Source organism: Citrobacter sp. Cu231, assembly GCF_030332265.1.
GTDB lineage: Bacteria > Pseudomonadota > Gammaproteobacteria > Enterobacterales > Enterobacteriaceae > Citrobacter > Citrobacter meridianamericanus.
Window position 1 is genome coordinate 230,687 of sequence record NZ_JAOWIE010000034.1, and the last position, 115,343, is coordinate 346,029.

The 115,343-nt window shown below is 52.6% G+C and carries 102 protein-coding genes, 1 tRNA gene, 1 other RNA gene, 1 pseudogene and 1 riboswitch (2 of these 106 running past the window's edge); of the genes and pseudogenes, 65 read left to right on the plus strand and 40 right to left on the minus strand.

What is annotated here, in order from left to right:
* On the minus strand, positions 1 to 394 hold the 5' portion of the coding sequence (locus OGY15_RS12005) for an N-acetyltransferase (RefSeq protein ID WP_151216932.1). The gene continues 47 nt to the left of window position 1, outside the view; only the first 394 of its 441 coding nucleotides appear in the window; its start codon is at positions 392 to 394; its stop codon lies off the left edge, out of view.
* On the minus strand, positions 384 to 953 hold the full coding sequence (tag, locus tag OGY15_RS12010) for a DNA-3-methyladenine glycosylase I (protein ID WP_151216931.1): 570 nt from the start codon (positions 951 to 953) through the stop codon (positions 384 to 386). The genes OGY15_RS12005 and tag overlap by 11 nt, the downstream gene beginning before the upstream one ends.
* A 157-nt stretch (positions 954 to 1,110) precedes the next feature.
* Between tag and OGY15_RS12015 the strand changes: the two genes are divergently transcribed.
* The 12 genes from OGY15_RS12015 to OGY15_RS12070 all read left to right on the plus strand — a co-directional run bounded on the left by OGY15_RS12015 (position 1,111) and on the right by OGY15_RS12070 (position 13,246).
* On the plus strand, positions 1,111 to 1,812 hold the full coding sequence (locus OGY15_RS12015) for an autotransporter outer membrane beta-barrel domain-containing protein (protein WP_151223981.1): 702 nt from the start codon (positions 1,111 to 1,113) through the stop codon (positions 1,810 to 1,812).
* Positions 1,813 to 2,064: 252 nt separating this feature from the next.
* On the plus strand, positions 2,065 to 3,267 hold the full coding sequence (locus OGY15_RS12020; RefSeq protein WP_151216929.1) for an L-lactate MFS transporter: 1,203 nt from the start codon (positions 2,065 to 2,067) through the stop codon (positions 3,265 to 3,267).
* A 213-nt stretch (positions 3,268 to 3,480) separates the two neighbouring features.
* Entirely contained in the window at positions 3,481 to 5,175 is a 1,695-nt protein-coding gene (eptB, locus tag OGY15_RS12025) for a kdo(2)-lipid A phosphoethanolamine 7''-transferase (protein ID WP_286539327.1), read from the plus strand.
* Between the two features lie 91 nt (positions 5,176 to 5,266).
* Positions 5,267 to 5,343, plus strand: a tRNA-Pro gene (locus OGY15_RS12030).
* Positions 5,344 to 5,374: 31 nt separating this feature from the next.
* Positions 5,375 to 5,508: non-coding RNA, RtT sRNA (locus OGY15_RS12035), on the plus strand.
* 512 nt (positions 5,509 to 6,020) lie between these two features.
* Positions 6,021 to 6,257, plus strand: coding sequence for a hypothetical protein (locus OGY15_RS12040; RefSeq protein ID WP_127674029.1), 237 nt, complete (start codon positions 6,021 to 6,023; stop codon positions 6,255 to 6,257).
* Positions 6,172 to 7,779 (plus strand): dipeptide ABC transporter periplasmic-binding protein DppA, encoded by a 1,608-nt coding sequence (dppA, locus tag OGY15_RS12045; RefSeq protein ID WP_151216927.1) that lies wholly within the window; start codon positions 6,172 to 6,174, stop codon positions 7,777 to 7,779. The genes OGY15_RS12040 and dppA overlap by 86 nt, the downstream gene beginning before the upstream one ends.
* A 161-nt stretch (positions 7,780 to 7,940) precedes the next feature.
* Complete coding sequence (gene dppB, locus OGY15_RS12050; protein WP_151216926.1) at positions 7,941 to 8,960, plus strand: dipeptide ABC transporter permease DppB; 1,020 nt, start codon at positions 7,941 to 7,943, stop codon at positions 8,958 to 8,960.
* A gap of 9 nt (positions 8,961 to 8,969) precedes the next feature.
* Positions 8,970 to 9,872 (plus strand): dipeptide ABC transporter permease DppC, encoded by a 903-nt coding sequence (gene dppC / locus OGY15_RS12055; protein WP_003837734.1) that lies wholly within the window; start codon positions 8,970 to 8,972, stop codon positions 9,870 to 9,872.
* Positions 9,873 to 9,882: 10 nt separating this feature from the next.
* Positions 9,883 to 10,866: a dipeptide ABC transporter ATP-binding protein gene (dppD, locus tag OGY15_RS12060; protein WP_187253842.1), complete on the plus strand. Its 984-nt coding sequence runs from the start codon at positions 9,883 to 9,885 to the stop codon at positions 10,864 to 10,866.
* Positions 10,863 to 11,867 (plus strand): dipeptide ABC transporter ATP-binding subunit DppF, encoded by a 1,005-nt coding sequence (dppF, locus tag OGY15_RS12065; protein ID WP_003024319.1) that lies wholly within the window; start codon positions 10,863 to 10,865, stop codon positions 11,865 to 11,867. Before dppD ends, dppF begins: the two co-directional genes overlap by 4 nt.
* Positions 11,868 to 12,043: 176 nt before the next feature.
* On the plus strand, positions 12,044 to 13,246 hold the full coding sequence (locus tag OGY15_RS12070) for a sigma-54 interaction domain-containing protein (RefSeq protein ID WP_187253841.1): 1,203 nt from the start codon (positions 12,044 to 12,046) through the stop codon (positions 13,244 to 13,246).
* A gap of 31 nt (positions 13,247 to 13,277) precedes the next feature.
* Here OGY15_RS12070 and OGY15_RS12075 read toward each other — a convergent pair whose 3' ends face one another.
* Together OGY15_RS12075 and megL are read right to left on the minus strand one after the other, a co-directional pair.
* Complete coding sequence (locus OGY15_RS12075) at positions 13,278 to 14,576, minus strand: aromatic amino acid transport family protein (protein WP_151216925.1); 1,299 nt, start codon at positions 14,574 to 14,576, stop codon at positions 13,278 to 13,280.
* A 117-nt stretch (positions 14,577 to 14,693) separates the two neighbouring features.
* Positions 14,694 to 15,890 carry a methionine gamma-lyase gene (gene megL, locus OGY15_RS12080; protein WP_151216924.1) on the minus strand — a complete coding sequence of 399 codons (1,197 nt, stop codon included), beginning with the start codon at positions 15,888 to 15,890 and terminating at the stop codon, positions 14,694 to 14,696.
* 399 nt (positions 15,891 to 16,289) lie between these two features.
* On the opposite strand from megL, the gene hmsP reads away from it, so the two are divergent.
* The 3 genes from hmsP to OGY15_RS12095 all read left to right on the plus strand — a co-directional run bounded on the left by hmsP (position 16,290) and on the right by OGY15_RS12095 (position 21,456).
* Positions 16,290 to 18,296, plus strand: coding sequence for a biofilm formation regulator HmsP (gene hmsP, locus OGY15_RS12085; protein WP_151216923.1), 2,007 nt, complete (start codon positions 16,290 to 16,292; stop codon positions 18,294 to 18,296).
* A gap of 157 nt (positions 18,297 to 18,453) precedes the next feature.
* Positions 18,454 to 19,740, plus strand: coding sequence for a C4-dicarboxylate transporter DctC (gene dctA / locus OGY15_RS12090; RefSeq protein ID WP_003023301.1), 1,287 nt, complete (start codon positions 18,454 to 18,456; stop codon positions 19,738 to 19,740).
* A 222-nt stretch (positions 19,741 to 19,962) separates the two neighbouring features.
* The gene (locus OGY15_RS12095; RefSeq protein ID WP_286539336.1) at positions 19,963 to 21,456 is read left to right on the plus strand and encodes a M16 family metallopeptidase; all 1,494 of its coding nucleotides are present in this window, start codon (positions 19,963 to 19,965) and stop codon (positions 21,454 to 21,456) included.
* Between the two features lie 60 nt (positions 21,457 to 21,516).
* On the opposite strand, the gene kdgK is transcribed toward OGY15_RS12095, so the two are convergent.
* Complete coding sequence (kdgK, locus tag OGY15_RS12100) at positions 21,517 to 22,446, minus strand: 2-dehydro-3-deoxygluconokinase (RefSeq protein ID WP_187259786.1); 930 nt, start codon at positions 22,444 to 22,446, stop codon at positions 21,517 to 21,519.
* A 230-nt stretch (positions 22,447 to 22,676) separates the two neighbouring features.
* On the opposite strand from kdgK, the gene pdeH reads away from it, so the two are divergent.
* Together pdeH and OGY15_RS12110 are read left to right on the plus strand one after the other, a co-directional pair.
* The gene (gene pdeH, locus OGY15_RS12105; RefSeq protein ID WP_187253838.1) at positions 22,677 to 23,444 is read left to right on the plus strand and encodes a cyclic-guanylate-specific phosphodiesterase; all 768 of its coding nucleotides are present in this window, start codon (positions 22,677 to 22,679) and stop codon (positions 23,442 to 23,444) included.
* 77 nt (positions 23,445 to 23,521) lie between these two features.
* Complete coding sequence (locus tag OGY15_RS12110; protein ID WP_286539339.1) at positions 23,522 to 25,582, plus strand: AsmA family protein; 2,061 nt, start codon at positions 23,522 to 23,524, stop codon at positions 25,580 to 25,582.
* Between the two features lie 44 nt (positions 25,583 to 25,626).
* Here the strand turns inward: OGY15_RS12110 and OGY15_RS12115 are convergent, their stop codons facing one another.
* The 3 genes from OGY15_RS12115 to OGY15_RS12125 all read right to left on the minus strand — a co-directional run bounded on the left by OGY15_RS12115 (position 25,627) and on the right by OGY15_RS12125 (position 29,219).
* Positions 25,627 to 26,949 (minus strand): MFS transporter, encoded by a 1,323-nt coding sequence (locus OGY15_RS12115; protein WP_003023312.1) that lies wholly within the window; start codon positions 26,947 to 26,949, stop codon positions 25,627 to 25,629.
* 294 nt (positions 26,950 to 27,243) lie between these two features.
* Entirely contained in the window at positions 27,244 to 28,272 is a 1,029-nt protein-coding gene (gene yhjD / locus OGY15_RS12120; protein ID WP_151216919.1) for an inner membrane protein YhjD, read from the minus strand.
* 47 nt (positions 28,273 to 28,319) lie between these two features.
* Entirely contained in the window at positions 28,320 to 29,219 is a 900-nt protein-coding gene (locus OGY15_RS12125; RefSeq protein WP_286539342.1) for a LysR family transcriptional regulator, read from the minus strand.
* Between the two features lie 119 nt (positions 29,220 to 29,338).
* On the opposite strand from OGY15_RS12125, the gene OGY15_RS12130 reads away from it, so the two are divergent.
* Complete coding sequence (locus OGY15_RS12130; RefSeq protein ID WP_286539344.1) at positions 29,339 to 30,097, plus strand: SDR family NAD(P)-dependent oxidoreductase; 759 nt, start codon at positions 29,339 to 29,341, stop codon at positions 30,095 to 30,097.
* 12 nt (positions 30,098 to 30,109) lie between these two features.
* Here the strand turns inward: OGY15_RS12130 and OGY15_RS24840 are convergent, their stop codons facing one another.
* Positions 30,110 to 30,232: a hypothetical protein gene (locus OGY15_RS24840; protein ID WP_502872295.1), complete on the minus strand. Its 123-nt coding sequence runs from the start codon at positions 30,230 to 30,232 to the stop codon at positions 30,110 to 30,112.
* Positions 30,233 to 30,685: 453 nt separating this feature from the next.
* Here OGY15_RS24840 and OGY15_RS12135 point away from each other — a divergent pair, with 453 nt between their 5' ends.
* The 3 genes from OGY15_RS12135 (at position 30,686) to OGY15_RS12145 (ending at position 32,392) form a co-directional block, all read left to right on the plus strand.
* Complete coding sequence (locus tag OGY15_RS12135) at positions 30,686 to 31,126, plus strand: winged helix-turn-helix domain-containing protein (protein ID WP_151216916.1); 441 nt, start codon at positions 30,686 to 30,688, stop codon at positions 31,124 to 31,126.
* Positions 31,127 to 31,274: 148 nt separating this feature from the next.
* Positions 31,275 to 31,385 carry an EAL domain-containing protein gene (locus OGY15_RS12140; RefSeq protein ID WP_210904174.1) on the plus strand — a complete coding sequence of 37 codons (111 nt, stop codon included), beginning with the start codon at positions 31,275 to 31,277 and terminating at the stop codon, positions 31,383 to 31,385.
* Between the two features lie 404 nt (positions 31,386 to 31,789).
* The gene (locus OGY15_RS12145) at positions 31,790 to 32,392 is read left to right on the plus strand and encodes a response regulator transcription factor (protein ID WP_187253833.1); all 603 of its coding nucleotides are present in this window, start codon (positions 31,790 to 31,792) and stop codon (positions 32,390 to 32,392) included.
* Positions 32,393 to 32,410: 18 nt separating this feature from the next.
* On the opposite strand, the gene OGY15_RS12150 is transcribed toward OGY15_RS12145, so the two are convergent.
* Complete coding sequence (locus OGY15_RS12150; RefSeq protein WP_151223970.1) at positions 32,411 to 32,761, minus strand: glycoside hydrolase family protein; 351 nt, start codon at positions 32,759 to 32,761, stop codon at positions 32,411 to 32,413.
* A gap of 86 nt (positions 32,762 to 32,847) precedes the next feature.
* The gene (locus OGY15_RS12155) at positions 32,848 to 33,387 is read right to left on the minus strand and encodes a GNAT family N-acetyltransferase (RefSeq protein WP_151216914.1); all 540 of its coding nucleotides are present in this window, start codon (positions 33,385 to 33,387) and stop codon (positions 32,848 to 32,850) included.
* 167 nt (positions 33,388 to 33,554) lie between these two features.
* Here OGY15_RS12155 and OGY15_RS12160 point away from each other — a divergent pair, with 167 nt between their 5' ends.
* Entirely contained in the window at positions 33,555 to 35,144 is a 1,590-nt protein-coding gene (locus OGY15_RS12160; protein WP_187253830.1) for an STY4199 family HEPN domain-containing protein, read from the plus strand.
* 27 nt (positions 35,145 to 35,171) lie between these two features.
* Here OGY15_RS12160 and OGY15_RS12165 read toward each other — a convergent pair whose 3' ends face one another.
* Complete coding sequence (locus OGY15_RS12165; RefSeq protein ID WP_151216912.1) at positions 35,172 to 36,821, minus strand: alpha,alpha-trehalase; 1,650 nt, start codon at positions 36,819 to 36,821, stop codon at positions 35,172 to 35,174.
* 427 nt (positions 36,822 to 37,248) lie between these two features.
* On the opposite strand from OGY15_RS12165, the gene OGY15_RS12170 reads away from it, so the two are divergent.
* A complete protein-coding gene (locus OGY15_RS12170) occupies positions 37,249 to 38,643 on the plus strand; it encodes a cytochrome-c peroxidase (protein ID WP_151216911.1) in 1,395 nt (464 codons plus the stop codon).
* A 223-nt stretch (positions 38,644 to 38,866) separates the two neighbouring features.
* On the opposite strand, the gene OGY15_RS12175 is transcribed toward OGY15_RS12170, so the two are convergent.
* Positions 38,867 to 38,998, minus strand: a complete 132-nt coding sequence (locus OGY15_RS12175) for a hypothetical protein (RefSeq protein WP_005122496.1) — start codon at positions 38,996 to 38,998, stop codon at positions 38,867 to 38,869.
* Between the two features lie 27 nt (positions 38,999 to 39,025).
* On the opposite strand from OGY15_RS12175, the gene dinQ reads away from it, so the two are divergent.
* Complete coding sequence (gene dinQ, locus OGY15_RS12180) at positions 39,026 to 39,109, plus strand: damage-inducible type I toxin DinQ (RefSeq protein WP_003837776.1); 84 nt, start codon at positions 39,026 to 39,028, stop codon at positions 39,107 to 39,109.
* A 66-nt stretch (positions 39,110 to 39,175) separates the two neighbouring features.
* Here dinQ and gorA read toward each other — a convergent pair whose 3' ends face one another.
* Both gorA and OGY15_RS12190 read right to left on the minus strand, forming a co-directional pair.
* On the minus strand, positions 39,176 to 40,528 hold the full coding sequence (gene gorA / locus OGY15_RS12185) for a glutathione-disulfide reductase (protein WP_187259781.1): 1,353 nt from the start codon (positions 40,526 to 40,528) through the stop codon (positions 39,176 to 39,178).
* A gap of 104 nt (positions 40,529 to 40,632) precedes the next feature.
* Positions 40,633 to 41,475: a 23S rRNA (adenine(2030)-N(6))-methyltransferase RlmJ gene (locus OGY15_RS12190; RefSeq protein WP_187259780.1), complete on the minus strand. Its 843-nt coding sequence runs from the start codon at positions 41,473 to 41,475 to the stop codon at positions 40,633 to 40,635.
* A 214-nt stretch (positions 41,476 to 41,689) separates the two neighbouring features.
* Here OGY15_RS12190 and prlC point away from each other — a divergent pair, with 214 nt between their 5' ends.
* Positions 41,690 to 43,732: an oligopeptidase A gene (gene prlC / locus OGY15_RS12195; RefSeq protein ID WP_286539357.1), complete on the plus strand. Its 2,043-nt coding sequence runs from the start codon at positions 41,690 to 41,692 to the stop codon at positions 43,730 to 43,732.
* 8 nt (positions 43,733 to 43,740) lie between these two features.
* The gene (gene rsmJ / locus OGY15_RS12200) at positions 43,741 to 44,490 is read left to right on the plus strand and encodes a 16S rRNA (guanine(1516)-N(2))-methyltransferase RsmJ (protein WP_003023353.1); all 750 of its coding nucleotides are present in this window, start codon (positions 43,741 to 43,743) and stop codon (positions 44,488 to 44,490) included.
* Positions 44,491 to 44,533: 43 nt separating this feature from the next.
* Here rsmJ and OGY15_RS12205 read toward each other — a convergent pair whose 3' ends face one another.
* Positions 44,534 to 45,733 carry an NAD(P)/FAD-dependent oxidoreductase gene (locus OGY15_RS12205; protein ID WP_286539360.1) on the minus strand — a complete coding sequence of 400 codons (1,200 nt, stop codon included), beginning with the start codon at positions 45,731 to 45,733 and terminating at the stop codon, positions 44,534 to 44,536.
* A gap of 230 nt (positions 45,734 to 45,963) precedes the next feature.
* Here OGY15_RS12205 and OGY15_RS12210 point away from each other — a divergent pair, with 230 nt between their 5' ends.
* A complete protein-coding gene (locus OGY15_RS12210; RefSeq protein ID WP_005122505.1) occupies positions 45,964 to 46,467 on the plus strand; it encodes an RrF2 family transcriptional regulator in 504 nt (167 codons plus the stop codon).
* Positions 46,468 to 46,553: 86 nt separating this feature from the next.
* On the opposite strand, the gene dtpB is transcribed toward OGY15_RS12210, so the two are convergent.
* Both dtpB and uspA read right to left on the minus strand, forming a co-directional pair.
* Positions 46,554 to 48,026 carry a dipeptide/tripeptide permease DtpB gene (dtpB, locus tag OGY15_RS12215; protein WP_048215357.1) on the minus strand — a complete coding sequence of 491 codons (1,473 nt, stop codon included), beginning with the start codon at positions 48,024 to 48,026 and terminating at the stop codon, positions 46,554 to 46,556.
* 281 nt (positions 48,027 to 48,307) lie between these two features.
* Positions 48,308 to 48,745 carry a universal stress protein UspA gene (uspA, locus tag OGY15_RS12220; RefSeq protein ID WP_003023368.1) on the minus strand — a complete coding sequence of 146 codons (438 nt, stop codon included), beginning with the start codon at positions 48,743 to 48,745 and terminating at the stop codon, positions 48,308 to 48,310.
* 392 nt (positions 48,746 to 49,137) lie between these two features.
* Here uspA and uspB point away from each other — a divergent pair, with 392 nt between their 5' ends.
* Entirely contained in the window at positions 49,138 to 49,473 is a 336-nt protein-coding gene (gene uspB, locus OGY15_RS12225; protein WP_151216907.1) for a universal stress protein UspB, read from the plus strand.
* 64 nt (positions 49,474 to 49,537) lie between these two features.
* Here the strand turns inward: uspB and pitA are convergent, their stop codons facing one another.
* Entirely contained in the window at positions 49,538 to 51,037 is a 1,500-nt protein-coding gene (pitA, locus tag OGY15_RS12230; protein ID WP_286539363.1) for an inorganic phosphate transporter PitA, read from the minus strand.
* A gap of 229 nt (positions 51,038 to 51,266) precedes the next feature.
* On the opposite strand from pitA, the gene OGY15_RS12235 reads away from it, so the two are divergent.
* Positions 51,267 to 52,460, plus strand: coding sequence for a BaiN/RdsA family NAD(P)/FAD-dependent oxidoreductase (locus OGY15_RS12235; RefSeq protein WP_187253824.1), 1,194 nt, complete (start codon positions 51,267 to 51,269; stop codon positions 52,458 to 52,460).
* 38 nt (positions 52,461 to 52,498) lie between these two features.
* Here the strand turns inward: OGY15_RS12235 and OGY15_RS12240 are convergent, their stop codons facing one another.
* A complete protein-coding gene (locus OGY15_RS12240) occupies positions 52,499 to 53,512 on the minus strand; it encodes a magnesium transporter (RefSeq protein WP_151216906.1) in 1,014 nt (337 codons plus the stop codon).
* Between the two features lie 57 nt (positions 53,513 to 53,569).
* Positions 53,570 to 53,753: riboswitch (M-box (ykoK) riboswitch) on the minus strand.
* 401 nt (positions 53,754 to 54,154) lie between these two features.
* Between OGY15_RS12240 and OGY15_RS12245 the strand changes: the two genes are divergently transcribed.
* Genes OGY15_RS12245 through OGY15_RS12255 form a run of 3 tightly spaced genes read left to right on the plus strand, consistent with a single transcriptional unit; the run spans position 54,155 to position 59,090 of the window.
* Positions 54,155 to 55,222: an HlyD family secretion protein gene (locus tag OGY15_RS12245; RefSeq protein WP_151216905.1), complete on the plus strand. Its 1,068-nt coding sequence runs from the start codon at positions 54,155 to 54,157 to the stop codon at positions 55,220 to 55,222.
* Positions 55,219 to 57,966 (plus strand): ribosome-associated ATPase/putative transporter RbbA, encoded by a 2,748-nt coding sequence (rbbA, locus tag OGY15_RS12250; RefSeq protein WP_278238782.1) that lies wholly within the window; start codon positions 55,219 to 55,221, stop codon positions 57,964 to 57,966. Before OGY15_RS12245 ends, rbbA begins: the two co-directional genes overlap by 4 nt.
* On the plus strand, positions 57,966 to 59,090 hold the full coding sequence (locus tag OGY15_RS12255) for an ABC transporter permease (protein WP_187259953.1): 1,125 nt from the start codon (positions 57,966 to 57,968) through the stop codon (positions 59,088 to 59,090). The genes rbbA and OGY15_RS12255 overlap by 1 nt, the downstream gene beginning before the upstream one ends.
* Positions 59,091 to 59,107: 17 nt before the next feature.
* On the opposite strand, the gene nikR is transcribed toward OGY15_RS12255, so the two are convergent.
* From nikR to OGY15_RS12270, 3 genes are all read right to left on the minus strand, one after another.
* Positions 59,108 to 59,509, minus strand: a complete 402-nt coding sequence (gene nikR, locus OGY15_RS12260) for a nickel-responsive transcriptional regulator NikR (RefSeq protein ID WP_286539368.1) — start codon at positions 59,507 to 59,509, stop codon at positions 59,108 to 59,110.
* Between the two features lie 49 nt (positions 59,510 to 59,558).
* Positions 59,559 to 60,137: a 4'-phosphopantetheinyl transferase AcpT gene (gene acpT / locus OGY15_RS12265; RefSeq protein WP_151216901.1), complete on the minus strand. Its 579-nt coding sequence runs from the start codon at positions 60,135 to 60,137 to the stop codon at positions 59,559 to 59,561.
* A gap of 62 nt (positions 60,138 to 60,199) precedes the next feature.
* Positions 60,200 to 61,249 carry an AI-2E family transporter gene (locus OGY15_RS12270; RefSeq protein WP_151216900.1) on the minus strand — a complete coding sequence of 350 codons (1,050 nt, stop codon included), beginning with the start codon at positions 61,247 to 61,249 and terminating at the stop codon, positions 60,200 to 60,202.
* Between the two features lie 132 nt (positions 61,250 to 61,381).
* Here OGY15_RS12270 and OGY15_RS12275 point away from each other — a divergent pair, with 132 nt between their 5' ends.
* Positions 61,382 to 62,599, plus strand: coding sequence for an MFS transporter (locus tag OGY15_RS12275; protein WP_187253820.1), 1,218 nt, complete (start codon positions 61,382 to 61,384; stop codon positions 62,597 to 62,599).
* 3 nt (positions 62,600 to 62,602) lie between these two features.
* Here the strand turns inward: OGY15_RS12275 and OGY15_RS12280 are convergent, their stop codons facing one another.
* Together OGY15_RS12280 and OGY15_RS12285 are read right to left on the minus strand one after the other, a co-directional pair.
* Positions 62,603 to 63,160, minus strand: coding sequence for a DcrB family lipoprotein (locus tag OGY15_RS12280; protein ID WP_151216899.1), 558 nt, complete (start codon positions 63,158 to 63,160; stop codon positions 62,603 to 62,605).
* A 72-nt stretch (positions 63,161 to 63,232) separates the two neighbouring features.
* A complete protein-coding gene (locus OGY15_RS12285) occupies positions 63,233 to 63,898 on the minus strand; it encodes a 7-cyano-7-deazaguanine/7-aminomethyl-7-deazaguanine transporter (RefSeq protein ID WP_019078120.1) in 666 nt (221 codons plus the stop codon).
* Between the two features lie 168 nt (positions 63,899 to 64,066).
* Here OGY15_RS12285 and tusA point away from each other — a divergent pair, with 168 nt between their 5' ends.
* Complete coding sequence (gene tusA / locus OGY15_RS12290; protein ID WP_005121576.1) at positions 64,067 to 64,312, plus strand: sulfurtransferase TusA; 246 nt, start codon at positions 64,067 to 64,069, stop codon at positions 64,310 to 64,312.
* Between the two features lie 41 nt (positions 64,313 to 64,353).
* On the opposite strand, the gene zntA is transcribed toward tusA, so the two are convergent.
* Together zntA and OGY15_RS12300 are read right to left on the minus strand one after the other, a co-directional pair.
* Positions 64,354 to 66,552 carry a Zn(II)/Cd(II)/Pb(II) translocating P-type ATPase ZntA gene (gene zntA / locus OGY15_RS12295; RefSeq protein WP_286539375.1) on the minus strand — a complete coding sequence of 733 codons (2,199 nt, stop codon included), beginning with the start codon at positions 66,550 to 66,552 and terminating at the stop codon, positions 64,354 to 64,356.
* Positions 66,553 to 66,626: 74 nt separating this feature from the next.
* The gene (locus tag OGY15_RS12300; protein ID WP_151216897.1) at positions 66,627 to 67,253 is read right to left on the minus strand and encodes a lysoplasmalogenase; all 627 of its coding nucleotides are present in this window, start codon (positions 67,251 to 67,253) and stop codon (positions 66,627 to 66,629) included.
* A 141-nt stretch (positions 67,254 to 67,394) separates the two neighbouring features.
* Here OGY15_RS12300 and OGY15_RS12305 point away from each other — a divergent pair, with 141 nt between their 5' ends.
* Positions 67,395 to 67,754 carry a DUF2500 domain-containing protein gene (locus tag OGY15_RS12305; protein WP_187253818.1) on the plus strand — a complete coding sequence of 120 codons (360 nt, stop codon included), beginning with the start codon at positions 67,395 to 67,397 and terminating at the stop codon, positions 67,752 to 67,754.
* A gap of 43 nt (positions 67,755 to 67,797) precedes the next feature.
* Here the strand turns inward: OGY15_RS12305 and OGY15_RS12310 are convergent, their stop codons facing one another.
* Positions 67,798 to 68,073 (minus strand): DUF1145 family protein, encoded by a 276-nt coding sequence (locus OGY15_RS12310; RefSeq protein ID WP_042311836.1) that lies wholly within the window; start codon positions 68,071 to 68,073, stop codon positions 67,798 to 67,800.
* The gene (rsmD, locus tag OGY15_RS12315) at positions 68,063 to 68,659 is read right to left on the minus strand and encodes a 16S rRNA (guanine(966)-N(2))-methyltransferase (RefSeq protein WP_187253817.1); all 597 of its coding nucleotides are present in this window, start codon (positions 68,657 to 68,659) and stop codon (positions 68,063 to 68,065) included. Before rsmD ends, OGY15_RS12310 begins: the two co-directional genes overlap by 11 nt.
* A 150-nt stretch (positions 68,660 to 68,809) precedes the next feature.
* On the opposite strand from rsmD, the gene ftsY reads away from it, so the two are divergent.
* The 5 genes from ftsY to livJ all read left to right on the plus strand — a co-directional run bounded on the left by ftsY (position 68,810) and on the right by livJ (position 74,540).
* Positions 68,810 to 70,318, plus strand: a complete 1,509-nt coding sequence (ftsY, locus tag OGY15_RS12320) for a signal recognition particle-docking protein FtsY (protein WP_286539378.1) — start codon at positions 68,810 to 68,812, stop codon at positions 70,316 to 70,318.
* A 2-nt stretch (positions 70,319 to 70,320) separates the two neighbouring features.
* Positions 70,321 to 70,989, plus strand: coding sequence for a cell division ATP-binding protein FtsE (gene ftsE, locus OGY15_RS12325; protein ID WP_003023420.1), 669 nt, complete (start codon positions 70,321 to 70,323; stop codon positions 70,987 to 70,989).
* Positions 70,982 to 72,040, plus strand: a complete 1,059-nt coding sequence (gene ftsX, locus OGY15_RS12330) for a permease-like cell division protein FtsX (RefSeq protein WP_103769551.1) — start codon at positions 70,982 to 70,984, stop codon at positions 72,038 to 72,040. Before ftsE ends, ftsX begins: the two co-directional genes overlap by 8 nt.
* Before the next feature lie 270 nt (positions 72,041 to 72,310).
* A complete protein-coding gene (gene rpoH / locus OGY15_RS12335; RefSeq protein ID WP_003023425.1) occupies positions 72,311 to 73,165 on the plus strand; it encodes an RNA polymerase sigma factor RpoH in 855 nt (284 codons plus the stop codon).
* A gap of 271 nt (positions 73,166 to 73,436) precedes the next feature.
* Entirely contained in the window at positions 73,437 to 74,540 is a 1,104-nt protein-coding gene (livJ, locus tag OGY15_RS12340) for a branched chain amino acid ABC transporter substrate-binding protein LivJ (RefSeq protein WP_151216893.1), read from the plus strand.
* Between the two features lie 157 nt (positions 74,541 to 74,697).
* Here livJ and panM read toward each other — a convergent pair whose 3' ends face one another.
* Positions 74,698 to 75,081, minus strand: a complete 384-nt coding sequence (gene panM / locus OGY15_RS12345; protein ID WP_151217210.1) for an aspartate 1-decarboxylase autocleavage activator PanM — start codon at positions 75,079 to 75,081, stop codon at positions 74,698 to 74,700.
* Between the two features lie 424 nt (positions 75,082 to 75,505).
* Between panM and livK the strand changes: the two genes are divergently transcribed.
* The 10 genes from livK to ugpQ all read left to right on the plus strand — a co-directional run bounded on the left by livK (position 75,506) and on the right by ugpQ (position 85,588).
* On the plus strand, positions 75,506 to 76,615 hold the full coding sequence (livK, locus tag OGY15_RS12350) for a high-affinity branched-chain amino acid ABC transporter substrate-binding protein LivK (protein WP_286539384.1): 1,110 nt from the start codon (positions 75,506 to 75,508) through the stop codon (positions 76,613 to 76,615).
* Between the two features lie 61 nt (positions 76,616 to 76,676).
* On the plus strand, positions 76,677 to 77,603 hold the full coding sequence (gene livH / locus OGY15_RS12355) for a high-affinity branched-chain amino acid ABC transporter permease LivH (protein WP_286539385.1): 927 nt from the start codon (positions 76,677 to 76,679) through the stop codon (positions 77,601 to 77,603).
* The gene (gene livM, locus OGY15_RS12360; RefSeq protein WP_278238779.1) at positions 77,600 to 78,877 is read left to right on the plus strand and encodes a branched chain amino acid ABC transporter permease LivM; all 1,278 of its coding nucleotides are present in this window, start codon (positions 77,600 to 77,602) and stop codon (positions 78,875 to 78,877) included. The genes livH and livM overlap by 4 nt, the downstream gene beginning before the upstream one ends.
* Positions 78,874 to 79,641: a high-affinity branched-chain amino acid ABC transporter ATP-binding protein LivG gene (livG, locus tag OGY15_RS12365; RefSeq protein ID WP_003023438.1), complete on the plus strand. Its 768-nt coding sequence runs from the start codon at positions 78,874 to 78,876 to the stop codon at positions 79,639 to 79,641. Before livM ends, livG begins: the two co-directional genes overlap by 4 nt.
* Before the next feature lie 17 nt (positions 79,642 to 79,658).
* Positions 79,659 to 80,372: a high-affinity branched-chain amino acid ABC transporter ATP-binding protein LivF gene (livF, locus tag OGY15_RS12370; RefSeq protein ID WP_151216891.1), complete on the plus strand. Its 714-nt coding sequence runs from the start codon at positions 79,659 to 79,661 to the stop codon at positions 80,370 to 80,372.
* 294 nt (positions 80,373 to 80,666) lie between these two features.
* On the plus strand, positions 80,667 to 81,983 hold the full coding sequence (gene ugpB, locus OGY15_RS12375) for a sn-glycerol-3-phosphate ABC transporter substrate-binding protein UgpB (protein WP_151216890.1): 1,317 nt from the start codon (positions 80,667 to 80,669) through the stop codon (positions 81,981 to 81,983).
* 62 nt (positions 81,984 to 82,045) lie between these two features.
* The gene (gene ugpA, locus OGY15_RS12380) at positions 82,046 to 82,933 is read left to right on the plus strand and encodes a sn-glycerol-3-phosphate ABC transporter permease UgpA (protein WP_151216889.1); all 888 of its coding nucleotides are present in this window, start codon (positions 82,046 to 82,048) and stop codon (positions 82,931 to 82,933) included.
* Complete coding sequence (gene ugpE / locus OGY15_RS12385) at positions 82,930 to 83,775, plus strand: sn-glycerol-3-phosphate ABC transporter permease UgpE (RefSeq protein ID WP_286539392.1); 846 nt, start codon at positions 82,930 to 82,932, stop codon at positions 83,773 to 83,775. The genes ugpA and ugpE overlap by 4 nt, the downstream gene beginning before the upstream one ends.
* 2 nt (positions 83,776 to 83,777) lie before the next feature.
* On the plus strand, positions 83,778 to 84,848 hold the full coding sequence (locus tag OGY15_RS12390) for a sn-glycerol-3-phosphate import ATP-binding protein UgpC (protein ID WP_151216887.1): 1,071 nt from the start codon (positions 83,778 to 83,780) through the stop codon (positions 84,846 to 84,848).
* Positions 84,845 to 85,588 (plus strand): glycerophosphodiester phosphodiesterase, encoded by a 744-nt coding sequence (gene ugpQ / locus OGY15_RS12395; RefSeq protein WP_151216886.1) that lies wholly within the window; start codon positions 84,845 to 84,847, stop codon positions 85,586 to 85,588. Before OGY15_RS12390 ends, ugpQ begins: the two co-directional genes overlap by 4 nt.
* On the opposite strand, the gene OGY15_RS12400 is transcribed toward ugpQ, so the two are convergent.
* A complete protein-coding gene (locus OGY15_RS12400) occupies positions 85,585 to 86,025 on the minus strand; it encodes a DUF2756 family protein (RefSeq protein ID WP_151216885.1) in 441 nt (146 codons plus the stop codon). The genes ugpQ and OGY15_RS12400 overlap by 4 nt on opposite strands.
* 118 nt (positions 86,026 to 86,143) lie before the next feature.
* Between OGY15_RS12400 and ggt the strand changes: the two genes are divergently transcribed.
* Complete coding sequence (ggt, locus tag OGY15_RS12405; RefSeq protein ID WP_016151116.1) at positions 86,144 to 87,889, plus strand: gamma-glutamyltransferase; 1,746 nt, start codon at positions 86,144 to 86,146, stop codon at positions 87,887 to 87,889.
* Positions 87,890 to 87,933: 44 nt separating this feature from the next.
* Here the strand turns inward: ggt and OGY15_RS12410 are convergent, their stop codons facing one another.
* The 6 genes from OGY15_RS12410 to yhhY all read right to left on the minus strand — a co-directional run bounded on the left by OGY15_RS12410 (position 87,934) and on the right by yhhY (position 93,721).
* Complete coding sequence (locus OGY15_RS12410) at positions 87,934 to 88,968, minus strand: phosphotriesterase family protein (RefSeq protein ID WP_187253949.1); 1,035 nt, start codon at positions 88,966 to 88,968, stop codon at positions 87,934 to 87,936.
* Complete coding sequence (locus OGY15_RS12415) at positions 88,968 to 89,936, minus strand: DMT family transporter (RefSeq protein WP_187253812.1); 969 nt, start codon at positions 89,934 to 89,936, stop codon at positions 88,968 to 88,970. Before OGY15_RS12415 ends, OGY15_RS12410 begins: the two co-directional genes overlap by 1 nt.
* A gap of 53 nt (positions 89,937 to 89,989) precedes the next feature.
* On the minus strand, positions 89,990 to 90,751 hold the full coding sequence (locus OGY15_RS12420; protein ID WP_187253811.1) for a glutamine amidotransferase: 762 nt from the start codon (positions 90,749 to 90,751) through the stop codon (positions 89,990 to 89,992).
* A 15-nt stretch (positions 90,752 to 90,766) separates the two neighbouring features.
* Positions 90,767 to 91,981 carry a PfkB family carbohydrate kinase gene (locus OGY15_RS12425; RefSeq protein ID WP_187253810.1) on the minus strand — a complete coding sequence of 405 codons (1,215 nt, stop codon included), beginning with the start codon at positions 91,979 to 91,981 and terminating at the stop codon, positions 90,767 to 90,769.
* Between the two features lie 319 nt (positions 91,982 to 92,300).
* Positions 92,301 to 93,185 carry a hypothetical protein gene (locus OGY15_RS12430; RefSeq protein WP_187259962.1) on the minus strand — a complete coding sequence of 295 codons (885 nt, stop codon included), beginning with the start codon at positions 93,183 to 93,185 and terminating at the stop codon, positions 92,301 to 92,303.
* A 47-nt stretch (positions 93,186 to 93,232) separates the two neighbouring features.
* The gene (gene yhhY / locus OGY15_RS12435) at positions 93,233 to 93,721 is read right to left on the minus strand and encodes an N-acetyltransferase (protein ID WP_151216880.1); all 489 of its coding nucleotides are present in this window, start codon (positions 93,719 to 93,721) and stop codon (positions 93,233 to 93,235) included.
* Positions 93,722 to 94,177: 456 nt separating this feature from the next.
* Here yhhY and OGY15_RS12440 point away from each other — a divergent pair, with 456 nt between their 5' ends.
* The 5 genes from OGY15_RS12440 (at position 94,178) to gntU (ending at position 99,171) form a co-directional block, all read left to right on the plus strand.
* Complete coding sequence (locus OGY15_RS12440) at positions 94,178 to 95,215, plus strand: oxidoreductase (RefSeq protein ID WP_286539401.1); 1,038 nt, start codon at positions 94,178 to 94,180, stop codon at positions 95,213 to 95,215.
* Positions 95,216 to 95,338: 123 nt separating this feature from the next.
* The gene (yhhW, locus tag OGY15_RS12445) at positions 95,339 to 96,034 is read left to right on the plus strand and encodes a quercetin 2,3-dioxygenase (RefSeq protein ID WP_003023472.1); all 696 of its coding nucleotides are present in this window, start codon (positions 95,339 to 95,341) and stop codon (positions 96,032 to 96,034) included.
* Positions 96,035 to 96,163: 129 nt separating this feature from the next.
* Positions 96,164 to 97,159 carry a gluconate operon transcriptional repressor GntR gene (gene gntR, locus OGY15_RS12450; RefSeq protein ID WP_106107687.1) on the plus strand — a complete coding sequence of 332 codons (996 nt, stop codon included), beginning with the start codon at positions 96,164 to 96,166 and terminating at the stop codon, positions 97,157 to 97,159.
* Positions 97,160 to 97,300: 141 nt separating this feature from the next.
* Positions 97,301 to 97,831 carry a gluconokinase gene (gene gntK / locus OGY15_RS12455; RefSeq protein ID WP_003023475.1) on the plus strand — a complete coding sequence of 177 codons (531 nt, stop codon included), beginning with the start codon at positions 97,301 to 97,303 and terminating at the stop codon, positions 97,829 to 97,831.
* Positions 97,831 to 99,171, plus strand: coding sequence for a gluconate transporter (gene gntU / locus OGY15_RS12460; protein ID WP_003023477.1), 1,341 nt, complete (start codon positions 97,831 to 97,833; stop codon positions 99,169 to 99,171). The genes gntK and gntU overlap by 1 nt, the downstream gene beginning before the upstream one ends.
* A 94-nt stretch (positions 99,172 to 99,265) precedes the next feature.
* On the opposite strand, the pseudogene OGY15_RS12465 reads toward gntU, so the two are convergent.
* Together OGY15_RS12465 and yhgN are read right to left on the minus strand one after the other, a co-directional pair.
* Positions 99,266 to 99,590, minus strand: a pseudogene (locus tag OGY15_RS12465) (hypothetical protein).
* An 859-nt stretch (positions 99,591 to 100,449) separates the two neighbouring features.
* Positions 100,450 to 101,043, minus strand: a complete 594-nt coding sequence (gene yhgN, locus OGY15_RS12470) for an NAAT family transporter YhgN (protein ID WP_151224134.1) — start codon at positions 101,041 to 101,043, stop codon at positions 100,450 to 100,452.
* Between the two features lie 191 nt (positions 101,044 to 101,234).
* Here yhgN and asd point away from each other — a divergent pair, with 191 nt between their 5' ends.
* The 7 genes from asd (at position 101,235) to OGY15_RS12505 (ending at position 112,796) form a co-directional block, all read left to right on the plus strand.
* Positions 101,235 to 102,341: an aspartate-semialdehyde dehydrogenase gene (gene asd, locus OGY15_RS12475; RefSeq protein WP_286539406.1), complete on the plus strand. Its 1,107-nt coding sequence runs from the start codon at positions 101,235 to 101,237 to the stop codon at positions 102,339 to 102,341.
* Positions 102,342 to 102,614: 273 nt separating this feature from the next.
* Complete coding sequence (gene glgB / locus OGY15_RS12480) at positions 102,615 to 104,798, plus strand: 1,4-alpha-glucan branching enzyme (protein ID WP_187259963.1); 2,184 nt, start codon at positions 102,615 to 102,617, stop codon at positions 104,796 to 104,798.
* Entirely contained in the window at positions 104,798 to 106,774 is a 1,977-nt protein-coding gene (gene glgX, locus OGY15_RS12485; protein ID WP_278238697.1) for a glycogen debranching protein GlgX, read from the plus strand. Before glgB ends, glgX begins: the two co-directional genes overlap by 1 nt.
* A 13-nt stretch (positions 106,775 to 106,787) precedes the next feature.
* On the plus strand, positions 106,788 to 108,083 hold the full coding sequence (gene glgC, locus OGY15_RS12490; RefSeq protein ID WP_151216875.1) for a glucose-1-phosphate adenylyltransferase: 1,296 nt from the start codon (positions 106,788 to 106,790) through the stop codon (positions 108,081 to 108,083).
* On the plus strand, positions 108,083 to 109,516 hold the full coding sequence (gene glgA / locus OGY15_RS12495; RefSeq protein WP_151216874.1) for a glycogen synthase GlgA: 1,434 nt from the start codon (positions 108,083 to 108,085) through the stop codon (positions 109,514 to 109,516). The genes glgC and glgA overlap by 1 nt, the downstream gene beginning before the upstream one ends.
* 19 nt (positions 109,517 to 109,535) lie before the next feature.
* On the plus strand, positions 109,536 to 111,983 hold the full coding sequence (gene glgP, locus OGY15_RS12500; protein WP_151216873.1) for a glycogen phosphorylase: 2,448 nt from the start codon (positions 109,536 to 109,538) through the stop codon (positions 111,981 to 111,983).
* A 42-nt stretch (positions 111,984 to 112,025) separates the two neighbouring features.
* The gene (locus OGY15_RS12505) at positions 112,026 to 112,796 is read left to right on the plus strand and encodes a YidX family protein (RefSeq protein WP_151216872.1); all 771 of its coding nucleotides are present in this window, start codon (positions 112,026 to 112,028) and stop codon (positions 112,794 to 112,796) included.
* Between the two features lie 174 nt (positions 112,797 to 112,970).
* Here the strand turns inward: OGY15_RS12505 and glpD are convergent, their stop codons facing one another.
* Complete coding sequence (glpD, locus tag OGY15_RS12510) at positions 112,971 to 114,479, minus strand: glycerol-3-phosphate dehydrogenase (RefSeq protein WP_151216871.1); 1,509 nt, start codon at positions 114,477 to 114,479, stop codon at positions 112,971 to 112,973.
* 198 nt (positions 114,480 to 114,677) lie between these two features.
* Here glpD and glpE point away from each other — a divergent pair, with 198 nt between their 5' ends.
* Positions 114,678 to 115,004, plus strand: a complete 327-nt coding sequence (gene glpE, locus OGY15_RS12515; RefSeq protein WP_151216870.1) for a thiosulfate sulfurtransferase GlpE — start codon at positions 114,678 to 114,680, stop codon at positions 115,002 to 115,004.
* 75 nt (positions 115,005 to 115,079) lie between these two features.
* Positions 115,080 to 115,343: the 5' portion of a rhomboid family intramembrane serine protease GlpG gene (gene glpG, locus OGY15_RS12520; RefSeq protein ID WP_151224132.1), read on the plus strand. Its footprint extends 567 nt past the window's final position; only the first 264 of its 831 coding nucleotides appear in the window; its start codon is at positions 115,080 to 115,082; the stop codon falls past the right edge of the window.

Consider the following 115,343-nt stretch of genomic DNA (forward strand, 5'->3'; position numbering starts at 1 on the left):
GAGTCTCCTCCTGCCATGCGCCGTCTTCAATGCGAAAACCGAGCGCATGGTAGAAGTTCACCGCTGACTGATTCTTCTGGTACACCTCGAGGCTGAGTAACGAAAAGCGCTGCTGCACATGGTGTACCAGCGCTTTGCCGATCCCGCTTCTGATGGCGGTAGGTGCGACAAACAGGGCGCCGAGGAAGCGGTCGTCAATGACGCTGACAAAACCTTTGAGCGCACCTTCTTCTTCCCACACCCAGGTTTGTGCGGCGGGCAGGTAAACATCCCGCACGATGGATTCACTTTCGCGCCAGTAACGTTCTTCGATAAACGGATGAGCATGGATCGTGCTTTCCATCCACAGCGCCAGAATTGACGGTAGATCATCAGCCTTTGATTCACGAATCATGTTGTTCTCCCGGGTAACAGATGCAGCTGGTGACATGGTCGTTGACCAGTCCGCACGCCTGCATAAAGGAGTAACAGATGGTGGTGCCGACAAACTTAAACCCGCGTTTTTTTAACGCCTTAGATAGCGCATCTGACGCAGGCGTTGAGGTGGGAATATCGCTCAGGTTGGCGGCGCGGGTCACTTGCGGTTGGTGATCAACAAATGACCAGACGAACTCGCTAAATGACTCTCCGTCTTGCGTCATCGTTTGGTAAGCGCGCGCGTTGCCAATAATGGCCTGAATTTTTCCGCGATGGCGAATTATGCCGGCATCCAGTACCAGCCTTTCCACGTCCTCTTCAGTCATGGCCGCCACTTTTTCCGGGTCAAAATGGTGAAAGGCGTGGCGATAGTTTTCCCGTTTCTTCAGTACGGTAATCCACGATAGCCCTGCCTGCTGGCCTTCGAGGCAGATCATTTCGAACAGCTTTTTGCCATCGGTTTCCGGGACGCCCCATTCCTTGTCGTGGTAGGCAATGTAAAGTGGATCCTGACTGACCCATCCGCAACGCTGCATATTCTTCCTCGCTGTTTTTACTGGCGTAAAAATTTCATTCGGCCCGCCTTGACGCGCCAGCTAAAAAGACAATATTTAATATAAGGCCTTCAGGCCCAAATACTTCACACAATGACAATAATATCGCCGAATTCGGCTCTTTTCTGGAGTCGCGTTGATGCTTATAAGAAACAGTAGTGGTCGTCAGAGGTTAACTCTGGCGAGCGTCGTAGTTTGTGCGCTGTCCATCAATACAGCATATGGCTGGCAACAAGAATATATCGTTGATGCAATGTCAGGACATACGGCTGAACGTTATACATGGGACAGCGATCACCAACCGCGTTATAACGATATTTTGGAAGAACGTATTCGCTCCACTCAAAACGTGGCGGGTCCCGTGGTGAATCTGGTCGATGATACGCCAATGGATGCAACCAGCGGCATGAGTATGGGCTGGAACTTCCCGCTCTCAAGGCAAGTTACGACCGGTCCGGTTGCGGCACTGCATTATGACGGTTCGACCACCTCTACTTATAATGAATTTGGCGATAGTGCGACGTCGGTAACGCAGACCGATCCGCTGTGGCATGCCAGCGTCAGCACGTTAGGCTGGCGCGTCAATTCGCAGTTCGGCGATGTGCGACCGTGGGCGCAAATCAGCTATAACCAGCAGTTTGGCGAAAATATCTGGAAAGCGCAGTCGGGCCTCAGCCGCATGACGGCGGTGGGTCAGGACGGTAACTGGGTGGATGTTACTGTGGGTGCGGATATGCTGTTGAACCCGCACATGGCGGCTTACGCGGCGCTCTCGCAGGCGGAAAATAGTGCCAACAACAGCGACTATATGTACACCATGGGAGTAAGCGCCAAATTTTAACGCGAAAAAATCATCAAATAAACATCTTGATTACATGTTGATATCAACAATTATACGCATCTCAGCGATAGTGTGTACTAACTCATGCGATAAAATTCAGTAACCGGACTTTTTGTCTCGTCATTCATTCCGCATTCCAGGCAGTTCATTCCATCCTGGCGGCATTTCATGCCATTTTCCCCTGGCTATAAAAGCGCTTCGGTATGGTTGTTGGCAGAGAATTTCCCATTTTGTTTATGCAGGAAGACTGCCATGAAAACTTCTGATTATCAGCGTACCCGCTGGCTGACACTGATCGGCACCATCATTACTCAATTTGCCTTAGGTTCTGTTTATACCTGGAGCCTGTTTAACGGTGCGCTCTCTTCTAAGCTTGATGCGCCAGTGAGCCAGGTAGCATTTTCCTTTGGTTTGCTGAGCCTTGGGCTGGCGATTTCCTCTTCCGTCGCCGGGAAGTTGCAGGAACGTTTTGGCGTGAAGCGCGTCACCATGGCGTCCGGTATTTTACTCGGCGTTGGCTTCTTCTTAACCGCCCATTCTGACAGCCTGATTATGCTGTGGTTGAGCGCCGGCGTGCTGGTTGGTCTGGCGGATGGTGCGGGCTATCTGTTAACACTTTCCAACTGCGTAAAATGGTTCCCGGAGCGTAAGGGACTGATTTCTGCGTTCGCCATCGGTTCTTATGGCCTTGGCAGCCTCGGTTTTAAATTTATCGACAGCCAACTTTTGAGCACCGTGGGTCTGGAAAAAACTTTCATGATTTGGGGCGCGATTGTGCTGGTGATGATCGTCTTTGGCTCCACGCTGATGAAAGATGCGCCGAATCAGGAAGTGAAGGCCAAAAATGGCGTAATGGAGAACGACTACACGTTGGCGCAGTCCATGCGTAAACCGCAGTACTGGATGCTGGCCGTGATGTTTCTGACGGCGTGTATGAGCGGGCTGTACGTAATTGGCGTGGCAAAAGATATCGCACAAAGCCTGGCACATATGGATGTGGCAACGGCGGCAAACGCGGTGACCGTGATTTCTATCGCTAACCTGTCTGGTCGTCTGGTTCTGGGTATTCTGTCCGATAAAATCTCCCGTATTCGCGTTATCACTATTGGTCAGGTCGTTTCGCTGGTGGGTATGGCCGCACTGCTGTTCGCGCCGCTGAATGACATAACCTTCTTTACCGCAATTGCCTGTGTTGCCTTCAACTTTGGTGGCACTATCACCGTGTTCCCATCACTGGTCAGCGAGTTTTTCGGGTTGAATAACCTGGCGAAAAACTACGGTGTTATCTACCTTGGTTTTGGTATCGGCAGTATTTGTGGCTCGATTATCGCTTCGCTGTTTGGCGGTTTCTATGTCACCTTCTGCGTTATCTTTGCGCTGTTAATCATCTCGCTGGCGCTTTCTACCACTATTCGTCAGCCGCAGCGTAGCGTCTATACCGAGGCACACGCCTGAATCTATTAGTGGTTTGATTAATACCCGGCGCATATATTTACAAAAATATATGCGCCCTTTGCATTCTCTATAAGCACTTTTCTTCCCTCCTGTGGTCTACTTACCTGCGCTGTAGAATTGTCTTATTATCTGCACTTGTCGCACTTTTCCCCTGTAGGGTCTGACAGGCCTTTACACAGGGTGTTTTTATCCCTTGTTCCAGGGTTTGTTTGCATGAGATATATCAAATCGATGACGCAGCAGAAGCTGAGTTTCTTGCTCGCGATCTATATCGGTCTCTTTATGAATTGCGCTGTGTTTTTCCGTCGCTTTAGCGGATATGCGCACGAGTTTACCGTCTGGAAAGGACTTTCTGCGGTTGTTGAATTAGCAGGCACTGTGCTGGTTACCTTCTTTTTACTCCGTATTCTCTCTTTATTTGGCCGACGAGTCTGGCGTGTACTGGCAACGTTTGTGGTGCTCTGTTCTGCCGGTGCCAGCTATTACATGACCTTCCTGAACGTGGTCATTGGCTACGGTATTATTGCCTCGGTCATGACTACCGATATTGATTTATCAAAAGAAGTTGTCGGCTGGCATTTTATCGCGTGGCTGGTTTCAGTCAGTATTATCCCATTGGTGCTGATTTGGAGTAACCGCTGTCGTTATACCCTGATGAGGCAGATTCGTACGCCAGGCATGAGATGGCGTAGCGTGGCGGCGGTTTTATTGGCTGGCCTGATGGTGTGGGTGCCCATTCGTCTGCTCAGCATGCAACAGAAAAGCGTTGAGCGTGAAACAGGCATTGATTTACCCAGCTACGGTGGGGTCGTTGCGAACTCCTATTTGCCGTCTAACTGGCTCTCTGCGCTGGGTTTGTACGCCTGGGCACAGGTGGATGAATCTTCAGACAACAAATCGTTGATGAATCCGGCGAAGAAGTTTACGTATGTTGCGCCCAAAAACCTCGACGACACTTATGTGGTCTTTATTATCGGCGAAACGACTCGCTGGGATCATATGGGGATTTTTGGTTATGAACGAAATACCACGCCAAGGCTCGCCCAGGAGAAAAATCTGGCCGCATTCCGTGGATACTCTTGTGACACTGCGACCAAACTTTCGCTGCGCTGTATGTTTGTGCGCGAAGGTGGAGCGGAAGAAAACCCTCAGCGTACTCTGAAAGAACAAAACGTCTTTTCCGTGCTCGGTCAGTTAGGGTTCAAGACAGACCTCTACGCAATGCAAAGTGAGGTGTGGTTCTACAGCAATACCATGGCGGAGAACATCGCCTACCGTGAGCAGATTGGCGCTGAGCCGCGTAACCGTGGCAAAAACGTTGACGATATGCTGCTGATTAATGAGATGCAGCAATCTTTACAGAAGACTGATGATGGTGAAAAGCGTCTGATTATTCTGCACACCAAAGGCTCGCACTTTAACTACACCCAGCGTTACACCCGTGAATATGCACAGTGGAAGCCGGAGTGTGTCAACGTAGATAGTGGCTGCTCGAAAGAGGAGATGATTAACTCATTTGATAACTCGGTAACCTACGTTGATCACTTTATTACTCAGGTGTTTGATCAGCTGCGCGATAAGAAAGCGATCGTGTTCTACGCCGCCGATCACGGCGAGTCGATTAATGAACGGGAGCACCTGCACGGTACACCGCGTAAAATGGCGCCGCCAGAGCAGTTCCGCGTTCCTATGATGGTGTGGATGTCAGACAAATATCTGGAAGACCCTGACCATGCGAAGGCGTTTGCGCACCTGAAGCAAGAAGCTGAGATGAAGGTGCCGCGTCGTCATGTGGAACTGTACGATACCGTTCTGGGTTGCCTCGGTTATACCTCGCCAAATGGCGGTATTAACGAGAATAACAACTGGTGCCGTATCCCGGACGGGCAGAAAGCAGCGGCCCAGTAACAGGCCTGCTGACTTTCTCGCCGATCGAATGGCATTTTGTTACTAAGGGATTGACGGGCGCGCGGCTGAGCAGTAAGATGCGCCCCGCATTCGGTGATTGGCGCAGCCTGGTAGCGCACTTCGTTCGGGACGAAGGGGTCGGAGGTTCGAATCCTCTATCACCGACCAAATTTGAAACCCTGCTCAACGAGCAGGGTTTTTTGCTTTATAGCCCGAGAGGATGAGAACCTCCGGGGGTAAGAGGTTCGACTCGAGCGTAGCGAGAGAACGTTGCGTAAGCAACGGCCCGCAGGGCGAGCCACGCAGTGGCGAGTAATCCTCTATCACCGACCAAATTTGAAACCCTGCTCAACGAGCAGGGTTTTTTGCTTTATAGCCTGAGAGGATGAGAACCTCCGGGGGAAGAAGTACCGCTCTCACCGACCTAAATTGACCTTCCTTTTATCTGTAAAAATTGTGCACCACTTCCCACTGACTGTTAACGATTCTGTGACATATTCCATTGCCTTTTTTTATGTTTGCATGAAACTTTTTTTGCGCTACTTATGGCTGACGCTGGCATTTTCCGCTGTGCGTTTTAACGTTCATGGCATTAATCGCTCAGATATGCAGCATTCATTGGGAAAATTTGAATAAATTGCATAAATGTTAATCACTAAATGTTGAGAAGTATGAAGATGTTTATTCTGGCATAGTGCGCGTAGCACAAATTTCCCTGCTGAAAATACCCGCTTGCACTTTTTTTAATCTTTGTCTGCCAATTCTCACCGTTGGTGCAAATCGCGGCTACCTGTATTGACGTTTTCACATTCTGTTGACAGATTGTAGGGCATGAGGGGCATTTCATGGAGAATCCGCACTGCAACTCAGTCGCTTATGTGAACGGAATCCCCATCCTCTTAACGCTGACCCGGCCGGGTAAAAAACAAAAAAGGCCAGGCGGTGCAAACCCACTGCAAAGGGTAAAACAACAAACATCACATTTGGAGCAGAAGAATGAGTATTTCCTTGAAGAAGTCAGGGATGCTGAAGCTTGGTCTGAGCCTGGTGGCTATGACCGTCGCAGCAAGCGTACAGGCTAAAACTCTGGTTTATTGTTCAGAAGGATCTCCTGAAGGCTTTAACCCACAGCTTTTCACCTCTGGTACCACCTATGATGCCAGCTCCGTGCCGATCTATAATCGCCTGGTCGAGTTCAAAACCGGTACAACTGAAGTGGTCCCGGGCCTTGCTGAGAAGTGGGAAATCAGCGAAGACGGTAAAACCTATACCTTCCACCTGCGTCAGGGCGTGAAGTGGCAGGACAACAAAGATTTTAAACCGACGCGCGATTTAAACGCTGATGACGTGGTGTTCTCTTTCGATCGTCAGAAAAATGCCCAGAACCCGTACCACAAAGTGTCTGGCGGCAGCTATGAATACTTCGAAGGGATGGGGCTGCCAGACCTGATCTCCGAAGTGAAAAAAGTGGATGATAAAACGGTTCAGTTCGTGCTGACTCGCCCGGAAGCACCATTCCTGGCTGACCTGGCTATGGACTTCGCTTCTATTCTTTCCAAAGAATATGCAGACAACATGCTGAAAGCCGGTTCCCCGGAGAAAGTGGATCTGAACCCAATCGGTACCGGTCCGTTCCAGCTGCAGCAGTACCAGAAAGACTCCCGTATTCTGTATAAAGCATTCGAAGGTTACTGGGGCACTAAGCCTAAAATCGACCGTCTGGTCTTCTCCATTACGCCTGACGCTTCCGTGCGTTACGCAAAACTGCAGAAGAACGAGTGCCAGGTAATGCCGTACCCGAACCCGGCTGACATCGCGCGCATGAAGCAGGATAAAAATATCAACCTGATGGAGCAGGCTGGTCTGAACGTTGGCTACCTCTCTTTCAACACAGAGAAGAAACCGTTTGATGACGTGAAAGTCCGCCAGGCGCTGACCTACGCGGTTAACAAAGAAGCGATCATTAAAGCGGTTTATCAGGGCGCTGGCGTCGCCGCGAAGAACCTGATCCCGCCGACCATGTGGGGCTATAACGACGACGTTAAGGACTACACCTACGATCCTGAGAAAGCCAAAGCGCTGTTGAAGGAAGCCGGTCAGGACAAAGGCTTTACTGTTGAACTGTGGGCGATGCCGGTACAGCGTCCTTACAACCCGAACGCGCGCCGTATGGCGGAAATGGTTCAGGCTGACTGGGCGAAAATTGGCGTTCAGGCCAAGATTGTGACCTATGAGTGGGGCGAGTACCTGAAACGCGCCAAAGCGGGTGAGCATCAGGCCGTGATGATGGGCTGGACCGGTGACAACGGGGATCCGGACAACTTCTTCGCCACCCTGTTCAGCTGTGCGGCAGCGAAAGACGGTTCTAACTATTCTCGCTGGTGCTACAAGCCGTTTGAAGACCTGATCCAACCGGCGCGAGCGACCGACGATCACAACAAACGTATTGAACTGTACAAGCAAGCTCAGGTTGTTATGCACGATCAGGCACCGGCTCTGATTGTTGCTCACTCCACCGTGTATGAACCAGTGCGTAAAGAAGTAAAAGGCTATGTGGTTGATCCATTAGGCAAACACCACTTCGAAAACGTCTCTGTCGAATAATTAAAAGCAAGCCAGGCAGCGCTACGGACCGTTAAGTCGGGTCACCGTAGCGCCACCTGACAGTAATGCTTTATCTCCCTCTCGTTGGAGGGGGAGATAAGATTTGTGAGCAATACAGACTCACGGTTCCAGGCCGTGCGTCATTAGAGAGAATCCGGGTTATGTTGCAGTTCATTCTCCGACGTTTGGGACTCGTCATCCCCACGTTTATCGGTATCACTCTTCTCACCTTTGCCTTTGTCCATATGATCCCCGGCGATCCGGTAATGATCATGGCGGGTGAACGTGGAATCTCCCCTGAGCGTCATGCTCAACTGCTGGCTGAACTCGGTCTGGACAAACCGATGTGGCAACAGTACCTCCACTATATCTGGGGGGTTATGCATGGTGATTTAGGTATTTCGCTGAAAAGCCGCTTACCGGTGTGGGAAGAGTTCGTACCTCGCTTCAAAGCGACGCTGGAACTCGGCGTCTGCGCGATGATTTTCGCCGTCGCAGTAGGTATTCCGGTGGGTGTTCTCGCTGCCGTCAAGCGCGGCTCCATTTTCGATCATACTGCCGTTGGCCTTGCGCTGACCGGTTACTCCATGCCGATCTTCTGGTGGGGCATGATGCTTATCATGCTGGTTTCCGTACAGTGGAACCTGACGCCAGTTTCCGGTCGGGTGAGCGACATGGTGTTCCTTGATGATTCCAACCCCCTGACCGGTTTTATGCTGATCGACACCGCTATCTGGGGTGAACAGGGCAACTTCATCGATGCGCTGGCGCATATGGTCCTGCCGGCAATGGTACTGGGCACTATACCTTTGGCGGTCATTGTGCGTATGACCCGTTCATCGATGCTGGAAGTGCTGGGTGAGGATTACATTCGTACCGCGCGCGCCAAGGGCCTGACCCGGATGCGCGTCATCATCATTCATGCTCTGCGCAACGCCATGCTGCCCGTTGTGACCGTTATCGGCCTGCAGGTCGGTACATTGCTGGCCGGGGCGATCCTGACTGAGACCATTTTCTCGTGGCCGGGTCTGGGGCGCTGGCTGATCGATGCGCTGCAACGCCGCGATTATCCGGTAGTGCAGGGCGGGGTATTACTGGTCGCGACGATGATTATCCTCGTCAACCTACTGGTAGACCTGCTGTACGGCGTGGTGAACCCGCGTATTCGGCATAAGAAGTAAGGGGCCATCATGTCACAGGTTACTGAAAATAAAGTTATTGCTGCACCGGTGCCCATGACCCCGCTGCAGGAGTTCTGGCACTATTTTAAACGCAACAAAGGCGCGGTTGTTGGGCTGGTGTATGTGGTGGTGATGATCCTGATTGCGGTCTTTGCCAACGTTCTCGCGCCGTACAACCCGGCAGACCAGTTCCGCGATACGCTGCTGGCTCCGCCTGCATGGCAGGAAGGCGGTTCCATGGCGCATCTGTTTGGTACTGATGATGTGGGCCGCGATGTGCTGTCCCGCCTGATGTACGGTGCGCGTCTGTCGCTGCTGGTTGGCTGTCTGGTGGTGGTGCTCTCCCTGCTGATGGGCGTGGTTCTCGGGCTTATCGCCGGTTATTTTGGCGGGATTGTCGATAACGTCATCATGCGTGTGGTTGATATTATGCTGGCGCTGCCGAGCCTGTTACTGGCGCTGGTGCTGGTGGCGGTATTTGGTCCCTCGATTGGCAATGCCGCGCTGGCGCTGACGTTCGTGGCATTGCCGCACTATGTGCGTCTGACGCGCGCTGCCGTACTGGTGGAGGTTAACCGCGACTATGTCACCGCATCCCGCGTGGCGGGAGCCGGTGCGATGCGCCAGATGTTCGTCAACATTCTTCCTAACTGTCTTGCGCCGCTGATTGTTCAGGCGTCGCTTGGCTTCTCGAACGCCATTCTCGATATGGCTGCCCTCGGCTTCCTGGGGATGGGCGCACAGCCGCCGACGCCGGAGTGGGGCACCATGCTCTCTGACGTGCTGCAGTTCGCTCAAAGTGCCTGGTGGGTCGTGACCTTCCCGGGGCTGGCGATCCTGCTGACGGTACTGGCATTTAACCTGATGGGTGACGGTCTGCGTGACGCGCTCGATCCCAAACTGAAGCAGTAAGAGGTTCGAGATGGCGTTATTAAATGTAGATAAATTATCGGTGCACTTCGGTGATGTGGGTTCAGAATTCCGTGCCGTGGACCGCATTAGCTACAGTGTGAACCAGGGTGAAGTGGTTGGCATTGTTGGGGAATCTGGCTCTGGTAAGTCCGTCAGTTCGTTGGCAATTATGGGACTGATTGACTACCCTGGCCGCGTTATGGCTGAAAATCTGGAGTTTAATGGTCGCGACCTGAAGCGCATTTCTGAGAATGAGCGCCGCCAGCTGGTGGGGGCGGAAGTGGCAATGATCTTCCAGGACCCGATGACCAGCCTTAACCCGTGCTACACCGTTGGCTACCAGATTATGGAAGCCATCAAGGTGCACCAGGGTGGCAATAAAAAAACGCGTATTCAGCGGGCGATTGACCTGTTGACGCTGGTGGGGATCCCCGATCCGGCCTCGCGCCTGGATGTCTATCCGCACCAGTTGTCCGGTGGGATGAGCCAGCGCGTGATGATCGCCATGGCGATTGCCTGTCGTCCGAAGCTGCTGATTGCCGATGAACCGACAACGGCGCTGGATGTGACTATTCAGGCGCAGATCATCGAGCTGCTGCTGGAACTGCAGCAAAAAGAGAACATGGCGTTGGTCTTGATTACCCACGATCTGGCGCTGGTGGCCGAAGCGGCGCACAAAATCATCGTGATGTACGCCGGGCAGGTCGTGGAAACCGGGGCCGCGCAGGATATTTTCCGTGCGCCGCGCCATCCGTATACCCAGGCGTTGCTGCGAGCGTTGCCGGAGTTTGCTCAGGACAAAGCGCGTCTGGCCTCGTTGCCGGGCGTGGTACCAGGTAAATATGACCGTCCGAACGGCTGTTTACTGAACCCGCGCTGTCCCTATGCGACCGACAAATGCCGCGCTGAAGAACCTGAACTGAACCTGCTGGAAGGCGGTCGTCAGTCGAAATGCCACTACCCACTTGATGATGCCGGGAGGCCTGGGCTATGAGTACGCAAAAGGCCGCCGCGCAACAGCCGCTGTTGCAGGCAATTGACCTGAAAAAACACTACCCGGTGAAGAAGGGCATGTTCGCCCCGGAACGCCTGGTGAAAGCGCTGGATGGTGTTTCCTTTACCCTGGAGCGCGGTAAAACGCTGGCGGTGGTAGGTGAGTCGGGCTGTGGAAAATCCACGCTTGGCCGTCTGCTGACGATGATTGAAATCCCGACCGGCGGTGAGCTGTATTACCAGGGACAGGATTTGCTTAAGCACGACCCGCAGGCGCAGAAGCTGCGTCGGCAGAAAATCCAGATAGTATTCCAGAACCCATACGGTTCCCTGAACCCTCGTAAGAAAGTCGGGCAGATTCTGGAAGAGCCGTTGCTGATCAACTCCACGCTCAGCAAAGAGGAGCGTCGTGAAAAAGCGCTGGCGATGATGGCGAAAGTGGGGCTGAAAACCGAGCACTACGACCGCTATCCGCATATGTTTTCCGGCGGCCAGCGTCAGCGTATCGCCATTGCCCGCGGTTTGATGCTTGACCCGGATGTGGTGATTGCCGACGAACCGGTCTCGGCGCTGGACGTTTCCGTACGTGCGCAGGTGCTGAACCTGATGATGGACTTGCAACAGGAACTGGGGCTGTCATACGTCTTTATCTCGCACGACCTGTCGGTGGTAGAGCACATTGCCGATGAAGTGATGGTGATGTATTTAGGCCGCTGCGTGGAAAAAGGAACCAAGGATCAGATCTTCAATAATCCACGGCATCCGTACACTCAGGCGCTGCTCTCCGCAACGCCGCGTCTGAACCCCGACGATCGCCGCGAGCGTATCAAGCTGACCGGTGAGCTGCCAAGCCCGCTGAATCCGCCACCAGGTTGCGCGTTCAACGCCCGTTGCCGTCGTCGCTTTGGTCCGTGTACTCAGCTTCAGCCACAGTTAAAAGACTATGGCGGTCAATTGGTAGCTTGTTTCGCCGTTGACCAGGATGAAAACCCACAGCAATAAACGTGGGTTATGACCCAATAACCGGAGCCTTGTGCTCCGGTTTTTTTATATTTTGTTTTTCCGTCCACAATGTGAGTCCTATGGCAGAACATTATTCCGCAGCGTATAAAATGTAGTCAGATTTCCTCTCGTCACAGAAATATCTATTTCGCAGTTGCTAACTATCAGGAGCAAATGTGGTTACGATACGCTGGGATATTAAAACAATTGATCGTCTGTCGATGGTTGAGGATGTCCTGAAGGAATTTTCCTGCTGCGATATCAATATCATCTCCATGAAAGTCACGCCTGGACGGATCCTGATTAAATCCTGGTGCCGCCAGTTACAGGATATTTCCTGCGTGCAATCCTGTTTAAGCCAGCGTGCCGATATTATTAATGTCGCTTACCTGTGCGAAGAGATAAGCGAGTTGTCGATGTCTGAGCCGGAACGCCCGCGCTATTTCTCTGACATTATTTGCAGCAGCCAGAGCATGCACTCGCTTATCGAAAAGGCGATAAAAATTGCTGACAGCAAATATACCGTTCTGATCCGTGGCGATACGGGCACAGGCAAAGAGCTGCTGGCCCGGGCTATCCATAATTCCGGGCAGCGGCGTTTTTATCCGTTTATTCCGGTTAACTGCTCTGCGCTTCCTGAGTCGTTGATGGAGAGTGAATTCTTTGGCTATGAGAAAGGGGCTTTTAGCGGCGCGGACTGTAAAGGTAAAAAAGGGTTGTTTGAAATGGCCGATAAAGGCACCCTTTTTCTCGATGAATTTGGTGAAATGTCGCTGGGCTTACAGGCTAAATTATTGCGCGTACTGCAGGATGGCGGGATCCGTCGCGTTGGCGGGGCACAAATTATTCCGGTTAATGTACGCATTATTGTGGCAACCAACGCCAATCTGGAAGATATGGTGGAGCAACGCCTGCTGCGGGCCGATCTCTATTACCGCATCAATGTACTTTCTCTGACTATTCCACCCTTGCGGGAGCGCCCGCAGGATATCAGTCTGTTGATTCGCCACTTTGTGCAGAAATACGCAAAGGAATTCCAGCGGCGGATCATTCTGGATAAAGCTTGTTTTGATGCCCTGCACCATCACAGCTGGCCGGGAAACGTGCGCGAACTGGAAAATACCATTATTCGTCTGATGCTAATGGCGGAATCCGATGTTATTACGCGGGAAGAATTAGGGATGCTGAATCTACCTGTCGTTGAGCAAGGCTCAACAGAACGTCCTTTTAAAGAGCAGGTTTTGTGTGCTGAACGCCAGCTAATTGAACAGATGGTGGAGGAGAATGTGTCGTCGCGGCATATCGCCAAAGCGCTGGGGGTGTCACATACCACGGTTCTGAATAAAATTCGCAGCTATCAACTGGAGAGTGTGAGCTAAGCGCCGCCAGGTGTTGACGGCGCTAAACGGATTATTCAATCAGCTTCAGTAACGGCGACAGGCACAGCAGGATCCCGTACAGCAGGATTAGCCAGGTTTTCAGCCCGCGCAGTTTTTCCAGCTGCGTGACTTTATAGATCAGGAAAAACGGAATAATACACGACACAATCCCGTACAGCGGGCTGCCTAACTGGAAGAACACCAGTACCGATACGCGAAACGATACCCAAATCACCAGGGTGATAACAATAAAGGTACAAATACCCAGCGTAAGCACCAGAGGATTAATTTTCTCCACGTCAATAACGCGGCTCAGAACGTTAAGAATGATTCCTTTAATCGCCTCGTGGAATCCCAAATAAATACCAAAGAACGCGGTTAATACGGCGAAGATATTTAGCACCGTTGAGGTGATATGAATAATCTGTCCGGGAATGACTTGTGCCGCCAGCGCCAATGCGGAAATATTTTGTTCGAAGGCTGATACGGCTTCTTCATGGCTAATGGAAAAGGTAAAAGAAAAAGAGAAAAACAGGATGACCGCAATCAGCGTAATGTAACTGATCCGATGCGTGCGTATAGCCATACGTGTGGCCAGCACTCGATCCGCCACTCGTTTGCGGTAGGCGATGTTCATAGGGTTCAACACCTGAATAAACACCGCAGAGAAGAAGCAGAACGGGATGGTTAGCAGCACGTCGCGAAAGAAAACAGAGGCTTCAGGGAAAGCGCTGATATTAGAGAAGTTCCAGTGCGGAATCATCGCAAAACCAAACACGATGATGATACCCACTTTGACCACCACCATCGGGCCGGAAATTTTGAACAGCAATTTTTCTCCCCCGGAAGCAATGGCGACCAGCACTGCAAAAATGGCTACTTTGTAGATTATTGACTGCGAAAGATCGGCATCGGTCAAACCAAAAGTTTTGATATATGAGGCGCTGTCAAAAACCACCGATAAGGAATAAATAAATATCCCGTGAATAATCATCAGAAAATAGATGACGCCAAGAAATACGCCCCAGTTCTTTCCCAGGTAATGACTGATAATATCGGTATAGTCATTACAGGTTTCACTTTCTGATAATGTTTTTAAATAAATATCTTGCACAATATAGGTTGCCGGATAGGCAATAATAAAGGCAACGATAAACACCCAAATGCCAGTTAAGCCAATTTGTACTGGCATTAGCACCGTTCCGGCACCAATTGCCATGCCGATGCACAGTAATACCCAGCCAAAATCGTATTTCGTAAACGGTATCTTTTTTGAGAATGGTACGGCGGTTGCTGTATTGTTGCTTAATTGTATTGTGTTGTCCTGCATAGAACCCCCTGCCCAAAATACGCGCGCTCCCCGGAAGAGGATTGTGCGTATAGCCAGACTGTTGTGCCTTGATTCTCAACGACCTGAACCGATCGGCGTCGGTTCAGGTCGTAATGGTCAGAATGTTGCCTTTCTGATGGCGTGTTCAAGGTCGTTAATAATATCTTCTGGATCTTCAAGACCCACAGAAAGACGGATAAGCCCGTCGGTAATACCTGCTTTAAGCCGTTCCTCTGGCGCAACGGGCGAATGTGTCATAGACGCTGGGTGCTGAATGAGGGTTTCGGTATCACCGAGACTGACCGCGAGGAGGCACAATTCTACAGAATTGATCATCCTTCTGCCAGCATCGAGGCCGCCGGCGATTTCGAAGCTGATAATTCCTCCTGGCAGGCTCATCTGCCGCTGGCCCAGCTCATACTGCGGGTGCGAAGACAGACCAGGGTAATAGACGCGGGTAATGGACGGATGCCCTTCGAGAAAACGGGCGATTTTCAACGCGTTTTCACAGTGGCGCTCCATTCGAATACCCAGCGTTTTAACCCCGCGCAGCGTCAACCACGCATTGAAAGGACTCATGCAGCCGCCGGTGATATCTTTCAGGCCAACAAACCGCGCCTGGTCGATAAATTCCTGCTTACCAACAATGATGCCGCCAATCACATCCCCGTGACCGTTGATATATTTGGTGACGCTGTGCACCACAATATCCGCGCCCAGTTGCAAAGGCTGCTGACAGTAGGGCGACATAAAGGTGTTATCCACGACCAGCAGTGCGCCTTGCTGATGGGCGATACCGGCTACCGTTTCAATGTCGACCAGCGACAGCGTCGGGTTGGCGGGCGTTTCGATATACACCACTTTGGTTTCCGGACGAATGGCGGCGCGGATTTCTTCAGGCTTTGCCGCGTCGACGAAGCTGACGTTAATGCCGAACTTCGGCATGCTGTGCGACAGAAATGCGTGGGTGCAGCCGTAAATCGCGCTGGCGGAAACGATATGGTCGCCCTGCTGGCACAACGTCAGCAGCGTGGTGGTGATGGCAGAAATACCGGACGCGGTGGCCAGCCCGGCTTCACCTCTTTCCAGCACCGCCAGCTTTTTCTCCAGCGCATCGGTGGTGGGGTTGCCTAAACGGGTGTAAATGTACCCGGACTCTTCGAGCGCAAAGCGGGCGGCACCTTGTTCGGCGCTGTCAAATACAAACGTTGAAGTCTGGAAAATAGGCGTACTAAGCGCGCCAGTTGAAGGGTCGGGTTGTTGCCCCGCGTGAACGATCTGGGTATTGAATCCGTAAGTACGACAGTCAGACATGATATCTCCTTTGATTCGGAACAGAACAGCTCACAGTCAAATAGCAATCGCTGTGCCAGAAAGTGAACTAATAGATATCAATGAGTTATGTATCTGCTGGCATTAATTGTCGGCAGGAATGTTGCCAACTGGCAAGAATCTTTCCAGCGTGCAGGATGCATACCAGGAAGTAATGCACTTTGTGGGCGTCTGCCTGCCGTAACGGCAACATGCGCCCGAACCAGGCCGCAAGAGGCGACCTTGCGGCCTTTTTCGGCTTAAATGCAGATAAATCTCGTCGCCACGTGCCTATCCTGTCGCGATAATGCACGTTGGTAAGTTTTCAGATACCGCCTCTCTTAATACCGCTACGATCGGGTATACTCTGACGGCAGTTTCGTCTATCCGTGGAGAGTCAGTTTGCGTGTCAGCCGCTCGTTAACAATTAAGCAGATGGCAATGGTTGCGGCCGTTGTCATGGTGTTTGTGTTTATTTTTTGCACCGTTTTGTTGTTCCATCTGGTACAGCAGAACCGCTATAACACGGCTACGCAACTGGAAAGTATCGCTCGCTCCGTCCGTGAGCCTCTGTCGGGCACTATCCTGAAAGGGGATATTCCTGAAGCGGAAGCCATTTTAAAAAGTATTCGGCCAGCAGGCGTGGTCAGCCGCGCCGATGTGGTGCTGCCCAATCAGTTTCAGGCTCTACGGATGAGTTTTATTCCTGAGCGCCCAGTTCCTGTTACGGTAACTCGCCTGTTTGAACTTCCGGTGCAAATTTCGCTGCCGGTATATTCCCTCGAGCGCTCAGCGAACCCGCAACCGCTGGCGTATCTGGTGCTGCAGGCGGATTCGTACCGTATGTACAAGTTCGTAATGAGCACGCTTTCAACGTTAGTGACCATTTACTTACTTTTATCGTTGGTACTCACGGTGGCGATCTCATGGTGCATTAACCGATTGATTTTGCATCCATTACGTAAAATCGCTCGCGAGCTGAACGATATCCCTCAGCAGGATCTGATTGGCTATCAGCTGGCGTTGCCGCGCCTGCATCAGGACGATGAGATTGGCCTGCTGGTGCGTAGCTACAACCTTAATCAGCAGCAGATTCAGCGCTACACTGACGAACAAAGCGACTATTCAATGCGGTTCCCGGTTTCCGAACTGCCCAACAAGTCGTTCCTGATGGGGCTGTTGGAGCAGGTTGTTACCCGCCAGCAGACGACGGCGCTGATGATTGTCACCTGCGAAACCCTGCGTGATACCGCGGGGGTGTTATCCGAGACCCAGCGGGAAATCCTGTTGCTTACGCTGGTTGAAAAACTGAAATCAGTATTGGCCCCCAGAATGGTACTTACCCAGGTGAGCGGCTATGACTTTGCCATTATCGCACATGGCGTAAAGGAGCCCTGGCACGCGATTACGTTAGGTCAGCAAGTACTCACTATCGTTAACGAGCGGTTACCGATTCAGGGGATTCAACTCCGTCCCACCTGCAACATTGGGGTGGCGATGTTTAATGGCGATTTGACCGCAGAACAGCTATACCGCCGCGCGCTCTCTGCCGTGTTAACGTCGCGTCATAAAGGTAAAAACCAGATTCAGTTCTTTGATCCGTTGCAGATGGAAGAAGCGCAGCAGCGTTTGACGGAAGAGAACGATATTCTTACCGCGCTGGATAACCATCAGTTTGCGTTGTGGATGCAGCCGCAGGTGGAAATGTCCAGCGGTAAAATATTGAGCGCAGAGGCTTTATTGCGCATGCAGCAGCCGGACGGAAGCTGGGAACTGCCTGAAGGGCTAATCGACAGGATTGAGTCCTGTGGCCTGATGGTGACGGTAGGTTACTGGGTGCTGGAAGAGACATGCCGCCAGCTTTCGGCCTGGCAGGAACGTGGTCTGATGCTGCCGCTTTCGGTGAATCTGTCTGCGCTACAGCTAATGCACCCAAGTATGGTGTCGGATCTGCTGGAATTGCTAAACCGCTATCGTATCAAGCCTGGGACGTTGATTCTGGAAGTGACCGAAAGCCGGCATATTGATGATCCCCATGCCGCTGTGGCTATTTTACGTCCGCTGCGCAACGCGGGCGTGCGTATTGCCCTCGACGACTTTGGTATGGGATATGCGGGTCTGCGACAGTTGCAGCATATGAAATCGCTACCGGTGGATGTACTCAAAATCGATAAGATGTTTGTCGATGGCGTCCCTGAAGATTGCAGTATGATCTCCGCCATTATTCAGTTGGCGCATGGACTCAATTTGCAGATGATTGCCGAAGGCGTCGAAACCGAAGCGCAACGCGAATGGTTATCGCAAGCGGGGGTGGAAGTGGCGCAAGGGTTCCTGTTTGCCCGACCGGTTCCGGCTAATATCTTCGAAGAACGTTATCTGGCGCCGGAAAACGCTGATTACAAAAGTTAAAAAAGGTCTCGCTTGTGCGAGCCAGCTCAAAATTTTTAACATTTCTGTATCAATTATGATCCAGGCACATTTCTGTCATGTTGTGTGGGTGTTACTTTAGGGCCGCAGGTTAAACAAAACCTTACAAGACCTGTGGTTTTTACTTTAAGGACACCCTATGAAGACCTCTATATTCAAAAGCCTTTACTTTCAGGTCCTGACAGCAATTGCCATCGGTATCCTCCTTGGCCATTACTATCCTGAATTAGGCGCCCAAATGAAGCCGCTTGGTGATGCTTTCGTTAAGCTCATCAAAATGGTCATCGCACCTGTCATCTTCTGTACTGTCGTTACCGGCATTGCAGGCATGGAAAGTATGAAAGCAGTCGGTCGCACCGGTGCGGTTGCACTGCTCTATTTTGAAATTGTCAGTACGATTGCGCTGATCATCGGCCTTATCATCGTCAACGTAGTGCAGCCCGGTGCCGGAATGAACGTCGATCCGGCGACGCTGGACGCTAAAGCGGTTGCCATTTACGCTGAACAGGCAAAAGACCAGGGGATCGTAGGCTTCCTGATGGATATTATCCCGGGTAGCGTCATTGGCGCGTTCGCCAGCGGCAATATCCTGCAGGTATTACTGTTTGCGGTAATGTTTGGTTTTGCGCTGCACCGTCTGGGCAGCAAAGGCCAGATGATTTTCAACGTGATTGAAAGCTTTTCGCAGGTTATTTTCGGCATCATCAACATGATCATGCGTCTGGCGCCGATCGGTGCTTTCGGTGCCATGGCCTTTACCATCGGTAAATATGGCGTTGGGACGCTGGTGCAGCTGGGCCAGTTGATCATCTGCTTCTACATAACCTGTATTTTGTTTGTGGTCGTGGTGCTGGGCTCGATTGCTCGCGCAACCGGCTTCAGCATTTTCAAATTCATCCGTTATATCCGTGAAGAACTGCTGATCGTTCTGGGTACCTCTTCTTCCGAGTCCGCACTGCCGCGTATGCTTGATAAGATGGAAAAACTGGGCTGCCGGAAGTCTGTTGTCGGGTTGGTTATTCCCACGGGCTACTCGTTTAACCTTGATGGGACATCAATCTATCTGACGATGGCGGCGGTGTTTATCGCTCAGGCGACCAACAGCCATATGGATATCTTCCATCAGATAACCCTGTTGGTGGTGCTCCTGCTCTCTTCAAAAGGTGCTGCGGGTGTGACCGGGAGTGGCTTCATTGTTCTGGCCGCGACGATCTCCGCGGTGGGCCATTTGCCGGTTGCGGGTCTGGCGTTGATTCTCGGTATTGACCGCTTTATGTCTGAAGCACGTGCGCTGACTAACCTGGTCGGTAACGGTGTGGCAACTGTCGTCGTCGCCAAATGGGTCAAAGAACTGGACCATAAAAAGCTGGACGATGTGCTGAATAATCGTGCGCCGGATGGCAAAACGCACGAAATATCCTCTTAATCTCTCCACTTATGCCCGTAGTCCCTTCCAGGACTGCGGGTGTTTGCGCATAATTAACCCCTGTGCCTGAAACCGTCGATTCGGCGGTGTCGGGATTTTTTCACTTCCTCCGTGACATTTTCATGTTCTTGCGGTCTAACACGAAGTGTTTTTAACGTCATATTCAGAGAGTCCTTTTGCGGGCTGTCTTTTTATTTCCAGGATAGTTGATCAGGGGTTCACATGCAGGGCACAAAAATTCGACTTTTAGCGGGCGGCTTGCTGATGATGGCCACTGCCGGCTATGTGCAGGCAGATGCGCTCCAGCCTGACCCGGCGTGGCAACAGGGCACGCTGGCAAATGGTCTACAGTGGCAAGTGTTAGCCACTCCCCAGCGCCCCAGTGACCGTATTGAGGTCCGCCTGCTGGTTAATACCGGTTCACTCACCGAAAGTACGCAACAGAGTGGTTTCAGCCATGCGATCCCACGTATCGCGCTGACGCAAAGCGGTGGCCTCGATGCCACGCAAGCCCGTTCATTGTGGCAGCAGGGGTTCGATCCCAAACGTCCCATGCCGCCCGTTATCGTTTCCTATGATTCCACGTTGTACAACCTCAGTCTGCCAAACAGCCGTAACGATCTACTGAAAGAGTCACTTTCTTACCTGGCGAATATCTCCGGCAATCTGAGCATTACCCCTGAAACGGTCAATCATGCGCTGAGTAGCGAAGATATGGTTGCAACCTGGCCGTCAGATACCAAAGAGGGATGGTGGCGCTATCGTCTGAAGGGATCAACGTTGCTGGGCCACGATCCAGCCGATCCGCTGAAAACGCCTGTCGATGCGACAAAAATCCACGCCTTCTATCAGAAATGGTATACCCCGGATGCGATGACGCTGATTATCGTCGGTAACGTTGATGCGCGCAGCGTGGCTGAGCAAATCAATAAAACTTTTGGCGAGTTAAAAGGAAAACGTGAAACGCCTGCGCCAGTACCGACGCTTTCGCCGCTGCGTGCAGAAGCCGTGAGCATTATGACCGATGCGGTACGCCAGGATCGCCTTTCCATTATGTGGGATACGCCGTGGCAGCCCATCCGTGAATCTGCCGCGCTGTTACGTTACTGGCGCGCAGATTTAGCCCGTGAGGCGCTGTTCTGGCACATTCAGCAGGAGCTGAGTAAAAACAATACCAAAGACATTGGCCTTGGTTTTGACTGTCGGGTGCTGTTCCTGCGTGCGCAGTGCGCCATCAACGTTGAATCGCCGAACGATAAGCTGAATGCGAACCTCGGTACGGTTGCGCGTGAGCTGGCCAAAGTGCGCGATAAGGGCTTGCCGGAGGAAGAGTTCAATGCGCTGGTCGCACAAAAGAATCTGGAGCTGCAAAAGCTGTTTGCCACCTATGGCCGCACCGACACCGATATCTTGATCAGCCAGCGTTTGCGTTCGTTGCAAAACCAGGTCGCGGATATTGCGCCGGAACAGTATCAGCGTTTACGCCAGAGCTTCCTTAACAGCCTGAGCGTTGAGATGCTGAACCAGGATCTGCGTCAGCAACTGTCGCAAGATATGGCGTTAATTCTGCTGCAGCCGAAAGGTGAGCCTGAATTCAATATGAAGGATCTGCAAGCGACGTGGGATAGCATTATGGCGCCGGTTAGCGCAGCGGTAACGTCGGCTGAAACGGATGAATCACATCCTGAAGTGACGGACATCCCGCCGGTACAATAAAGGGGATCGTAACCTGTAGGCCGGGCAAGCGAAGCGCCCCCGGCCTACAAGAACAACAAGTTATTGCGGCATGGCGTCGCGTGGGATAATCGCCCCGCGATGCTGAATAACGGTGCTTGCCGTCAGGTGGCCGCGTTTCGCGGCATCAGCGGCATCGCCGCCGGTCAGACGTACCGCCAGATACCCTGCGCTGAAGGAGTCTCCCGCAGCGGTGGTATCGATCACCTTCTCTTTCGGCAGTTTTACGGCCGGGACATCGATGAGTTCTTCACCCACGATGGAAACCAGGCAAGAGTCTGCGCCGCGCTTCACTACCACTTCCTGCACGCCAGCCGCGTGAGTACGAGCCATCACCTCGGCAACAGGTTTTTCACCCCACAGCGCGTCCTCATCATCCAGCGTCAGGAACGCGATATCGGTGCATTCCAGCATCTGTTGATACACCTGCTGCGTCTCTTCTTTGCTGCTCCACAGACGTGGGCGGTAGTTATTGTCAAAAATGACCTTTCCACCGTTGGCGCGGCATTCACGCAGCAACGACAGCAGTTTGTCACGACTTGCCGGGCTTAAAATTGCAAGGCTAATCCCGCTCAGATACAGATAGTCAAATGTCGCCAGCGCGTTACAAATAGCGGCGGACTGTTCGCTCTCCAGCCAGAATTTTGCGGCTGCTTCATTACGCCAATAATAGAAGGTACGTTCGCCAGTGCTGTCGGTCTCTATGTAGTAAAGGCCCGGCAGGCGATTTTCCATGCGCTGGGTTAATGAGGTATCCACGTTTTCGCCCTGCCAGGATTCGAGCATTTGTTGGCTAAAACTGTCGGTACCCAGTGCAGTCACATAGTGTACGGAAAGTGCCGCAGCATCGACCTGGCGGGCGATATAAACGGATGTATTCAACGTGTCGCCACCGAATCCGCGCTGAACGTCAGCGCCTTTTTGTGACAGCTCAATCATGCATTCGCCAATCACGGCAATCTTTCTGGACATAGTCGTAACCTGCTGTGAAAAAAATTAGCGTTAGTGTGCGCTGTGGGTGTTAAGTGGTCAACTATATTAAAACATCGTTCCATTATTTTTTTGAGCCAGCACGTGTTCTGCGTCGTTTTTTACCGCTTAGTTTCTATTTTGCCTGAGGCGGAACGTAAAGTTCTGCGCCTGAGCGCCGATAACCTTTGACGAGTCCGGTCAGTCACACTCTTATTTACAGGACATCTCAGATGATAAAGCAGGTTACCCAGCGGCTAATTACGCCTGATGCGAGTATTGAAAGCTTGCAGGAGAGACGCTATTGGCTGCAGTGCGAGCGTGCTTACACCTACCAGCCAATTTACCAGACCAACGGAAGGCTGATGGCCGTTGAGCTGCTGACCGTCGTGAGCCATCCTGAAAACCCCACCCACCGTATCGCGCCAGATCGCTATTTTGCCGAAGTGGCCGTCCGGCATCGCGTTGATGTAGTGAAAGAACAGCTTTTGCAGCTCGAACAAAAAGGGGCGTTTTTTAGAGCTAACGGCCTGCTGGCATCGGTGAACGTCGACGGACCAACACTCATTGCGATGCGCCAGGATGCTGACGTTCTGAAAATCATCGAATGTCTGCCGTGGTTGCGCTTTGAACTGGTGGAGCACATCCGCTTACCGAAGGGGTCGTCGTTCGCCTCAATGTGCGAGTTTGGCCCGCTCTGGCTGGATGATTTTGGTACCGGAATGGCGAACTTCTCGGCCCTAAGCGAAGTGAGCTATGACTATATCAAAGTGGCGCGGGATCTGTTTGTCATGCTGCGCCAGACGCCGGAAGGTCGCAATCTCTTCACGCTGCTATTACAGCTGATGAATCGCTATTGCCGCGGCGTGATTGTCGAAGGCGTTGAAACGCTGGAAGAGTGGCGCGATGTCCAAAACTCACCGGCATTTGCTGCGCAAGGCTATTTTCTTTCTCGTCCATTGCCTCTTGATACCCTCGAAGACGTGATGCTGTCGCTTTGATGAAGATGTAGAACACCTCCTTTTTTCCTGCTGGGCTATCTTTAGGACAGGCAAGGAAGGAAATAAGGAGGTTAGACATGACGAAAACAGGCAAAATAACCACTTCAATAATAGGGGTTTTCTTGTTGTTGATCGTCGTACTCATCATTGTGATTGCGACATTTGACTGGAATCGGCTCAAACCGACCATCAACCAGAAAGTCTCTACAGAACTCAATCGGCCCTTCGCTATACGGGGTGACCTGGGCGTGGTTTGGGAACGCCAAAAGCAGGAAACCGGCTGGCGTAGCTGGGTTCCGTGGCCGCATATTCATGCCGAAGATATCATCCTTGGCAACCCGCCGGATATTCCTGACGTTACCATGGTGCATCTCCCGCGCGTTGAAGCCACGCTCGCCCCACTGGCATTGCTGACAAAGACAGTCTGGCTCCCGTGGATCAAGCTGGTAAAACCCGATGCGCGGCTGATCCGTCTGTCGGAGAAAAACAATAACTGGACCTTTAACTTCGCTGGGGACGAAAACCGCGACCCTAATCCGTCGCCATCCGCATGGTCTTTCCGGCTGGATAACATTTTGTTCGATCAAGGGCGGATCGCCATTAACGATAAAGTGACGAAGTCGGAGCTTGAGATCCTGATCGATCCGCTGGGGAAACCATTGCCCTTTAGCGAAGTGACTGGCACAAAAGGTAAAGAGAGCAACGTTCGCGTTGAGGACTATGTGTTTGGTCTGAAAGCGCAAGGGCGATATAACGGCGAACCGCTAAGCGGTAGCGGAAAAATTGGCGGAATGCTGGCGCTGCGCGGCGAAGGAACCTCTTTCCCGATTCAGGCTGATTTCCGTTCGGGCAGTACGCGCGTGGCGTTTATGGGTACGATAAACGATCCAATGAATATGGGCGGAGCGGATCTGCGACTTAAATTCTCGGGAGATTCGCTAGGGGATTTGTACGATTTGACCGGCGTGCTGCTCCCGGATACACCGCCGTTTGAAACTGACGGGCGTCTGATTGCTAAAATTGATCCGGAAAAATCCTCTGTTTTTGATTATCGCGATTTCAATGGCCGCATTGGCGACAGCGATATTCACGGAACGCTGACCTATACCACCGGTAAACCGCGACCCATGCTGAAGGGGGATGTTGAATCGCGCCAACTGAGGCTGGCAGACTTGGGGCCGCTGATCGGAGTGGATTCAGGCAAAGGGGCGGAGCGGGCAAAACAGTCTGAGCAGCGCAAAGGCGAGAAGAGCGTCCAGCCAGCGGACAAGGTTTTGCCATATGACCGATTTGAAACCGACAAATGGAACGTGATGGATGCTGACGTACGTTTCAAAGGGCGACGTATCGAACACGGCAGTAGTTTGCCGATCAGCGATCTCTCCACACATATCATCCTGAAAAATGCCGACCTACGGCTGCAGCCGCTAAAATTTGGCCTCGCGGGGGGCAGCATTGTCTCCAGCATCCACCTGGAAGGGGGCAAAAAGCCGATGCGGGGGCAGGCGGACATTCAGGCTCGACGCCTGAAGCTAAAAGCGCTGATGCCGGGTGTAGAGTTGATGCAGAAAACGCTTGGAGAAATGAACGGTGACGCCAGGTTTAGCGGGAGTGGAAACTCGATCGCTGCGCTGCTGGGTAACAGCAATGGCAATCTGAAGCTGCTGATGAATGATGGGTTAATCAGCCGGAATCTGATGGAAATTGTTGGCTTGAATTTGGGCAATTATATCGTCGGACAGATATTTGGTGATGATGAGGTGCGGGTAAACTGCGCGGCAGCGAATCTGGATATTGTTAACGGGGTGGCGCGTCCGCAGATTTTTGCTTTCGACACCGAAAACGCGGTCATCAATGTCACCGGTACGGCGAGCTTTGCGTCGGAGCAACTGGATTTAACCATCGATCCGGAGAGCAAAGGTATCCGTATTATTACCCTGCGTTCGCCGCTGTATGTCCGTGGAACCTTTAAAAATCCACAGGCTGGCGTGAAGGCCGGACCGCTGATTGCGCGCGGTGCGGTTGCTGCCGCGCTGGCAACGCTGGTGACGCCAGCGGCAGCTCTGCTGGCGCTGATTTCGCCGTCAGAGGGGGACGCGAATCAGTGTCGGACGATCCTGTCGCAGATGAAGAAGTGATGAGAGCACCGGATGCGGTGTCACTACCGCATCCGGCAAAAGAATCACAACGACTGATGGCGGGTTTCGTGAGTTAACAGCAGCGCAATCAGTGTTAACGCCGCCATCGATGCCAGATACGTACCAACCGCCGCCAGGCCGTAATTCGCCTGCAGCCATGCGGCAATGTAAGGGGCAACGGACGCACCAAGAATCGATGACACGTTGTACGAGAACGACGCTCCCGTATAGCGCACTTCAGTCGGGAACAGCTCCGGCAGCAGCGCGCCCATCGGACCAAATGTCAGACCCATCAGGCTCAGGCCAAGCAACAGGAAGGCGAACACCAGCACCGGATTGCCAGAACCGAGCAGCGGTTTAAAGGCAAACAGCGCAAACAGAATGATAAGCGTGGTGATGATGAGCATGCTCTTGCGACGACCAAACGCATCGGCCAGCAGGCCCGCCACCGGCACCATTACGCCAAAGCCAATAACCGCCATCATCAGCATCCACAACACTTCATTACGCGGCAGGCCAAGCCCTACGGGGGCAGCGGCGGTGCTGAACGTCATTGAATAGACGGTCATGATATAAAACAGCGTATAGGTCGCCAGCATGATGAATGTGCCGAGGATCGTCACACGAACATGTTTTGTCAGCAGAGTACCCAGCGGGATTTTCACCTGTTTTTTCGCCGCAGCCACTTTGGCGAAGACCGGGGATTCATGCAGCGACACGCGAACGTACAAACCGATAATCACCAGTACCGCAGAGAAGATAAACGGTACGCGCCAGCCCCAGCTCATAAACTGTTCGTCGGTCAACAGCCAGGAAAGCAACAGGAACGTGCCGTTAGCAAAGAAGAAGCCGATAGGCGCGCCCAACTGCGGGAATGAGCCGTACAGCGCGCGCTTACGCGGTGGTGCGTTTTCCGTCGCCAGCAACGCCGCGCCGCCCCATTCACCGCCCAGACCTAAACCCTGACCAAAACGCGCCAGCGCCAGCAGCAACGGGGCGAAAATGCCGATTGTTTCATAGCCCGGCAGCAGGCCAATGACAACCGTCGAGATCCCCATGGTGAGCAGTGAGGCAACCAGCGTGACTTTACGCCCTACGCGATCGCCGAAATGCCCGAATACAGCAGAACCTATCGGCCTGGCCACAAAGGCGATAGCAAAGGTTGCGAGAGACTGCAGCGTTGCTGCGGTCGGATCCCCCTGCGGGAAGAAGATATGAGGAAACACGATCACCGCGGCGGTGGCGTAGATATAGAAGTCGAAGAACTCAATGGCAGTGCCAATGAGTGAGGCGACGACGACTTTATTGCGCGAGTTGACCGGGGTGTGTTCCTGTTCATTGTCGAGCGTTGTGGCTGTTGCTTGCATAATATTTTCTTATTTTTGGTCGAACGAAAGGCCATATTACGCACAGCAAAAGCGACATTTCAATCTGTAACAAACCTTGCGGGAGGTCAAAAAAAGAGCAAAAAGTGGATAATTTTTAGGCTGGAGATTTCACTTCCATGAAATGCTTCACATAATTTAAAACTTGGATGATAAAACTGGTTTTCGGTTAAATAAAAGTTACGGTCTGGATTTTAATTCTGATAATGCGGCTGATTTCGAATTAAGCATTGGTCAGGCCGGATAAGCGAGCGTTATCCGGCAGTATTTGATGAATTAGCGGTGGGTTTTCCCCGGCATACGCGGGTCATCTTTGTATTCCGCTGTGGCAATCCAGGCGGCGCAAAACAGGGTCAAACGAGCGAAGAAGTAAAAGAATGCCATCAGTCCAAGCACTGAACCAAACGCCGCGCCGGAAGGGGATTTTACCAACGATGGCAGCGTGTAGGTCATGACGATCTTAATCACTTCAAAGCCAATAGCCGCAATAAATGTCCCGCGAATCAGCGCCTTTTTACGCGGGCGGTGACGCGGTAGCCGCCAGAAAATCCAGAAGAACAGTAAGTAGTTGGCGAAAATGGAGATGGTCAGACCGATCAGCCGCCAGGCGGGCTTCAGCCATTCGATACCGTCGAGATACAGCGCGGAGATAATCATTTGCTGGGCGGAACCGGCAATGGAGGTAATGGACAGGGTAACAATTAGCGCAATCAGTAAGCCAATCAATGAGATAAAATCACGCAGATATTTAACCCAAATTTTTTCCTGATCCTGCGGAGTACGCTCCCAGACATCGCGCGACTGGGCACGAATAGCTTCGCGCAGGTTTCCCATCCAGTTAATGCCGGAATAGAGCGCGATACCAAGCCCTACCAGACCGACGGTGGTACGTTGCTGTACGGCGGTGTTAATGGTGTTTTTCAGCGTAGAGGCGAGTGTCGGATCGCTGACGTTGAGCAGAATTTTGCCGAAGATATCCTGCAACAGCGTAGGATGCGAAGCGAGAATAAAACCCGCGGCGGCAAACGACACCATCAGAATAGGGATCATCGACAGAAACGAGAAGTAGGTGATCGCGGCGCCAAACTGATTTCCCATGCGATCGTTAAACCGCTCCGCAGCGCGAATCAGATGGGCAATCATGGGCTGACGTTGAATTTTTTCAGCGAAGGTCAGGGCAGTTTTCAACGCCTGGTTAGTCTTACCGTTGGTCTCTGTATTTTCACGCTCCAGGGTCTCAATTTTTGGGATGGGAGCGTGCTCAAGTTCCTGAATGGGGCGTTTAATCTCTTTTTCCTGCGTCATCAGGGCAATAATCCTTGTTCTGTTCATTCTCAGGACAGTATAGCTTGTCAGTCCACGTAGTCTTTCATCACGCCGGTTAGCCATTCCATAAACAGATGTACCCGACGGGAGAGGTTGCGACGGTGCGGATAGAGCAAGGAAACCGGTAATGGCTCGGCACGATATTGCGGTAATACTTCTACCAGCGTACCGGCACGCAGGGCATCACGCACGCCCACGCGCGGTACCTGAATAATGCCCAGACCGGCAAGACATGCCGCATGATAGGTTTCGGTACTGTTCACTGTTAGCATGCCGCCGGTTTTGACCCATTTAGCGCCGTTGTCTGTCGCCACTTCGAATCCTTGCGCACGCGTTCCCAAATTGACCGAATAGTGCACCACCGCGTGCGAGGTTAAATCCTCCAGGCTTTCTGGATACCCAAAGCGGGCGAGGTATTGCGGGCTGGCGCAATTGATCTGCGTGAGTTTTCCCAGCGGACGCGCAATCAGGCCTGAATCTTTCAGCGTTCCTATGCGTACCACACAGTCGAAGCCTTCGCGGATCAAATCCACCAGGCGGTCGCTGCTGCTGAGTTCGAGCTCAAGGCCTGGATACTGATGCAAGAAAGTGGGTAAGCGGGGCATCACCAGATTTTTTGCTACGCCAACCGACATATCGACGCGCAGCTTGCCGCTGATGCTGGAGGGATCGTGATGAAATAGTCCATCCAGTTCATCCAGATTGCTCAGCAAATCTTTTGCGCGTTCGTAATAGATCATGCCGTCTTGTGTGAGCTGAACGCGGCGGGTAGTGCGGTGCAATAACTGCGTGCCGAGATGATTTTCCAGAGCCTGGATTTGGCGGGATACACTACCTTTAGGTAGACCGAGGGTGTCTGCCGCGCGTGAAAAACTCTCCAGTTCCGCGACGCGGATGAACAACTGCATTGCGTGAATTTTATCCATTCTCATGCCCTATTGTTGTTCCAGATGAAACAGTAATGCGCAACAGGCGATATTTATTGTTTTTCTATCACCTAATAAGCTTTATCTCAATCATCACAACGTCGGAAATGAGGTTTCTTATGACGCAACGTATTGCATTAGTGACTGGTGGTAGTCGTGGACTCGGTAAAAATGCCGCACTTAAGCTGGCAGACAAAGGAACGGACATTATCTTCACCTACAACAGCCAGCTGCAGGCGGCACTGGATGTGGTTGCTGAGATTGAGCGAAAAGGCAGAAAAGCTGCGGCAATACAACTGAATGTCAGCGATGTGGCTGGCTTTGAGTCCTTTGCCCGTGAGGTGCAAGCGCAGCTGAAAAGCATGTGGAATCGTGAATCATTTGATTATTTAGTGAACAATGCCGGTATTGGTCTGTATGGCACTTTTGCCGATACCTCCGAAGCGATGTTTGATCAATTAGTGAACATTCACTTTAAGGGCCCCTTCTTCCTGACCCAGCGTCTGTTGCCGTTGATCCAGAATGGCGGCAGGATCCTGAATGTTTCATCGGGACTGGCGCGTTTTGCGCTGCCAGGATATGCCGCCTATGCCTCAATGAAAGGGGCGATGGAAGTACTGACGCGTTATCAGGCGAAAGAACTGGGAGAGCGGGGGATTTCAGTAAACATCATCGCGCCTGGGGCGATTGAAACCGATTTTGGCGGTGGTCGACTGCGGGATAATCAAGAGCTGAATGCGTATGTAGCATCGCAAACGGCACTGGGGCGCGCGGGTTTGCCGGATGATATTGGCGACGCGATCACCGCGTTGCTCAGTGATGAGTTGGCCTGGATGACAGCGCAGCGTATCGAAGTATCGGGCGGAATGTTCCTGTAAGTCGCGCGTATCTTATTCAACTTTTAAGCAATAGAAAACCGGCGCGCCACCCCAGGTAAAAATATAGCTGGTGGCGTTTACCGGTATTATCTGGAATCTAATATCCCGATCGCGGTGCGGAAAGAAATCCGGGATAAACGTTCTGAATTAAGTATTTTCTTCGGCAGCGGATTTGCCTCAGAAGAAACCATGAGCACCTCCCCATCTCCATGCCAGTATATAAACGTCACTTGATTGCTGACGGATTGTGACTGTGCGCCATTTTCTTGATATTCTCCACGTATCAGGATTTAATTCTTTAAAATGTGTAAAATTCGACATTAAAAATTGAGTGCTTGATCGCTTATATGAAAACATGGTACATGTGCTGAAAATTTCGCATAGGAAGAATAATAAACCGTGAAATTCATTTATAACCTCAAATCTACCATAAACGAATACTAAACGACCGGTTCCTCATAGTACATTGGGATGTAGATTGGAAAGTATTTATAGCAGCCATATAATCCACCATACAAACGGTATGGATTATCTCAACGCTTATATGTAGAGGTGCATGTTCGTCTTCATTTAACGTGGGTATAAGATATGGGCTATCGTCTATATGGATTTATGATTGGTGCTGAAATTCATTTTGATATTTCTAATCGCCGACTGTATCGGCTTACGGGTAGCCATACCGAGAAAAACATCGCTTTTGCGTCAATTTACTTTAATGAAACAATGCTAAGGCTTTTTCTGTATTTATTAATAAATGCCAGAAGCCAGCCAGTAACGAAAGAAGAATTATTTGAAAAAATCTGGGAGGCGCATAATCTGAGCCCCTCTGCGCAACGATTATGGCAAGTCCTGCACAATCTTAATAATAAACTTGGCCTGCTGGGATTACCCAGAGATTTTATCCTTAATATAAGAGGTCAGGGTTATGTCATCAATTATCCTGATGTCATTCCCGTTTATTACAAAGTGAGCGAACTCCCGACTCATGCTGTCAAAAAAAGGGAGAAGATAGATAACCTGAGTGAGTGATGTCAACCCAGGTATTTGCCCTGAGCATGCTGTGCGAGGGGCTTTTTTTTATCGTTATCTTTTCTATTTATTTTCAACTAATGTTCGCTAAATAGCGTTATGGTTCGATAGATATCAAAAACGGCCCGGACGACAGGGTCAGATTCTGATGGTTGCCGAAGGCGTTGAGACTCAGGTTCAGGCCAACTATTTGCACTTAAAGAACTGTGATTTTTTTCAAGGGTATTATTTATGCAGACCTGTCTCTTTGAAGACCTGATCACAGTGATGCAATCACCCGGAGCCTTCCGTATCGATTGATATACCAACGCTGCCAGGCAGCAAATCACAGGTGATGATCATTTGATGCGACATTTCGTTTTGTAACATTTTTTTCTGTTATCGTGAGTTTATTATTTTTAGTAAAGAATATAAACTTCGAAAAATTAATATTAATAAGCCGAGCTTTATCTCAAAACATTAAGGATTTCCTTAATATTTGGCGCCACATTTGTCCCTTTGTGTGATTATTTGGTTTGAGCTGTAACTATTTTCGATTTCTACTTTTTTCTTCTCCGTCTATCGGTAAAATGGCCCCCGCCAAATGGTGACTTCTTATTTTACCCCTCGGGTAATACCCTTCCGCGTGTTAAGGCTAGTATCTTATTCAGACGGAGATAAGTAATGCAGGTAATAATGTTTGACAGGCAGTCGATATTTATTCATGGAATGAATGTAAGTTTGCAAGGGCGTATTCCAGGAGTTGATGTTCAGGGTGTCAGTCAGGCAGATGACCTTTGGCAGAAACTGGAAGAAACCCCTGATGCGCTGGTCATGCTGGATGGCGACCAGGACGCTGAGTTCTGCCGTAACTTGCTACAGCAGATAGCGCAACGCTTTTCGACGGTAAAAGTGCTGGTGACAGCAACGGACTGCCGTAAAAAATGGCTGCAGGAGGTTACGCAATTGAACGTGCTGGCTATTGTTCCACGCGACTCTGACGCGGAAACCTTCACGTTGGCACTCAATAGCGTTGCGATGGGAATGGTATTCATCCCCAGAGATTGTATGACAACTCCCGAGGGCAGCGGACAAAATATCAGATCGCTTAGTGCGCGTCAGCGAGAGATTCTGACTATGCTTGCCGCCGGAGAATCAAATAAACAAATTGGTCGGTTGTTAAATATCAGCACCGGAACGGTCAAAGCCCATCTTGAGTCGCTGTATCAGCGCCTTGAGGTAAAAAACCGTACGCAAGCGGCAATGATGTTAAACGACGCCATTTAATGGGCGAATATTTCACAGTCAGAACGATTCTGGCTGTGAAAAAGCCCCCGAGCAGAATTCTGCAGCACAAAACCGGCTTATCCCCACGCTGAGAATCCACGCAATTAACGCCTCCTGTTGAAATCTTTCTTTTATTTGCGGCATTTTCTGGTGTATGAATTCCTCGCAGATTTCCAGATCCGCGAGCAGTAGTGTTTCTGCCTGCGTTACCGAAACAGGCGCAGGAAAGCTTTCATCGAATGTGATTTCATGCCCGTAGCCAATCACCCAGACACCATTTTTATCCTGATACTTTTCAAGTGACAGACCTTGCCATTGTTTAATAAATGCAACACAGGCGGGTGTGAAATGCGTTGAATTGAGTGGCATATTCATCTCTGTACAAAGAGACCTATTTTAAGAAACCGTCTCCGTTACGCCAGTTGCCATACAGCCCGTTTTTTCAGCAAAACGTCTTATGCTGCGGGTGACTGATAGTCGTGTTTTAACAGGCCGAAAATCCAGTCATCATTCCAGGTTTGATGCAGCCAGTAGCTTTCCCGCAGCGTGCCTTCGTGAATGAACCCGACCTTTTCCAGTAGACGTCGCGAAGCGTCGTTTCCTGCGGTGACGCAAGCCGTAAGCCGGCGTAGCCCTCCGGTGGTAAATGCAAAATCGCAAACGGCATGCAGGGATTCAGCACCATAACCTTTCCCCTGTGCTTCAGGGGCGAGCAGAAAACCGACCTCGGCACATTCATTGTTTTCATGAATATATCCAGTCACCCCAAGCGGTGCTCCCGATGCCTTATCGCACAGGACCAGACATAGCCAGTGCGGGCTGCCGGGAGACCATTCAGGCAGGCGGGAGTCAAAGGCTGCCCGTATCTCATCTTCAGTACGCGCGTCAGCGACAAAACGCATCACATCTGAATTCTGCTGTAACGTTAAGAAGAACGCCCAGTCGTCATTTGTCAGCGGACGGCAGATCAGACGCGAGGTTTTCAGTACAGGCACAGGCTTCCCTCCAGAATAGTTTTCAATGATTGTGCGGAAGTCACTGTAAAACATATTTATTTGCTATATGAATATGTTTTAGTCTACACCGGCACAGCGCTGCATTTAAAAAAGATAACGACAAACCATGATGAGGCCGCTTTTTTTGGGTCCTTTTAGGGAAGATAATGACCAATAGCGCGTTACAGGCGACATGCACACCATTCGAACATTGTTTAGGGATAATCCGCCAGGCCTCGGTAGAAATTTTGCTGATGCTAGGCGTACGCATATCAGAAGGTAAAGATCCACGCTGGTTTCTCGAACAACTTGACCAGGCGCGACTGAATCTGGGCGGTTGGGGCGTTGTCGCCAGACGGTTACAAATGAATGATGCGCAATTGAGCCAGTTCACTTTACGGCTACGCCATCTTCAGCAGAGCGTGCCACAATATGAAAATGGCCAGGACGTCAGCGAAAACCAGCTGATTTCTGCGCTGCGCTTTGTCGCTTCTCTGGAGCAATTACGCCAGCAACAGCCCATCCTGAAGTATCAAACCGAAATTGCACCTGTAGAGCCGGATGCGCAGATGCGCGCGCAGCGTCAGCTTCGTGCATTAGAATTAACCCTCAAGTCACTGATTGCAAAGGTATGGCCGGATCAACATCCGCTCAATAGCTTCCTGAAACAGCACTTTGGCGGTGAACGCTTGCGTCGCTGGCTAAAGTTGGGGGAAGGGCATGATGCGTTGGACGGCATGATGTTTAGTGAACTGGCGCTAATGGTCGTTGATAAGAAGTTATTCGTTCGGCATTTTAGCGATATCTTTAACGATACTTCGGTGCTCATGTCGTTTGTTGAACCACGCATCACGCTGCGGATGTTTCTGGATGACTGCCGCCTGTCGCGTAACTGCGTTATCGCGCAACAACCGCTAACCTCAGTACAATTGCTGTTGCTGGAATACCAGTATCGGCAGATTACTCACCCTGTGCAGCGCGCATTTGAAGAACGGCGTACGCGTATTAATCCCGCGTCGTATCTGGAGTCCGATGAGGCGATGGTTCGCCAGTTTTGGCAAGCCGCAAAGCAAAAAGACGAGCAGGCGGGGGGCGATAAGCAGGAAATCGCAGACAGTATCGATCCGCCGGAGAAGCGAGCCAAACGCACGGCAGAAGAACGTGAACAGCTGATTTCCGGCATGTTGTGGGTTGCGGTCGGCGTGATGGTGCTGGTGATTTCGCTGGGAGCATTTTGGTTATTTACTTCGCCATCGCCGCAGGCGTCTTCCGGCCAGTCCGTTGAAATCGTACAGGAGGAGCCACGGCGTGATGCTCCCACTGCGCGGGAGGCAGTAACCCGAATGGGCATAACCTGGGATGCCTTTAACATGCGGGCGGCAATCGAACGCAACGATACTCGCGTGACGTCACTGTTCCTGCAGGGCGGGATGGACTGGAGGCTGGCGTGGACAGAGCCGGCGTTCGCGGCAGGCAATACTGAGGTATTGAGGCTGCTGTTGCGTTATCCTTCGCAGATGAGTGAAAGTAAACCCTGTCGACAGTTTATGACTTCACTCAGCCACGCGATGTTGAATGGGACGTCACTCACATCGCTACATAAAAGCTATCTACAAAGTTTTTGTTCGGTTCCGGCGGTCATCGCACGTCAGCAATATGATCTTGAACAGGCTGAGCTGCGCGTTCGCGCACAGCCAAGCTCCGAGAACAAGAAATGGCAGAAAATTCATGCTGAGCTCTACGACGCAATTAACTGACGGTCGGATAACTCAGACTGTCAACTGTTAGGGTTCGCCATACAGGCCGATGAGACGGCGTACCACGCCGTTTGTCCAGCCAAAGCCGTCCTGCAACGGATATTCCCCGCCGCCGCCTTCGCGCGGCGCGGCGTCGGCTATATGGTATTTTTCGATTAGTTTGTGATGTTCCTGATAAAAGAGGTTCACCGTTTTTAACCAGTTTCGGGCAATTTCGTCCCCGAGATGGTCGTCGCCGTAAAGTTTGAAACCCTGGATCGCCATCCACTGCAGCGGGGCCCAGCCGTTGGGTTTATCCCACTGCTCACCGGTTTCATGCTCGGTTGCTAAGATCCCGCCCGGCGTGAGCAGGCGGCTGCGTACCGCATTGGCGAGTCGGTCGGCTTGTTCATGCGTTGCCATACCGACATACAGTGGCACAATACTGGCGGCAGAGAAAAGGGCCATTTGTTCGCGTCGCCAGTCGTAATCGCGGTAGCAGCCGTTTTCATCGTCCCACAGATAGCGGTTCACCGCATCTCGGCGGTCATTGGCTTTCTGGCGAAACTGCGCTTCCGTTTCTTTGTCGCCTTTCAGCGCGGAAATATTGGCGATAGTGCTTTCCAGCTTGTAGAGGAAGGCGTTCAGATCAATCGGGATGAACTGAGTGGTGCGTATGCTGGCAAGGCGGCCTGAATCGCGTAGCCACCGCGAGGAGTAATCCCAGCCGGAGGCCGCGCCCGCGCGCAAATCCCGATACACTTCATTGGGCGGACGGCCTGAATGCTTGGCGGTCTCAACGTCTTCAAGCCATGACTCATCACGCGGCGTATCACGATCGTCCCAATAGCGGTTGAGCAGAGAGCCGTCCGACATTCTGATCACGTGACGGTAGGCCTGGTTGAGCACCAGGGAATCGGCGCCATCCATCCAGAATGCGTATTCCATTTTCAGATGTTCAAGGTAACGACGTGCGCCGCGTACGCCATCCTCTTCAAACAGTTCCACCATCAGCGCAAAGACCGGCGGCTGCGAACGGCTCAGGTAGTAAGTACGGTTACCGTTGGGGATGTGGCCATAGTTTTCAATCATCCAGGCAAAGTTATCCGCCATACATTTCAGCAGGTCTTCGCGACCGCTCTCTGCCAGACCCAGCATGGTAAAGTAGGAATCCCAGTAGTAGGTTTCGCTAAAACGTCCGCCGGGCACAATATATGACTGTGGTAACGCCAGCAGCGAGGACCAGGGAATGTGATCCTGCGGTTCGCGCGTCAGCACCGGCCACAGTTGATCGATATGCTCTTTCAGCGAGCTTGCCGGATCGGACACATATTCACTGGAGGGCGTTTCCGGTAGCCAGAAATGATTCTCGACGAAACGTCGCAGATCAAAGTCGCGGTGGCGTTTAACTTTGCGATAGCGGATCAGAATGTCTAACGGGTCCATTTTGGGCGCACAATCGGGGAAGGTTTTGCTATCGGCAAACAGTTTCGACGACTGAACGTGTTCGAACAATTCGAGGTAACGATCGGCTGGGGTTAACGCATCTGAGGCGGGTAACCCTGCAATCATCTCCGGCTCAGGCTCTGCCTCAATCATTTCATCCAGCTTTAACTCGCACGGATCCATTTCATAAAGCAGATCGATGTCGATCGTCAATTCTTCTGAAGGGGCGTGGGGTAGTTTCTGGTTGAGCATAATGAGAAAGACCTCCGATGGACGTTGAAAGATTAAGGCTATTACCCGGTCGTCAGTTAAGCGTAGACATTCGCTTCGGTATCTGGTGAGTAAAGCGTGCGGTTGATCACGTTTTAGTGCAGCGTAATATTTAGATAATAAGACTATCCCAATGAATATAATGAAAAAATCATAGTTTCGCGCAACCTGAAGATATTTCATTTTCAGAACATTCGATTGCAACGAGGTGTGAACTGAAAACCATAACGGCTTATCTCCGTAATAGGCACAGGCTATTCTATCGATAGTTATCCCCCATGTAATTGCTTGATACTTATCAAAATAATAAATCCCTTACTTTCTATGATGGTTAAGTCTGATAAAGACTATGCACTCATTTTTCTAATTTCTCTGGGTCACAATAACTCACAACGGTGAGGGTAAAATAATGAAAATCATTACCCGTCTTACCGCGATAGCCATAGCTGGCGTCGTGATTTGTTATTTTGGATTATCCGGTTATGTGTGGTATCACGATAATCAACGGAGTAAACAGGCTGATGTTCAGGCCTCTACGCTGGAAGAAAATAATAAAGTACTGGGATTTTTACGTGAAAAGGGATGTGATTATTGCCACACCCCTTCCGCGGAATTACCTTTCTATGCATCATTTCCCGTTGCAAAACAGTTGATGAATTACGATATTCAACTGGGATATAAGTCATTCAATCTTGAGGCTGTTCGTGCAGCGCTGGTCGCAGATAAACCCGTTTCGCAAAGCGACCTGAATAAAATTGAATGGGTGATGCAGTACGACACCATGCCGCCGACGCGTTATACCGCATTGCATTGGGCTGGCAAGGTAAGCGATACGGAGCGAGCAGAGATCCTGGGCTGGATTGCGAAACAGCGCGAGCAGTATTACGCCAGTAACGATACCGCCGCACAGCATCGTAATGAGCCAGTGCAGCCGATACCGGAAAGCATCCCGACTGATGCCCGTAAAGTGGCGCTGGGCTTTACGCTTTACCACGACCCGCGTATTTCCGGTGACAGCACGATTTCTTGCGCGCACTGCCACGCCCTGAATGCGGGCGGCGTGGATGGCCGCAAAACGTCAATCGGCGTAGGCGGCGCGGTTGGCCCTATCAATGCGCCGACGGTATTTAACTCGGTCTTTAACGTGGAACAATTCTGGGATGGCCGTGCGCCAACATTGCAGGCGCAGGCTGGCGGTCCACCGTTGAACCCGATCGAAATGGCGTCTAAATCCTGGGATGAAATTATCCAGAAACTGGATAAGGATCCGCAACTCAAACAAGAGTTTATCGCGGTTTATCCGCAGGGATTCAGCGGGGATAATATTACCGATGCGATTGCTGAGTTTGAGAAAACGCTGATTACGCCAAATTCACCGTTTGATAAATGGCTACGTGGTGATGAAGCGGCGTTAACTGCCCAGCAAAAACATGGCTATCAGCTGTTTAAAGATAATAAGTGTGCGACCTGTCATGGCGGTATTATTCTGGGCGGACGCTCATTTGAGCCATTGGGTTTGAAAAAGGACTTTAATTTCGGCGAGGTCACTGCCGCAGATATTGGCCGCATGAACGTCACTAATGAATTACGTGACAAACTGCGTCAGAAAGTTCCTGGTTTGCGCAACGTTGCGCTGACAGCACCTTATTTCCATCGCGGTGATGTGCCGACGCTTGATGGTGCGGTAAAACTGATGCTGCGTTATCAGGTAGGTAAAGAACTGCCGCAGGAAGATATCGACGATATCGTGGCGTTCCTCGAAAGCCTTAATGGGGTGTATACGCCGTATATGCAGGGTAAATAGACTTTGCCCTGGTCCTGATTCGGACGTAAAAAAACCGACTTCACGTCGGTTTTTTTACGCTTCAGCCCGAGTTGGTGGCTCTGGCCGAAGTGAGATAGTTATCATCTAACGCTTCAATCCTATTACCTTAACGGTACTATTGCAAGAATGCGCTGGCAGTTACGATTAAAAGAACTGTATACTTATCCAGTTACCTCTGTAACTTATCCCTTCCGGACGCGCGCTAAACGCTTTCTAAGTCCTGATCGGCGAAACGGGTGGTGCCGTTGGCCGATGCTCTGGCCGGGGTGAGATAGTTATCATCTAACAATGGAGCATGCCCCGTGACAGGCAATGGATGAGTAAGCGGGTGCATTCTCACTCCATCTGATGGAGAAAACGGGTGATTGATAAAGCAATCATCGTTCTGGGAGCGTTAATCGCGTTGCTGGAGCTGATCCGCTATCTGCTGCAACTTTTGAACTGATAGCGGAAACGTAACTAAGGGCAAAGAGCTAACCCCTCTTTGCCCTTTAACACTTATGAAGTGCGATTAACGCATAGTAACGAACTCTTCTGCCGCCGTTGGGTGAATGGCAACGGTGTTATCAAAGTCTTTCTTGGTGGCACCCATTTTCAGTGCGACCGCGAAGCCTTGCAGCATTTCATCCATCCCGAAACCAATACCGTGAATACCGACAATCTTCTCTTCCGGTCCGACGCAAACCAGCTTCATGCGGCACGGCTGGCGGTGGGTGGTAACAGCGGTATACATCGCGGTAAACGAGGATTTATACACTTTCACCTGGTCATCGCCGTGCTGTTCGCGAGCCTGCTGCTCGGTCAGGCCTACGGTACCAATCGGCGGGTGGCTGAAAACCACGGTAGGGATATTGCTGTAATCCAGATGCTCATCCGGCTTGTTGTTAAACAAACGCTCGGACAGGCGACGGCCTGCAGCGACGGCAACTGGCGTCAGCTCAACGGCACCGGTGTTATCGCCGACGGCATAAATTCCCGGAACACTGGTGTTCTGGTATTTATCCACGACGATGTAGCCTTTTTCGTTGGTTTTCACGCCAGTAACCGCCAGGTTGAAGTTGTCGGTGGCAGGTTCACGACCGATCGCCCAAATCAGGCAATCTACTGTTTCGCTACGACCATCTTCCAGTTGCAGAGTCAGGCTGCCGTCAGCGTTTTTAACAACCGCTTTCGGGATTGCGTGCGTATGCAGGGTCGGGCCTTCGGCGTTCATCACCTCAACCAGTGTGTCGACGATCATCGGATCGAAGCTGCGCAGCGGCGCGTGTTTACGCACAAACAGATGCGTTTGGGCGCCCAGGCCGTTAATCACGCCCGCCAGCTCAACGGCGATGTAACCTGCGCCGACGACCGCAACGCGTTTCGGCAGCGCGGGCAACTCAAAGAAGCCATCGGAGTCGATCCCGTATTCCACACCCGGAATGCTCGGATGGCTCGGGCGACCACCGGTGGCGATCAAAATATGATCGGCAGTAATGGTTTCACCGTTTACTTCAATGGTTTTGGCATCCACAAAACGGGCAAAGCCTTTAATCACATCGACGTTATTTTTACCCAGCACGTTGTCGTATGAGGTATGAATGCGATCAATGTAAGCGGTACGTGTGGCGATCAGTTTATCCCAATCGAACTTATTGATGGTGGTGTCGAAACCGTAATCCGGCCCGTACATGTGGATCGCTTCGCGGACCTGGGCGGCATGCCACATCACTTTTTTCGGTACGCAGCCCACGTTAACGCAGGTGCCGCCCAGTTCTTTGGCTTCAATCAGTGCGCATTTCTGGCCGTACATTGCTGCACGGTTAATGGAGGCAATACCGCCGCTGCCGCCGCCAATAGCGATGTAATCATAGTGCTTGGTCATGACCGCTCCTTCATGTTCATTGTAGGGCGGAGAAGCGTTACGCCATCCGCCAAAATATTCGCGATTGTATACCTGATATTAAAAGGTTCCACCGATGGCTGCGATTACTCAGGCACGATCCAGCTTACTGAGGTATGACCGGTTCCTGCCGGAACCAGTTTGCTGTGCAACCACGGCAGAACGCTGTTCATCTGTTGCTCCAGCTTCCACGGCGGGTTAATGACAATCATGCCTGACGCAGTCATACCACGCTGATCGCTGTCCGGGCGCACTGCCAGTTCAATTTGCAGAATTTTGCGGATGCCGGTCTCTTCCAGGTCGTGGACCATGCGCTTGATTTGCTGACGCAGAACCACCGGATACCACAGCGCATAGGTGCCGGTCGCGAAACGCTTGTAGCCTTCGTTAATACCGGTCACCACCGCCTGGTAGTCGCTTTTGATCTCGTAGGGGGGATCGATAAGGATTAACCCGCGACGGGAAACCGGCGGTAATTTCGCTTTTAGCTGCTGATAACCATCGGCCTTGGCCACGCGTGCGCGCTCATCTTTCTGAAATTCGCCGCGCAGCAGCGGAAAGTCGCTCGGGTGCAGTTCAGTTAACTGCAGGCTGTCCTGTTCGCGCAGCAACTGGCGAGCAATCAACGGAGAGCCAGGGTAGTAGCGCAACTGACCGCTACGGTTGAAGTGCTGCACCACGCCAATGTAGGGTTCCAGTTCGGCAGGCAAATCGTCCTGCTGCCAGATACGGGCGATCCCTTCCAGATATTCACCGGTACGTTCGGCATGCTCACTGCTCAGCTGATAACGGCCAGCGCCAGCATGGGTATCCAGATAGAGAAACGGTTTTTCTTTCTCTTTGAGCGACTCGATGATCAGGCTCTGGACGGTGTGTTTCAGGACGTCGGCGTGGTTGCCAGCGTGATAACTGTGGCGATAACTGAGCATGGGTAAACGTGTTCCAGGTTATAAACGTAGGCCCGAAAACAGCGCGATATCGGGCGAAAATAAAGCGTATCGCCACAGTATACAGAAAAGTCGTCACTGCCGCGAAAGCGCAACGCCTGGCATTGAAATCCTCTACACTTAACCCCATTGTACAAATTAATATGCACAGCGCCGGATACGCGCTTCATTCACTCTTTTCAACAGGACCGCGCTAATGACCAATCCATTGCTGACTCCCTTCGAACTGCCGCCGTTTTCTAAAATTCAGCCTGAGCATGTCGTGCCTGCCGTCACTAAGGCGCTGAACGATTGCCGCGAAAACGTTGAGCGAGTGGTTGCGCAGGGCGCGCCGTACACCTGGGAAAATCTCTGTCAGCCGCTGGCGGAAGTTGATGACGTGCTGGGGCGTATTTTCTCTCCGGTCAGCCATCTGAACTCGGTGAAAAACAGCCCGGAACTGCGCGAAGCCTATGAACAAACGCTGCCGCTGCTGTCTGAATACAGCACCTGGGTTGGACAACATGAAGGTCTGTATAAAGCGTATCGCGACCTGCGTGATGGCGATTATTACGCCACCCTGAGTACCGCACAGAAAAAAGCGGTCGATAATGCGCTGCGCGATTTTGAGCTTTCTGGTATTGGTCTGCCGAAGGAAAAACAGCAGCGTTATGGTGAAATCGCCACCCGCCTGTCCGAGCTCGGCAACTTGTACAGCAATAACGTCCTTGATGCCACGATGGGCTGGACGAAGTTAGTCACCGACGAAGCCGAGCTGGCAGGTATGCCGGAAAGCGCGCTGGCTGCGGCGAAGGCTCAGGCGGAAGCCAAAGAGCAGGAAGGCTATCTGTTAACGCTGGATATCCCAAGCTACCTGCCGGTGATGACCTACTGTGACAACCAGGGGCTGCGTGAAGAGATGTATCGCGCTTACTCCACGCGCGCGTCTGACCAGGGGCCGAATGCGGGCAAATGGGACAACAGCCCGATAATGGAAGAGATCCTCGCGCTGCGCCACGAACTGGCACAACTGTTGGGCTTTGAAAGCTACGCCTTTAAATCGCTGGCCACCAAAATGGCGGAAAACCCGCAGCAGGTCCTCGACTTCCTGACCGATCTGGCGAAACGCGCCCGTCCACAGGGTGAGAAAGAGCTGGCCCAGTTGCGCGCCTTTGCCAAAGCCGAATTTGGCGTTGAAGAGCTGCAGCCGTGGGATATCGCTTACTACAGCGAGAAACAAAAACAGCATCTGTACAGCATCAGCGATGAACAACTGCGCCCATATTTCCCGGAAAACAAAGCCGTTAACGGCCTGTTTGAAGTGGTTAAACGTATTTACGGCATTACCGCTAAGGAGCGCACCGATGTTGATGTCTGGCATCCGGAAGTTCGTTTCTTCGAGCTGTATGACGAAAACAACGAGCTGCGCGGCAGCTTCTACCTCGACCTGTTTGCCCGTGAACATAAACGCGGCGGGGCGTGGATGGACGACTGCGTCGGCCAGATGCGTAAAAGTGACGGCACGTTGCAAAAACCGGTCGCCTACCTGACCTGTAACTTTAACCGTCCGGTGAACGGCAAACCCGCACTGTTTACCCACGATGAAGTGATCACCCTGTTCCACGAGTTCGGTCATGGTCTGCACCACATGCTGACCCGTATCGAAACCGCCGGTGTTTCCGGGATCAACGGTGTGCCGTGGGATGCGGTCGAGCTGCCAAGCCAGTTTATGGAAAACTGGTGCTGGGAGCCGGACGCGCTGGAGTTTATCTCCGGTCATTATGAAACCGGCGAACCACTGCCGAAGGAACTGCTGGATAAAATGCTGGCGGCGAAAAACTACCAGGCAGCGCTGTTTATTCTGCGTCAGCTGGAGTTCGGCCTGTTTGATTTCCGTCTGCATGCGGAGTTTAATCCGCAACAAGGGGCGAAAATCCTCGACACGCTGGCCGAAATCAAGAAACAGGTCGCCGTGGTGCCGGGCCCAACCTGGGGCCGCTTCCCGCATGCCTTCAGCCACATTTTTGCAGGGGGCTACGCGGCGGGTTACTACAGCTATCTTTGGGCCGACGTACTGGCGGCGGATGCCTTCTCTCGCTTTGAAGATGAAGGGATTTTCAACCGTGAAACCGGACAGTCGTTCCTCGATAACATCCTCACCCGTGGCGGTTCTGAAGAGCCTATGGCGCTGTTCAAACGCTTCCGTGGCCGTGAGCCGCAGCTGGATGCGATGCTGGAGCATTACGGGATTAAAGGCTGATTATTCACGTGAAAATCTGCTTAGTCGATGAAACAGGCGCCGGAGACGGCGCCTTATCTGTTCTTGCCGCCCGTTGGGGACTGGAACACGATGAAGATAACCTGATGGCGCTGGTGATGACGACAGCACATCTGGAACTGCGCAAACGCGATGAACCCAAGCTCGGCGGTATCTTCGTCGATTTTGTTGGCGGCGCAATGGCTCACCGGCGCAAGTTTGGTGGCGGTCGCGGCGAAGCGGTGGCGAAAGCGGTCGGTATTAAAGGCGATTACCTGCCGGATGTGGTTGATGCCACTGCCGGGCTGGGGCGCGATGCGTTCGTGCTGGCCTCGGTGGGCTGTCGTGTGCGGATGCTGGAACGAAATCCGGTGGTCGCTGCGCTGCTTGATGATGGCCTGGCGCGGGGCTATGCGGACCCGGAAATCGGCCCGTGGCTGCAGGAACGTTTACAGCTAATCCACGCCTCAAGCCTGACGGCATTAACCGATATCACGCCACGCCCGCAGGTGGTCTATCTCGATCCGATGTTCCCACATAAGCAGAAAAGTGCGCTGGTTAAGAAAGAGATGCGCGTGTTTCAGTCGCTGGTGGGGCCGGACCTCGACGCCGATGGGCTGCTGGAGCCGGCACGTCAATTGGCCACTAAACGCGTGGTAGTGAAGCGCCCGGACTACGCGCCACCGCTGGCGGATGTCGCCACGCCGAACGCGGTAGTTACGAAAGGGCATCGGTTTGATATTTATGCGGGGACGGCGTAGTTTCCAGGCCGGATAAGGCGGTAGCCGTATCCGGCATTACGGCTTAAACAAACGGCGCGTACGGATCGGCAACTTCAAACGCTGCCGCACGCTCTGCCTTCGGCGGGTAAATCAGCTCGCTGACAATCGACACCTTCAGCTTTTTCGCTTCTGCTCGCGTCAGTTTCACCTGTTGGTCCCATCCTTCGGTATACACCGCGCCCCACGCGCCGAGATCCAGACAGGTGACGTACATTTCCTGGCGATACGGCAGTGGTGCCACGTTCAGCAAGCTGGCGGCGGCATTGTTACCGGCGAATTTACCCAGCAAAATGGCGTGCTGGCAGGTCATCAGCGCATGATTGCCTTTGTCATCGGTGGCCGCATAGGCGACGTCACCGGTGGCGTAGATATCCTCATGGCCCACCACCTGCAGATTGCCGTTTACATGCAGTCGACCCTGACGATCGCGCGGGGCGTTAATCTGCCCGGTCAGGCTGCTAGCCTGAACACCGACGGTCCAGATAACCGTTTGAGAGGCAATAACCTGCCCATCTTTCAGCGTGACGCCGCAGGCATCCACGCACTCTACTTCCGCATTAACCAGCCATTCAACGCCCAGTTCAGCGGAGGCTTCGATAATCACGTCGCGTAATTCCTGGCTCCAGCGTCCGCCAGGCTGAGCACCGCGCTCAACTACGACAATTCTGGTCTTAGCATCAGTACCCAAAATCTCGCGCAGACGGCCCGGTAATTCCAGCGCCATCTCAATCCCGGTAAAGCCGCCACCGCAGACCACGACCGTATTGCGAGCCTCGCTCTCTGGCTGCTGCGCCAGATCCTTAATGTGTTGCTCCAGTACGGCGGCGCTTTCGAGCTGGTCGAGGTCAAACGCGTACTCGGCAGCACCGGCAACGGCGTCGCGGTTTACGTGACTGCCGCTGGCGAGTACCAGGCGGTCGTAGCGGCGTAAATGAATTTCACCGTTGGCATCTTGCCAACTGACTTCTTTAGAGTCCGGGAGGATCTGCTCGACGTGACCTTGCAGGAAGTTGACGCCAGTGACGTCAAACAAGGGTTGCAGCGGTGCGACCAGGGTTTGAACGGCGCTTTCATAAAAGCGCGGGCGGACACGCAGCTCTGGCTGTGGCGCAATCACTGTAATATCAATGGGCTGCTGGTGTTTGTCCGCCAGTCGCGCGGCGCTTAATGCTGCCCACATACCGGCAAAGCCGGCGCCCACGATCAGAATTTGTTTATGCATTGGTTTTTTCTCACTGGTGACTACGAATTATTTACTCGGATTTTATTTGTCGTAGTTAAGGATTGCAATGCGATCGAGATCCTTTTTGCCTTAAAGGGTGGGAGTTTTTATTATCTGTTTGATAAATATGTATTTAAATTTTAATTGTGAAGAGGGGTACTTTGCTGTCTGGAATGAGTGAAACGAAAAAGCTACAATCAACTCAGATTAATTTTGGCTGAGATAAGAGAATGGCATTCTACAGTTCCGGGGTTGAGTACGGTATTCATAGCCTGATGTGTATGGTCGACAGTAAGGGCGACGCGCGGGATATGAGCGTGCGGGAAATTGCCGAACTGCAAAGCGTACCGTATGACTATCTGGCGAAAATTTTCACCCGTCTGTCGAAAGCGGGCCTGGTACGCAGCATTGAGGGTAAGGGCGGTGGTTTCCAGTTGGCTAAACCCGCTGAACACATCACGGTGCTGGATGTGGTGAATGCCATTGATGGCGATAAACGCATCTTTGAATGTCGTGAAATTCGCCAGCGGCTGGCGGTATTTGAGGAACATCCGCCCCAGTGGGCCTGTGAAGGCATTTGTGGTGTACGTTCGGTAATGGACATGGCCCAGCAGCGGATGGAAGAAGCGCTCGGTCAGCATACGATACTGGACTTGGCGCGCAAAATGTACCGCAAAGCGCCGGACACCTTTGTGGTGGAAGTGCAAGAGTGGATAGACGCGCGTAAAGGGTAGTGAGTGAAAATGCCCGATAGCGCAAGGCGATCGGGCATTTTGAATGTAGGCCGGATTGGGCAATAGCCTCCATCCGGCACTGAAGGTTATTGCTCGGTGCTTGGCGTATTAATCATGCGGTTCAGCCATGGCACCATAATCGCCATCACCACCGTTACGGCCAGGGTCACCAGACCAATCTTACTGAAGACGTTGGTGTAGATAGGCAACGTTTGCAGCGGGTCGGTGATGTTCTCAGGTACAGCGGTGAACGTCGCGACATAACCCCCCATCAGGAAGGCGGCGGCCTGCGTCAGGAACCACATCCCGAGAATGAAGCCCATCAGATGCTGCGGCACGAGAGCGGCGACCATCGCCAGTCCCAGGGCGCTAATCAGTAGTTCTCCCAGGCTCTGGAACAGATACACCAGCACGATAAACCACGGCGATGTCAGCCCCTGCGCATCAGCAAACCACATCCCGGCAGCGGCGGCCGTCAGGAAGCCCAACGAGCACAGGAACATACCGAGCGTAAATTTCATCGGCATGGTCAGGTCTTTGCCTTTGTTTCCCAGACGGGTATAGATTGCGGCCAGCACCGGACTCGCCAGTACCACCCAGAACGGGTTCAATGCCTGGAAGCTTACCGGGTTGATGGCGAAACCAAGAATTTCATGATGCACGTTATTGATAGCAAAGAAGTTCAGCGAAGTTGGCATCTGCGCGTACAGCACGTAGAACACCACCGCTTCCAGCATCAGGATAAAGGCCACGAACATCTTGTTGCGCCCGGTTTTATCCAGTTTGAATGCCTGACGAAAGAAGATGATGGTCACGGCAATCGACAGGACGATCAGCACCAGGTTGGCAATCTGCACGTTGTGCATCAGCCAGGCACAGATAAATACCATCACTACCGTACCAGCCAGCACGTACAGCAGATTCCGGAAATTCAGCGGCTTATGGTCCGGCTCTGAACCGATATTCTTCACCATTCCACGGCAGGCAAAGTAGACCAACAGCGCGACAATAAGCCCGGCCCCACACAGGTTGTAGGTCACCGCGTAGCCAAACTTATCAGCAATCACCGGTGCCAGCGACAGCGATAGTAGCGAGCCGATGTTAATCGACATATAAAACAGAGTGAAAGCCCCGTCCAGACGAGCGTCTTTCGGTGGATAGCATTTTGACAGCAGGCTTGCCGGGTTGGCTTTAAAAAGCCCGTTACCGACGGCAATGGTACCCAAAGCAATAAAGATCAGATCGGGCTTAAGCAGTGACATCCCGGTCATGAAGTAGCCTATCGCCAGCACAATGGCGCCAAGCACCAGCGTGCGCTTGGTGCCTAAAAGGTGGTCGCCGACGTAGCCGCCGATCGAGATCAGGCCGTAGACCAGCGCGGCAAATGCACCAAAGGTGACAAACGCCTGTTCCTGCGAAAAGCCGAGCTGCTTAACAAAAAATACCGCCAGGATGCCCTGAACGCCGTAATAGCCAAATCGTTCCCATAATTCCACAAAGAAGATCATGAAGAACGGACGAGGTTGCTGCAGCAAGCCCGTAGGTGCAGTTTTATTCATATTCCATCGCCTTTCAAAGCCATCCCGAAAAGTATGAACGCGTATGCTTAAACGCGCCGAAAAAGTCTTATTTTGTTATAGACTGCGGTTATTGACCGCAAGCGTAGAGTATTATAGAGATAGTTTTCGATCCAATTAGTTGATCACACTAATTATGATTTATTTGTTGGATTGATGTACTAATTGAGTCTGGATGATAAAAACAAAAACGCCCGCACAGGCGGGCGTTTACAGGCTTTACGACTTGCAGCGCGCCGGGTTATCTCCCGACGGTCAGCGTTTTATGCTTCTTCGTCGTCACGCAACGGAACAATCAACATGTCGACGTGGACGGTGTTGATCAGTTGGCGTGCGGAGGACATCAGTTTGCTCCAGAAATCCTGGTGGTGGCCACAAACGACCAGATCCATGTCGTATTTTTTGATGGCATCAACCAGAACCTGACCCAGGTCGCCGCTACCGCTCAGGGTTTCGGTGATAGGGTAGCCTGCATTTGTGGAAAGCTCGGTTAGCGCGTGGTGGGTTTCTTCAGAAATGCGTTTCTGCATGTCGCCCAGATTCACGTCGATAAGCCCGGTGTACAGGTCGGAATAGTTTACGTCAACGTGGATAAGGGAGACTTTAGCATTGTAAGGCCGCGCCATAGAGACCGCTTTTTCAACCAGAACTTTGCTTTCCGGAGAAAGATCAACCGCGATAAGAATGTGTTTATAAGCCATAGTGTTACTCCTTCCATAAGTTGTCGATGACTAGCCTGCTGGCATTTACCTGCCGCCGCGTCATCCGCGTCCTGCGAACCTTGCGCGCGGGGCTAGCCCAGTCGTAAAAACGTACCATATAAGGACTATCCTTACATTATAGCGACCAGGATAATCCGTCAATCCACCTTGCTTGCCAAGCAGTTAAATAAATTTTTTAGTTAATTGCATTGATAGCGATTAACCTTCTGGCAAAAAAATTAACTAATCTCCTACACTATCTAGAGAGGCGTTCGGATGCGTGATACTAATACGAACGGTTCGACAGAACTCTTCACTGAATGATTTGGCAGGGTATCGGGGAGCGGTAGTCCCGGAAAGGAGTTCCGTGGGCGGGTCGCCGGGGAGGAGGTATGATTAGCACCATTGCATTGTTCTGGGCTTTATGTGTCGTTTGCATTGTTAATATGGCGCGCTATTTTTCTTCGTTACGCGCACTGTTAGTGGTACTTCGTGGTTGCGATCCATTGCTTTACCAGTATGTAGATGGTGGGGGCTTTTTTACCTCGCATGGGCAACCAAACAAGCAGATGCGTCTGGTGTGGTATATCTACGCTCAGCGTTACCGCGATCATCATGATGATGAGTTTATTCGCCGCTGTGAGCGGGTTCGCGGTCAGTTCATTCTCACCAGCGCGCTATGTGGCCTGGTGCTAATCAGCATGATTGCGCTGATTATCTGGCACTGATGCCAACGACAGATACAAAAAAAGCGGGCCAGTTTTCTGACCCGCTTTTTTTCCGTGCATTCGCTTAGATAAGCTTCAGAGAGAGCCAGTAAAGCCCGCCGGAAAGAAGAATTGCGGCTGGCAGGGTGAAGACCCAGGCCATCAGAATGCTGGTCACCGTTTTACGCTGTAAACCGCCGCCATCAACAACCATCGTTCCTGCAACGGAAGAGGAGAGAACGTGCGTGGTGGAAACAGGCATACCGGTGTAGCTGGCGAGACCGATAGAGACTGCGGCGGTCATCTGCGCCGACATCCCCTGAGCATAGGTCATGCCTTTCTTACCGATTTTCTCACCGATAGTCGTCGCCACACGACGCCAGCCAATCATGGTACCAATGCCCAGCGCCAGTGCGACGGCCATAATGATCCAGATAGGTGCATACTCAATGGTGCTCAGCATGTCAGCTTTCAGTTTCTTCAGCAGACGCTGGTCGTCAGCGCTTACGCCAGGCAGTTTCACCACTTTATCGGTGGTATCAGAGATGCACAGCATAATGCGACGCAGTTGACCGCGCTGTTCAACGCTTAACTTGTCGAAAGTTTCCAGATTCGCCAGCATACCTTTCGCACGCTCCAGCGCGTTAATAGTATTAGCCGGGTGACAATGGAACTCGTTAGCTTGCGTTGGTGCGCCCACTTCCGGAGATGGAATCAACTGATCCACGCCGGTGGCTTGCTTCAGCAGGTCAGGGCGTTGCTGGAAGAAGATTTCGACGTTATTGATTGCATCGCGGGTACGGGTAATTTCGTAACCGGAAGCATTCATATTTACTACGAAACCAGCGGGGGCGACGCCAATCAGCACCAGCATCACCAGACCAATGCCTTTCTGCCCGTCGTTAGCGCCATGAGAGAACGCTACGCCGATAGCGGAGAGGATCAGTGCAATACGCGTCCAGAACGGCGGCTTTTTCTTACCGTCTTTCTTTTCACGTTCTGCTGGCGTCAGGTGGATACGGGCACGTTTTTTCGTACCGCTCCAGTAGCGACGCAGAATGAAAATGAGACCACCTGCAACCACCAGACCGACAATCGGCGAGATGATAAGCGAGGCAAAAATACCCATTACTTTCGGAATGTTAAGTGCATCTACCACAGAAGTGCCGGTCATCAGCGCATTGGTTAAACCAATACCGATAATGGCACCAATTAGCGTGTGGGAGCTGGATGCAGGCAAACCAAAGTACCAGGTACCCAGGTTCCAGATAATTGCTGCCAGCAGCATGGAGAACACCATGGCGAGGCCATGTGACGATCCCATATTGAGCAGCAGATCCGTTGGCAGCATATGCACGATGGCATATGCCACGCTGAGACCGCCCAGCAAAACACCAAAGAAGTTGAACACCGCAGCCATGACCACCGCCAATTGCGAACGCATTGCACGGGTATAGATCACGGTTGCGACAGCATTTGCTGTATCATGGAAGCCGTTAATCGCTTCGTAGAACAGCACAAAAGCCAGAGCAAGCAATAGTAAAAGCCCGGTATGTAAATCCAGGCCAGCAAACAAATGTAGCATAGGACGTTACGCCATTTTGAGGACATGAACGCGGCGCATTATCAGTGACTTTGGCGGCGCGGGCAAAGTGAAATATAGAGTTTTTTTGATTTGTCTCCTGCTTTGTTTTACACCACTAAAGAATTATCCTATATATTTCAGATAAATACCCTTTATCGATAGTTTGGTGCTGGTGCGACCACTGAGGAATCTTTACAATTCACACCCGCTTTTTTGAGAGGATCGCAACGTGGAAAGGTTTGATACCGTTATTATAGGCGCTGGCGCAGCAGGTATGTTTTGTGCCGCGCAGGCAGGACAAGCAGGTAGTCGTGTACTGCTGATTGATAATGGTAAAAAGCCTGGACGTAAGATTCTCATGTCTGGCGGGGGCCGATGCAACTTTACCAACCTTTATGTCGAACCGGCCGCATATTTGAGCCAAAACCCGCATTTTTGCAAATCGGCGCTGGCGCGTTATACGCAGTGGGATTTTATCGATCTGGTGGGCAAACACGGCATTGCCTGGCATGAAAAAACGCTGGGTCAGCTGTTTTGTGATGATTCCGCCCAACAAATTGTCGATATGCTGGTGGCGGAATGCGAAAAAGGTAACGTAACTATGCGGTTACGTAGCGAAGTCCTGAGCGTCGGGCGAGAGGGTGATGCTTTCATCCTCGAATTGAACGGGATGACCGTGGGCACGAAAAAGCTGGTTATTGCCTCTGGTGGTCTCTCTATGCCGGGTCTGGGCGCGACGCCGTTTGGTTATAAAATTGCCGAGCAGTTCGGCCTGAACGTATTGCCAACGCGCGCAGGTCTGGTGCCTTTCACCTTACACAAGCCGCTGCTGGAGCAGCTTCAGGTTCTCTCTGGCGTATCCGTTTCCTCCGTTATCACCGCCGAGGACGGCACCGTCTTTCGTGAAAATCTGCTCTTTACGCACCGTGGGCTTTCTGGCCCGGCCGTGCTGCAGATTTCCAGTTTTTGGCAACCTGGTGAATTTGTCAGCATTAATTTGTTGCCAGATGTTGACCTCGCGAGCTTCCTCGATGACCAACGCAGTGCTCATCCTAACCAGAGCTTAAAGAACACCCTGGCAATGCAGTTGCCAAAGCGGCTGGTGGAATGTTTGCAACAGCTTGGACAAATCCCGGATGTTTCGCTTAAGCAGCTTAATGTGCGCGATCAGCAAACGTTGGTCGAGACACTAACCGAGTGGCGGGTACAGCCGAACGGTACGGAAGGGTATCGTACCGCTGAAGTCACGTTGGGCGGCGTTGATACCAATGAGCTTTCATCGCGCACGATGGAAGCACGTAAAGTGCCGGGACTCTATTTTATCGGCGAAGTGATGGACGTCACCGGTTGGCTGGGCGGCTATAACTTCCAGTGGGCATGGTCGAGTGCCTGGGCGTGCGCGCAGGATTTGGCGCCAGCCTGACTGTGATGCCCGACAACCTGAGCTGTCGGGCGTTATCATTAGTTCAGACCCAGAAAATACTGGGCGATTTTAAAGTAGATAATTAACCCAGTACCGTCGATAAGCGTGGCGATAAACGGGGCCGAAACCACGGCGGGATCAATGCCGATACGCTTGAGCACCATGGGGATCACTGATGACACCACGGCGCTCCACAGCGTAATGCAAACCAGCGTCAGGCTGACGATCAGCGTGATTTCCATGCCGATACCCATCATCCACGCGCGCAAGCACCCTGCCAGACCCAGCGTCAGAGCGATCAGCAGCGAAGTTGAAACTTCTTTGCGGATTACCCGGCCCATATCGCGCAGCCGCACTTCCCCCAGCGCCATTGAACGTACCAGCGTCGAAGTGATCTGCGTACCGCTGTTGCCACCAGTACCAATTAATAGCGGAATAAAAAAGGCCAGGGCAATCGCGGATTCCAGCGCTTCTTCAAAATGCTGAAGCACGCTGCTGGTATAGGCTTCTGCGACAAACAGCAGCAGGAGCCAGACCGAACGTTTTTTCCACAATGTCCACGGACTAATTTCCAGATAGGGTTTTTCCAGCGGCAGCGTGGCGCCCTGAAGCTGAACGTCTTCGGTAACATCATCTTCCTGTAGATGAGCGATCTCTTTTTCCATCAGACAACCAATCAGCTCGCCTTTCTCAACGACAGCAACCAGGTCGACTTCGCGTTCGGCTAACTCGGCAACGACCTGCGCCCGTTCATCATCAGGCTTTACATGAAATAAACAGCTGTCCGTAAGATGGTTGATGTTAAGCGACGTATCTTTTTCCTGTAATAAGCGCTTGATGGATAACACCCCGCGCAGCGCTTTTCCTGCCACAACAAAGACCTGGCCTGGAATATCATCTGTTGTGAGTTGGGAAACAAAGTATTCGCGAGCGCCGTTCACGCTGAGATGGTCGGGCAGAGTAATAAAATCGGTGCGCATATATTGCGCGATAGCGTCGCCATTGAAATCCGGCATAGGATGATGGGCGGCGCAGAGTGGCATAGATGACATGATGTAATTCCCTATAAAAAATCTCTCATAGGGGCGAACAAGACAGGGGTTAGCGCAGGCAGATCCCTACGTCCTGGTTTTAGCACTGAACAACGTATCTGTCCGATGGTGAAATCGTCAGAAGTTACCTTGGCAACACCTTGATTCGATGGATGCCTGTATTTCCCTGAGTGGTCTCTCTCGATACCAGCAGGGCGGTAACTTGTATTTGAACAGGAGCCTCGCCATAACGAGATCGGTAAATGAGCCGCTATTATAGGGATGCCTAATCATTGATTATGTTTATAGTTGCGATTGTTTATCAATCGTTGATATACGAAATATTCCTTGTGCCAGGTCTGAACTGGAAACGACAACCGAATAGACATATTGAATCCAGGTGTTAGTATTCAATAGACAACAGTTATGAGTATGCGTGTTTCATTTCCGGCCAGGAACGCTGATGATGACAACATTACTACCCGATTTCACAGCATTTTCGTCACTCACGTCCTTCGCGGTGTGCGTTGCTTTCACGCCTGTCCGCACTCTGGCCATTATTTCTCATTCCTTCTCATCCCGGATGGAATCTCCCGCTGAATAGCTGTTCAGTGGGCTTTGTGACACGCATCGTTTGATAACAGGGATTACGGCGGGTCGGATATGGATAAGATTAAGCGTCATCTGGTGTGGTGGGGCGCGGGTATTGTGGTAGCGGTTGCCGCAATAGCGTGGTGGATGTTACGTCCTGCGGGAATTCCGGAAGGTTTCGCGGCCAGCAACGGCAGAATTGAAGCTACCGAAGTGGATATTGCCACCAAGATTGCCGGACGAATTGACACAATCCTCGTCTCGGAAGGGCAGTTCGTTCGCCAGGGCGACGTGCTGGCGAAAATGGATACCCGTGTGCTGCAGGAGCAGCGACTGGAAGCTGTCGCGCAAATCAAAGAAGCCGAAAGCGCGGTGGCGGCGGCACGAGCGCTGCTGGAACAGCGGCAAAGTGAAATGCGCGCCGCGCAGTCGGTGGTAAAGCAGCGCGAGGCGGAACTGCAATCGGTCTCTAAACGTCACGTACGTTCCCGCTCGCTGTCCCAGCGTGGGGCTGTGTCTGAGCAACAGCTGGATGACGACAGGGCTGCGGCGGAAAGCGCGCGCGCGGCGCTGGAATCCGCAAAGGCGCAGGTCTCTGCGGCAAAAGCCGCGATTGAAGCCGCCCGCACCAGCATTATTCAGGCGCAAACCCGCGTAGAAGCCGCGCAGGCCACCGAACGTCGTATTGCAGCTGATATTGATGACAGCGAACTGAAAGCCCCGCGCGATGGTCGCGTACAGTACCGCGTAGCCGAACCGGGTGAGGTCCTTTCCGCGGGGGGGCGCGTGCTGAATATGGTCGATCTCAGTGATGTTTACATGACGTTCTTCTTACCGACTGAACAGGCCGGTTTATTAAAGATTGGCGGTGAAGCCCGCCTGGTGCTGGACGCCGCGCCGGATCTGCGTATTCCGGCGACCATCAGCTTTGTGGCAAGCGTGGCGCAGTTCACGCCGAAAACGGTCGAAACCAGCGATGAACGACTGAAGCTGATGTTCCGTGTTAAAGCGCGTATCCCGCCAGAACTGTTGCAGCAGCATCTGGAGTATGTGAAAACCGGTCTACCGGGCATGGCGTGGGTGCGTGTCGATGAAAATCGCCCCTGGCCTGACGACCTGGTCGTGAGGTTGCCGCAATGACGCATCTGGCGCGCCTTCCCGTTCCTCCCGTGGCGCACCTTGACGGCGTGAGTCAGCATTACGGGAAAACGGTAGCGCTGAACAATATCACGCTGGATATTCCCGCCCGCTGTATGGTGGGGCTGATTGGTCCGGATGGCGTCGGAAAATCGAGTCTGCTGTCGCTCATCTCCGGCGCGCGGGTCATTGAACACGGCAACGTGATGGTGCTGGGCGGCGATATGCGTGACCCGAAACATCGCCAGGATGTCTGTCCGCGTATTGCCTGGATGCCGCAGGGATTAGGGAAAAACCTGTACCATACGTTGTCGGTATATGAGAACGTCGATTTCTTTGCCCGGCTGTTTGGTCATGACAAAGCGGAACGCGAAGCGCGGATAACCGAGCTGCTGAACAGCACCGGACTGGCGCCGTTTCGCGACCGTCCCGCCGGGAAACTCTCAGGTGGGATGAAGCAAAAGCTGGGACTGTGCTGCGCGTTAATTCACGACCCGGAACTGTTAATTCTCGATGAACCCACCACCGGGGTCGATCCGCTGTCCCGCGCCCAGTTCTGGGATCTGATTAACAGCATTCGCCAGCGGCAGACCAACATGAGCGTGCTGGTTGCGACCGCCTACATGGAAGAAGCCGAGCGCTTTGACTGGCTGGTGGCGATGAACGCCGGGGAAGTATTAGCCACCGGGAGCGCCCAGCAGCTGCGTGAACAAACCAACAGCGACACGCTGGAGCAGGCGTTTATCGCGCTGTTACCCGAAGCCCAGCGTCAGGCGCATAAGCCGGTGGTGATCCCGCCGTATCACGCTGAACACGAAGAGATTGCTATTGAAGCGAAAGATCTGACTATGCGCTTCGGTAAGTTTGTTGCCGTTGACCACGTTAACTTTCGTATTCCGCGCGGGGAGATCTTCGGTTTTCTCGGCTCCAACGGGTGCGGTAAATCCACCACCATGAAGATGCTCACTGGTCTGCTGCCCGCAAGCGAAGGTGAGGCATGGTTGTTTGGGCAAGCGGTAGATCCGAAGAATATCGATACCCGCAGCCGGGTAGGCTATATGTCGCAGGCGTTTTCGCTTTACAGCGAGCTGACCGTGCGGCAAAACCTTGAGCTGCACGCGCGACTGTTCCATATCACCGAGGCAGAAATCCCGGGACGGGTACAAGAGATGAGCGAGCGCTTTTCGCTGACCGATGTCGAAGACGCGTTGCCTGGCGCGCTGCCCTTGGGGATCCGTCAACGCCTGTCGCTGGCGGTGGCGGTGATCCATCGTCCGGAAATGCTCATTCTTGATGAGCCGACCTCCGGGGTCGATCCGGTGGCGAGGGACATGTTCTGGCAACTGATGGTCGATCTGTCGCGGCAGGACAAAGTGACCATTTTTATCTCCACCCACTTTATGAACGAAGCGGAGCGCTGCGACCGGATGTCGCTGATGCACGCCGGAAAAGTACTCGCCAGCGGCACGCCGCAGGAACTGGTGAAACAGCGTGGTGCCGCCAGTCTGGAAGAGGCGTTTATCTCCTGGTTACAGGAAGCGGCAGGCCCGGTACCGGAAGCTCAGTTACCGCCAGCCAATGTTCCGAAAGCGCATGAAAATAGTCAGCCGCCGCGGCAGGGCTTTAGCCTACGGCGCTTGTTTAGCTACAGCCGACGTGAAGCGCTGGAGCTGCGACGTGACCCGGTTCGTTCAACGCTGGCGCTGATGGGCACAGTGATCCTGATGCTGATCATGGGCTACGGCATCAGCATGGATGTGGAAAACCTGCGTTTTTCGGTGCTCGATCGTGACCAGACCGTCAGCAGCCAGGCGTGGACGCTCAATCTGGCGGGATCGCGTTATTTTATCGAACAGCCGCCGCTCACCAGTTATGACGAGCTGGACAAACGGATGCGTTCGGGCGAAGTAGCGGTAGCAATAGAGATCCCGCCAAACTTTGGCCGCGATATCGCGCGTGGCACGCCGGTGAAGATTGGCGTCTGGGTCGATGGCGCAATGCCGAGCCGTGCTGAAACGGTCAGAGGCTATGTGCAGGCGATGCACCAGACCTGGCTACAGGACGTGATGGCACGTCAACCCAATGCCAGAGGGCAAAACGGGCTGATGACCATTGAAACTCGCTATCGCTACAACCCCGATGTGAAGAGTTTGCCGGCGATTGTTCCAGCAGTCATCCCGCTGCTGCTGATGATGATCCCTTCTATGCTCAGCGCCTTGAGCGTGGTGCGCGAGAAAGAACTTGGATCGATTATCAACCTGTACGTTACGCCCACCACCCGCAGCGAGTTTTTACTCGGTAAACAGTTGCCTTACATCGTGCTGGGCATGCTGAACTTCCTGCTGCTGTGCGCGCTATCGGTGTTTGTGTTCGGCGTCCCGCATAAGGGCAGCTTTATGACCCTGACGCTGGCCGCGCTGCTGTACGTCACCATTGCCACCGGGCTTGGGCTATTCATCTCCACGTTTATGAAAAGCCAGATCGCGGCCATTTTTGGTACGGCAATTATTACGCTGATCCCGGCGACGCAGTTTTCCGGGATGATTGACCCGGTCGCCTCGCTCGAAGGGCCTGGACGCTGGATTGGCGAAATTTACCCGACCAGCCATTTTCTGACCATCGCGCGCGGGACGTTCTCTAAAGCGCTGGATCTGACGGATCTCTGGCAGCTGTTTATGCCGCTGGCGATAGCCATTCCGGTGGTGATTGGTTTGAGCGTATTACTGCTGAAAAAACAGGAGGGGTGATGCGCCGACTACGTAATATTTATAACCTCGGTATCAAAGAGTTACGCAGCCTGCTAGGCGACAAGGCGATGCTGACGTTGATTGTCTTCGCCTTCACGATTTCGGTTTACTCCTCCGCCACCGTCCTTCCGGGCTCGTTGCACCTGGCACCGATTGCCATCGCCGATATGGACCAGTCGCAGTTGTCGAATCGGATTGTGAACAGCTTTTATCGCCCGTGGTTTTTACCGCCGGAGATGATCACCGCCGATGAGATGGATGCCGGGCTGGATGCCGGACGCTATACCTTCGCCGTGAATATTCCGCCTGATTTTCAGCGTGATGTGTTGGCCGGGCGTCAGCCGGATATTCAGGTTAACGTCGATGCCACGCGGATGAGCCAGGCTTTTACCGGCAACAGCTATATCCAGAACATCATCAGCGGCGAGGTGAACAGCTTTGTGGCCCGTTACCGTGACAACAGTGAGCCGCCGGTGGCGCTGGAAATGCGCATGCGCTTTAACCCCAATCTGGAACCTGCACGCTTCGGTGCGGTGATGGCAATTATCAACAACATCACCATGCTGGCGATTGTGCTCACTGGCTCGGCGCTAATTCGCGAGCGCGAGCACGGGACAATAGAACATCTGCTGGTGATGCCGGTGACGCCGTTTGAGATCATGATGGCAAAAATCTGGTCGATGGGGTTGGTGGTGCTGGTGGTTTCCGGTCTGTCGCTGATGCTGATGGTAAAAGGCGTGCTCGGCGTACCAATTGAGGGATCGATTCCTCTGTTTATGCTGGGGGTGGCGCTGAGCCTGTTCGCAACCACTTCGATCGGTATTTTTATGGGCACGCTGGCGCGCTCTATGCCGCAGCTGGGACTGCTGATGATTCTGGTGTTGTTGCCGTTACAGATGCTCTCCGGCGGCTCCACACCGCGTGAAAGCATGCCGCAGGTGGTGCAGGACATCATGTTGACGATGCCAACGACGCATTTTGTGAGTCTCGCGCAGGCGATACTTTACCGTGGCGCAGGGTTCGGTATTGTCTGGCCGCAGTTCCTGACGTTGCTGGCGATTGGTAGTGCGTTCTTCATGATAGCGCTGCTGCGCTTTAGAAAGACGATTGGTACGATGGCGTAAACATCCGGCACAGGCACTCACTCTTCTTTCGGCAGGCACTGCAAATGACCGTGGCGCACCCCGCGTTGGGAGATCACGTCATCGGCAAAATGTTGCACATCGCCCATGTCGCCTTTTAGTACGGCGATTTCCAGGCAGTCGTCATGGTTGATGTGCACGTGCAGTGTAGCGACCGACAAATCGTGGTGGTGATGCTGGGTCGAAACAATGCGGCTCGCCAGGTCACGCTTCTCATGCTCATAAACATACGAAAGCACCGCGAACCCTTGTGTGCCGTGCTCCTGGGTCGTTTCCTGCGCCAGTGCGCCGCGCAGAATATCGCGGATCGCTTCGGAACGGTTGTGGTAGCCACGGCGTTGGCTCAGGCCGTCGAGCGTTTCTAATAAATCGTCATCAAGTGTGATGGTGATACGTTGCATCAGATTTCAACCTTACGATATTGCGCGGCGGCGCACGGGAATGAAAGTGTTACAGCCTTTGTACGGCGTCGGCGGTCAGGGTAAACGGCGTTGGCGTGCATACCGCCAGGCTCAGGGTGTCAAACTGGCACTGGCTGACAGAGAGCGAGGAAGTTAGCGCGGTACTGTCGACGCTGACAATTTGCCAGGCGCTGCCGCCGCGCTGTTTAACGATAGCTTCTTTACGCGTCCAGATGCGCCAGAATGCTGCCAGTTGCTGCTCCGGGTGTTCAGCCTCGACTTCGGCATGTTCTCCGAGACTGAATACCGTATTTGCCAGCGTTTGCCAGTTATCTTGTGGGCGGACGACTTCAATATCGCAGCCGACTTCCCCTTCGTCGCTGAGCAGCAGGGCGATATCATCGCCGCTGTGGCTGAGATTGAACCACAACGGGGTGTCGGCGGAAAAAGCCGGTTTTCCTTGCTCACCGTAGACGATGTCCGGTAATGGTGAAAGAACATGGGAAAGCAGCACCCGGCCTGCAATCCAGCGCGCACGGTGAGCTCCTTGTGGGGCTTGTTCACTCAGTGCGTTGGGCAGTGCGTCAGTGCTTAAAACAGAAACTTTCCCAAGAACGATCCGGTACATATCAGGGCTAACCTTTAGTAATAATGGGGTTGTGTACCATTCTTCACATGCTGTTTGCAAGTTTATCCAGGCAATCGGCTTTTGGGCCTGCCGGGTCCAAGCAAAATTGCCAGTTTGCTGCCGCCTGTGGTCGTTTCCATCCAGATTTTACATACGCTGGTTAACGGCACAGAGAGCAGCATGCCTACCGGGCCGAGTAGCCATCCCCATACCAACAGAGAGAGGAAGACGATAAGCGTCGATAATCCCAAGCGATGTCCCATCATGCGAGGCTCGAGGATATTGCCAATCACCATATGCACCACCAGGAACAGCGCGCCAACCAGCACACATTCGTAAATGCCGTTGAACAGTAGCGCCTGGATCATGGGCGGGACGGCGGAAATGACCGAGCCAATGTTGGGCACGTAGTTTAGCAAGAAGGCTAGTACGCCCCACATCAGAGCAAACTGAATCCCCATCAGCGCCAGCCCCAACCAGACGATAGCGCCGGTCCATAGGCTGAGCAACGTTTTCAGCGCCAGATAGTGAGATACACCCTTGAGCGCCCGATGCAGCCCCGCAATATGGATTTGTGGGTTGTTCAGCGCAAAGCGCAGCTTATAAGGAACATGACGCACCTCAAACAGCATAAAGACGACCGTCATTACCAGCAGAACAACGCTGGCCATGGCGCCGGAAAGACTTGTCATCAGCGTGGTGGTGAAGGTCATTATTTTGTCGGAGTCCATGCGTTGTAGCATGCGCTCCGGGGACATATGCAGATTTAGAAAGGGAAGCATCTCTTGCAGATGCAGGACCTTGCGCGTCAGCTCCTTATTGTATTTGGGCAGCATGGCCATGAATTCAGTGATCGAAGATGCCAGAACGCCGACCAGTGCCGTGAGGACGATCAGCATGACCACTACCACGAGCGTAATGGCTACCGGGCGGCTTACTCCCCGGCGAATAAACCAGGTGACCAGCGGATTCAATACAATGGCAAAAAAGAGGGCCAGCAGCAGCTGTACAATGATATCCGCCGCAGCATGAATACCCGCGAGGATCACCACCAGAGCAGCCAGTTTGAGTAAAATGTGCAAACCCGTTTTATCGGGCTGAGCAGTTGTCATATTTTCTTCCTGTTTGCGTTTTGCATTAAGTGTAGCGGCTGGCTTGCGGCTGAGATTCCTAAACTGACTGCTGATTTCTGTGCGGCAACATGGTAGAAATGAAACACTGTTGTGAAAACGTGGTGACCCTCCATGCCCGAACCCGTCGCTGAACCGACGCTGAGCGGTTTACGCCTTAATCTGCGTATTGTCTCTGTGGTGATGTTCAACTTCGCCAGCTATCTGACCATCGGCCTGCCGCTCGCGGTATTGCCGGGCTATGTCCATGATGTGATGGGGTTCAGCGCCTTCTGGGCTGGATTGGTCATCAGCCTGCAATATTTCGCTACGCTGCTGAGCCGTCCACATGCCGGTCGCTATGCCGACCTGCTGGGACCAAAGAAGATTGTGGTATTCGGACTGTGCGGCTGTTTTTTAAGTGGTCTGGGCTATTTACTGGCGGGTTCAACGAACGACTGGCCGCTGGCCAGTCTGCTGCTGTTATGCCTGGGTCGCGTGATCCTTGGGATCGGGCAAAGCTTTGCCGGGACCGGCTCTACGCTGTGGGGCGTAGGGGTCGTGGGTTCAATGCACATTGGGCGGGTGATTTCCTGGAACGGAATCGTGACCTATGGTGCGATGGCGATAGGCGCCCCACTGGGTGTACTGTGTTATGCCTGGGGTGGCTTACAGGGGCTGGCGCTGACGGTAATGGGCGTAGCGCTGTCGGCAATATTGCTGGCGCTTCCTCGTGAGGCGGTAAAGGCCAGCAAAGGCAAACCGTTGCCGTTCCGCGCGGTGCTCGGGCGCGTCTGGTTGTATGGTATGGCGCTGGCCCTGGCCTCCGCCGGATTTGGCGTGATCGCCACTTTCATTACCCTGTTTTATGATGCCAAAGGCTGGGACGGCGCGGCTTTCGCGCTGACGCTTTTTAGCTGCACGTTTGTGGGCACGCGTCTGTTGTTCCCAAATGGGATCAACCGCTTAGGCGGACTGAATGTGGCGATGATCTGCTTTAGCGTCGAGATTGTTGGGCTGTTACTGGTCGGGATGGCTTCCATGCCGTGGATGGCAAAAATCGGTGTTCTGCTGGCCGGGGCGGGGTTCTCGCTGGTTTTCCCGGCGCTGGGCGTGGTGGCGGTAAAAGCCGTCCCGCAGCAAAACCAGGGCGCTGCGCTGGCGACCTACACGGTGTTTATGGATTTATCGCTGGGGGTTACCGGGCCGCTGGCTGGGCTGGTAATGACGTGGGCGGGCGTGCCAGTTATCTATCTGGCGGCGGCAGGGCTGGTAGCAGTGGCGTTATTACTGACCTGGCGGTTAAAAAAACGGCCTCAGGTGGGGTCACCGGAGGCCGCGTCATCGTCTTAACCGTTACTGGATAACCAGCGTGTTAATGATGTTTTCTGCTGTCGTCTGCGCTTTTTGCTGATCGTCAGCAGGCAGCGTGATTTGCAGGGTCAGCAGTTGGTTATCTACTTTGCCTAACACCACAGAAGAGTAAGCGGTCTGGCCTTTAGCCGAGATGATGCTGTCTAACTGCTGCAGCGTGTGGCCTTTCAGCTCAATGGATTTATTGGTGACGACCTGCAGCTGCGGGTCGCGGCTACGTTGCTGCTCTTCCAGGCGTTTTGCCAGCACAGCCAGGTCGTCGTTGGTATTGTCGCCGACAATCACAATCACCGCTTTCTGGCCGGTTGCGTCAGAATAGACGTGCATATTGTTCGCCTGAGTACCCAGCTTACCGCTCTGATCGGTCATATCCGCTGGCAGAGAAAAACTGAGTTTGCCGTCCAGCAGGCTGACCGGTTGTCCGGTGGCGTTACTTTCTGCGGCAGTCTTCTCTGCTGGCGCTTTTGTATCGCTATTATCACAGGCCGCAAGCCCCATAACCAGCAGGCCAATACCGACATATTTAACCAGATTGCGCATTGACTTCTTCCTTTCGATAAACGGCCATAACGGCTCATTCGTCCATCTTATCACAACTCGGAAAATGAACCTTTAACTCGTCTGCAATGCAGAGATTTCGGATTTATCTGCGAGCCTTTTCAGCAGCATATTCAGCAGCACGCCGTACATCGGCAGGAAGAAAATAATGCTGATCAGCACCTTGAAACAGTAATCGACCAGCGCGATTTCCATCCAGTGTTCGGCCATAAAGGCATCCGGGCTGCGCCAGAAGGCGATAAAGAAGAAGGCTAACGTATCGCTGATGTTGCCAAACAGGGTGGAGGCCGTTGGTGCCAGCCACCAGCGACGGTTCTGGCGCAGGCGGTTAAAGACATGCACATCCAGAATTTGTCCCAGCGCGTAAGCCATAAAGCTGGCGGCGGCGATACGGGCAACAAACAGGTTAAAGTGCAGCAGTGCGCCAAATCCCTGCCACGATCCCATATAGAACAGTGATGAAACGACATAAGAGATCAGCAGCGCGGGGATCATCACCGCGAAGATGATGCGTCGTGCCAACGGCGCGCCAAAAATACGCACGGTCAGGTCAGTGGCGAGGAAAATAAACGGAAAGCTAAACGCGCCCCATGTGGTATGGAAACCAAAAATGGAGATCGGTAGCTGCACCAGATAGTTGCTGGAGGTGATCACCAGCAGATGAAATAGCGATAGCCAAAACAACGCTTTTACGCGCTGAGATTGTGTAAACGGAGTCATATTGTGACCTTTTTGTTGGATGGGGTGAGGGAACCCAATAAAAAACCGTCGCATGATACTGCTTTAAGAACACATTGCAATGGTTGTTTTTCACGCAATCGTTAACCTGATTGGCTTACGTCACAACAGAGCGTAAAATAACGCCGTTTTTGAATGAACGAGACTACGATGAGCGATCTGTTTACCTCTCCCGACCATACTCTTGATGCTCAGGGGCTGCGCTGTCCGGAACCTGTTATGATGGTGCGCAAAACCGTGCGCGGCATGCAGGCGGGTGAAACACTGCTGATTGTCGCCGACGATCCGGCGACAACCCGTGATATTCCCGGTTTCTGTACCTTTATGGAACATGAGCTGGTGGCCAAAGAGACCGACTCGCTGCCGTACCGCTATCTGCTGCGTAAAGGTCAGTAGTTTTGTTTGCCGGATGGCGCCAATGCTTATCCGGCAAAAAACTATCCTTTACGTAACAACCGCAGCGCGTTAGCGGTCACCAGTACCGTCGCCCCCGTATCTGCCAGTACAGCCAGCCACAGTCCGGTTATCCCGAGCAGTGTGGTGACGAGGAAAATCCCCTTCAGACCCAACGCAATCGCAATGTTCTGGCGAATATTGGCGTGGGTAGCGCGTGCCAGTTGAATCATTTGCACCAGACCACGCAGGCGGTTGTGGGTCAGGGCGGCATCGGCGGTCTCCAGCGCGACGTCGGTTCCGCTCCCCATGGCAATACCGATGGTGGCTGCTTTCATCGCCGGAGCGTCGTTGATGCCGTCGCCAACCATCGCCAGCGGCGACTGTTGGTTGAGATGGGTAACGGCCTGTACTTTATCTTCCGGCAATAGCCCCGCTTTGAATTCAAGACCCAGTTCGCCTGCAATGGCGGCCGCTGCACGTGGGTTATCACCGGTCAGAATCACCCCTTTCACGCCAATCTGATTAAGTTCGCTGATGGCGTGGCGGGCATCCTCGCGTAGCGTGTCCTGTAAGGCCAGCACGCCGAGTACGGCCTCGTTACGTAGCACCAGCACCACCGTTTGGCCCGCGCTTTCAAGTTCGCTTATCTGCCCGGCAAAAGCATCGGCAGGTTGCTTACCGGCGGCGCAAATCAGCACGCGCTCGCCATCGACCAGCGCTTCAATGCCAGTGCCGACTAATGCGCGCTGTTCTTTCGCGACAGGTATAACCAGTTCACGCGTTTGTGCTTCCCGAACAATCGCCTGCGCCAGCGGGTGTGTCGCGCCTTGCTCTACTGCCGCCGCCAGCGCCAGTAGTTCAGCTTCACCAATACCGCTCGCCGGGTGAATCGCCGTGACGCGCGGTTTACCCACGGTCAGAGTGCCGGTTTTATCAAACGCGACCTGCGTAACTCTACCCAGTTGTTCCAGCGCGGCCCCGCCTTTGATTAACGCGCCACGACGCGCCGCGGCGGCAAGACCAGAGGTAATGGCTGCGGGGGTTGAAATCACCAGCGCGCATGGGCAGCCAATCAGCAGTAGCGTCAGCCCTTTATAAATCCACTCCTGCCAGGATGCGGCAAACAGCAGCGGTGGTACAAGGGTGACCAGCAGCGCAACCGCCATAATGGCTGGGGTGTAGATCCGGCTGAAACGGTCAATAAAGCGCTCAATGGGAGCGCGACGTTCATCCGCTTCTTCAATCAACTGCAAAATACGGTCAATGGCGCTGGCGCCCGGTTCGGAGAGCACTTCCAGCGTGACCAGACGATCCACGCTGGTGGCGCCTGCCGGGACTTTCTCGCCGGTGGCACGTTCAACCGGGATCGATTCGCCGGTCAGGGCGCTTTCATCAAAACTGGCAAAACCGGAAACCAGTTTGCCGTCAGCTGGTAAACGCCCACCCGCGGCAACTTCGATAATATCGCCAGGGCGGAGGGTATTAATAGCCACCTCTTCGCGTTCGCCGTTACGCAGACGTGTGGCGGTTTCCGGTTTGAGCGCCATCAGCGCGCTGACCCCTTTACGGGCACGGCTGGCAGCCCATCCTTCCAGGCGCTCGCCAATTAAAAACAGCAGCAGCACCATGGCGGCTTCCGCCGTCGCGCCGATAAACAGCGCGCCGATGGCGGCCACGCTCATTAACGTTTCAATGGCAAAGTAGCTGCCAGTTTTCATCAGACGCAGAGCCTGACGGGCAATGGGGCACAGACCGACCAGGGTGGTAGCGATAAACGCTATCTGGCCGAAGGGGTGATTGAATTGCTCCAGCCCCCAGCTAATCGCCATCATGATAATCAGCGAAATCAGCGGCAAGTTTTCTTTAAAACGTGACTCGGGGGCGGCTTCCGTCGCGTTTTCATCGCGCAGGGTATAGCCTGCTTTTTGCACTGCGTTTTCAACTTGCTGGCGGATATCGGAACTGGCGTCGACGACCAGTTTTTCGGTGGCAAACAACACCTGGGCCTGGTTGACGCCGCTGACCTGGCGGGCTGCATTCTCTACTTTTCGGGCGCAGGCCGCGCAGTCCATGCCTGCCACTTTCCAGGAATAACGGGTACCTATTACGGTATCGGATACGGGGGGTGGGGTAGAGCAACTTCCCTCGCAGCAGCAATCGTCAGCCTTTTGTGGCGCAGGGACTGGCTTGAAAGAAGAGAATTGTGGGGCTTTTTTGCCATTGGTAGCGGGTGTCGGCATGGCATCCTCCGGTTGATAATCATTTCGTATTAACCGGAGGATACACTCTGGAGTCGACTCCAGAGTCAAGCTTTTTAAAGATACAACGAACGAACAATCAGGAAATGTCCGGCGAAGTAGCAGGCGGCTGCAATGGCGTTATCGGCGCGGAAGCGGCGACGATAATGGCTACTCAGCCAGACAATATTGCCGATGAACAGGAGTGATGCGCCCATAAATGCCGACAGCGCCGGAGCGGTCGGGCGGAAGAACCACAGTTCGCCAGCCATCCAGACCATCATCAGCGTGATGCCAATAAAGGTACAAATAGCAACGCGCAATTCTTCCAGACGCGTCCAGATCACGGCAATCAGCAACGCCCCCAGCACCGCCAGTACCAACGGCAAAGGCCAGAAGAGCGACAACGTCATTTGGCTGGCGAAGTAAATGGTATACAGCAGATGCGACAGGAAGAATGCCCCTACTGCGTACAGCAGGCGTTGGCGCGGCAATAGCGTCAGCGCGTCGCCCAGCAGCGAGGCCAGCAAGCCAGCCAGTACCAGGTAACTGATAGCGTTAAACATTGGCGCCTGCCAGGCCAGCAGCGCCAGCAGGAGTAACGTCAGGGGTTTAAAGACCCAGCGTTGCCAGGCAGGCCCACGATAGGAAGCATCCACGAACAACCATGCGGAAAGGCAGACAGCGATAAACGACCAAAGCATCTTAGTTCCTTGAATTCGTTATTTTTTCGTAAGCGGGGTGCTTACGGCTCTATTGTCCAGTGTAGAGGTCGATACTGCCAGATGACAACACCATAACGGGCAATGTATGCTTATTTCCGCATTTTCTGATGGGTTAATAATATGAGCAAACCACCACTTTTTTTCATTGTTATCATTGTCTTAATCGTTGTCGCAGCGTCGTTTCGCTTTGTTCAGCAGCGACGTGAAAAAGCGGATAATGATGCCGCGCCGCTGGTACAAAAGCAGGTGGTGGTGACGAATAAGCGGGAAAAGCCGCTTAACGACCGACGCTCCCGTCAACAGGAAGTGAGTCCGGCGGGAACCAGCATGCGCTATGAAGCCAGCTTTAAGCCACAAAGCGGTGGCCTGGAACAAACGTTTCGTCTGGATGCTCAGCAGTACCATGCGTTAACGGTCGGAGATAAAGGGACGCTGAGCTACAAAGGTTCGCATTTTGAAGGGTTTAGTGCGCAACCGTAGTTAAGTTGGCCGGAAATGGCGTCAGCCGCCATCCGGCATCACCTCATTTCTTCAACTGATCTTTAATCTTCTTTTGCCAGACCAGCAGCTCAAAGACGCCAAACAGAAAAATACGGATTTTCTCTCCACTGGTCATCTGCGGGCCATCTTTGGGCATGGTGCTTTTTAGCAGCGCCAACTGCATGCCGTGCATCAGCACCATAAATATCAGTGCGACGTTAACGAAGATGTTAAGCGGGCGTGGAAAAGGTTGGAAAATATTCAGTAGTAAAAATGCCCAGACGCACAGCATCAGCAGGCGTCCCAGGTTAATCAGCATCGTGTTCTCCTCGTGCTTCACGTTGGTACAGGCGATAGGCGACCTGTCCGGCGACTTTCTCACGGTATAGCGACCAGTTCACCGGAACCGGCGGCAAACCGTTTTCAACTTCGCTTTCCACGTAAATATACGCTTCGTTCGCCAGCCAGCCATTCGTTTCCAGAAGAGTTAATGTTTCTTCCAGTAATCCTTTGCGAAACGGTGGGTCAACAAATACCACGTTATGCGGCGTACCTGCCTGAGCCAGAAATGCCAGTGTATTCGCGTTAACGACTCGGGCGTGATTTGCCTTCAGCGTGGCGAGATTCTTTTGGAGCTGCTGAGATACCGCGCGATCCATTTCCAGTAGCGTTGCATTTGCCGCATAGCGAGAGAGCGCTTCCAGCCCCAGTGCGCCACTGCCAGCGAAGCAGTCCAGGCAGTGGGCATCGACCATTACCGGCGCCAGCCAGTTGAACAGCGTTTCGCGTACGCGGTCGGTGGTCGGACGCAATCCGGGGCTGTCCGGAACCGGGAGTTTACGGCCTCGCCATTGCCCGCCAATAATGCGGATCTGTCCGCTGCCAGAGTGATTCGGTTTTTTCATTTCTATTATTGCTCAATCCGCCTATAGCATGTCATTCCAGGCGGTGATGTGAGTTAAGTTAAGTGATAGACTATTTCATCATTTTTTTAGCTGCTATGTACATAGCGTTGACGCTGTGCCATGAAGCAACAGCGGGGAGTGTAGTCGCAAATGGCGAAAGAGAAAAAACGTGGCTTTTTTTCCTGGCTGGGCTTTGGTCAAAAAGAGCAGGCACCGGAAAACGAGACAGAAGTAAAAAACGAAGAACAACAACCGGTTACTGAAGAAATTGCCGTCGTTGAGGAACCGTCTCCCGCGCAGGAAACCCATAGCGAAGCAGAAACGGAAGCATTTGCTGCTGAGGTTGTGGAAGTCACTGAGCAGGTTGCGGAAATCGAAAAACTGCAGCCGGAAGAAGAACCGGTTACCGAACAACCGCAGCCGGAAATTGAGCCGGTTGCTGAACCCGTTGCTGAAACTGTAGTGGAAACGCCAGCTGCGGCGGTTATCGAACGCGAAGAATTGCCGCTGCCAGAAGAGGTGAAAACCGAAGAAGTTTCTGCCGAAGAGTGGCAGGCCGAAGCGGAAACCGTGGAAATCGTTGAGGCGGCTGAAGAAGAAGCTGAAAACGAGCCGCAACTGACCGACGAAGAGCTCGAAGCACAGGCGCTGGCCGCTGAGGCTGCTGAAGAAGCGGTTATGGTGGTGCCGCCAGAAGAAACGGAAGAAGAGGTAGTCCAGGAGCAGGAAAAACCAACGAAAGAAGGTTTCTTTGCTCGCTTGAAACGCAGCCTGCTGAAAACCAAAGAAAACCTCGGTTCCGGATTTATCAGTCTTTTCCGGGGTAAAAAGATCGACGATGATCTATTTGAAGAGCTGGAAGAGCAACTGCTGATTGCCGATGTGGGCGTAGAAACGACCCGAAAGATCATTGCGAATCTGACGGAAGGCGCCAGCCGCAAGCAGCTCAAAGACGCAGAAGCGCTGTACGGTCTGCTGAAAGACGAGATGGGCGAGATTCTGGCGAAGGTTGACGAACCGCTGAATGTTGAGGGTAAAACGCCATTTGTTATCTTAATGGTTGGCGTTAACGGTGTGGGGAAAACCACCACCATCGGCAAGCTGGCGCGTCAGTTTGAGCAGCAGGGTAAATCGGTGATGCTGGCGGCGGGCGATACTTTCCGTGCGGCGGCGGTAGAGCAGCTGCAGGTCTGGGGTCAACGTAACAACATTCCGGTGATTGCTCAGCATACCGGCGCGGATTCTGCGTCCGTCATCTTTGATGCCATCCAGGCGGCAAAGGCGCGTAACGTAGACGTGCTGATCGCTGATACCGCAGGGCGTTTGCAGAATAAATCGCACCTGATGGAAGAATTGAAAAAAATCGTTCGCGTCATGAAGAAGCTGGACGTTGATGCGCCGCATGAGGTTATGCTGACTATCGATGCCAGTACCGGGCAGAATGCGATAAGCCAGGCCAAACTGTTCCATGAAGCGGTGGGCTTAACCGGTATCACCCTGACCAAGCTGGACGGAACGGCGAAAGGCGGGGTCATTTTCTCGGTTGCCGATCAGTTTGGCATCCCTATCCGCTATATCGGTGTGGGCGAACGTATCGAGGATTTACGTCCGTTTAAAGCGGGCGATTTTATAGAGGCACTTTTTGCCCGAGAGGATTAACAATGATTCGCTTTGAACATGTCAGCAAGGCCTATCTCGGTGGGAGACAAGCGCTGCAGGGAGTGACCTTCCATATGCAGCCTGGCGAGATGGCGTTTCTGACCGGCCATTCCGGCGCGGGGAAAAGTACCCTGCTGAAGCTGATCTGTGGGATTGAACGGCCCAGCGCCGGGAAAATCTACTTCAGCGGGCATGACATCAGCCGTTTGAAAAACCGTGAGGTACCGTTTCTGCGTCGTCAGATTGGTATGATTTTTCAGGATCACCACCTGTTGATGGACAGAACCGTGTTTGACAACGTGGCAATCCCGCTGATCATCGCGGGTGCCAGTGGGGACGATATTCGTCGTCGCGTGTCAGCGGCGCTGGATAAGGTAGGGCTGCTGGACAAAGCGAAAAACTTCCCGATTCAGCTCTCCGGCGGTGAACAACAGCGCGTGGGCATCGCCCGTGCGGTGGTGAATAAACCTGCGGTACTGTTGGCGGATGAACCAACGGGTAACCTGGATGACGCGCTGTCAGAAGGGATCCTGCGTCTGTTTGAAGAGTTTAACCGCGTCGGGGTCACGGTATTAATGGCTACGCACGATATTGGCCTGATCTCCCGTCGCTCCTATCGCCAAATGGTTCTGAGCGATGGGCATCTGCATGGAGGCCTGGCGCATGAATAGACGTGACGCTATCAATCAAATCAAACAGTTCGGTAGCCGACTGGATCGTTTTCGTAAATCGGGCGGTGCGCCTGGTGACGGCGGTCGCAACGCGCCAAAGCGGGCAAAAGCCGCGCCAAAACCGAACTCGCGGAAAACCAACGTCTTTAACGAGCAGGTACGTTACGCGTTCCAGGGCGCGTTACAAGACCTGAAAAGTAAGCCGCTGGCGACGTTTCTGACGGTGATGGTTATTGCCATCTCCCTGACGCTGCCAAGCGTGTGCTACATGGTTTATAAGAATGTAAACCACGCGGCGAGCCAGTATTATCCGTCCCCGCAGATCACCGTTTACCTGCAAAAAACGCTGGATGATGATGCGGCGGCGCGAGTAGTTGGTCAGTTGCAGGCTGAGCAGGGCGTGGAGAAAGTGAATTATCTTTCTCGCGACGACGCGCTGGGCGAATTCCGTAACTGGTCTGGCTTTGGCGGCGCGCTGGATATGCTGGAAGAGAACCCGCTGCCGGCTGTGGCGGTGGTGATCCCGAAACTGGATTTTCAGGGCACGGAATCGCTGAACACCCTGCGCGACCGTATCGCACAAATCAACGGGATTGATGAAGTGCGGATGGATGACAGCTGGTTCGCTCGCCTGGCGGCGCTGACGGGCCTTGTCGGACGCGTTTCCGCGATGATTGGCGTGCTGATGGTGGCGGCGGTCTTCCTCGTCATCGGTAACAGCGTGCGTCTGAGTATTTTTGCGCGTCGCGATACCATTAACGTCCAGAAACTGATTGGTGCGACGGATGGATTTATCCTGCGTCCGTTCCTTTACGGCGGCGCGCTGTTGGGTTTTTCCGGTGCATTTCTTTCACTGATTTTGTCAGAAATTTTGGTGATGCGGCTGTCGTCAGCGGTGACTGAAGTGGCACAGGTTTTCGGGACCAAGTTTGATATCAACGGCTTATCATTCGATGAATGCCTGCTGTTACTGCTGGTGTGCTCAATGATTGGCTGGGTGGCAGCCTGGCTTGCCACGGTTCAACATTTACGTCACTTTACCCCCGATTAAAAAATCTCTGGTATAATCTTTCCCTGCACTGAGTCGTTCGCTCTGCAGGGAAAGAGTCCCTGTAACCTCTTCCCGATGCATTCACCGTGATGTCACATTTTGTGCGTAATCTATACACAGTACGACATGGAACTTGTGGATAAAATCACTGTCTGATAAAAGATTGAATGATATTCTCGTTGCTCATAAGCTCTGGCATGGTTGTTGCTACTGGTTTTTGCTAATTAGCATTTTGCCAATGCGCCAGATGAAAAGATTGAGAGGATTTGAATGACCAAAGAAATGCAAAATTTAGCTTTAGCCCCTGTTGGTAACCTGGAATCTTACATCCGGGCTGCAAACGCGTGGCCGATGTTGTCGGCTGACGAGGAGCGGGCACTGGCTGAAAAGCTGCATTACCAGGGCGATCTGGAAGCAGCTAAAACGCTGATCCTGTCTCACCTGCGCTTTGTTGTTCATGTTGCTCGTAATTATGCGGGCTATGGCCTGCCGCAGGCGGATCTGATTCAGGAAGGTAATATCGGCCTGATGAAAGCCGTGCGCCGTTTCAACCCGGAAGTGGGTGTGCGCCTGGTGTCTTTCGCCGTGCACTGGATCAAAGCTGAGATCCACGAATACGTTCTGCGTAACTGGCGTATCGTTAAAGTCGCGACCACCAAAGCACAGCGTAAGCTGTTCTTTAACCTGCGTAAAACCAAGCAGCGTCTGGGCTGGTTTAACCAGGACGAAGTCGAAATGGTTGCTCGTGAGCTGGGCGTGTCCAGTAAAGACGTGCGTGAAATGGAATCCCGTATGGCGGCGCAGGACATGACGTTTGATATGTCTTCAGACGACGAGTCTGACAGCCAGCCGATGGCACCGGTTCTGTATCTTCAGGATAAGTCATCTAACTTTGCTGACGGCATTGAAGAAGACAACTGGGAAGATCAGGCTGCGAACAAACTGACCCACGCAATGGAAGGTCTGGACGAACGTAGCCAGGACATCATTCGTGCTCGTTGGCTGGATGAAGATAACAAGTCAACGTTGCAGGAACTGGCCGATCGCTACGGCGTCTCCGCTGAACGTGTTCGTCAGCTTGAAAAAAACGCCATGAAAAAACTGCGTGCGGCGATCGAAGCGTAATCTTCCTGCCAAACTGGAAATGCTAATAAACCCTGGATGAAAATCCGGGGTTTTTTGTTTTTATCTCTCCTTCTCTCTCCTGACGTTCTATGCTTTTTGTCATCAAGTTGTTATCTGCATGTCAAATTTAGCTATTCCATAATCATAAAAATCGGGTATGTTTTAGCAGAGTATGCTGCTAAAGCACGGGTAGCTATCCAATAATTGAAATAAAGTGCTGAACAACAACATCACAACACACGTAATAACCACAATAATGGGGATTGTCAGGATGAATATGAAGGGTAAAGCGTTATTGGCAGGATGTATCGCCCTGTCTTTGAGCAATATGGCGTTTGCTAAGGATATTAAAGTTGCTGTTGTCGGCGCGATGTCCGGTCCGGTAGCACAATATGGCGATCAGGAATTTACCGGCGCAGAGCAGGCGATTGCAGATATTAACACCAAGGGCGGCGTGAAAGGCGACAAACTGGTCATGGTGAAATATGACGATGCCTGTGACCCGAAACAAGCGGTAGCGGTTGCTAACAAAGTGGTCAACGACGGGATTAAATACGTTATCGGTCACCTGTGCTCTTCTTCCACTCAGCCTGCGTCAGATATCTATGAAGACGAAGGTATTCTGATGATCACCCCAGCGGCAACGGCGCCAGAGCTGACCGCACGCGGCTATAACCTGGTGTTACGTACCACCGGTCTGGATTCCGATCAGGGCCCTACGGCCGCCAAATATATTGTTGAAAAAGTGAAGCCGCAGCGCATTGCGATCGTTCACGACAAACAACAGTACGGTGAAGGCCTGGCGCGTTCCGTGCAGGACAACCTCAAGAAAGCCAACGCTGACGTGGTGTTCTTCGACGGGATCACCGCCGGTGAGAAAGATTTCTCTACGCTGGTGGCGCGTTTGAAGAAAGAGAACATCGATTTCGTTTACTACGGCGGTTACCACCCGGAAATGGGGCAGATCCTGCGTCAGGCACGCGCTGCGGGTCTGAAAACTCAGTTTATGGGACCAGAAGGGGTAGCGAACGTGTCGCTGTCTAATATCGCCGGTGAATCAGCAGAAGGCTTACTGGTAACGAAACCGAAGAACTACGACCAGGTACCAGCGAACAAACCGATTGTGGACGCCATCAAGGCCAAGAAACAGGATCCGAGTGGTGCATTCGTATGGACCACCTACGCTGCGCTGCAATCTTTGCAGGCTGGTCTGAACCAGTCTGACGACCCGGCTGAAATTGCCAAATACCTGAAAGCAAACTCGGTGGAAACCGTCATGGGGCCGTTGTCCTGGGATGCGAAGGGCGATCTGAAAGGCTTCGAGTTTGGCGTGTTTGACTGGCATGCTAACGGGACGGCGACAGACGCCAAGTGATTTTCCCGGCGCCTTTCGCGCCGCAGGTGTGTTGGCTGCGTTATTCAACCCCGGTCACTTACTTATGTAAGCTCCGGGGATTTTATAACTTGCCGCCTGCCTGCAACACGTAATTCTTGGGAAACTACTAGTAATACAATTGGTTGGGGGCGGTTTTCTACCGTTTCTCCCAGCCATTTTCCTGGGCCGTAAACCCTAACGCCTGCATAAACGCGGCCATCACGCTGCGGTCTTCAACGCCGACATCGGCCATCCACCATGCACTCACATCAGGATTTACCCGGATGACCTCTTCGATCAAATACTGGCCCACACCACGACGGCGGGTGATATCGCGCACGCGCAATGAATCCAGTGCGCCTTGTGTGCCGCTCAGCGTGACCCGCACTGCGCCGAGCAGGCGCTCGTTAAAGCGCGCGGCGTAGATCCGATGCGTTTCATCTACGCTTAACGATGAGGGGGAGTACTCCGGCCAGATTTTGCCCAGATCAATCTGATCCTGGGCGCTAAAGTTATCTAAACGAACGATGGTCAGCTTCATTAACAGCATGTCCAAATCACAAAAGATGGAATCAGTGTACCGAAATAATTCACCCGGATGCTTTCTCTTTTTTATTCGATTAACCAGGTTAATAGTTTTGTAACAACGATATTGACAGTTTGAAACATCAGAGATTGAAAAATAGGCAGGATAATACCCTGGAATGCAGCATTTTATTCCGCTCTTTGTGCCGTTATTTTATGCTGACAAACGTGCTTTTTTTTGTTTATCTATAGTGAAAAGCAGAATATTATCTTTTCTTAATCGACTGAAAAATAGAGCTTTTAGCATCAATTTGCTTAAAAAACTGCGCTAAACCATTAATGAGACTGGTAAAAATAGTGCAGTTCAAAAAAAGCACAGTCTGCTTTTTAACCATATAAATACAAAATATTAATTACGTCACGAATGGGGATTCAGGAATATGAAACGGAATGCAAAAACAATCATCGCAGGAGCGATAGCACTGGTCATGTCACACGCGGTCATGGCGGATGATATCAAGGTCGCTGTGGTTGGCGCGATGTCAGGCCCGGTCGCGCAGTGGGGTGATATGGAATTTAATGGCGCGCGTCAGGCCATTAAAGATATCAATGCCAAAGGCGGGATCAAAGGCGACAAACTGGTCGCCGTGGAATATGACGACGCTTGCGATCCGAAACAGGCCGTGGCGGTAGCGAACAAAATCGTCAATGACGGCATTCAGTACGTTATTGGACATCTGTGCTCATCTTCCACGCAACCGGCATCCGATATCTACGAAGATGAAGGCATTCTGATGATTTCCCCGGGCGCGACCAACCCGGAGCTGACCCAGCGCGGTTACGCACACATTATGCGTACAGCGGGCCTGGACTCCTCTCAAGGGCCGACCGCCGCGAAATACATTCTGGAGAAGGTGAAACCACAGCGTATCGCCATCATTCACGATAAGCAGCAATATGGTGAAGGTCTGGCGCGTTCGGTACAGGATAGCCTGAAAGCAGGCAATGCCAATATCGTCTTCTTTGACGGAATCACCGCCGGAGAAAAAGATTTTTCTGCGCTGATTGCCCGCCTGAAAAAAGAAAATATCGACTTTGTTTATTACGGCGGCTACTACCCGGAAATGGGACAAATGTTGCGCCAGGCTCGTTCTGTCGGCCTGAAAACCCAGTTTATGGGACCAGAGGGCGTAGGTAATGCGTCGCTGTCTAACATTGCCGGTGATGCCGCTGAAGGCATGTTGGTGACTATGCCTAAACGTTATGACCAGGATCCAGCGAATAAAGCGATCGTTGATGCGCTCAAAGCTGACAAGAAAGATCCAAGCGGCCCGTACGTGTGGATCACGTATGCAGCCGTCCAGTCATTGGCAACCGCCATGGACCGCAGCGGCAGCAAAGAGCCGTTGGACCTGGTGAAAGATTTGAAAGCACACGGGGCTGATACCGTGATTGGGCCGCTGAGATGGGACGAAAAAGGCGATTTGAAGGGATTTGAGTTTGGTGTCTTCCAGTGGCACGCGGACGGATCATCGACCGTTGCGAAGTAATCGCTGAAGACGAGTTATCCCACCGCCCGTGTAAAACGGGCGGGTTAAGAAAGGTTACCTTATGTCCGAGCAGTTCCTCTATTTCTTGCAGCAGATGTTTAACGGCGTCACGCTGGGAAGCACCTATGCGCTGATCGCCATCGGCTACACGATGGTGTACGGCATTATTGGCATGATCAACTTCGCCCACGGCGAGGTGTATATGATCGGCAGTTATGTCTCCTTTATGATCATCGCTGCGCTAATGATGATGGGCATTGATTCCAGTTGGCTACTGGTCGCGGCGGGTTTCGTCGGCGCGATTGTGATTGCCAGCGCCTACGGCTGGAGCATAGAACGCGTGGCGTATCGGCCCGTGCGCAGCTCCAAGCGCCTGATCGCGCTGATTTCCGCTATCGGGATGTCCATCTTCCTGCAAAACTACGTCAGCCTGACGGAAGGCTCGCGCGACGTCGCATTACCCAGCCTGTTTAACGGCCAGTGGACCGTCGGCAGCAGCGAAAACTTCTCTGCTTCCATCACCACCATGCAGCTGGTTATCTGGATAGTAACCTTCCTGGCGATGCTGGCGCTGACGCTGTTTATCCGTTACTCCCGTATGGGACGCGCCTGCCGTGCCTGCGCGGAAGATCTGAAAATGGCCAGCCTGCTCGGTATAAATACCGATCGCGTGATTGCGCTGACCTTTGTGATTGGCGCAGCAATGGCGGCGGTCGCGGGTGTGCTGCTCGGTCAGTTCTATGGCGTAATTAACCCCTACATCGGCTTTATGGCCGGGATGAAGGCCTTTACCGCAGCGGTATTGGGCGGCATCGGTAGTATTCCAGGGGCGATGATCGGCGGCCTGATTCTGGGCGTCACGGAAGCGCTCTCCTCTGCTTACCTGAGTACTGAATACAAAGACGTGGTGTCGTTCGCGCTGCTGATTCTGGTGCTGCTGGTGATGCCGACCGGTATTCTGGGTCGCCCGGAGGTAGAGAAAGTATGAAACCGATGCATTTTGCAATGGCGCTGCTCTCTGCCGCGATGTTCTTCGTTCTGGCGGGCGTCTTTATGGGCGTCCAGCTGGAGCTTGACGGCACCAAACTGGTGGTGGATTCCGCGGTGGATATTCGCTGGCAGTGGGTGTTTATCGGTACTGGCGTGGTCTTCCTCTTCCAGTTGCTGCGTCCAGCCTTCCAGAAGGGCCTGAAGAGCGTCTCCGGGCCGAAGTTTATTCTGCCGGCGATTGATGGTTCCACCGTTAAACAGAAGCTGTTTCTGGTGGCGCTGCTGGTGATTGCCGTGGCGTGGCCGTTTATGGTGTCACGCGGTACGGTGGATATCGCCACGCTGACGATGATTTATATCATCCTCGGCCTCGGCTTAAACGTGGTGGTGGGGCTTTCCGGCCTGCTGGTGCTGGGCTACGGCGGCTTTTATGCCATCGGCGCTTACACTTTCGCACTGCTGAACCACTATTACGGCCTCGGCTTCTGGACATGCCTGCCGCTGGCAGGGCTGGTTTCCGCTGCTGCGGGCTTCTTGCTCGGTTTCCCGGTGCTGCGTCTGCGCGGGGATTATCTGGCGATTGTGACCTTAGGCTTCGGCGAAATCGTTCGTATCCTGCTGCTCAACAACACCGAAGTGACCGGTGGCCCGAACGGTATCAGCCAGATCCCGAAACCGACTTTTTTCGGTCTGGAGTTTAGCCGTACCGCCCGTGAAGGCGGCTGGGATACCTTCAGTAACTTCTTTAACGTGAAGTACGATCCCTCCGACCGTGTGATTTTCCTGTATCTGGTGGCGCTGCTGCTGGTGGTCTTCTCGCTGTTTGTTATCAACCGTCTGCTGCGTATGCCGTTGGGTCGTGCGTGGGAAGCGCTGCGCGAAGATGAAATTGCCTGTCGCTCGCTGGGCTTAAACCCTACGCGCATCAAGCTGACCGCCTTTACCATCAGCGCCGCGTTCGCCGGTTTTGCCGGTACGTTGTTCGCCGCGCGCCAGGGCTTTGTCAGCCCGGAATCCTTCACCTTTGCCGAGTCGGCCTTTGTGCTGGCAATTGTTGTTCTGGGCGGAATGGGCTCACAGTTCGCGGTGATCCTCGCGGCCATCCTGCTGGTGGTGTCCCGCGAGCTGATGCGTGATTTCAATGAATACAGCATGTTAATGCTGGGTGGTTTAATGGTACTGATGATGATCTGGCGTCCGCAGGGCTTGTTGCCGATGACCCGTCCACAGTTGAAACTGAAAAACGGGGAAGCAAAAGGAGAGCAGGCATGAGTCAGCCATTATTATCCGTTAACGGCCTGATGATGCGCTTCGGCGGTCTGCTGGCGGTAAACAACGTTGAGCTGGAGCTGCGGCCACAGGAGATAGTTTCGTTAATCGGGCCAAACGGCGCGGGAAAAACCACGGTCTTCAACTGTCTGACCGGTTTTTATAAACCCACCGGCGGTACCATTAAGCTTCGTGACCAGCATCTGGAAGGGCTGCCGGGACAGCAAATCGCGCGGATGGGCGTGGTGCGCACTTTCCAGCACGTCCGTTTGTTTCGCGAGATGACGGTGATTGAAAACCTGCTGGTGGCGCAACATCAGCAGCTGAAAACCGGCGTGTTTTCGGGCCTGTTGAAAACCCCGTCGTTCCGCCGCGCGCAGAGTGAAGCGTTGGATCGCGCCGCCACCTGGCTGGAGCGTATTGGTTTGCTGGAGCATGCCAACCGTCAGGCCAGTAACCTGGCCTACGGCGATCAGCGTCGTCTGGAGATCGCCCGTTGCATGGTGACCCAGCCGGAGATCCTGATGCTCGACGAACCCGCCGCAGGTCTTAACCCGAAAGAGACCAAAGAGCTGGACGAGCTGATTGCTGAGCTGCGTAATCATCACAACACGACAATCTTGTTGATTGAACACGACATGAAGCTGGTGATGGGGATTTCGGACCGTATTTACGTGGTGAACCAGGGCACGCCGCTGGCGAACGGGACGCCGGAACAGATTCGTAACAACCCGGACGTGATCCGCGCCTATTTAGGTGAAGCATAATGGGGGCGAGAGATAATATGGATAAGGTGATGTTATCGTTTGATAAAGTCAGCGCCCACTACGGCAAGATACAGGCGCTGCACGACGTCAGCTTGTATATCAATCAAGGTGAAATCGTGACGCTTATTGGCGCCAACGGCGCGGGAAAAACCACGCTGCTCGGTACGTTGTGCGGCGACCCGCGCGCGACCAGCGGGCGAATCGTCTTTGATGATAAAGACATTACCGACTGGCAGACGGCGAAAATCATGCGCGAAGCGGTGGCGATTGTCCCGGAAGGGCGTCGCGTGTTTTCCCGCATGACGGTGGAAGAGAACCTGGCGATGGGCGGTTTTTTTGCCGAGAAGGACCAGTTTCAGGAACGCATCAAGTGGGTGTATGACCTGTTTCCTCGCCTGCATGAGCGCCGTATTCAACGTGCGGGAACGATGTCCGGCGGCGAACAGCAGATGCTGGCGATAGGCCGTGCGCTGATGAGCCAGCCGAGGCTGCTACTGCTTGATGAACCATCGCTGGGCCTGGCGCCGATTATCATCCAGCAGATCTTTAACACCATAGAGCAATTGCGCGAGCAGGGGATGACCATCTTCCTCGTCGAACAGAACGCGAACCAGGCGCTGAAGCTCGCCGATCGCGGCTACGTGCTGGAAAACGGTCATGTGGTGCTGGAAGACACCGGCGATGCGTTACTGGCTAATGAAGCGGTGCGCAGCGCGTATCTGGGCGGTTAATTCTCTCCTTCCCTGCTGGATGGCGGCGTAAACGCTTTATTCGGCCTACGGTATGTGTAGGCCGGGTAAGAGGCATAAACATCGCCATCTGGTGTTTCATTTAAATTGCCTATACGTGTCTCAGCTCCCACTTTCCCTTCTTACAACTTTCACCGCCTTGCCATCTGTTTGTCGCCTTACTATCTTTTTTTTGTAATAAAAAAGTTATTTTTCTGTCATTCGAGCATGTCATGTTACCCCCGCGAGCATAAAACGCGTGATATCGCGCATCCGGCACAACAAGAGAGATAACCGATGATATCGTTACGACATACAGCTTTAGGACTGGCACTTAGCCTGGCGTTTGCAGGTCAGGCACTGGCGGTCACCACCATCCCATTCTGGCATTCAATGGAAGGCGAACTGGGTAAAGAAGTTGATTCTCTGGCGCAACGCTTTAATGCCGCCAATCCCGACTACAAAATTGTTCCGCAGTACAAAGGCAACTATGAGCAGAACCTGAGCGCAGGTATTGCCGCTTTCCGTACCGGAAACGCGCCTGCGTTGCTGCAGGTTTATGAAGTGGGTACGGCAACGATGATGGCTTCGAAAGCAATTAAACCGGTGTATGAAGTATTCAAAGAGGCTGGCATTAACTTCGATGAATCTCAGTTTGTACCGACGGTTTCCGGCTATTACACCGACTCTAAAAGCGGACATTTACTCTCCCAGCCTTTTAACAGTTCCACCCCAGTGCTGTACTACAACAAAGATGCCTTCAAAAAAGCAGGTTTAGACCCTGAGCAACCGCCGAAAACCTGGCAGGACCTGGCGGAATACACTGCGAAGCTGAAAGCCGCAGGTATGAAGTGCGGTTACGCCAGTGGCTGGCAGGGTTGGATTCAGATTGAAAACTTCAGCGCCTGGAACGGTCTGCCGGTCGCCACCAAAAACAATGGCTTTGACGGTGCTGACGCGGTACTTGAATTCAATAAACCCGAGCAGGTAAAACACATTGCCTTGCTGCAAGAGCTGAACAAAAAAGGGGATTTCAGTTACTTCGGGCGTAAAGATGAATCCACAGAAAAGTTCTATAACGGTGAATGTGCTATTACTACAGCTTCCTCCGGCTCATTAGCGAATATCCGCCAGTACGCCAAATTCAATTACGGCGTCGGCATGATGCCGTACGATGCTGATGTGAAGGGCGCACCGCAGAACGCAATTATTGGCGGGGCCAGCCTGTGGGTGATGCAGGGCAAAGATAAAGCAACCTACGAAGGCGTGGCAAAGTTCCTCAACTTCCTGGCACAGCCAGAAATTGCGGCTGAATGGCATCAGAAAACCGGTTACCTGCCGATCACGACTGCCGCATACGACCTGACACGTGAGCAGGGTTATTATGATAAGAATCCTGGGGCCGATATTGCCACCCGCCAGATGCTGAACAAACCGCCGTTGCCGTTTACCAAAGGGCTGCGTCTGGGCAACATGCCGCAGATCCGCACTATTGTGGACGAAGAACTGGAAGGGGTATGGACCGGGAAGAAAACCCCACAGCAGGCGTTGGATGCCGCCGTTGAGCGTGGTAATCAGTTACTGCGCCGCTTTGAGCAATCGACCAAGTCTTAAGTGTATAAGTGCCGGATAGGTGCTTGCACCGCCATCCGGCACCTTCCAGGAAAAGAATCTACATGTCCTCATCTCGTCCGGTGTTCCGCTCGCGCTGGCTTCCTTATTTGCTGGTGGCCCCGCAGCTGGTTATCACTGTTATTTTCTTTATCTGGCCCGCCGGTGAAGCGCTGTGGTACTCGCTACTATCCGTTGATCCGTTTGGTCTTTCCAGCCAGTTTGTCGGACTGGAGAATTTTGTCGCGCTGTTCCATGACCCGTACTACCTTGATTCATTCTGGACCACCATTAAGTTCAGTACGTTAGTCACGGTGAGCGGCTTACTGGTGTCGTTATTTTTTGCGGCGCTGGTGAATTACGTGGTACGCGGCAGCCGTTTTTACCAGACACTGATGCTATTGCCTTACGCCGTTGCGCCGGCCGTCGCTGCCGTATTGTGGATCTTCCTGTTTAACCCGGGACGCGGGCTAATTACCCATTTTCTCGGTGAGTTTGGCTATGACTGGAACCATGCGCAAAACAGCGGTCAGGCGATGTTTCTGGTGGTGTTCGCGTCGGTCTGGAAGCAGATTAGTTACAACTTCCTGTTCTTCTTTGCCGCACTGCAGTCTATTCCGCGGTCGCTGATCGAAGCCGCCGCGATCGACGGCGCAGGACCGGTTCGCCGCTTCTTTAAACTGGCGCTGCCGCTGATTGCGCCGGTCAGCTTCTTTCTGCTGGTGGTGAATCTGGTTTATGCCTTCTTTGATACCTTCCCGGTGATCGATGCCGCCACGGCAGGTGGACCGGTACAGGCGACCACTACGTTGATTTATAAGATCTATCGCGAAGGGTTTGTCGGGCTGGATCTGGCGTCTTCCGCTGCACAATCGGTGGTGCTGATGTTCCTGGTCATTATTTTGACGGTGGTGCAGTTCCGCTATGTGGAAAGTAAGGTGCGTTACCAATGATTGAGAACCGTCCTGGGCTGACAATATTCAGCCATACCATGTTGATTATAGGGATCATGGTGATCCTGTTTCCGCTGTACGTCGCGTTTGTCGCGGCGACGCTGGACAATAAAGCGGTGTTTGAGACGCCGATGACGCTGGTTCCCGGCACACAGTTGCTGGAAAACATGAAATACATCTGGGTCAACGGCGTGGGCGTCAACAGCGCGCCGTTCTGGCTGATGATGCTCAACAGTTTCATCATGGCATTCAGCATTACGGTAGGGAAAATTACTGTCTCTATGCTCTCCGCATTCGCCATCGTCTGGTTCCGCTTTCCGCTGCGCAACCTGTTTTTCTGGATGATTTTTATCACCCTGATGCTACCGGTTGAGGTGCGTATTTTCCCGACGGTAGAAGTGATTGCCAACCTGAAAATGCTCGACAGCTATGCAGGCCTGACGCTGCCGTTGATGGCGTCAGCGACAGCGACTTTCCTGTTCCGTCAGTTCTTTATGACCCTGCCGGATGAACTGGTTGAGGCGGCGCGTATTGACGGCGCGTCACCGATGCGTTTTTTCCGCGATATCGTACTACCGCTGTCAAAAACCAATCTGGCTGCGCTATTCGTGATCACCTTTATCTACGGCTGGAACCAGTATCTGTGGCCGTTGTTAATTATTACCGACGTCAATTTGGGCACTGCGGTGGCGGGCATCAAAGGCATGATTGCCACTGGTGAAGGCACCACACAGTGGAACCAGGTAATGGCAGCCATGCTGCTGACGCTCATCCCTCCGGTAATCATCGTGTTAGCCATGCAGCGTGCCTTCGTACGTGGCCTGGTCGATAGTGAGAAATAAAAATGGCTGGTTTAAAACTACAGGCAGTAACCAAAAGCTGGGACGGCAAAACCCAGGTAATTAAACCGCTGACGCTGGACGTCGCGGACGGGGAATTTATTGTGATGGTTGGGCCATCCGGCTGCGGTAAATCTACGCTATTGCGGATGGTGGCTGGGCTTGAACGGGTGAGCGGCGGCGATATCTGGATTGATAATAAACGCGTCACCGAAATGGAGCCAAAGGATCGTGGTATTGCGATGGTCTTCCAGAACTATGCGTTGTACCCGCATATGAGCGTGGAAGAAAATATGGCCTGGGGGCTGAAAATTCGCGGGATGGGCAAGGAGCATATTGCTGAGCGGGTGAAAGAGGCAGCGCGTATTCTCGAACTGGATGGCCTGCTTAAACGTCGTCCACGTGAGCTTTCCGGCGGCCAGCGCCAGCGCGTGGCCATGGGGCGGGCGATTGTCCGCGACCCGGCGGTATTCCTGTTCGATGAGCCGCTTTCTAACCTCGATGCCAAGCTGCGCGTACAGATGCGTCTGGAATTACAACATCTGCATCGTCGGCTGAAAACCACCTCGCTGTACGTGACACACGATCAGGTTGAAGCGATGACCCTCGCCCAACGGGTAATGGTGATGAACAAAGGCATTGCCGAGCAAATCGGTACCCCGGTTGAGGTGTATGAGAAACCTGCCAGCCGCTTTGTGGCGAGCTTTATCGGCAGCCCCGCAATGAATCTGCTGGACGGTCGCATCAGCGCCTCGGGTACGCATTTTGAGCTGGGCGATGGTATGTCGTTACCTATCGGTAGAAGCGCCGGGGAGTGTGTTGGGCGTAACATGACGCTGGGTATCCGCCCGGAGCATATTGCGCTAAGCTCGCAGGCCGAAGGTGGCGTGCCGTTGGTCGTCGACACGCTGGAAATGCTGGGTGCGGATAATCTGGCACATGGACGTTGGGGTGAGCAAAAACTGGTGGTGCGGTTGGCGCATCAGCATCGCCCGACTGCAGGCAGCACGCTGTGGCTGCATCTGCCAGAAAATCATCTGCATCTTTTTGATGGCGAAACAGGACAACGTGTATGAGTAACTGGCCTTACCCCCATATTGTCGCCCATCGTGGCGGCGGTAAGCTGGCACCGGAAAATACCCTGGCGGCGATCGACGTGGGGGCGCGATACGGGCATACCATGATTGAGTTTGACGCTAAATTGTCGAAAGACGGTGAGATCTTCTTGCTGCATGACGACAACCTGGAACGCACCAGCAACGGCTGGGGCGTGGCAGGCGAATTGAACTGGCAGGATTTATTGCGCGTGGACGCCGGGGGCTGGTTTAGCGGTGAGTTTAAAGGCGAACCGCTGCCGCTGCTCTCGCAAGTTGCTGAGCGCTGCCGCCAACACGGCATGATGGCAAATATTGAGATCAAACCCACCACCGGGACGGGGGCGCTCACCGGGAAGGTCGTGGCGCTGGCCGCGCGTGAACTGTGGGCGGGAATGACGCCACCGCTGTTGTCATCCTTTGAGATTGATGCTCTTGAAGCGGCGCAACAGGCGGTGCCTGAACTGCCGAGAGGCTTGCTGCTTGATGAGTGGCGCGAGGACTGGCGTGAGCTGACCACCCGGCTTGGCTGCGTTTCTATTCACCTCAATCACAAGCTGTTGGATGAAACGCGCGTGGATGCGCTGCACGACGCGGGGCTACGTATACTGGTTTATACCGTAAACCGACCCCAGCGCGCGGCAGAACTGCTGCGCTGGGGCGTAGACAGCATCTGTACCGATGCCATTGATACCATTGGTCCGGATTTCCAGCCCAGTTAAGGCCCAATCGTTTTTAACGGAACGTTAGGTTGCGGCGTGCTGGAGGGCTTCAGCATGTCGCCGTTCTTTTTCTCCGACAGCATATGTTGCTTATTCAGCGAGCTGTCCGGATTACGGGGTCCACTCAACATCCCACCGTTGCTGTTAGGCAGCATTTGCTGCCGTCCAGAATTCAACTCGCCCGGCTGCGACTGTAGCACGCGCTGGGTGTTCGTGTTGATTTGGTTTTCCATATGCTGTTGCTGCATGCGCGTCTGCGTTTGCAACTGCTGGTTGAGCATCCCTTTCTGCTGAATCTGCTGTGATTGCATTTGGGTTTGCATACGCTGCTGGCTCGGGATCTGATAACCGGGCTGATTCGGGTTATTCATGGTGTTGATGGGCTGTGCAAAGCCTGCAAAGGGCAAGAGCATGGCTAAAAGTAAGAGTCGTTTCATCGCTTTTCTCCTCTCGGGGATCGTTTAAGTTTACTCCTTTCTCGCCGTGACGATGATTATTTCAGAGTTATGCACCAGGCTTAGTGGGGGCCGACCCCCATACATCTGGAGAATAACGATGATAAAACCGACGTTTTTACGCCGGGTAGCCATTGCTGCTCTGCTCTCAGGAAGTTGTTTTAGCGTGGCTGCTGCGCCGGCTGCACCACCGCCGGTGTCTTACGGTGTAGAGGAAGATGTGTTCCATCCCGTGCGTGCGCAACAGGGGATGGTGGCTTCCGTGGATGCGTTAGCCACCCAGGTTGGGGTGGATATTCTTAAACAGGGCGGGAATGCCGTTGATGCCGCCGTTGCCGTGGGTTACGCGCTGGCGGTGACGCATCCGCAGGCGGGCAATCTGGGCGGCGGTGGGTTTATGCTGCTGCGCACCAAAGACGGTAACACCACAGCGATTGATTTTCGTGAAATGGCCCCTGCTGGCGCGACCCGCGACATGTTCCTCGATGAGCAGGGCAACGCCGATGCGAAAAAATCGCTAACCTCACATCTGGCATCCGGTACGCCGGGTACCGTGGCGGGGTTCTCGCTGGCACTGGAGAAATATGGCACGATGCCGCTGAACAAAGTCGTGCGCCCGGCAATGAAGCTGGCGGAAGAAGGCTTTGTTGTTAACGACGCGCTGGCTGACGATCTGAAAACCTATGGCAGCGAAGTGCTCCCTAATCACGAAAACAGCAAAGCCATTTTCTGGAAAGACGGCGAGCCGCTGAAAAAGGGCGACAAGCTGGTGCAAACGAACCTGGCGAAAAGCCTGGAGATGATTGCCGAAAATGGCCCGGATGCGTTTTATAAAGGGGCGATTGCCGATCAGATTGCTGAGGAAATGCAGAAGAACGGCGGGCTGATGACCAAAGAGGATTTAGCCGCCTATAAAGCCGTGGAGCGTACGCCGATTAGCGGCGACTATCGCGGATATCAGGTCTTCTCGATGCCGCCGCCGTCCTCTGGCGGAATTCATATCGTGCAGATCCTCAATATTCTCGAAAACTTCGATATGAAGAAGTACGGGTTTGGCAGCGCTGATGCCATGCAGGTAATGGCTGAAGCGGAGAAATATGCCTACGCCGACCGTTCGGAGTATCTGGGCGACCCAGATTTTGTGAAAGTGCCGTGGCAGGCGCTGACCAATAAAGCCTATGCCAAATCGCTTGCCGATCAGATTGATATCAACAAGGCTAAGCCTTCCAGCCAGATCAAACCTGGCAAGCTCGCGCCGTATGAAAGCAATCAGACCACCCATTTCTCGGTGGTGGATAAAGACGGCAATGCTGTGGCGGTGACGTATACGCTGAACACCACCTTTGGCACCGGGATTGTGGCGGGAAACACCGGCATTCTGCTTAATAACGAAATGGACGATTTCTCCGCCAAACCGGGCGTGCCGAACGTTTACGGGCTGGTGGGTGGCGATGCCAACGCGGTTGGGCCGAAGAAGCGTCCGCTGTCATCAATGTCGCCGACTATCGTGGTTAAAGACGGGAAAACCTGGCTGGTTACTGGCAGTCCTGGCGGAAGCCGAATTATCACTACTGTGCTGCAAATGGTAGTCAACAGCATTGATTTTGGAATGAATGTCGCCGAAGCGACCAACGCGCCGCGCTTCCATCATCAGTGGTTGCCCGATGAACTGCGCGTTGAGAAAGGGTTTAGCCCGGACACCATTAAGCTGCTGGAACAGAAAGGGCAGAAAGTCGCACTGAAGGAAGCGATGGGCAGCACGCAGAGCATTATGGTAGGACCGGATGGCGCACTGTATGGCGCGTCCGATCCGCGTTCCGTGGATGATTTAACGGCGGGATACTGATTTTTTTTTCATAGCCCGGTGCCTGGCACCGGGCTCTTTATTGGTTACGCCGTGAGTAATCGTGCTGGATTATCAATACAGAGTTTACGAAGAATATCGTTGTCTACTCCACGGGCAGCCAGATAGGCGAGGAAAACATTCGGGACAAATCCCCAGCCGTTTCCCCCATTTTTTGCCCACATTTGTTTGAGAAAGACATCATGGCTTAAGACGATCTGGTCGGCGTATCCCAGTTCAATCAGATGTGCTACCGCATCTGCGGTTTCCTGAACGCCCGGGGCTATCCCTTCTTTTGGGAAGGTGATGTCCAGGCCAATCATGTCAAATTCTAGCCATACGCCGCGGTCAAGCATTTTACATTGATAAGCAACATCCTTTCCTGAAGGATCTGAATGCGCCAGCGAGACTTTTGCCGGAGAGACGTTCATCTCTTCAAGGACAATATCCAGTACCTCGTCGCCCAGCCGCAGCCACCCTGGCATATGGATATTCATCGCCGTGTGGGGGTTATTACGTTGTGCCAGAGAAGCCGCCCGCAGACTGTTGCGTTCCGCCTGCGTAAAAGCGGGTGATACACCAATTTCACCGATCATGCCGGCGCGAATATCCGTCTCGCCTATCCCCTGATTCAGTTCCTTATCAATAAGTGAGGCTAACAACTCGACAGGTTTATGGATCCTGGCGCTTTCGAACTTCTCCAGATAAGGTCCTGATGAAGCCACGATGTTCAAACCGGTTTTTAATGCTACTTCTCGTAAAGATAAGACGTCCCGGCCGATCGATTCAGAACCTGTCGCGTCGACAATAGTTCGGCCTCCCAATGACATAAAGTTGTTGATTTCAAAGATGACATCATCAATCTCCTTTCTGTCCATGTTATCGGCGCAGCAGTAGGGATCGTGTTTCAATCCCCACTGCAGAGCAGCGCTGACTTTTTTCCCCACGAGTTGCTGTGAAAATTCATATTGCGGTTCGTCAACAACTGATGATAAATCGTTAAACAGGTGCTCATGCGGTAGCGTCAGACCCATATCAGTGTGCGCAATGGGGCCTGTTACGGTTTGCAGGAAACCTTTCATCATGACACCTCCATTTTTTGCGCCATTTTGGATGCTCTGTATTCGGGGATGGTGGTAACAATTGCGCCTACTAGCGCAAACAGCGTCCCAATGATCGTGACCAGGTAGACCGTATTGCCTAGTGATGGGATAAGTTCATCAATCAACACTGAGCCAAGCAACTGACCTGCGGTAGAAGCAACTCCGAGCATCAACAGACCTAAGCCTCTGACCAGAATCGCCATCAGCCCGATGGACAGCAGACCCAGCGGGCCACCGAGATACATCCACCACGTATCGGGTAACTGGACGGTGACATGACCTAATGCGACACGTATCGCCAGCGCAGCGCCCAGCACACAAAAGCCGACGATGAAGTTCCAGGTAATGGAAACCAGCATGGAGCCCGTTGCCTCGGCGACTTTGGCATTTCCTGCTGGCTGCCAGCCAGCAAGTAACCCTGCCAAAAATGGAAGGATAGCGAGCAGAATAAACGATGTTGAGTGCCACTGTGGCGATACGACAAAAATGGTGGCAATAACAGCGAATAATGCGCCAGTAATGCGCCATGGCGTGAAATATTTCTTCTCATCCACACCGATACCAAAACGGTCGCACAGTAGGCCGGAAAGGAGCAGAGCGGAAATCAATGCGGTTTGAAAAGTAGCAACGCCCAACGCACTGGCTGATGCGCCTTCAGAAAATACGACCATCGCCCCGCATAATCCGGCAAACCAATTCCACAACGGGATTTTCCGCGTTTTAATCAGAGCAGGGATCGACGCGAATTGCTGGCGTGTTTCTTTGCGTGCAATAATAATAAAAAACATGACGACCAGACCACTGGCGAACGAGATTACTGCGCAAGCATTACCATCTTGCAACCAGTGTCCCAATTGTCCATTAACGGCAGACTGCATGGGGGAAAGCATACCTGCTAAGATAGTTGCAAGCATCAGTAAGGGGGTTGAGTACTTATTCTTGTTCATACATCAATCCTTATATTTTATAAAAGGAGTAACTTTCGTTACTCCATTGTTTTTTATTTTCTGGCAATGAATTGAAGCGTGTTAACCCACAGGTCGGTATAAAACGGCCAGGACATGAATTGCTGCGTTCCCCAGTGTGGTGAGCAGTCACTCATAAAACAGGCGGTTTTGCCCCGTTGGTATTCACCGAACACCAACAATGGATCATTATTAATGGTTAATACGACATCGGTATCTTCTTTGGCTACAACCTGGTTATATCCAAGAAATACCGGGTAGTCTGAGAATCCGTTAACAACAGGATGTTCAGGCGAGACTACCTCAGCGTAAATACCCTCTGGTTTTTCCACCCGGTCATCGCCGTTTAGCATAATAACTGGCAGGACTTCGGCAAGAATGGTGTTCTTGTAATTGGCCTTGGCCTCAATACCCATAAATGACAGATAGCCGCCAATCATGAGCAGTCCACCACCATTTTTGACGTACTCTTTAATTGATTCCAGAGCATTCGGCTTTATTTTTAGCTGATAGAACGTCTCGTTTTGCAACAGGAACGTATTGCTGCCGATATCGCTAATGACAATGGCATCGTAACGGTTTAGCTCATCAACGCTTTCTGGAAAAGCGATTTGTACGGTGTGAGCAGGCATATAATCAACTTCCACTCCGCCTTTCTTTAGGCATTCAAGTAACCATGTGGCACCTTCTTCGTATTTACTGGAGGTAAAACTGTCATAGCCTTTTGAATGAATCATGTGAATATGCCAGGATTCTCCAATAAAGAGCACCTTTAATTTTTTCTGCGTATTATTCATAGTCTGCTCCTTGATTTAGTGAGTCGAGATAGTTTGTTTATAATTTGAACCCTGAATGCGATGAAGAACAGAATCGTTCTCTGGCATGTCAGAGGCATTGGGTGTTTCAACAGCAAGTGAGGCGAATGCGCTGGCATAGCACAATGCGGATGCCAGTGATTTTCCTTTAGCAAGGCCTGATGCGAGAGCGCCATTAAAGGCGTCGCCCGCTCCAGCGGTATTTTTTACAACTGCCGGGAACGCCGGGGAATAGATGAATTGTGTTCCGTCATAAGCGAGGGAGCCTTTGCTCCCTAGGGTGATAATGGTATTTTTGACGCCTTTCTGATGAATAATCTTTGCCGCACTTTTTGCCGACTCAATATCATTGACGGACATATTTGCCAGCAGACCAGCTTCGGTTTCATTTGGCGTAATATAATCAATATTATCAATAATGGTATTGACCATTTCATTGTATGGTGCTGGATTGATAATGACAGGGATATCATTTTTCTGCGCGATTCGAATTGTTTGGTGAAGCGCCTCGTAATTTGTCTCCAGCTGTACAAGAACAATATCTGAATGAATAATGGCTTCTCTTTGTATGGTGATTTCATCAGGGGAAATTGTCATGTTCGCACCGGGATAGATAGCGATGACGTTATCTCCGGTGTCCCCATTCACCATGATGGTGGCTGTGCCAGTTTGTGTTTCTTTTGTTTGATAGATAACACTTTTATGGATCTTTGATGAGTTAATAAAATTAATGGCGTAATCGCTAAAATGGTCTGACCCTACTTTAGTAATAAAATGTACATCAGAATCGGCATAGCTTGCCGCTAATGCCTGATTACATCCTTTACCGCCTGGCGAAAAAATAAAATTATCGGCAAGTAATGATTCGCCTGTCGAGGGTAGCCTCGGTAGGTAACTTATAATATCAACATTGAAGGAGCCAATAACACATACATTATTTTTCATGGCAGAGAGACCTTTTTTTATTTTTTGTGCTGATTCATATTTTTCCAGCACATAAGCAATTTCGTTTTTTGCAACGTTATCAAGAGAGTCAAGGGTAATAAATGCACCACCATGACAGCGAGTGAGATATCCCTGTCCGGCAAGTTCATTGAGATCTGAGCGAATAGTTTCTTTTGTTACCTTGAGACTTTTCGCCAGATTGGAAACTTTTACAACTCCCGAAATACTGAGTTCTTTCAATATTCTATGATGGCGTTCAAATTTCATTTTTTACCTCACCGTGGTTAAGTTAATCCCAGGTGAAGTATATTGTTGTGATTGTCACCATAAAGTGATGGCAGAAACCAAAAAAAAACAAAAATGAAATATTAATTTTATTAAAGTCACGAAAAATATCGATGAAGATAATAAGTAGAATAGTCCTATGATTCAGATGGTTGTTAGCCTCAAGGTAACGCTGGGGGATGAGCCGTAATCAACAACTTTATGTCAGGATTGGATGGCAATTCCGCTTCTGGATTTAACGGCGGGGAAATAAAGGATAATGACCTACAACGCTCTGAAAGTTGTAGGCCTTATTAGTTCGTTAAGGAACATACTGTTGCAGTGATTCGGACCAGCGAAATATGTGACTGCTTTTATCCTGCAGGTTAACGACCTCCAAATCATAAAATCCCTGCGTCTTTGCTGACCGCAATTTCAGGATGTACTTACTCTCGCTGATGTCGTGCTGTCGCGTTCCGTCCTGGTTCCAGTCTCCGGCGATGTCCTGATATTGATAAACAAGGTCGGAAAACACGTTGATTATCTTGTTGTCTTTGATCGTGTACAACTCCAGCACTTCATAAAATGCGCCGCCGCCTGAATACGCCTCAGAGTAGCCACCGCGCACCCCGAACGCCAGAGTATCGGGAGCGATCCGGTACGGTGCCAGATCCAATTTTGTATAATAAGCCAGCGGTCTGACGGACTCATCATCGCTCTCTTTATCGGCGGCTTTATTCCACGCCGAGATCTGGTTTAACGGTTTTTCTGAGCGGGCAATAGGCACTAGCTGTTGGTTCTGCCAGGAAAAAACGCCGAGATATAATTTATTGGCGCGTCCGTTGCTGTAGTTTTCCGGACAGGTGTTATCCGCGTACTTTTTTGCCTGCCCGGCATCGGCCTGATTGTCTGCGAAACAGGCGACGCCAATGTATTTTCCGTCTTTGCCCCAGGCTTTGGCGCCGGTGAGGATCAGATTATTAGGATTTTCGTTTGGCGCAACCCAGCCAATCCACTGGTTCTCTGATAATCCCTGCGGAAGTTCACCAAATCCTTTCGCAGGTGTTGCCCCTGCCATTTGCTCAGCAAAAATCTGTTTACCTTCAGGATGTTGAATAGCGCCGGGGACAGCATCGAGATTTTGTACGGTCGTGGCGAAAGCTGGAGAGAGCGAGGCCAGTAAAACCAGGGGAACAAACTTTTTCACTATTGCGTCCTTTCAATAAGCAGGGCGAGATGACTCGCCCTTCAACATTATTTCACACGCGCCATAAAATACGCATCCACGTACTCGCCGTTGCGCAGTCCGTATTTCTTACCTGTCCCTTCGATCTCAAAGCCATGCTTTTTATAGACCGCAATTGCAGGTTCGTTATCAACAAACACCGTTAACTCGATACGGTCGACGCGCAGCCAGTTGTCGCACATGTCGATCATCGTACGGAGAAGCGCGCTGGCAACGCCGCGATTCTGCCAGCGGGCATCAACGCAGATACCAAAATCGGCGACATGGCTGCGGCGGGGGCGCTGAGCAACGTCGATGCAGAGATGTCCGACGACGATATCATCAATGCACGCGACCAGTTGTTTGATTCCGACCCGTTCGGTTAGTCGCTCTTGCCACATCTCCATGGAAGGATGAGGAACCTGTAGCGTGTTGTGATACACCTCCGGCTGGGCATGGATCTGACGAATTGCGTCGTAATCTTTAGGTTCAGCGTGGCGAATCACTATCTCACTCATTCCTTATCTCCTTCAGGGTTAATTGAGTCTTTACCCTCGCTGAGAAAGAAAATTCCGTCAACTGCATTTTTTTGCAAAAAGAAGTAGACAAGTGCGAATGAGAATGATTATTATTGCTCTGCATTCAGGGGAACCCCTATGGAGAACCTGAAAGCACGACATTGCTCACATTGCTTCCAGTATTACTTTAGCCAGCTTTTGCTGGCTTTTTTTTGGGGTTTTGTGTCTGCCTGGCTTACTTGCCATTTTGCCCCCGGGAAGTGCTCGTGCTCCTCACGTACATTTAGTACGCTCCGGGCCCTGCGCGCTTGCCGTGAACAAACTGCCTGCGACGCCGACGGCCGATCCTGTCGCACCTGTGGTGCAGTTCAAACGCCATCCGGCAAAGAATCCAACATTCAGTCTCCAGCCGCTTTGCGCTATGGTGTAGACAATCATCTTCAAAAGGACTGTCTCATGACCTTACACTGCGCATTTATTGGTTTTGGTAAAAGTACCACTCGCTACCATTTGCCTTACGTCCTCAACCGTAAAGGTAGCTGGCATGTCGCGCACATTTTCCGCCGTAACGCCAGGCCGGAAGAGCAGGCGCCGCAGTATTCGCATATTCACTTCACCAGCGACCTCGACGAGATCTTAAACGATCCGCAGGTGAGGTTAGTGATCGTCTGTACCCATGCTGACAGCCATTTTGACTACGCCAAACGTGCGCTGGAGGCGGGTAAAAACGTGCTGGTTGAGAAGCCGTTCACGCCGACGCTGGCAGAAGCAAAAGTGCTGTTCGAACTGGCGCAAAGCAAAGGGCTGACCGTTACGCCGTATCAGAATCGTCGTTTTGACTCCTGCTTCCTAACCGCTAAAAAGGCGATTGAGAGCGGTAAACTCGGCGAAATTGTTGAGGTTGAAAGCCATTTTGATTACTACCGTCCCGAGGCGGAAACTAAGCCGGGACTGCCGCAGGACGGCGCATTTTATGGCCTGGGCGTACACACTATGGACCAGATTATCTCGCTGTTCGGTCGCCCTGAACACGTGGCCTATGACATTCGCAGCCTGCGTAATAAAGCGAACCCGGACGACACCTTTGAAGCGCAACTGTTCTACGGTGACCTGAAAGCCATTGTTAAAACCAGCCATCTGGTGAAAATCGACTATCCGAAGTTTATCATTCACGGCACCAAAGGCTCGTTTGTGAAGTACGGCATCGACCAGCAGGAAACCAGCCTGAAGGCCAATATCATGCCGGGTGATCCAGGTTTCGCTGCTGACGATTCCATCGGGGTACTGGAGTACGTTAACGATGACGGCCTGACGATAAAAGAAGAGATGAAACCGGAAGTAGGGGACTATGGTCGCGTCTATGATGCACTATACCAGACGCTGACCGCCGGTACGCCTAATTACGTCAAGGAATCTGAAGTTCTTACCAACCTGGAACTTCTCGAACGCGCCTTTGAACAGGCATCTCCGGCGACGATAACCCTCGCCAAATAGCTTGCACAGACTCCTCTGGGCTTGTTCATATTTTTTGAACAGAGGAGTCAATTTTCACCCTCTATGATCCCAGGCAGATTGAGTCCACACTTACTCCATCGAAAACATCTGGGGGTGAACACAATGATCTATTTACGCAAAGCTAATGACCGTGGTCATGCGAATCATGGCTGGCTCGATTCCTGGCATACCTTCTCTTTTGCCAACTATTATGACCCGAATTTTATGGGGTTCTCGGCACTGCGCGTGATTAACGATGACGTGATTGACGCAGGCCAGGGCTTTGGCACTCACCCCCATAAAGATATGGAAATCCTGACCTACGTGCTGGAAGGCGCGGTAGAACATCAGGACAGCATGGGTAACAAAGAGCAGGTTCCTGCCGGTGAGTTCCAGATTATGAGCGCCGGGACGGGGATCCGTCACTCGGAGTACAACCCGAGCAATACTGAGAAGCTGCATCTGTATCAAATCTGGATCATGCCGCAAGAGAACGGTATTACGCCGCGCTATGAACAGCGTCGTTTCGATGCCGCTCAGGGTAAACAACTGGTGCTGTCGCCGGATGCTCGTGATGGCTCGCTGAAAGTGTACCAGGATATGGAGCTGTACCGTTGGGCGTTGGTCAAAGATGAGCAGTCGGTACATCAGATTGCCGCTGAACGTCGCGTCTGGATCCAGGTCGTTAAAGGCAACGTCACCATTAACGGAACTAAAGCGACTACCAGCGATGGCCTGGCAATCTGGGATGAACAGGCAATTTCTATTCATGCCGACAGCGACAGCGAAGTGTTACTGTTTGATCTGCCGCCAGTCTAACGTGCTGTAACCCTTTGTAGGCCGGATAAGACGCGAAAGCGTCGACATCCGGCTTTTCATCGTTTGTCATTAATTCCATGCGTCCGTGGTAAACTGGGGAAATCTATCCCTTTTTAACGCTTCAGGACGATGAAAAAGAAAAGACCCGTACTTCAGGATGTAGCCGACCGCGTGGGCGTGACCAAAATGACGGTCAGCCGCTTTTTGCGTAATCCGGAGCAGGTCTCCGTGGCGCTGCGGGGCAAAATTGCCGCTGCACTTGATGAGCTGGGTTATATTCCCAATCGCGCTCCTGATATCCTTTCCAACGCCACCAGCCGCGCTATCGGCGTTCTGTTGCCCTCTCTCACCAACCAGGTTTTTGCTGAAGTATTACGCGGCATTGAGGCCGTTACCGACGCCCATGGGTATCAGACCATGCTGGCGCACTACGGTTATAAACCCGAAATGGAGCAGGAGCGTCTGGAGTCGATGCTGTCGTGGAATATCGACGGTCTGATCCTCACCGAGCGTAGCCACACGCCTCGTACCCTGAAAATGATTGAGGTCGCCGGTATCCCGGTGGTTGAGCTGATGGACAGCCAGTCTCCGTGTCTGGATATTGCCGTCGGCTTTGACAACTTCGAAGCTGCGCGCCAAATGACTGCGGCGATCATTGCCCGCGGGCATCGTCATGTTGCCTATCTTGGCGCACGTCTTGATGAACGTACTATCATCAAACAGAGAGGCTACGAGCAGGCCATGCATGATGCCGGTCTGGTGCCATATAGCGTGATGGTGGAACAATCTTCCTCCTATTCGTCCGGTATTGAACTCATCCGTCAGGCGCGACGTGAATACCCGCAGCTTGATGGCGTCTTCTGTACCAACGATGACCTGGCGGTAGGGGCGGCCTTTGAATGCCAGCGTTTAGGGCTGAGAATTCCTGACGATATGGCGATTGCCGGTTTCCACGGTCACGACATCGGACAGGTGATGGAGCCGCGTCTGGCGAGCGTGCTCACGCCGCGTGAACGCATGGGCAGCATTGGCGCTGAACGTCTGCTGGCGCGCATCCGTGGTGAAGCAGTCACACCTAAAATGTTAGATTTAGGTTTCACCTTGTCACCGGGCGGATCTATTTAAGCCAACAAGTTTGAAGTAGCTCACACTTATACACTTCGAGCACGAATGGATATTGCTTCTCTATTTATCCGGCTGGACAATGTTACCGATAACAGTTACCCGTAACAATTTCCAGATTCTTGTACCAGTGGGGGCAACGCTTTGAGCACGACTAATCATGATCACCACGTTTACGTTCTGATGGGCGTATCGGGCAGCGGTAAATCTGCTGTAGCCAGTGAAGTGGCGCATCAACTGCAGGCCGCGTTTCTTGATGGCGATTTTCTCCATCCGCGCAGCAACATCATGAAAATGGCTTCTGGTGAGCCACTCAACGATGACGACCGTAAACCGTGGTTACAGGCGCTGAATGACGCCGCCTTTGCGATGCAGCGTACCAACAAGGTTTCGCTGATCGTCTGTTCCGCCCTGAAAAAAGTCTATCGCGACCAGCTGCGCGACGGTAACCCGAACCTCTCTTTCATCTATCTGAAAGGGGATTTTGACGTTATCGAAAGCCGCCTGAAAGCACGTAAAGGCCACTTCTTCAAAACGCAGATGCTGGTAACTCAGTTTGAAGCGCTGGAAGAACCGGGTGCGAATGAAAACGATGTACTGGTGGTCGATATCGATCAGCCACTGGACGGTGTGGTCGCCAGCACCATTGAGGTTATTAACCAGGGCAGTAAGTAGTGAGTACATTAACGCTTGTTTTAACAGCAGTAGGGTCCGTTTTATTACTGCTGTTTTTAGTGATGAAGGCGCGTATGCACGCCTTCCTTGCTTTGATGGTGGTGTCTATTGGTGCAGGTCTCTTTTCCGGTATGCCGCTCGATAAAATCGCGGCAACCATGGAAAAGGGGATGGGCGGCACGCTTGGCTTCCTGGCGATCGTGGTGGCACTGGGGGCGATGTTCGGCAAGATTTTGCATGAGACCGGCGCAGTCGATCAAATTGCCGTCAAAATGCTGAAATCCTTCGGTCACAGTCGCGCACATTACGCGATTGGCCTGGCCGGGCTTATCTGTGCATTGCCGCTGTTCTTTGAGGTGGCAATTGTGCTGCTGATTAGCGTAGCGTTCTCGATGGCGCGTCACACCGGTACCAACCTGGTTAAATTAGTCATTCCGCTGTTTGCAGGCGTAGCGGCAGCTGCGGCGTTTTTACTGCCAGGGCCAGCGCCGATGTTGCTGGCTTCGCAGATGCACGCTGACTTTGGCTGGATGATCCTGATTGGCCTGTGTGCCGCGATTCCGGGCATGATTATCGCCGGGCCGTTGTGGGGGAATTTCATCAGCCGTTACGTTGAGCTGAACATTCCTGATGACATTACCGAGCCGCATCTGGGCGAAGGTAAAATGCCGTCCTTCGGCTTTAGCTTGTCGCTGATCCTGCTGCCGCTGGTATTGGTTGGTTTGAAAACCATCGCCGCGCGTTTTGTGCCGGTTGGTTCTTCAACTTATGAATGGTTTGAGTTTATCGGTCACCCGTTTACTGCGATTCTGGTAGCGTGTCTGGTGGCGATTTACGGTCTGGCGATTCGCCAGGGTATGCCAAAAGACAAAGTGATGGAGATCTGCGGCCACGCGCTGCAACCGGCGGGGATTATCCTGCTGGTGATTGGTGCAGGTGGCGTGTTTAAACAGGTGTTGGTTGATTCTGGCGTCGGTCCAGCGCTGGGCGAAGCATTAACCGGAATGGGTCTGCCGATTGCCATTACCTGCTTCGTGCTGGCGGCAGCGGTGCGTATCATTCAGGGTTCCGCGACCGTGGCCTGCTTAACGGCGGTCGGTCTGGTGATGCCGGTGATTGAACAGCTAAACTTCTCCGGTGCGCAGATGGCAGCACTGTCTATTTGTATCGCAGGCGGCTCGATCGTGGTCAGCCACGTTAACGACGCCGGTTTCTGGTTGTTCGGTAAATTTACCGGCGCAACGGAAGCACAAACGCTGAAGACCTGGACGATGATGGAAACCATCCTCGGCACGGTCGGCGCAATTGTCGGTATGATTGCTTTCCAGCTGTTGAGCTGAGTCTTGTTGCCCGGTGGTGCTTGCGCTTACCGGGCCTGGAAACGAGCACACATCCGCATCGTAGGCCGGGTAAGCGCAAGCGCCACCCGGCTTTTTACAGCACCATCATACCATCCTCGGTTTTCAACCAGCGCGGCGCTTTCAGCGTGTCGGCGAAATAGCCCACCAAATCCTGCAGCAAATCACCCGCTACTCGCTCCATATCATCAGAAAGCGTTTTGCTCATCAGTAAATGCGTCAAAAGCTGGCAGTAACGCCCCATCTGGTCTGTTTCAGGCTCGAAAAGGGGAAAACGGGTCATGACATTCAACCAGCCCTTCAACAACACGCTCGCAGTTATCCGCCAGTTCGGTGAAGTCCGTGGCATGGCTAAAGGGCAGGGTAAATAAAGAGTGTGAAAAGAGAGGGGGCGTCGCCATAGGGCAGTCTCTGAAGGCGTTCAGAAGGCTAATTCTGGCACCTGATTTTGCAGGTGCAGCGAGAAGATAATGCTTATCCGCGATGCTGGCAAGAGGGTATTCCGGAAGGCGCTTCGCAGAAATGAAAATACGTTTTCTCAGCGGTTTAAAAGCATAAGGAATACATGGTATTACAGTGCAATGCCGTTCAGTTGAGCATGTAGGGTGAACATGTGATTATTGCTCAGGGTTCCGTTCACCTCAGTGGTGTCATTTCTCTGAAGCGCTGATGCCCGTGAACGTGCAAGGGAGGCTCACCGCCGCCTCCCTTGCAACCCAGGCTCCCGGCGGGAAAATCGTCGCTGCGCGAGTTATTCGTCTTATTCCGTCTGCCTGTCGGGTCGGGGCCGAGCCTGCATCCATGCAGGCCGTCCCCTCTGCCCGCATCCTTGCGGGCAGACCCGGTCAGCCGTCAACACCTCATCGATTTTCAGCCGGACCAGGGTGTCGCTTCAGCGCTCTGGCTTTCAGCTATATCCGTTTTGCTGTTCAGAGGTATTCAAGTAAACGCTCAGGTGGTCAGGTGTGGGCTGGTCCGGCTGAAAATTGCCGACGCGTTTCCGTAAGGCCGGGAGAACCCGCAGGGATGCGGGTTCAGGGCGCGTTTTGCATGGACGCTGCCTCGCGCCCGGCCCGGTAGACTGGAGGAATAAGTGGAGGGAACCACGAAGTGGCAATTTTCCTGCCGGGAGCCGGGATTGTTAAGGGGGCTGCGTAGCCCCCTTAACACGTTCACTGGTGACGAGATCTCAGAGAAGCAATGAACATAACGTGAACGGAATCGTTCTCTGAAATGCCATGTTCTCCAGCTTCAAAACGGTTACCCCTTCATCCACATCCGTACGCCATCGAGGAACATCTGGGTTGCCATCATCACCAGAATCAGCCCCATCAGGCGCTCCAGCGCGTTCACCCCTTTCTCCCCGAGCAGACGCAGAAACAGCGACGACTGCAACAGAATCACAAACGTACCGCCCCATGCGATCAGCAGGGCGATTACCAGATGCCCCATCTGATTAGGATACTGATGCGACAACAGCATTAATGAAGCCAGGATTGTTGGACCCGCTACCAGCGGGATCGCCAGCGGAACGATAAACGGCTCTTCACCCGCCGGAAGTCCGGCGCTATTCCCGGTGGCGCTGGGGAAAATCATCTTAATGGCAATCAGGAACAAAATGATGCCCCCGGAAATCGACACGGTTTCCGCGCGCAGATTCAGAAATGCCAGAATTTTCTCGCCCGCAAACAGGAATATCAGCATCACCAACAGCGCAATGAACAGCTCGCGAATCATAATCGCGCGGCGGCGTTTTGGTTCGGTATGTTTCAATACGGACATGAAAATGGGCAGGTTTCCAAGCGGATCCATAATCAGAATCAATAAAACTGCTGCAGAAATGATTTCACTCATAAGTCAAATTCCCTGATAATTACCGCGGACTTTCTGCTTGCTTGCGCAGCGGGATAAGTCGCATTACTGATGGCTTCGCTATCATTGATTAATTTCACTTGCGACTTTGGCTGCATTTTGTATGGTGAAGGATATGCCACCAGGACACTGGCATACATACACAGCACACATCTCTGCAGGAAAAAAACGCTATGAAAAATGTTGGTTTTATCGGCTGGCGCGGTATGGTCGGCTCTGTTCTCATGCAACGCATGGTTGAGGAGCGTGACTTCGACGCCATTCGCCCTGTTTTCTTTTCTACTTCCCAGCTCGGGCAGGCGGCACCGACGTTCGGTGGAACCGCGACCGGCACGCTTCAGGACGCTTATGATCTGGACGCGCTGAAGGCGCTCGATATCATCGTGACCTGTCAGGGCGGCGATTATACCAACGAAATCTATCCAAAGCTTCGTGAAAGCGGTTGGCAGGGTTACTGGATTGACGCGGCCTCTTCGCTTCGCATGAAAGACGATGCCATCATTATCCTCGATCCGGTTAACCAGGATGTCATCACTGATGGCCTGAATAAAGGGATTAAAACTTTTGTCGGCGGTAACTGCACCGTTAGCCTGATGCTAATGTCCCTCGGTGGCCTGTTTGCCAACGACCTGGTCGACTGGGTATCTGTAGCGACCTATCAGGCTGCTTCTGGCGGCGGCGCACGCCATATGCGCGAGCTGTTGTCTCAGATGGGCCATTTGTATGGTCATGTGGCCGATGAACTGGCGACGCCGTCCTCTGCTATTCTCGATATCGAACGTAAAGTGACGACGCTGTCCCGCAGCGGTGAACTGCCGGTTGAGAACTTCGGCGTACCGCTGGCCGGTAGCCTGATTCCGTGGATCGATAAACAGCTCGATAACGGTCAGAGCCGAGAAGAATGGAAGGGACAGGCGGAGACCAACAAAATTCTTAACACGTCTTCCGTGATCCCGGTTGATGGTCTGTGCGTGCGCGTCGGCGCGCTGCGCTGCCACAGCCAGGCGTTCACCATCAAACTGAAAAAAGATGTGTCTATTCCGACCGTGGAAGAACTGCTGGCGGCGCACAACCCGTGGGCGAAAGTAGTACCAAACGATCGTGAAATCACCATGCGTGAGTTAACCCCAGCGGCCGTTACCGGCACGTTGACCACGCCAGTAGGTCGTCTGCGTAAACTGAATATGGGACCGGAGTTCCTGTCAGCCTTTACCGTAGGTGACCAGCTGCTTTGGGGAGCTGCGGAGCCATTGCGCCGCATGTTACGTCAACTGGCGTAATGGTTTGTTAATGATCAAAGGGTGCTAAGTCACCCTTTTTTTGCGTAATACAGGAGTAAGCGCAGATGTTTCATTTTTTACCAGGAGTAAGATAAAGCATTGGCTATTCTTTAAGGGTGACTTAGTACCGGAGGTATTAAGTTGTTGCCTGAAGGTGGGACGACGCAGAGAGGATGCACAATTGTGCTGCGCCGTTCAGGTCAAAAAAAAGTGTCGCTACCTGATGTCGAAGATCAGTTGGAAGGGGTGACACCATAAAACAGGATGACAACCATGTCCGTTCGTATCGATAGAGACGTGATTAATGCGCTAATTGCAGGCCATTTTGCGGATCCTTTTTCCGTACTCGGTATGCACCAAACTGACGCTGGACTTGAAGTCCGCGCCCTATTACCTGACGCCACCGAAGTGTGGGTGATCGAACCCAAAACCGGACGCAAAGTCGGCAAGCTGGACTGCCTCGACTCTCGCGGTTTTTTCTGTGCTGTACTTCCCCGCCGTAAAAATTTCTTTCGCTATCAGTTGGCCGTTGTCTGGCATGGACAGCAGAATCTGATTGATGACCCTTATCGTTTTGGCCCGCTAATCCAGGATATGGATGCCTGGTTGCTATCTGAAGGTACGCACCTGCGACCTTACGAAACGCTGGGCGCGCATGCGGATACCATGGATGGCGTAACCGGTACGCGCTTCTCCGTATGGGCGCCTAACGCGCAACGTGTGTCAGTAGTAGGGCAGTTCAACTACTGGGATGGACGTCGCCACCCGATGCGCCTGCGCAAAGAAAGTGGTATCTGGGAGCTGTTTATCCCCGGTGCGCATAATGGTCAGCTGTATAAATACGAGATGATCGATGCGAACGGTAAGCTGCGCATTAAAGCGGATCCTTACGCCTTCGAAGCGCAAATGCGCCCGGAAACCGCGTCGCTTATCTGCGGTCTGCCGGAAAAAGTGGTGCAAACCGAAGAGCGCAAAAAAGCCAACCAGTTTGATGCGCCAATCTCCATCTATGAAGTGCACCTGGGCTCGTGGCGTCGTCATACCGACAATAACTTCTGGCTGAGTTATCGCGAACTGGCGGATCAACTGATCCCCTACGTGAAGTGGATGGGCTTTACCCATCTTGAGCTGCTGCCAATTAATGAACACCCGTTTGACGGTAGCTGGGGCTACCAGCCAACCGGTATGTATGCGCCGACCCGCCGTTTCGGCACGCGTGATGATTTCCGCTATTTTGTGAATGCCGCGCATCAGGCGGGGCTGAACGTCATTCTCGACTGGGTGCCGGGCCATTTCCCGTCGGACGACTTTGGTCTGGCAGAGTTTGATGGCACCAGGCTGTATGAGCACAGCGACCCACGCGAAGGATATCACCAGGATTGGAACACCCTGATCTACAACTATGGTCGCCGTGAAGTCAGCAACTACCTGGTCGGCAACGCTCTGTACTGGATTGAACGCTTTGGTATTGATGCGCTGCGCGTGGATGCCGTGGCTTCGATGATTTATCGCGACTACAGCCGTAAAGAAGGGGAATGGGTTCCGAACGAATTTGGCGGTCGTGAAAACCTCGAGGCTATTGAGTTTTTACGCAATACCAACCGTATTCTTGGCGAACAGGTGCCAGGTGCGGTGAGTATGGCGGAAGAGTCCACCGACTTTGCCGGCGTCTCAAGACCGCAGGACATGGGCGGCTTAGGGTTCTGGTATAAGTGGAACCTGGGCTGGATGCACGACACGCTGGATTACATGAAACTGGATCCGGTTCATCGTCAGTACCATCACGACAAGCTAACCTTCGGCATGCTGTACAACTACACCGAGAACTTTGTCCTGCCGTTGTCGCACGATGAAGTGGTGCACGGCAAGAAATCGATCCTCGATCGCATGCCGGGCGATGCGTGGCAGAAATTTGCCAACCTGCGTGCCTACTATGGCTGGATGTGGGCCTTCCCCGGCAAGAAATTGCTGTTTATGGGCAATGAGTTTGCTCAGGGACGCGAATGGAACCATGACGTCAGCCTCGACTGGCACCTGCTGGAAGGCGGCGACAACTGGCACCACGGCGTACAGCGTCTGGTGCGCGATCTGAACCTCACCTATCGTCATCACAAAGCGCTGCATGAGCTCGACTTTGATGGCTATGGCTTCGAATGGCTGGTGGTGGATGATAAAGAACGTTCGGTGCTGGCTTTCGTACGTCGTGACAAGGTGGGTAATGAAATCATCGTTATCAGCAACTTTACGCCAGTGCCGCGCCACGGCTATCGCTTCGGTATTAACCAGCCGGGCAAATGGCGTGAAATTCTCAATACCGACTCGATGCACTACCACGGCAGCAATACTGGAAATGGCGGCACGGTGCACAGCGATGAGATCGCCAGTCATGGTCGGCAGCACTCACTGAGCCTTACGTTGCCGCCGCTGGCAACGGTCTGGCTGGTTCGGGAGGGGTAATGACGCAACTGGCAACCGGCAACGCCACTCCCCATGGCGCAACGTATGACGGCCATGGCGTCAATTTTACTCTCTTCTCAGCCCACGCTGAACGCGTTGAATTATGCGTATTTGACGAGGACGGTTGCGAACTCCGCTACGACCTGCCGGGGCGTAGCGGCGATGTCTGGCACGGCTATCTGGCCAACGCCCGTCCCGGTCTGCGCTATGGCTATCGTGTACATGGTCCGTGGCAACCACAGCAGGGCCACCGGTTTAATCCGGCGAAACTGCTGCTCGACCCTTGCGCGCGTCGGGTAGAGGGCGAGTTAAAAGATAACCCGCTGCTACACGGCGGGCTAAATGAACCGGATCACCATGATAACGCAGCCATCGCACTGAAGGGCGTGGTGGTGTCCGACCATTATGACTGGGAGGATGATGCCCCACCGCGCACCCCGTGGGGCAATACCGTGATTTACGAAGCCCACGTCAAAGGGCTGACGTATTTGCATCCTGACTTGCCGGAAGAGATTCGCGGGACTTACAAAGCTTTGGGTCATCCGGTGATGCTCGCCTATTTCAAGCGCCTAGGCATTACCGCGCTGGAGCTGTTACCGGTGGCGCATTTCGCCAGCGAGCCGCGGCTTCAACGGCTGGGCCTGTCGAACTACTGGGGATACAACCCGGTGGCAATGTTCGCGTTACATCCGGCCTATGCCTGTTCGCCGGAGAGCGCACTCGATGAGTTTCGCGATGCGGTAAAAGCGCTGCACAAAGCGGGAATTGAGGTCATTCTCGACATCGTTTTGAACCACAGTGCCGAGCTGGATCTCGACGGCCCCGTCTTCTCGCTGCGCGGAATTGATAACCGTAGCTATTATTGGATCAGGGATGATGGCGATTACTACAACTGGACCGGTTGTGGGAACACCCTCAATCTGAGCCATCCTGGCGTTGTGGAATACGCATGTGAATGCCTGCGCTACTGGGTTGAAAGCTGCCATGTGGATGGCTTTCGCTTTGATTTGGCTTCCGTCATGGGGCGTACGCCTGCGTTTCGTCAGGATGCGCCGCTGTTTACCGCGATCCAAAACTGTCCGCTGCTCTCACGCGTTAAGCTGATTGCGGAACCGTGGGATATTGGTGAAGGCGGGTATCAGGTGGGGAATTTTCCCCCGCCGTTTGCCGAGTGGAATGACCATTTCCGCGATGCGACGCGACGCTTTTGGCTCCAGCGTAATCTCTCGTTGGGCGAGTTTGCCGGGCGTTTTGCCGCATCCAGCGATGTGTTTAAACGCCAGGGCCGCAAACCCAGTGCCACGGTGAATCTGGTGACCGCGCACGACGGTTTTACGCTACGCGACTGTGTTTGCTTCACAAATAAGCACAATGAAGCGAATGGTGAGGAAAATCGCGACGGTACTAGCAATAACTACAGCGACAATCATGGTAAAGAAGGATTAGGCGGCACGCTGGACCTGATTGAGCGGCGGCGTGACAGCATTCATGCGCTGTTAACCACGCTGTTGCTTTCCCAGGGGACGCCGATGTTGCTGGCGGGCGATGAGCATGGTCATAGCCAGCACGGCAACAATAACGCTTACTGTCAGGATAACGCCTTAACGTGGCTGGACTGGCAGCAGGCAAACAGTGGGTTAACCACATTTACTGCCGCGCTGATTCATCTGCGCCGGCAAATACCCGCATTAACGGGGGATTGCTGGTGGGAAGAGGGCGATGGCAATGTTCGTTGGCTGAATAAGTACGCACAACCCTTAAGTGCGGATGAGTGGCAAAACGGCCCGAGGCAGATGCAAATCCAGCTTTCAGACCGTTTCCTGATTGCAATAAACGCCACGCTTGAGGTGACAGATATCGTTTTACCTGAAGGGGAATGGCACGCTATTCCCCCATTTGCCGGAGAGGATAATCCGGTGCTTACGGCTGTCTGGCAGGGACCTGCGCACGGACTGTGTGTGTTCCAGAGAAGATAAAAAGGAGTTAGTCATGGTGAGTTTAGAGAAGAACGATCGTGTAATGTTGGCGCGCCAGCTGCCATTAAAATCTGTTGCCCTGATCCTGGCCGGTGGCCGCGGAACCCGTCTGAAAGATTTAACCAACAAACGTGCCAAGCCTGCCGTGCACTTTGGCGGTAAGTTCCGCATTATCGATTTTGCTTTATCCAACTGCATTAACTCCGGGATCCGCCGTATCGGCGTGATCACTCAGTACCAGTCCCACACGCTGGTGCAGCATATTCAGCGCGGCTGGTCGTTCTTCAGCGAAGAGATGAACGAGTTCGTCGATCTGCTGCCTGCCCAGCAGAGAATGCAGGGTGAAAATTGGTATCGCGGCACGGCGGACGCAGTGACCCAAAACCTGGACATCATTCGACGCTATAAAGCGGAATACGTGGTGATCCTCGCGGGCGATCATATTTATAAGCAGGACTACTCACGCATGCTGATCGACCACGTCGAGAAAGGCGCGCGCTGCACCGTGGCCTGTATGCCTGTGCCGATCGAAGAAGCCAGCGCGTTTGGCGTGATGGATGTGGACGACACCGATAAAATTATCGAGTTTGTTGAAAAACCAGCCAACCCGCCGGCGATGCCTGGCGATCCGACCAAATCGCTTGCCAGTATGGGGATCTACGTCTTCAACGCCGATTATCTGTATGAACTGCTGGCGGAAGATGATCTCGATGAAAAATCCAGTCACGATTTTGGCAAAGACATCATCCCAAAAATCACCGAAGCTGGCATGGCGTACGCACATCCATTCCCATTGTCCTGCGTGCAGTCTGACCCGGAATCCGAGCCGTACTGGCGCGATGTGGGAACACTGGAAGCCTACTGGAAAGCGAACCTTGATCTGGCTTCAGTGACGCCTGAACTGGATATGTACGACCAGGACTGGCCAATCCGTACGCATATGGAATCGCTGCCACCAGCGAAATTTGTTCAGGACCGTTCGGGTAGCCACGGAATGACGTTGAACTCGCTGGTTTCCGGCGGCTGTATTATTTCGGGTTCTGTGGTGGTGCAGTCCGTTCTGTTCCCGCGCGTGCGGGTGAATTCATTCTGTAACATTGATTCGGCAGTGTTGTTACCTGAAGTGTGGGTGGGACGTTCATGCCGCTTACGTCGCTGCATCATCGACCGCGCCTGCGTTATTCCTGAAGGCATGGTAATTGGTGAAAACGCGGAAGAAGATGCACGTCGCTTCTACCGTTCAGAGGAAGGTATTGTGCTGGTCACGCGTGAAATGCTGCGCAAACTGCAGATCAAACAGGAGCGATAATGCAGGTTTTACACGTATGTTCAGAGATGTTCCCCCTGTTAAAAACTGGGGGACTGGCGGATGTTCTTGGGGCGCTACCCGCAGCGCAAATAGCGGACGGTGTAGATGCCCGCGTACTGCTCCCGGCATTTCCTGATATCCGTCGCGGCATTCCCGATGCGCAGGTCGTGACGCGCCGGGATACCTTCGCTGGGCGGGTCACGCTTTTATTCGGTCACTACAACGGTGTCGGTATTTACCTGATTGACGCGCCGCATCTTTATGACCGTCCCGGTAGCCCGTATCACGACACTAACCTGTTTGCGTATACCGATAACGTGCTGCGTTTTGCGCTGTTGGGGTGGGTTGGCTGTGAAATGGCCTGCGGCTTTGACCCATTCTGGCGCCCGGATGTGGTGCACGCGCACGACTGGCATGCCGGCCTGGCTCCGGCGTATCTGGCGGCGCGCGGCCATCCGGCGAAATCGGTGTTTACCGTACACAACCTTGCGTATCAAGGCATGTTTTATGCAAAGCATATGGATGACATCCAATTGCCATGGTCGTTCTTTAACGTGCACGGACTGGAGTTTAACGGGCAGATTTCGTTCCTGAAAGCCGGGTTGTACTACGCCGACCACATTACGGCGGTCAGTCCGACCTACGCGCGGGAAATTACCGAACCGCAGTTCGCCTACGGCATGGAAGGTTTGTTGCAGCAGCGCCATCGCGAAGGGCGTCTTTCCGGCGTTCTGAACGGCGTAGATGAAAAAATCTGGAGCCCGGAAACCGATCTGCTGTTGGCGTCGCGCTATACGCGTGACACGCTGGAAGAGAAGGCGGAGAACAAACGTCAGCTACAGATCGCGATGGGACTTAAGGTTAACGACAAAGTGCCGCTGTTTGCCGTAGTCAGCCGCCTGACCAGCCAGAAAGGGTTGGATCTGGTGCTGGAAGCGCTGCCGGGGTTGTTAGAGCAGGGGGGACAACTGGCGTTACTTGGCGCGGGCGATCCGGTGTTGCAGGAAGGTTTCCTCGCCGCAGCGGCGGAACATCCGGGGCAGGTGGGCGTACAGATTGGTTATCACGAAGCCTTCTCGCATCGCATCATGGGTGGGGCCGACGTCATTTTGGTTCCCAGCCGTTTTGAGCCGTGTGGCTTAACGCAATTGTATGGACTGAAGTACGGCACGCTGCCGCTGGTGCGGCGCACCGGCGGGCTGGCTGATACGGTCTCTGACAGTTCGCTGGAAAACCTGGCGGACGGTATCGCCAGTGGGTTTGTATTTGAAGATAGTAATGCCTGGTCGCTGTTACGCGCGATCCGGCGTGCTTTCGTATTGTGGTCCCGGCCTTCGCTGTGGCGGTTTGTACAACGTCAGGCCATGACCATGGATTTTAGCTGGCAAGTCGCGGCGAAGTCATACCGTGAGCTTTACTATCGCTTGAAATAGATATCCAGGAATCACCTATATGAATGCTCCATTTACTTATGCATCGCCCACACTCAGCGTAGAGGCACTTAAGCATTCTATTGCCTACAAGCTGATGTTCACGATTGGTAAAGACCCGGTCATTGCCAATAAACATGAGTGGCTGAACGCCACGTTGTTCGCGGTGCGCGATCGTCTCGTGGAGCGCTGGCTGCGTTCTAACCGTGCGCAATTATCCCAGGAAACTCGTCAGGTCTATTACCTGTCAATGGAGTTTCTGATTGGCCGCACGCTTTCCAATGCACTGTTATCATTGGGCATTTATGACGATGTTAAAAATGCGCTGGAAGGTATGGGGTTGGATCTTGAAGATCTGATCGATGAAGAAAACGATCCGGGTCTTGGCAACGGCGGTCTCGGGCGTCTGGCGGCCTGTTTCCTGGACTCGCTGGCAACGCTTGGGCTGCCGGGACGCGGCTACGGTATTCGTTATGATTACGGCATGTTCAAGCAGAACATTGTCGATGGCCGACAGAAAGAGTCGCCGGACTACTGGCTGGAATACGGCAACCCATGGGAGTTCAAACGCCACAATACGCGCTACAAAGTACGCTTTGGCGGGCGTATACAGCAGGAAGGCAAGAAAACGCGCTGGATAGAAACCGAAGAGATCCTCGCGGTTGCCTACGACCAGATTATCCCCGGTTACGACACCGACGCCACCAACACGCTGCGCCTGTGGAGTGCCCAGGCCAGTAGCGAGATCAACCTTGGGAAATTCAACCAGGGTGACTATTTTGCGGCGGTGGAAGATAAAAACCACTCCGAGAACGTCTCCCGTGTGCTTTACCCGGATGACTCTACCTATTCAGGACGCGAACTGCGCTTGCGCCAGGAGTATTTCCTGGTCTCCTCCACAGTGCAGGACATTCTGAATCGTCATTATCAACTGCACAAAACCTACGATAACCTGGCGGATAAAATAGCTATTCACCTCAACGACACCCATCCGGTGCTGTCGATCCCTGAGCTGATGCGCTTGCTAATCGATGAGCACAAATTCAGCTGGGACGACGCGTTTGAGGTCTGTTGCCAGGTCTTCTCGTATACCAACCACACCTTGATGAGCGAAGCGCTGGAGACATGGCCTGTTGATATGCTGGGCAAAATCCTGCCGCGTCATCTGCAAATCATCTTTGAGATCAATGACTACTTCCTGAAGACGCTTCAGGAACAGTATCCGAACGACACCGCTCTACTGGGGCGGACGTCGATCATCGATGAATCCAACGGCCGCCGGGTGCGTATGGCATGGCTGGCGGTAGTGGTAAGCCACAAGGTTAACGGTGTTTCCGAGCTGCACTCCAACCTGATGGTGCAGTCGCTGTTCGCTGACTTTGCGAAGATCTTCCCGACCCGATTCTGTAACGTTACCAACGGCGTGACGCCGCGTCGTTGGCTGGCACTGGCTAACCCGCCGCTCTCCGAGGTGCTGGATGAGAATATTGGCCGCACCTGGCGTACCGATCTCAGTCAGCTAAGCGAGCTTGAACAGCACTGTGATTTCCCGTTGGTGAACCAGGCGGTACGCCGAGCGAAGCTGGAGAACAAAAAGCGTCTGGCCACGCTTATTGCCCAGCAGCTTAACGTGGTGGTGAATCCGAAATCGCTGTTTGATGTGCAGATCAAACGTATTCATGAATACAAACGCCAGCTGATGAACGTGCTGCATGTGATCACCCGCTACAATCGCATGAAGGCCGATCCTGACGCTGAGTGGGTGCCGCGCGTGAATATCTTCGCCGGTAAAGCGGCTTCGGCCTATTACATGGCGAAGCACATCATTCATCTGATCAACGATGTCGCGAAAGTGATCAATAACGATCCGCAAATTGGCGACAAACTGAAAGTGGTGTTTATCCCGAACTACAGTGTCAGCCTGGCACAGGTGATAATTCCTGCTGCCGACCTGTCTGAGCAGATTTCACTAGCTGGGACCGAAGCCTCCGGGACCAGTAACATGAAATTTGCGCTGAACGGCGCGTTGACCATCGGTACGCTGGATGGTGCCAATGTCGAGATGCTGGAACATGTGGGCGCAGAAAATATCTTTATCTTTGGTAATACGGCGGAAGAGGTTGAAGCCTTACGTAGTCAGGGCTACAAGCCGCGTGAATATTACGAGAAAGACGAAGAGCTGCACCAGGTGCTGACGCAGATCGGCAGTGGCGTATTCAGCCCAGAGGAGCCGGGACGCTATCGCGACCTGGTGGACTCATTGATCAACTTTGGCGACCACTATCAGGTGCTGGCGGATTATCGCAGTTACGTTGATTGTCAGGATAAGGTTGATGAACTGTATCGTCACCCGGAAGAGTGGACTACCAGGTCGATGATTAATATCGCCAACATGGGCTACTTCTCATCTGACAGGACGATCAAAGAGTACGCCGAAAACATCTGGCATATTGATTCGGTGCGGTTGTAACTATTACACGGCTGCTAATATAATCTGTTCAGGCAGTAGCGAATGTCGTTACTGCCTTTATTTTTTACTAATGTGCTAGCAATAACAGTTTTGATATTGCAAATCTTATTTAGATGGATTGAAAGTATGAGCAAAGGGAAAAAACACTCGATTAGACAGGCAGCTAGAGGCGTATTGTTGGCTATTGTTAGTACCGGTCTATTATCTGGATGTATGACGATGATGCTTGATGACAGTACTCAGGGAATATCATCCACTTCAAAAAAATGGCGCTCTGATGAGATCAGAGGGTTATCTCTTGCTGAGAATACAAATGGTGAGAAGGGATGGGTCTTTATTGGCAGAAGCTTTGATTACTTGCTGTATAAGGGAGGGGATGAAATTATAAATCTGCTGAATAATAAGAATATTCATCGTGAGCAATTATCAGTAGATGAACATGCTAATTTTGCTATTGATACAAGTAAGAAAAATTTCACTGGTTTGTTAAAAATTAATTATCAGGCTCAGAATGAGGATGATAAAAAACAAATCCTTGAGAAAGGATTCTCATGTATAAAAAATGATTGTCAGCGTACGTATAATGGGCTTGAAGGTACGATCCATAAAAAGAATGTTGAGCAAGACCCTAGAAAAATAATGAAGTTTTATCATCCTTTTACCGTTGAGTTTGTAAAATATCAATACTCTTCAAATCAAGGAAAATGGATTCTGGCCCCTTTTACAGTTGCTCTGGATGTTGTCACTGCGCCACTACAGTTACTGGCATTCAGTATTATTGCTCCTAATTTGGGAAGAATTGGTGGCAAATAACCTTACGTGATAGTGACATATCTGCAACGTTATTTTGCTGTTGAAACCTTTCGCTACCCACCATCCGGCAAAATGCCCGGGGGGGCTTCGCTTGCCCGGCCTACGTTTATGCACTTTTGTAGTTATGCACTTTTGTAGGCCGGATAAGGCGTCAGCCGCCACCCGGCATTTTTATCAGGACGCCAGCGACAGTTGGCGCTTCTCAATGTATTCAGCCAGCCACTGGGTCATGCGCGACTGCTGCTCGGCGTTCAGCCACATCCCTTCTTTCGTACGACGCCACAGCGCATCGTCTGCACGACGAACCCATTCGTGGTCAACCAGATACTTCAGTTCGGCCTCATAGAACTCGTGGCCGAAGTCTTCACCTAACTCGGCAAGCGAGGTGGCTTCGCCGATAATCCATTCGGTATTGCTGCCGTAGGTGCGTGAATAATGGCGCGCCAGCGACTCGGTCAGGAACGGGTAGCGACGGCGCAGTTTGGCCGCGTAATCTTCGCGATCGCCGCCGATGTCTCCGCCTGGGAGAACGCACTCTTTGGTCCACGCCGGACCGATGCCCTGATAGTACGACGCCAGTTTTTCCATCGCGTGCTCAGCCAGCTTACGATAGGTCGTCAGCTTACCGCCAAAGACCGACAGCAGCGGCGCTTTGCCGTTTTCGTCGTGGATATCCAGCGTGTAATCACGGGTGATTGCCTGCGGTGAGTCGGACTCATCGTCGCACAACGGACGCACGCCCGAGTAAGTCCAGACGATATCATCACGGCCCAGTTGTTTCTTAAAGTGTGCGTTGTAGACCTTAAGCAGGTAATTGATTTCACTCTCATCAATTTTCACTGCTTTCGGGTCGCCTTTGTATTCGACGTCAGTCGTCCCGATGATTGAGAATTCGTCCATCCATGGGATGACAAACACAATACGTTTATCTTCGTTTTGCAGAATATAAGCTTGCTTCTGGGTATGGACGCGTGGCACCACGATGTGGCTGCCTTTAATCAGGCGAATACCGTACGGTGATGGCAGATGCATGCCGTCGTCGAAGAACTCTTTCACCCACGGGCCGGTGGCGTTGACCAGGCCACGCGCCTGCCAGGTGTGCTTTTTGCCGGTATCAATATCTTCAGCTTCCACAATCCACAAACCGTTTTCACGGCGAGCGGAAGTGGCACGCGTGCGGGTTAACACCTCTCCGCCTTTACGTACGACCATTTGGGCGTTTGCCAAAACCAGTCGTGCATCGTCTACCCAGCAGTCAGAATATTCGAAACCGCGCACAATCTCAGGTTTCATTACAGAATCCGCGCCAAAACGCAAACCGGTAGAACCTGGTAAACTGGTGCGTTTGCCCAGATGATCGTACATAAACAGACCAATACGAATCATCCACGCCGGACGCAGGTGCGGGCGATGGGGCAGTCGAAAGCGCATCGGGAAGGCGATATGCGGTGCCATTTTCAACAGCACTTCACGCTCGGCCAGCGCTTCACTCACCAGTCGAAATTCATAGTGTTCCAGGTAGCGCAGGCCACCGTGGATGAGTTTGGAGCTGGCGGAAGAGGTGGCACAGGCTAAATCCTGCGCTTCCAGCATCAGCACGGATAAACCGCGTCCAGCGGCATCTGCCGCGATACCGGCACCGTTGATGCCTCCACCTATCACAATCAGATCTTTGGTTTCCATGCTGGCCTCTCGCACTTTCGTTATAGCTCATTAATGTTCGTTATCGAGCATAATAGCAAAGAATTGCGCTATTGGTAACATCGGATAAACAATTTACAGTGATACATATAACATTATGGCGTTTAACTGCCGTCGGGACGTACACTAAGAAGTAACATGTCTGAAAAGCGTCACCTGCAATATTAAGAAGAGAGAGCAATGGATCAGTTTGAATGTATTAATGTCGAAGAAGCGCATCAGAAGCTGAATCAGGGCGCTGCGGTGCTAGTGGATATCCGCGACCCGCAAAGCTATGCGATGGGGCACGCCCCGCAGGCGTTTCATCTGACGAACGACACGCTTGGGTTATTTATGCGTGAGCATGATTTTGACACCACTGTGTTAGTAATGTGTTATCACGGCAACAGCAGTAAAGGCGCGGCGCAATATCTTCTTCAGCAAGGCTATGACGCGGTTTACAGCGTTGACGGCGGCTTCGACGCCTGGCATCGACATTTTCCGGCAGAAGTGGCATACGGTTCGTAAGCTAACAAAGATGCAGCCTGAAACAGGCAGGGTCTATATACTGTCCTCTTTTGTGTGGAATAAGCGACAGCAACCATGTTGATGATTACCTCTTTTGCTAACCCCCGCGTGGCGCAGGCATTTGTTGATTATATGGCGACACAGGGCGTTATCCTGACAATTCAACAACATCAGCAAACGGATGTCTGGCTGGCGGATGAGTCCCAGGCCGAGCGCGTACGCGCCGAACTGGCGCAATTTCTGGAGAACCCGGGCGACCCGCGTTACCTCGCGGCAAGCTGGCAGTCGGGTCATACCGACAGCGGTTTACGCTATCAGCGTTATCCTTTCCTTGCCACA

Bases quoted from the DNA above. Each gene is read 5' to 3' on its own strand.
- ftsE (WP_003023420.1), top strand. From the start codon at position 70,321: ATGATTCGCTTTGAACATGTCAGCAAGGCCTATCTCGGTGGGAGACAA.
- ftsX (WP_103769551.1), top strand. From the start codon at position 70,982: ATGAATAGACGTGACGCTATCAATCAAATCAAACAGTTCGGTAGCCGA.
- livF (WP_151216891.1), top strand. From the start codon at position 79,659: ATGGATAAGGTGATGTTATCGTTTGATAAAGTCAGCGCCCACTACGGC.
- OGY15_RS12125 (WP_286539342.1), bottom strand. From the start codon at position 29,219: ATGGATAAAATTCACGCAATGCAGTTGTTCATCCGCGTCGCGGAACTG.
- OGY15_RS12145 (WP_187253833.1), top strand. From the start codon at position 31,790: ATGCAGGTAATAATGTTTGACAGGCAGTCGATATTTATTCATGGAATG.
- rbbA (WP_278238782.1), top strand. From the start codon at position 55,219: ATGACGCATCTGGCGCGCCTTCCCGTTCCTCCCGTGGCGCACCTTGAC.
- glgB (WP_187259963.1), top strand. From the start codon at position 102,615: ATGTCCGTTCGTATCGATAGAGACGTGATTAATGCGCTAATTGCAGGC.
- gorA (WP_187259781.1), bottom strand. From the start codon at position 40,528: ATGACCAAGCACTATGATTACATCGCTATTGGCGGCGGCAGCGGCGGT.
- OGY15_RS12160 (WP_187253830.1), top strand. From the start codon at position 33,555: ATGACCAATAGCGCGTTACAGGCGACATGCACACCATTCGAACATTGT.
- OGY15_RS12285 (WP_019078120.1), bottom strand. From the start codon at position 63,898: ATGACTCCGTTTACACAATCTCAGCGCGTAAAAGCGTTGTTTTGGCTA.
- dppC (WP_003837734.1), top strand. From the start codon at position 8,970: ATGTCACAGGTTACTGAAAATAAAGTTATTGCTGCACCGGTGCCCATG.
- gntR (WP_106107687.1), top strand. From the start codon at position 96,164: ATGAAAAAGAAAAGACCCGTACTTCAGGATGTAGCCGACCGCGTGGGC.
- OGY15_RS12245 (WP_151216905.1), top strand. From the start codon at position 54,155: ATGGATAAGATTAAGCGTCATCTGGTGTGGTGGGGCGCGGGTATTGTG.
- OGY15_RS12440 (WP_286539401.1), top strand. From the start codon at position 94,178: ATGACCTTACACTGCGCATTTATTGGTTTTGGTAAAAGTACCACTCGC.
- OGY15_RS12040 (WP_127674029.1), top strand. From the start codon at position 6,021: ATGGAGAATCCGCACTGCAACTCAGTCGCTTATGTGAACGGAATCCCC.
- dppD (WP_187253842.1), top strand. From the start codon at position 9,883: ATGGCGTTATTAAATGTAGATAAATTATCGGTGCACTTCGGTGATGTG.
- OGY15_RS12275 (WP_187253820.1), top strand. From the start codon at position 61,382: ATGCCCGAACCCGTCGCTGAACCGACGCTGAGCGGTTTACGCCTTAAT.
- dppB (WP_151216926.1), top strand. From the start codon at position 7,941: ATGTTGCAGTTCATTCTCCGACGTTTGGGACTCGTCATCCCCACGTTT.
- OGY15_RS12020 (WP_151216929.1), top strand. From the start codon at position 2,065: ATGAAAACTTCTGATTATCAGCGTACCCGCTGGCTGACACTGATCGGC.
- OGY15_RS12255 (WP_187259953.1), top strand. From the start codon at position 57,966: ATGCGCCGACTACGTAATATTTATAACCTCGGTATCAAAGAGTTACGC.
- OGY15_RS12310 (WP_042311836.1), bottom strand. From the start codon at position 68,073: ATGCTGATTAACCTGGGACGCCTGCTGATGCTGTGCGTCTGGGCATTT.
- tusA (WP_005121576.1), top strand. From the start codon at position 64,067: ATGAGCGATCTGTTTACCTCTCCCGACCATACTCTTGATGCTCAGGGG.
- livM (WP_278238779.1), top strand. From the start codon at position 77,600: ATGAAACCGATGCATTTTGCAATGGCGCTGCTCTCTGCCGCGATGTTC.
- OGY15_RS12415 (WP_187253812.1), bottom strand. From the start codon at position 89,936: ATGAACAAGAATAAGTACTCAACCCCCTTACTGATGCTTGCAACTATC.
- OGY15_RS12175 (WP_005122496.1), bottom strand. From the start codon at position 38,998: ATGCACCCGCTTACTCATCCATTGCCTGTCACGGGGCATGCTCCATTG.
- livK (WP_286539384.1), top strand. From the start codon at position 75,506: ATGAAACGGAATGCAAAAACAATCATCGCAGGAGCGATAGCACTGGTC.
- livH (WP_286539385.1), top strand. From the start codon at position 76,677: ATGTCCGAGCAGTTCCTCTATTTCTTGCAGCAGATGTTTAACGGCGTC.
- OGY15_RS12205 (WP_286539360.1), bottom strand. From the start codon at position 45,733: ATGCATAAACAAATTCTGATCGTGGGCGCCGGCTTTGCCGGTATGTGG.
- rpoH (WP_003023425.1), top strand. From the start codon at position 72,311: ATGACCAAAGAAATGCAAAATTTAGCTTTAGCCCCTGTTGGTAACCTG.
- OGY15_RS12410 (WP_187253949.1), bottom strand. From the start codon at position 88,968: ATGAAAGGTTTCCTGCAAACCGTAACAGGCCCCATTGCGCACACTGAT.
- eptB (WP_286539327.1), top strand. From the start codon at position 3,481: ATGAGATATATCAAATCGATGACGCAGCAGAAGCTGAGTTTCTTGCTC.
- pitA (WP_286539363.1), bottom strand. From the start codon at position 51,037: ATGCTACATTTGTTTGCTGGCCTGGATTTACATACCGGGCTTTTACTA.
- OGY15_RS12240 (WP_151216906.1), bottom strand. From the start codon at position 53,512: ATGTCATCTATGCCACTCTGCGCCGCCCATCATCCTATGCCGGATTTC.
- OGY15_RS12095 (WP_286539336.1), top strand. From the start codon at position 19,963: ATGCAGGGCACAAAAATTCGACTTTTAGCGGGCGGCTTGCTGATGATG.
- OGY15_RS12165 (WP_151216912.1), bottom strand. From the start codon at position 36,821: ATGCTCAACCAGAAACTACCCCACGCCCCTTCAGAAGAATTGACGATC.
- OGY15_RS12075 (WP_151216925.1), bottom strand. From the start codon at position 14,576: ATGCAGGACAACACAATACAATTAAGCAACAATACAGCAACCGCCGTA.
- zntA (WP_286539375.1), bottom strand. From the start codon at position 66,552: ATGCCGACACCCGCTACCAATGGCAAAAAAGCCCCACAATTCTCTTCT.
- ftsY (WP_286539378.1), top strand. From the start codon at position 68,810: ATGGCGAAAGAGAAAAAACGTGGCTTTTTTTCCTGGCTGGGCTTTGGT.
- OGY15_RS12420 (WP_187253811.1), bottom strand. From the start codon at position 90,751: ATGAATAATACGCAGAAAAAATTAAAGGTGCTCTTTATTGGAGAATCC.
- OGY15_RS12210 (WP_005122505.1), top strand. From the start codon at position 45,964: ATGGCATTCTACAGTTCCGGGGTTGAGTACGGTATTCATAGCCTGATG.
- OGY15_RS12300 (WP_151216897.1), bottom strand. From the start codon at position 67,253: ATGCTTTGGTCGTTTATCGCTGTCTGCCTTTCCGCATGGTTGTTCGTG.
- OGY15_RS12390 (WP_151216887.1), top strand. From the start codon at position 83,778: ATGGCTGGTTTAAAACTACAGGCAGTAACCAAAAGCTGGGACGGCAAA.
- uspB (WP_151216907.1), top strand. From the start codon at position 49,138: ATGATTAGCACCATTGCATTGTTCTGGGCTTTATGTGTCGTTTGCATT.
- glgX (WP_278238697.1), top strand. From the start codon at position 104,798: ATGACGCAACTGGCAACCGGCAACGCCACTCCCCATGGCGCAACGTAT.
- yhhY (WP_151216880.1), bottom strand. From the start codon at position 93,721: ATGAGTGAGATAGTGATTCGCCACGCTGAACCTAAAGATTACGACGCA.
- OGY15_RS12280 (WP_151216899.1), bottom strand. From the start codon at position 63,160: ATGCGCAATCTGGTTAAATATGTCGGTATTGGCCTGCTGGTTATGGGG.
- nikR (WP_286539368.1), bottom strand. From the start codon at position 59,509: ATGCAACGTATCACCATCACACTTGATGACGATTTATTAGAAACGCTC.
- acpT (WP_151216901.1), bottom strand. From the start codon at position 60,137: ATGTACCGGATCGTTCTTGGGAAAGTTTCTGTTTTAAGCACTGACGCA.
- uspA (WP_003023368.1), bottom strand. From the start codon at position 48,745: ATGGCTTATAAACACATTCTTATCGCGGTTGATCTTTCTCCGGAAAGC.
- OGY15_RS12130 (WP_286539344.1), top strand. From the start codon at position 29,339: ATGACGCAACGTATTGCATTAGTGACTGGTGGTAGTCGTGGACTCGGT.
- glgP (WP_151216873.1), top strand. From the start codon at position 109,536: ATGAATGCTCCATTTACTTATGCATCGCCCACACTCAGCGTAGAGGCA.
- OGY15_RS12115 (WP_003023312.1), bottom strand. From the start codon at position 26,949: ATGCAAGCAACAGCCACAACGCTCGACAATGAACAGGAACACACCCCG.
- glgC (WP_151216875.1), top strand. From the start codon at position 106,788: ATGGTGAGTTTAGAGAAGAACGATCGTGTAATGTTGGCGCGCCAGCTG.
- OGY15_RS12135 (WP_151216916.1), top strand. From the start codon at position 30,686: ATGGGCTATCGTCTATATGGATTTATGATTGGTGCTGAAATTCATTTT.
- dppF (WP_003024319.1), top strand. From the start codon at position 10,863: ATGAGTACGCAAAAGGCCGCCGCGCAACAGCCGCTGTTGCAGGCAATT.
- glpE (WP_151216870.1), top strand. From the start codon at position 114,678: ATGGATCAGTTTGAATGTATTAATGTCGAAGAAGCGCATCAGAAGCTG.
- OGY15_RS12270 (WP_151216900.1), bottom strand. From the start codon at position 61,249: ATGACAACTGCTCAGCCCGATAAAACGGGTTTGCACATTTTACTCAAA.
- dctA (WP_003023301.1), top strand. From the start codon at position 18,454: ATGAAGACCTCTATATTCAAAAGCCTTTACTTTCAGGTCCTGACAGCA.
- megL (WP_151216924.1), bottom strand. From the start codon at position 15,890: ATGTCTGACTGTCGTACTTACGGATTCAATACCCAGATCGTTCACGCG.
- dtpB (WP_048215357.1), bottom strand. From the start codon at position 48,026: ATGAATAAAACTGCACCTACGGGCTTGCTGCAGCAACCTCGTCCGTTC.
- dppA (WP_151216927.1), top strand. From the start codon at position 6,172: ATGAGTATTTCCTTGAAGAAGTCAGGGATGCTGAAGCTTGGTCTGAGC.
- OGY15_RS12425 (WP_187253810.1), bottom strand. From the start codon at position 91,981: ATGAAATTTGAACGCCATCATAGAATATTGAAAGAACTCAGTATTTCG.
- glgA (WP_151216874.1), top strand. From the start codon at position 108,083: ATGCAGGTTTTACACGTATGTTCAGAGATGTTCCCCCTGTTAAAAACT.
- ugpQ (WP_151216886.1), top strand. From the start codon at position 84,845: ATGAGTAACTGGCCTTACCCCCATATTGTCGCCCATCGTGGCGGCGGT.
- tag (WP_151216931.1), bottom strand. From the start codon at position 953: ATGCAGCGTTGCGGATGGGTCAGTCAGGATCCACTTTACATTGCCTAC.
- ugpB (WP_151216890.1), top strand. From the start codon at position 80,667: ATGATATCGTTACGACATACAGCTTTAGGACTGGCACTTAGCCTGGCG.
- OGY15_RS12015 (WP_151223981.1), top strand. From the start codon at position 1,111: ATGCTTATAAGAAACAGTAGTGGTCGTCAGAGGTTAACTCTGGCGAGC.
- livG (WP_003023438.1), top strand. From the start codon at position 78,874: ATGAGTCAGCCATTATTATCCGTTAACGGCCTGATGATGCGCTTCGGC.
- panM (WP_151217210.1), bottom strand. From the start codon at position 75,081: ATGAAGCTGACCATCGTTCGTTTAGATAACTTTAGCGCCCAGGATCAG.
- ugpA (WP_151216889.1), top strand. From the start codon at position 82,046: ATGTCCTCATCTCGTCCGGTGTTCCGCTCGCGCTGGCTTCCTTATTTG.
- pdeH (WP_187253838.1), top strand. From the start codon at position 22,677: ATGATAAAGCAGGTTACCCAGCGGCTAATTACGCCTGATGCGAGTATT.
- yhjD (WP_151216919.1), bottom strand. From the start codon at position 28,272: ATGACGCAGGAAAAAGAGATTAAACGCCCCATTCAGGAACTTGAGCAC.
- ggt (WP_016151116.1), top strand. From the start codon at position 86,144: ATGATAAAACCGACGTTTTTACGCCGGGTAGCCATTGCTGCTCTGCTC.
- OGY15_RS12150 (WP_151223970.1), bottom strand. From the start codon at position 32,761: ATGCCACTCAATTCAACGCATTTCACACCCGCCTGTGTTGCATTTATT.
- OGY15_RS12170 (WP_151216911.1), top strand. From the start codon at position 37,249: ATGAAAATCATTACCCGTCTTACCGCGATAGCCATAGCTGGCGTCGTG.
- yhgN (WP_151224134.1), bottom strand. From the start codon at position 101,043: ATGAGTGAAATCATTTCTGCAGCAGTTTTATTGATTCTGATTATGGAT.
- rsmD (WP_187253817.1), bottom strand. From the start codon at position 68,659: ATGAAAAAACCGAATCACTCTGGCAGCGGACAGATCCGCATTATTGGC.
- asd (WP_286539406.1), top strand. From the start codon at position 101,235: ATGAAAAATGTTGGTTTTATCGGCTGGCGCGGTATGGTCGGCTCTGTT.
- OGY15_RS12305 (WP_187253818.1), top strand. From the start codon at position 67,395: ATGAGCAAACCACCACTTTTTTTCATTGTTATCATTGTCTTAATCGTT.
- OGY15_RS12140 (WP_210904174.1), top strand. From the start codon at position 31,275: ATGGTTGCCGAAGGCGTTGAGACTCAGGTTCAGGCCAACTATTTGCAC.
- OGY15_RS12505 (WP_151216872.1), top strand. From the start codon at position 112,026: ATGTCGTTACTGCCTTTATTTTTTACTAATGTGCTAGCAATAACAGTT.
- yhhW (WP_003023472.1), top strand. From the start codon at position 95,339: ATGATCTATTTACGCAAAGCTAATGACCGTGGTCATGCGAATCATGGC.
- OGY15_RS12400 (WP_151216885.1), bottom strand. From the start codon at position 86,025: ATGAAACGACTCTTACTTTTAGCCATGCTCTTGCCCTTTGCAGGCTTT.
- OGY15_RS12110 (WP_286539339.1), top strand. From the start codon at position 23,522: ATGACGAAAACAGGCAAAATAACCACTTCAATAATAGGGGTTTTCTTG.
- livJ (WP_151216893.1), top strand. From the start codon at position 73,437: ATGAATATGAAGGGTAAAGCGTTATTGGCAGGATGTATCGCCCTGTCT.
- OGY15_RS12190 (WP_187259780.1), bottom strand. From the start codon at position 41,475: ATGCTCAGTTATCGCCACAGTTATCACGCTGGCAACCACGCCGACGTC.
- ugpE (WP_286539392.1), top strand. From the start codon at position 82,930: ATGATTGAGAACCGTCCTGGGCTGACAATATTCAGCCATACCATGTTG.
- kdgK (WP_187259786.1), bottom strand. From the start codon at position 22,446: ATGTCCAGAAAGATTGCCGTGATTGGCGAATGCATGATTGAGCTGTCA.
- glpD (WP_151216871.1), bottom strand. From the start codon at position 114,479: ATGGAAACCAAAGATCTGATTGTGATAGGTGGAGGCATCAACGGTGCC.
- prlC (WP_286539357.1), top strand. From the start codon at position 41,690: ATGACCAATCCATTGCTGACTCCCTTCGAACTGCCGCCGTTTTCTAAA.